This is a genomic window from Emticicia sp. 21SJ11W-3 (assembly GCF_024138715.1).
GTDB classification, from domain to species: domain Bacteria; phylum Bacteroidota; class Bacteroidia; order Cytophagales; family Spirosomataceae; genus Emticicia; species Emticicia fluvialis.
On sequence record NZ_CP092074.1, the window covers coordinates 2479091 to 2594433 of the forward strand.

Genomic DNA, 115343 nt, shown 5'->3' on the forward strand with positions numbered 1-115343 from the left:
TCCAGCTTATATTCGTCGCCTTTTTCTTCAAAGTACCTTACTGCATCAGCTTTAGACATTGGAATACGCTCGTAATCGTTTTTCTGACGAGCCAGTTCCAACATTTTATCTTCTATTTTCTTGAAGTCGTCGTTTGATATAGTAACTCCGTTGGTATCAACATCATAATAGAAACCGTTTTCTAATGGCGGCCCAACCCAGAATTTTACACCGGGATACAAAGCCTCCAGCGCCTCGGCCATTAAGTGTGCCGACGAGTGCCAGAATGTAGATTTACCGTCCGTATCGTTCCAGGTAAGAAGTTGCAAGGTTGAGTCTTCTTCAATGGGTTGACTGGCATCCTGAACTTTTCCGTTCACCCTGGCAGCCAGTACGTTTCTTGCCAGCCCTTCGCTGATGGAAAGGGCGACATCGTAACTCGAGCTTCCTTTTGGATAATCTCTTACGCTTCCGTCCGGTAATGTAATTTTAATCATCATTCTGGTTGTACTATTTTTTATTAATTGTTGCTACTTATCTGAACCTGATTTTCTTTAACGAATCAGTTTTTACATTAACTTTTGCTTTTGGTTTTATTGTATTTACTTTCACCCTTGCGGTGTCCAGTAGTTTACGGGGTTCTTCAACTACAGGCTTCGGAGTCTGTTTTTTAACAACAACGTCGTTATCAGAATAGTTGCGATAACCAAAGTTTAACCTGCCGGATACCCTGTTGAGCGCCACAATTGCCTGCTCATCGCTTGGGTTTTTCTCAACGGCCTCTTTCAGGGCGCTTTCGGCCTCCTGAAGATTACCCAGCTGCTCATACGTAAGACCCAGCAAAAAGTAAACCTTGGGTAAGTCGCGGTTTATGCCGGCGGCTTTTTGATAGTTTTCCAGTGCTCTTTCATAGCTTCTCCAACGGTAATAAATGGCGCCTGCGTATAATAGCACGTCTGTTCTTCTGGGGTCTACGCGGGCTGCCCGTTCATAATTAACCAGGGCGCTGTCCAGCCATCCTTTTTTAAAATAGGTCAGTCCTCTTTCTACAATAAAATCTGCGTTGTTCTTAAATTCAGCAATGGCTTTCTGATTAACTACCAGCGCGGAGTCGTACATCCGGTAGCTTTGAAGTATGTCAGTCAGCTTTGTGTAACCCTCGCGGAACGACGGCTTAATTTCAATAGCTTTGTTAATAAGGGCAATGGCACTTACGGTGTCGCCTTTACGTGCAGCCAGGGTGCCTCTGTAGAAATGCGTTTCACCATCAAACGGCGCTGTTTGCATTGATTTTGCCAGGTACTTTTCTGCACCGGCCAGGTCATTTCTTTGCTGAGCAAGGTCGCCCAGTAGCGTATATAATTCCGGGGTATCAAAGTTCAGGATTTCAGCACTCTGCGCAAAAGAAAAAGCCTCATCTATTTTTTTCATTCTGCGCAAAATAAGCGCCTTTGTAAATAAATATTTGCCCACGTTTGGCTTCAGCTGGTCGGCACGGTTAATGTCTTCCAGAGCGCTTTCGGTGTCGTTCAGTTTCAGATATATGCCTGCTCTTTTGTAATAGTTCTCTGCCACGCTGGGGTTGCTTCTGATGGCCTCTGTAAGAGCCACTTCGGCAGCCTCGTTCATTTCGCTTTCAGTCTGAAACTGTGTAGGCGGAATTTTGGAGCGCTCGCGGTTGCCTTGCCCACAGGCGGCAAGCAAAACCGTTACTATCAGTAAAATATATAATTGAAATTGTTTTTGCATTATTATTTGGTGGAACCACACGGGCATACAGCCATTTTTTTACAAAAATCCGAAAATTTTCTAACAATAAAAACCTTTACCAAGAATATAGAGTAGCAGCCGCAACAGAACCTAAAGGTAATTGACCGTTTGTTACACTGAGGCAAAACGATAAAACACACCTAAAGGCAGATTTTTACCGAATGAATCTTGTATCATCAGTTCGCCCATTTCAGGATTCATAACGGCCTGATAATTCTGTTTAATGATGGTTTCTGCAATTACTGCCGAAAAACCCATTGAATAGAGATTTAGAATAAAAAAGAAGTGGTTATCATCAATCAATTGCAGGCATGCTTTTATAAGTTCGTTGATTCCTTCTTCCAGAATCCATTTTTCGCCGTCAGGGCCACGGCCATAGGCGGGGGGGTCTAGTATGATACCATTGTATTTTCTGCCACGTTTTACTTCGCGCTTTACAAATTTCAGGGCATCTTCAACTACCCATCTGATATCAGTCAACTGGCTTATTTCCATATTTTCGCGCGCCCATGAAATAGTTTGTTTAATAGAGTCAACGTGTGTCACGTCAGCACCGTTTCCTTTGGCAACTATAGAGGCACCACCCGTGTAGGCAAAAAGATTGAGTACCTTCGGGTTTTCAAGGGGCATTATTTTCAGCTTGGTTTCTATATATTGCCAGTTTTCGGCCTGTTCCGGAAAGATACCCACATGCTTAAACGAAGAAAGCGAAAGTTTGAATTTATAATTTTTACCACCCAGGGTATAGGGTAAATACCATTTTTCAGGCATTTTTTTCAGATTATGCCATTCACCTCTTTCGTCCGGGCTTAGCTGATCGCGCCCTTTGGTTTTTCTGAAAACAGCAGAGGCTTTCTTCTCCCAGATTTCTTCACTGAGCGATTTATCCCACACGGCTTGTGGTTCAGGGCGGGCCAGAATGTAATCGCCGAAGCGTTCTAATTTTTCAAAATTGCCCGAATCTATTAATTCGTAGGAATCTATTTTTGGCTGAAGAAGCTGATACAAGGTAAATTCTTTTAAATGAAACTTAAATTACTGCACTTTGCTGAGATAAATAGTCTTACGGATATTTGTCTGAGGAAGCGACTGTTGTCTTTTTTTGCGTTTGCCGTTTTCTGGCTTTGGCAGGTCTAATTCTTTTATGGCTTCAAATTTAACACGACTTCCGTCTGCAAGAAAATAATTTCCGTACCAATTTCGCACACCATGATAACCAGCCACAAACTGCGCATTTTTTGGGTCAATTGTTTCGTCTGACAATTTATAGGTTTCTGGCCTTGCAAACTCAGATAAATTGCTGATTGCCAGGCTGCCTTTCAGGCATACCGCCGTTGACTTGTTTTCTGAAACGGCCAGATTTTGTTCTACAGCAGGCGACACCAGATTCATATCTACCCGGCTTTGCGAAATCAGGTTACCGTCGGTGTCAAAGCTGGCCACAAAACCATTCAGAAAATTATATCCTTTAAATACCTGCCGCGATTGCGTGCGCGGATAATTGTTGTAGGTGCCGTACCGGCCATAAGCGGGGTAGGGGTCATACCCACCATAATAGGGGCTGCTGGTGGTTACATTCTGATAATTGGCCTGAAAAAAAGTACCACCCATTGTAAGTGTGTTGCCGCCAAAAACAGGTTGTATGGGCAATAAAACAAAATTATCAGCAATTTTTTTTACTGTGGCTTCGTCAATGGCTGGTATGCCTTTCAGCAGTTGGCGGTAGTCATAAAAACGGGTAAAAGTGGTTTTGCCTTCTTCAAGCCTGGATACATAAATGCCTTTCGCACCCGAGTTTGACTGATAAGTACCGGTAATAAATTTTAAACCTGCCTGCACATCTGTTAAGGTAGCAGTAAGCGGAAAATTACCAGCATTGGAAGCAATGGTGTTTTTAATAATAAGCCTGCCAGTGGTATCATATTTAGCATAAACCACGTAGGCGTCTTTTATAAATTCGCCTTTTTTCTTTTTTTCGTTGGTATAACCTGCCTCTTTAATTGCCCACAGGCTTTCTATAGTATTACCGGTAGCATGATAGTTCAGATATTGAACGGTGGCCTTTCCGGTTAATTCGGCGGGTATAAACTGCCCTGTATCTTCATTGAAATCAAACTTATAAAAAGCAGCACCTTTTTCATTGATACCCGCCATCAGAATGCGGTCTTTAAAGAAAACGTAGTCCTGGTCCTGAAAAAACTCGCGTAGCTCAAATCCACGGTTATTAAATTTGCCATCTTTCAAAGCAATGCTGAATACCTGATAATACATACCCTGCGCTTCGCTGAACATAAAGGTAATTTGCTCGCTATCAACAGTAAAGGCCGTTGGTTTTTTTTCAACATCGAGAAAGATTTCTGACTCCCAGACTTTGTTCAGTTCTGTATCAAATTTTACTATTACAGCCTTGGTTACATCTTTTTTGGCAAACAAAATTACGCCTTTGTCTCCTAGCGGAATCAATTGCTGCCAGGTCGGCTTGCCGCTGATTTCATATTCTACTGTTTTTAAAACCTGCGCAGAAACCCCTGACCAGCAGGCCAAAAAAATAAATATAAACGCTGCTTTTCTCATTAAAGATTAGTTTTCAGAAATAATGGTTTGGTGTCAGAAAGCAATTTTGTTAAGATAAAACACCCTTCTTGAACCATCATTTTTGTTGGATATTTTCTGATACCCCCAGGCCAGATAATAATTCTGATGCCAGTATTCAATATCATCGGTTGATGTATCTCTTACTTTATCACCCTCGCGGGCCGTTTCTATCTCAATTATTTTGTTACCTTCTACCACATCGTTACCTCTTACAATTTTGGTCGATAACTTTCCTTTGTTGCTATAAACCAGCGTGATTTCGTTGTTATCGGTCTTTATTTTTACTTTTTCTTTCAGTTCATAAGTTTTCAGGTTGTCGAAACTGAAACTGTTGTCCCAGATAAGATTACCTTTTTTATCAAATCCGGCCACAACCGCATGGGTATATTTGAAGCCATCAAACTGCTGATTATTAAAGCCACGGTTGCCCGACCACAGCCAGGGGTTCCATGCCCAGGAGTTCATGCCAAAATAGCGGTAACCACCCATACCATAGCCGTAGGGGCTCCAGAAAGGGTTGCCGTACATGGGCGAACCATAAAAAGTGTTGTTGTTTCTGAACTCAGGATAGAACACCTCTGCTACCAGAATGTACTGGTCGTCTTTCTGGATAATGTCATGTACCAGCACACGGTAGTTAAGCCGCAGGTCGCTGCCTTTGTCGCGCTTTTTGTTAATCTGGCGTTCAATACGGTCTTGCTGTTTCTGAGACATAAACTTGAAGAAATTCCTGAACTCGGTAAAACTGTGCAGCTTCAGGTATTCGGTGTTATCTTCATCTACTTTACTTATATAAAGCCCCTGCGACATAGGAACTCCATTGGACTGATACCCGCGGAAACCATAGTTACCAATCATTAGTTGGGTGCCATCATTGAGCGAGAAGAGTTTTCCTGTCAGTAAACCATAGTCTTCTTCGGGTTCAACGCTCAGGTGTTCTACTATTTTTCCGTTCTGGTTTATGCGCTTCACCACCATATAGCTTGAACGTCCCTTTTTTACAGAGTAAGATACCACCAGCAGGTTGTTTTCGTCATCAAAGTCGAGTGATGAAATACTGGCAGTTCCTTTAAGCCCCCCGGCCAGTATACGTGGCTGAAGTTTGTGCAGGTTAACGCTCATTAATACAGGCTCGTCCTTTACCATTCCGGCCAGATAGGCAAAGTCGTTATGCACTTTAAATTCAGATACCTCAAAGCGGGTGATGTTCTCGAAAAAGAACTTCTGCATGATGCCAATGCCTGTTGAAACTTTAATAATCTGGTATAAATCGCTGTTATATTTGCTGAAAAGCAAATATACATCGCGGCCGTCACGATAATAATCAACAAAATTCTGGTTTTCTTCCAGGTCTCCGTTCAATGACCAGCCCAATTGCAGGTCTGTATCAAATTTGGTAATACTGAACGTTTTCTTTGAAGTTTTAGACAGCACCACCAAACCTTCATCACCCAGCGAAATTACCTGAAGTTTGTTGTCGTCGCCACCGCCTACGGGTATTTCAATTCTTTTTACACTCTGCGCCTGAATAGCCTCGGTTGCCAATAAAAATGTGGCTAGCACGAGCATAATTGCTTTTAGCCCTGTCATAAATTTCAGGCGGCTTTGTGCTTTAAAAAACTGAGAAGCAATAATTTTATGATTCATAACTTTTAGCGACGATGAGGTCGAACTCTTCTTTTTTAACGGGTTGAACTGAAAGCCTACCCTGGCGCACCAAAGCCATGTCTTGTAGTCGTTCGTCGGCCTTTATAGCCTGTAGCGTTACTCCCTTGGGTAGTTTTTCAACAGGTGCCAGGTCAACAACTACCCAGCGTGGGTCGTCGGTGGTTGGGTCAGGATATGATTCTTTAACAACTTTGGCAATGCCTACTACATCAAGCCCTTCGTTTGAGTGATAGAAAAGTACCAGGTCTCCGGTTTTCATTGCGGCAAGATTGTTGCGTGCTGCGTAGTTTCGTACGCCGTCCCACATCCCTACGCCTTGTTTAACGAAATCGTCCCACGAATATTTGAATGGTTCTGATTTTACAAGCCAATAATTCATAGTTAAATGATTTAAGTTAAAAATGAATATCAAAAAAGCCCCAGTTGAATGGGGCTGTTGTATGTGCTGGCAAATTAAGGAAACTTAGGGAATTTTTTAAAGTCTGGCTTGCGCTTTTCGAGAAACGAGCGGAAACCTTCTTTGGCTTCTTCTGAAAGATAATATAGCAACGTTGCATTTCCGGCCAGCTCCTGAATACCAGCTTGTCCGTCCAGCTCTGCATTGAATGATGATTTCAGCATTCTGATAGCCAGCGGAGACTTCTCCTGTATTTTACGGGCCCATTCAACTGTTACTTCTTCCAGTTGTTCTAATGGCACCACTTTATTTACTAATCCCATATCAAGGGCTTCCTGTGCATTGTACTGGTCGCACAGGTACCAGATCTCACGGGCTTTTTTCTGGCCAACAATACGTGCCAGGTAGCTGGCGCCAAAGCCGCCATCAAAACTACCTACTTTAGGGCCTGTCTGGCCGAAACGGGCGTTTTCAGCGGCAATAGTCAGGTCGCATACTACGTGCAGCACATGGCCGCCACCAATAGCCCAACCTGCTACCGATGCAATAACCACTTTAGGTATTGAACGAATCATTCTTTGTAGGTCAAGCACATTGAGGCGTGGAATGTGGTCGTCGCCGATGTAACCGCCGTGGCCACGTACTGATTGGTCTCCACCGCTACAGAAGGCTTTTCCGCCTTCGCCTGTCAGAATAATGACTTCAATTGATGGTTCTTCGCGGCAAAAAGCCATGGCATCAATCATTTCTTTTACCGTCTGCGGACGAAACGCATTGTGTTTTTCAGGACGGTTGATACTGATTTTGGCGATGCCTTCGAAGAATGTAAATTTTATATCTTCGTACTCTTTAATCGTTTCCCAAGTCATAATCTATATTTGAATGGTTATAATTTATTGGTTTTTAATTCTGTTTAAATCTTGCGTCTATGCGTTGCTATAAAAGCTTCTGATTTTAATATTCCTCGGTTGTTACTTTTTACGTAAAAAGTAACCAAGACTAGCCGTCCGAAACCTGCATCATTTAAACTCGTCCAATTAAAAATCCGAAAGTTCATTGCTATTTTTCTATAAACTGAACTCGATTTTTAATCTTAGACTAGCCGTCTGCCTCAACAGGAAATGATGTTTTAAGGACTTTAATTTTTAGTTGCTATTTTTCCTCTGTGAAACTCTGTGTAAAACTTTGTGACACTCCGTGGTTATGAGTTTTGATAACTGCTTTACTCCAAATCATCTAAATCTATTACATCACTGCGGTTGTCTTCCTGAAAAAACTCTACTTTCCAGGTGTGGTCGGCCAAAAGGAAAACCTTTGCCAGAAACTGGTTGAATGGAAACGACCGACCCCATTCGTTAGGAGCAACCATAGAAAGGATATCGGTACCGTCTTTTTTTTCGTAAAGATAATAAACATGATTAATGATAGGCTCAAAACCAATAGCTGCATCATAAATCCGTTCAGAAACATCAATCCTGTTTTTGATTTCTTTAGCCTGCTGAGCCAGCAATTCCATTTGGCGGTAAATCTTGTTCAGCTGCTCGCCTGTTTGCTGCCGCATGGCCATTTGAGCTTTACCTTTTACTTTTCCGATGTCTTCAGGGCGAATCACAGCGCCACCCGCAGTGTGGGCGTATTCCATTAGTCCCGGGTTTTCAGCAACCTTTATCTTGTCTATCGGATTCTTTTCCATCTTGCAAATTTATTTTGAAAACTTTGTTTCTGAACCAAATCAATAAAAAATAATAGTTTGATGCCTGTTTTTTAACCTTGATATTAAAACCAAAACCGGTGTTTTTAGTTTTAAAGAATAACAAAACAGACTAATTGCTCTGCAAATGTAGTTGTTTTAGGATAAAATACCTGAATAATTTAGATAATGTAGATATTTAATCTAAAAATACATTTGGGTTAGGATATAATCACCTTTAAAAGGTGTCATTTGCGACGATTTGAATAAAATTTACGTATATATTATACTTGCCAAGGTTTGGCTATAACTAAATACACGTTACATTATGGAAAACAATACGATTGACAGAAGCGAATTTATGAAACAGGTGGGTATCAGTTTTGGTACCATTTTATTAATGAATTGCCTGCAGGCCTGCGACAGTGGAGGCGAAGTGCCAGACCCTAACCCGGGTGGAAATAGCGGCAAAGTAGATTTTGTTTTAGACCTTAACAATGCCACTTATGCAGTACTTAAGAACAAAGGGGGTAATGTGGTAGTAAAACCGCAGAATATAATAGTGGCACGTACCAATATAGATACTTTTATTGCAGTGAGCGCCATTTGCACGCATCAGGCCTCTACTATTAACTACAGGGCGGCCAGCAATGATTTTTTGTGCCCGAATCATTTATCTGAATTTACGGCTGATGGCTCGGTGCAGAAGGGGCCTGCAACTACACCACTGAAGAAATATTTGGTATCGGTTGATGTAACAAATAATACTGTGCGCATTTTTGAGTAAATTTGCGCCACAATTACAAACGAATCTTTGCAGCATGGGCTGTTTGGGTTTATTATTGGTGCAACAATGATTTTTCTGGAAAAAGACGGAACCTATATCAATACAGACCCAAGTAATCATTATTACGAAAAAGTATTAAAATTTAAAGATGCCTGGGATTCGAGTCAGCAGGAATTTATCATTCACACATCGGGCTCAACAGGCACACCCAAGCCGGTTGCGTTTTCAAGAAAGCAGCTGGTGGCCTCTGCGCGCCTTACGGCGAGTACATTTAATCTTCAGGATGGTGATACGGCCTTCTGCTGCCTGAGTGTTGATTACATTGCCGGTATGATGATGCTGGTGCGAGCCTTTGAAACGGGAATGGATATGATGATTGTTGAGCCCGGCTCTAACCCATTTAAAGGTATAGAAAAACACCTGTATTTGCTGAATGCAAACAGAGGCAAAAACTTTTTTGCTTTTGTGCCTTTGCAGATACAGACACTGCTGGGGGAGTCGGAACTGTATCTGGAAACGCTCAATTCGGCCAAAGGAATTATTATTGGCGGGGCTGCTGTTCATGAGTCAGTACTAAGCCAGATTCAGAAGATTTACGCGCCTGTTTATGCTACCTATGGTATGACGGAGACGCTGTCGCACATTGCCATTAAGCGGCTGAACGGCCCGGATATAGAAGATTTTTTCAGGGTACTGGAAGGCGTTGAAATAGCCAGCGATGAACGCGAGTGCCTGATGATAAAATCTGATGCCACCAATGGGCAATGGATTGTAACCAATGATTTGGTTGAAATGATTGATGAGCGCAGTTTCAGGCTGATTGGTCGAATTGATAATATCATCAATAGTGGCGGAGTGAAGATTCAGCTCGAAAAAATTGAACAGGCAGGGGAGGAGATATTCAGAAAAATTAATTTTTCCGGCAGGTTTTTTGCCTATGGAGTACCCGATAAAACATTGGGCCAGAAGCTGATATTGGTAGTTGAAAGCAAAATGCCCTTGTCTGACGGAAATGAGCTTGGGCTGAGGTTCTCAGAAAAATTGCCTAAATTTGAAATTCCAAAAGAAATATTCTTTGTTGAAAAAATGATTGAAACCCCAACCGGTAAAATCGATAAAATAAAAACTGTCAATGTCTACGTTCTCCCTCAAATTCCAAACCTCTGAGAATATTCCTCCACCTTTTGCACACGCCATTGAGCTAAGCGGCGCTATTGAACAAAACAAGGAACTTGATTTGTCTTTCGAGCTTTCGTATCTCGACAGAGAATTGTTATCTGAAGAAGAGATTCTGGACGAGGGTTTTTCGATGAATGATGATTTCAAATGGCAGGGTAGTTTACCGGCCGTTTGGAAAGATATAATCTATGGTAATCTGAAATCGGCAAAGCCGCTTAAAATTAAAGACCTGGAGCCTCACCAGCATTTCTGGCAGATTGATTTTGAAGGACAGACGTTTTATCCGGCCAATGCTGATAAACTTTCTTATTTGCTGGAGGAAATCCAGCAGGCTGTTTTTGAAAAAGCAGGCAGAGAGCTGCCATTGAATCTGGTTTTTTACAAGAGTCAGGCTGGTGAAACCAAAGAGATTGCCATTCATGCCTCATTTGTTGAAAGAACGGTTGAAATACGCAGAACAGAAAACAATCTGCCAGAAAAGACTACTTATCTGCCCTGGGAAGAACTCAATTTTATTTTGAAAAACACGTTTTCAGGTGAGTTTATTATTGATTTGGCATTTAATAAAAAGCCATCTCATAAAGGTACCTTCGTTAATATAGGTGATGGTTACTGGTATGAGGTTGGCAAATCTATGTTGATAGAGCCTCATAAAATTAAGAAGATTTTTAAACTGTAAAAAAACTCATCTCTAAAGTTTGAGATGAGTTTATACATTATCTATTCAACCTATGATTATTAATTTGATCCCTGTATGCGGGTATATTTTGTAAAGGCCACATCTTTATAAGTACCCGACCAGCTCAGCAATACAGTTGTACCTGCTTTAGGGCTGGCTACACCCAAATCTGCCCATGTTTTTGTTAATGTGGCCTTGCCGTCATTTCCGGTGGTTAGTTCACCTATTTTAGTTCCGGTACGAAGCGACAAAGTTACTTTTAACGATTTTACTGCAATTGAATCGATTCCCTTGGTGTGGTCAAGGATATTGGTTTTGTCTAGTTCCAACAGCTTGATATTAAAGGTAACATCTTTTGATATTTTGGTTGATACCGTTGGGTCGGTTGTAGTGCCGTTAGACTGCACGCCGTTGTCGTCAACGACCAGAAACAACAATGGAGATACAACCCTGTCAACAAAGGGGTCTTGCTTTTCACAACCTGAAAGCAGTATTATGGCACTCAGAAACAGTATATATGCGGTCTTTTTCATGTTTATAATGTTTAGTGTAAATATTAAGTCTGCCCGGGCCGGGTGTTATTTTTCTGCCCACCACAATTTGGTTCGCATGTTGTCGGCCCCGCCATTAAGTGAAACGCCTTTATCAAGGCTCACTTTATTGAGCGAATACTCAGTAGTTGGATACGGCAAACGGGTAGGTAAAACTCCCTCGTTTTCAAAAACGGCTCTGGGGTCTTTGGCAGGTAAAACCGGGTAACCGGTACGGCGGTATTCTGTCCAGGCCTCAACGGCGTTTCCAAACAAGGCAATCCATTTCTGGTCAAGTATTTTTTCTTTGGTGGCAGTGCCAACAGTGGCGTAATATCCCGACGGAAGCGCTACTTTGTACTGGTCAAAAGATGCCTTGATTCCGGCCTGCATATAGGCGTTAGCATCACCGCTGATGTCGCCATCAATGGCTGCTTCTGCCAGAATTAACTGTAATTCGCTGTAGGTCATAATCACACTAGGTGTGGTAGCCTGTGTGAAAAAGCTGCCCAAAGTTGAGGCCGAACTCAGATAAGTGGTAGCTATAGCATCTGGCAAGCCGTTGGGTATGCCTTCATATTTACCTGCCGAATTCAAATTAGCAAAAACCGAAAGGCGGGTGTCGCCAAGGCCAGTCAGCTTGTCAACAAATGTTTTGCTCATGCTCCAGTCGGTTCGGCTACCCATTACCATTACCTCGTGCCACTCATTATTGCTGGGTCTTACGGCAGTGTTTTTCAACATGGCGTTGTCGTCATTGCTGGTAAAAACAGGATACTTGGTGGCGTCACCCAGAATCTCGGCCATTATGGCTTTTGATTCGGCCGATTTCTTAGCTGCCTGCCGGTTGGCCAGGCGAAGCCTTAATGAATTGGCAAACTTTTTCCATTTCAGAATATTTCCTTCATACAAAATATCACCCGAAATGGCCGGCCCGCCTACTACCAGTTTTTCATTGGCAGTTTTCAAATCGTTCAGCAGGCCTGCATATACTTTGTCCATAGAGTCATACTCAGGCGTATAAACCGGTGTTCCATCAGTGCCTTTTAAGGCCTGAGAGTAGGGGATAGCCCCGTAAAGGTCTGTAAGAACCGAGAATACCCAGCTTCTCATAACCATTGCTGCACCTTCATAATTTGGGTTAGGTGTTTTGCTTTCCGGGCCTGCTTGTTTAATGATACTCTGAAAATTTACCAGACCATCATTAAAAAACGATTTCCAGGTATTATTGTAGAAGGTTGGAGTGATACCGTAGTTATCACCTTCGTTTGAGTAAATATTTCGGGCCAGATACTGAATCCATAGCATAGAGCCATCCAGGTTTAGACGTTCGAAACGCGCATTGCCGCCCCAGTATCGGTCAACAGAACGCTCAATGGCATAAGGCAATAAATATTGCGGGCTGATGCTCGTCGGGTTGTTAGGGTCGGTATTCATTTTGTCGAACTCGTCGGTGCAGGAGTTCAGAGACAGGCTCAGTGATACCAGTAATGAAGCTATAATTTTATATGATTTCATAATATTTCAAGGTTTTTAATGAAAAACTGTATCCTCGGTTATCAAAAGCCCAACGAAAGGTTAAAGCCCAGGCTTCTTGATGAGGGTAATTCGCCATAAGCAAACCCTTGCGAGTTGCCTCCGAAGCGGTCGACCTCGGGGTCTATATGAGGAGAGTTTTTGAATAATATGGCCAGATTCCTACCCACTAATGATAGTTTGGCATTCTGGATTCTGGCTTTTTTCAGAATGGATTCAGGCAGCCTGATACCGATTGACACTTCACGAAGTTTAATATAGCTGCCGTCAAAAATAGCAGCCTCGTGGTATCTTCTTGGGTTATTGTAGCCATATAATTGATTAGCAGCTACTATTACATCATTAGGCACGTACTGCGGGCTTTCGGCAGAGCCGATGTTTTTCACGCCTTTACCGATGATACCTTCTTCACGGCCAATGCCGGTTTCTGCATACTGGCCTGTCCAACGGGCTGTTCCGGTACCTTCATCAAAGAAATCACCGCCTTTTTTAACATCAATCAGGAATGAAAGGCTCAGGCGTTTGTAAGAAAAATTATTGGTGATACCACCAGTAAAATCAGGCTGAATATTGCCTAATACCCTCGGGGTGGTTTCAACAACCGGCAGGCCATCAACATATACAATTTGTCCGTCCGGGGCATGTTTGAAACCAATACCATACAATGACCCATAAGGCTGGCCTACCTGTGCAATAGAAATCAGCCCTCTTCTTTCCTGCAGCGTGTAGGTAGTAAGGCCTTCGGCCAGTTCAACCACCAGGTTTCTGTTTCTGGCAAAGTTTACGGCCACATCCCACTTAAAGCCGTTTCTTGTTTCAAATGGCGTGCCCGACAAGGTGATTTCAATACCTTTATTATTGATACGGCCGGCATTCAATATGCGTTTGTCGTATCCACTGGCTTTTGAAATCTCCACACCAAGAATCTGGTTTTTGGTGTCCTGGTCATAGTAGGTCAGGTCCAGACCAACTTTGTTTTTGAAGAATCTTAAATCAAGACCCAGTTCAATTCCGGTAGTAATTTCGGGCTTAAGGGTTGAATTTGAGATGGTAAGGTTTTCATAGTACTCCGGAATTGAACCATTCCATGAGCCACTGGCACGGAATGTCTGGGCTAACTGGTAAGGGTCAGCATCGTTACCAACCTGTGCCCAGCTGGCTCGTACTTTACCGAACGATAATATTGATTTAGGAATACTAACGAGGTCGGTGATGACAGCACTGGCTGATAGTGAAGGATAAAAATAAGAACGGGCATTGGCAGGCAAGGTGCTTGACCAGTCGTTTCTGGCTGTAACGTCCAGAAACAGGGCATTGAGATAGCCAAACTGTGCCGAGCCATATAAACTTTGTACATTGGTTTTTTCAATGCGGCTTGCTACTGAGTTCTGGCTGGGGTTGGAGTTTGACAGGTTATAAACGCCGTCAACCACCAGCTCGCCTACGTTTGTAAAGTTGCGTTTGTAATAATTGCGTCTTACTGCGCCTCCGGCCTGTGCAACGAGTGTAAAGTTTTTGCCAAAGCCTTTGTCGAAAGTAAACAGGAAGTCATGGTTGGTTTCCTGCCGGCGAAGTACTTCTTCAGAGAACGTACCAGGTGTACGGTTACCATTACGCACACGCTCAAAGTTAGCAATGTTGATACGGGTATCAGTCCAGAAGTCAGTGCCGCTTCTGAGCATCAGTTTCAGAAAAGGCAGTAACTTGGCATTGATTGTGATGTTGCCCAATAGACGGTCTTTGTCGTTTCTGTTTGGTAGAAACTCATTGCTGTAGAAAGGGTTTGTAAAATATGTGTGCTGCCAGTTTGGCGGGTCGGTGTCTGGTAACTTACCGGCTACTGCTCTCTGAATGTGTACGCCGGTGTAATCACGGTAATTGGCCAGCTGGTCCCATGAAACGTGCCTGTGCGACCAGATGAAGGTGTCGCCATTCTGGTAAGTGCGGTTACCACCAGACTTGATGTATTCGCCGGAAACGGCAGCAGATAAAAATTTATTCAGATTATAGCTGGAGTTCAGCTTTACGTTGGTTCTTTCAAAATCGTTTTTGTAGGCAAGGCCCTTCTGGTCTAGCCTGTCAAAGGCTAATCTGAAATTTCCTTTATCATTTGCCCCAGTTAAAGCCAGGTGGTTGGTAAATGACGTGCCGGTTTCCCAGAACTCGTTCCAGTTATTAGGCTGCGGGGTAAGTGGCGCTACATCTTTACCTGTAAACCACTGGCGCACCAGGCGGCCATCCATTGGCGCTCCCCAGCTTTCGTCTGTTCCGTCGGTTCCGGTTGTTCTGCCAGGCGTTACCGTGCCATAGGCTGCTTTGTATTGGTCATAGGCATCGGGCTGTATCGTGCCGCTCCATCCGTCTGAATACCACGTTACATAACCATTACCACCGCCATAAGTATTCTGGAAATCAGGTTTTACCAGTGGGCGTTCGGCAGTAAAGTTGGCGTTATATTCAATGCCCAGGCCTTTTGAGCCCGCGCCGTCTTTTGAGGTGATCAGGATAACACCATTGGCCGCCCTTGACCCATATAGCGCTGCTGCGTTAGGGCCTTTAAGAACTGAAATTTCTTTTATGTTGTCGGGGTTTATTTCTGATATACCACCGCCGAATTGTTTGTCGTATTGTTGTTGCAGTGGTACACCGTCAAGCACAATTAAAGGTTGGTTATTGCCTGATACTGAGGATGAGCCGCGTATCTGAATGGTTGAGCCACTACCGGGCCCGCCATTACTGCTGATACGTACCCCGGCAATACGGCCGGATAATGAGTTAACCACGTTGGTTGATCGGGCTTCAACCAGGTTGTCTCCTTTTACTTCCTGCTGCGAAAACCCTAATGATTTTTTCTCTCTTGATATCCCCAGCGCAGTTACTACTACTTCGTTTAAAGCTCTTGAATCTGCAGCCAGTGATATATTATATATAGTTCTGTTATCAATTCTCTCTTCTACCGTAGCAAACCCAATAGCGCTGATAACCAGAATACCTCCCGAGGCAGGTACTTTAATTGAGAATTTTCCGCTGGCATCGGTTAATGTACCTATGGCTGTTCCTTTCAATGCTATAGAAACCCCGGGGAGCGCACCTTCTTCAGCAGAACTTACTACGCCCGAAAGTACCTTGTCTTGTGCCAGGATACACAGGGGCAATAGCAGCATAACTATAAGGTAGTATAAGTGTTTTTTCATAAGTGTAAGGTGTAAGTAAAGGATTAATCGAAACGATAGGTGAGTGCTTTCTACGAAGCTATCCGACTCAATCAGTTGCCAGAATTCCGACCGCTCAGCTTCAGGCAGTGATTGAAGTCGGGAGCCACGTTAGCAAGAGAGGTGCAAGCCTGTCTCTTCTTAATCTTTAAGGTTTAGTAAGTTTAGTTTTTTTCAAAAAAGGCAAATTCAAGCCCAAAGCATGCCAGTGCAGGCAACCCAAAGGTAAATGCTATAAAAATTGAGCTTTAACTGAATAGGTGTCTGGTATTCAGTAATTGCCGATAGCCGTTAAATGGCAAGACTACCAGCCCCGCAACTTCACTTAAAAGAAGTTTCAAAATGTTTTAGGGTTCAGATACTCGGCTTATGCGGTCGGAAGTGAGTTTCTGATGAAGTTTATTGTACTTTTCTAATAATTTCTAATGCAATAGTATATGTTATAAAAAATACTTGCAAATTATTTTAACAAAATTTTAATATTGTATTAAAAATAGTTTAAATCTTTAAATATTAACTTGAATATGTACAATAATGTAGAATAATGTGTTGGTAATTGGTCAATTTGTAGAATATATTAGAAGTATAAATTTTAACATTAAAACATAAATTAAATATAAAATATACATAAAACAGGTTTAAAATATAATCTATAATTTAATTAAAAATAAATTTTAGTAAAAAACACGTTAAAAAATACAGATAATAAATATTGACAAATATTTGTATTATAGTTACTTTTGCCTGTGTTGATACTTTTCTATAATTTCTAATAAGCACATTAAGGTACTTCAGCAATACTTTAATGTTTCAGCAAGCCAATTTCTTCTGAATTTATCAATTCAGTCACATTAAACAACTGTCTGTTTTAGATAAAGTACACTTAATCTTATTTTATACTATCAGATTACAAAAAGCTTACAAATTTCACTTTTTAACATTGAAGAAAATGAATCAGAACATTGACAGACGTAACCTATTAAAATCAGGCTTGATGACCCTTGGTGGAATGGTAATTGCCCCACAACTAAGTATGGGTGCATTTCCGAACACTCCTGTAATGTTAGACAATAAAAACAGACTATATTATACTCCTTTAATGCGCGAACACTTCATCAGCAATCCGCCTGATGTTACGCAGTTAAAGGCTCGCCTCAATGCCAACGAAAACCCATACGGGCCACCCGCCAGCGCAAAGCAGGCAGTGGTAGACTCGGTATCATTAGGTAACAGATATGCCTGGAAAGAACTGAGCGACCTGGTTGGCAAAATTGTTAAAAAAGAAGGGCCGGGTGTAACGCCGAATCATATTATGATGGGGCCGGGTTCGTCTGATTTGTTAGAGAAAGTAGCGATTGTGCAGTTTATGCATGGCGGAAACATAGTTTCAGCAGACCCTTGTTATATGTCTTTGGTGAGCGTTGCCAAGTCGGTAGGCGCAAAGTGGAAAGCCGTACCTTGCAAAGCCGACTGGTCGCATGACCTGCCTGCCATGGAAGCTGCCATTGATGCCGATACCAAGCTGGTTTACATCTGCAACCCTAATAACCCGACAGGCAGTATTACATCTGGTAAAGAACTGCTTGATTTCTGCTCACGAGTTTCTGAGAAAGTTCCGGTTTTTATTGATGAAGCTTATCTGGAACTGGCCGAAGGCACCGAAACCCAAAGTATGGTTTCTTTACTGGCGCAAAACAAAAATGTTATTATTGCCCGTACGTTTTCTAAAATTATGGGTATGGCCGGTTTGCGTGTAGGTTACATTGCCGCGCTGCCGTCGTTCCTGAATAAGATTCAGAACATAACCAGAGGCGGTATGGGTATTTCTTATACTTCGGTATTGGCTGCATCGGCAAGTATTGAAGATATGGAGTTTCAGGCTACTACCAAAAAGTTGAACTCTGAGGCTAAGGCCTATCTGTATGCCAACCTTGATAAAATGAACTACAAATATATACCATCTTATACCAACTTTGTGATATTCCCGATTGCGATGGATGGCCGTGATTTCCTTGCCAAAATGTATTCAAAAGGTGTAGGCATCCGTACGTTCGACATCCAGAAGAAAACCTGGTGCCGTGTAAGTATCGGCACTATGGACGAAATGAAGCTCTTTGTAAAAACACTTGGAGAGCTTAGCTAATTTAAGAGACATACAAAATTATTCACTGATGCCCGGGTAGGAGTTTCTTACTCTTGCCGGGGCATTGCAGGAATGTATTTTCCTAAATCTACAATTTCTCATGGCAGTAGCACTTCAAAAAACTTGTATACTCATACTACTTATTGTGATTGGTTTGGGGTTAAGGTCGAAAATCAGGAATAAAACCGAACTGAATGGCATTAAAGAAATGATATTGTCGGTGGCGCTTCCTTCTACGGTTTTTGTGGCTTTAATGGGCGTAAAGATTGATTCTACACTTATTGTATATCCACTCATAACATTGGCATTTAATTTCTTTATTTATTTGTCGATGCCTTATATTCTGGCTTTGTTTAAGATTGAAACTGACAGTTCAGCAGGCCGTACACTTACCATGCTGATGCCGTCATTGGCGCCTGGTTTATCAAGTTTCCCTTTTATTCACGAGTTTCTTGGCAAAGAAGCACTGGCCAAAGCAGCAATGGCCGACGTAGGCAATAAATTTTTTGCGCTTAATTTTCTATACTTTGTAGCCATGAATCTGTACCTGAAAAACAACAAGGCACATGAGGTGAAAGAAGAAGGGAAGGTGAAAAGCCTTTTGTTAAGCCTGGTAAAAGAGCCTATTAATATAGTTATGTTACTGGCAATTGCATTTTTAAGCTTTGGTATCAGTTTTGAAGACCTTCCGCCTGTTATATCTGAGATATTCAACCGTACCAGTATGCTCATGACCCCTATGATACTTATATACATTGGTCTGGCAGTTCAGCTGAAAGAAGGTAAAATCAGATTGGTTAGTTCGGTTTTGCTATTCAGGGCGGGTATTACCATTTTGTTTAGCGTGCTTATAATTACCATTTTTGGTATTTCTTCGCCTGCTATGGTTTTGCTGGCGGTGGTTGTACCGTTGAGTTCGTGTAGTTTCTGGCCTTTTGCGCACATGTCGGCGGTTGCTCTTAAAGAAGAAAACAATCATGTTCCGAAAGAGAAGCGCACTTTTAACATTGAATTTGCAGTATTGGTACTGGCTTTTTCTTTACCTTTTTCAACCATTCTGGTGATGGGTATTCTTACAGCCGGAACCTTCTTTGCACATACCGAAACCTTGTTATTTACAGGCTTTGGCTTAATATTTTGCAGCTTTATGCCAAAATACCTTGCCCGGAGTATCAAGGCCGTAATCCGGTTTTCAAAACCGGAAGTAGAAAAAGTTAAAGCCTGAATTTTTTCGGGGTTTAAGTGGCGATGGGAAGCACGCAAGTGCTTCCTGTCTTTTTTTATAATCTGCAAAGCCTTTCTGCTGCTTTTTCCAACATTTCATCGTCTTTTGCAAAACAGAACCTTAGTATTTTGTTATCGTAGCGGTTATGATAAAACACCGAAACCGGTATTGACGCCACTCCAATTTCTTTTGTCCACCTTACGGCCAGGTCATAATCCGGTTCGTCGGTAATGGCTGTGTAAGAAAGCATCTGAAAGAAACTGCCTTCGGCGGGTTTCCATGTAAATTTTGAGCCTTTCAGCCAATGAATGAATTTATTGCGTTTTTCTTCATAGAAAGCACGCACCGACAGATAATTGTCTGGGTCTTTCATAAAATCAGCAAAGGCATATTGCATGGGTGTGGGCGATGCAAAGGTTATCCATTGGTGGGTTTTCCTGAACTCGGCCGTTAATGCTTTAGGCGCCATGCAGTAACCGAGTTTCCAGCCTGTTGTATGAAAAGTCTTACCGAACGAACCACATAAAAACGTACGCTCTTTAAGTTCAGGGTGCATGGCGGGCGACAAATGCTGTCTGCTATCAAAAATAATATGCTCGTAAACTTCATCAGACATTATAAAAATATCTGTGCCTTTCAGCACATCTGCCAGCTGGTTCAGGTCTTCGCGGGTTAAGCACTTGCCTGTTGGGTTATGAGGTGTTGTCAGCATAATGGCTCTGGTTCGCTCGGTAATTTTGGTTTTTACTTCGGCCCAGTCGATGGCAAAGTCGTTGGCCGCTGTTAGTGTTACATAAACAGCCTTACCGCCATTTAACTCTATAGACGGTACGTAACTGTCGTAGGCCGGTTCAAAAACGATTACTTCATCGCCCGGATGCACAATAGTTGCCATGGTAGCATAAATGGCTTCAGTACAGCCGGAAACAATGGTAATTTCATCGTTCGGGTTATACTGCAGATTATATACATCGGCGGTTTTTTGCGCCAGTATTTCCCGCAAAGGCATTATGCCTGCCATAGGGGCATATTGGTTCATGCCTTTTTGCATGTAATGGCTTACCAACTCAATCAGCTTCGGAGAACAATTGTAGTTCGGAAAGCCCTGCGAAAGATTCAATGCCCCGGTTTCAGCGGCCAGTTGAGACATGACCGTAAAAATAGTGGTACCCACATGGGGTTGTTTAGAGTTAATTGTCATTAGTTGTACAAATCTGCAAGCAATGGTAATTAGGCGTTCAGGATTATTTTTTTAGTCTTTCCAGTTCAAATTTCAGTTCATCAACCAGATTGTTCACTTTGTCGAAACTGATACTTGGTTCAGGCAGAACCTGGCTTACAAAGGCTTTTATTTCCCAGGTTTCAATCACATCATTCATAGAAATTTCAATACTCGGGAAACGCTGGTTATCAGAGCTCAACAGCAAAGTGCCTTTTATTTTTACCTGATTATACACACGCCGGTAGATTATTCCGTGCGCTTTGGTAACAAGCACATAATTTTTGCCATCGGCTATTTCGTACCAGTTTTTAACCAGCGAGCCTATCAGTAAGGCACCCTCAAAGGCAAAATCTTCGGTGGCTTCAAAGGCGCGGTATTCACCAAAAGGTAAAGTTGGCAACTGGAAATCAGTAAGGGTTTTTAGAAAACTGACGTCCTTACTACGCATAAGGTACTCGTTAAACTGAAAACGGCGTATGAGTTGTATATTATTGCCACTTCGTTTGGGCTCTGAAGTAAAAGAATGCGGGCCTGAAGCGTTGAATAAATTATTTTGTGATGGCGTGCCGGGTTTCAGCTCGGTGTTTCCAGACTGGAAATCGAACAGGTTCTGCGAGCCTTGTCTGGTATCAATGACGATTGGTATCAGGGTGGTTTCACTCAGATTTTTCAGGTCTTTCTGTACAAAATCGTCTACGCTAATGCCAAAAAGACCGGCTATGGTTTTCAGGGTATCAACAGGCGGGGTGGCTCGTTCTTCTTCATAAGCCCCAACATTGGCTCTTTTGGTGCCTATACGTTGAGCAAACTGCTCTTGTGTCAATCCGTTCAGGCGCCTCAGGTATTTCAGGTTATTACTAATTAAAGACATCTGGCCTTGCTCAATTGTGTAAAAAACAGATTGGCCACCTGGTTGTGGCAGGTAATTGGTGCTCAATTACCTGCCGAATATCTAAAAATTTTAGCAAATCACCAAATTGTTTTGTTTTTGAAAGTTTTTTGAACTTTTTAAGATATTTTTTTCAATTTTGTTCGTGCACAATAAACTCAACAACCTTATGACCCAACTGCATGTAGCCAATGAAACAGACATATCTGCTTTGTTTCAGGCACAAAAGAAAAACCTTGCCGGTATAGCAGCAACCACTGCCAAAGAACGCATAGTGAAAATAAGAAAAGTAATGGACTGGATGTTGGCCAACCAGGAGCGCATTGCTGAGGCATTAAGTGCAGACTACGGCAAGCATAGGGTTGAGGTGAAGATTAGCGAGGTAATGCCGGTTATAAGCGAAGGAAAGCACATTATTAAACATCTGGCCCAGTGGATGAGGCCCGAAAGTGTTGAAACACCGCTAAAGATGATGGGTACTACCAGCAAGATTGTACATGAGCCTAAAGGTAACTGCCTGATTGTAAGCCCCTGGAATTACCCGTTTAACCTGACACTAAAACCTTTGCTGCAGGCAATTGCGGCTGGTAATGCGGTTATCATTAAGCCATCAGAGCTTGTGCCTGAATCTTCAAAGCTGATAGCTGAAATGATAAAAGCCTTGTTTCCGGCCGATGAAATTACGGTAGTAGAAGGCGATGCCACAGTGGCAACCGTGTTGCTAAGTATGCCTTTTAACCACATATTTTTTACGGGCAGCCCTGCTATTGGTAAGGTAGTTATGCAGGCTGCTGCCAGGTACCTTGCATCGGTTACGCTTGAACTGGGGGGCAAGTCGCCCACCATTATTGATGAAACAGCCGATATAAAAAAGGCAGCCCAGACCATAACAGCCGAGAAATTTCTGAACAATGGCCAAACCTGCATTGCGCCCGATTATATTCTTATTCACAGGTCGCAAACTGCCAGGTTTATTGAAGAGGCAGATAAGTACATAAAAAAAATGTATGGTGATGACGTGGCGAAATCGGTTGATTATTGCAGAATTGTAAATGCCAGACATTTTAGCCGTATAAAAAGTTTGATTGATGATGCTTTTGCCAAAGGGGCCACAATTGCCGTTGGTGGAAATACTATAGCTGCCGAGAACTATATTGAGCCAACACTGGTTAGCAACGTAAACCCTGCCATGGAGGTTATGCAGCAGGAGATTTTTGGCCCTGTGCTACCCATACTGGAGTTTGAGTCGCACGAAGAAGTGGTCAGATACATAACTGAGGGAGAAAAACCGCTGGCCTTGTATATATTCAGTAAAAAGCGCGCCAATATTGATTATTTTCAGAATAATACGTCATCAGGTGCTGTGGTTATCAATGAAACCACCATTCATTATTTACAGAACAACCTGCCGTTTGGCGGGGTAAATAATTCAGGCATCGGGAAGTCGTCGGGCAAGTTTGGTTTCGAGGAATTTTCTAATAAAAAAGCGGTGGTTGAAAACAAATTTTCAACTTTCGGTATGTTCCATCCTCCATATACCAGCCGGATAGAAAAGATGATTGATATGGTGATTAAGTGGCTTTAAAAACCCATTATATGAAATTTTCACGAAGGGCATTCATTGCTCTGTCTGCCTTTATAACCGTGTCGGCAACTGGTTCAATTCTATTTATGCGTCAGAAATTTTTCGGGAAAAACCCCTTTGGCCTAAGGCTCAAAAGAATCCTTCGTTCGCCTCATTACAAGAATGATTCGTTTCAGAATCTATCACCTACCGCCGTAATGCGCAAAGAGGCATCTTACATGAAGATGCTTCAGAATACTTTTAGCAGACCAAAAGATACCAAACCATCTGCGGTAATTCCATCGGTCAAAACAGATTTGATAAACCTGAAAGCAGATTCGCCCACTATTGTTTGGTTTGGTCATTCATCTTATTTCATTAAATCTAAAGATATAACCATTCTGATTGACCCGGTTTTCAGTGGTGCGGCTTCTCCGGTAGGGGGCTTTGTAAAATCTTTTAATGGTACTGATGCATATAAAGTGGGTGAGTTTCCTGCAATTGACATGATGTTTTTGTCGCATGACCACTACGACCATCTGGATTACAAGACCATTCTTGAATTTATACCCAAAGTGAAAAAATTCTATGTTTCGTTGGGTGTGGGTTCTCATCTTGAGTACTGGGGTGTTGACCCCGCAAAAATTGTGGAGCTTGACTGGTGGGATAAACACCAGGTTGCCGGAGACATAGAAATTATTGCTGCCCCTGCCAGGCATTTTTCAGGCCGCAGCCTTACCAGAGGCAAAACGTTTTGGTCGGCCTTTATAGTAAATATGCATGGTTACCGTTTGTTTTTAGGTGGAGACTCTGGCTACGACACCCATTTTAAAGAAATAGGAGATAAGTATGGCCCGTTTGATATTGCCATGATTGAAAACGGGCAATATGGTGAAGACTGGCCTTATATACACATGTTTCCGGAGCAAACGGCACAGGCAGCAATTGACCTGAACGCAAGGCTTTTGTTGCCTGTGCATTGGGCAAAGTTTGTTCTGGCTAACCACCGCTGGTATGAACCCATTGAGCGATTAATGCCGGCTGCCCAAAAGCTTAACCTGCCTGTAACTACCCCTATGATAGGCGAACCGGTAGTTTTAGGTGAAAAGTATCCTGAAAGGGCTTGGTGGCGCGTGTGAGGAGTTTTATGAACCCTGCTAAGGCTTATTGGTAGTTAATGTAGCGCCATAAATCAGCCCCGTCAATTTTCGTGCCTTTCTTCAATAAATAGCCACCCCTCCTTCAATAAAGGAGGGGAAACTAAAATGCAAAAACTATATTAGATAGATAAACTTCAGGTTTGTATCACCCCAACATTGTATCGCCTGGTAATAGGGGCATGGTTGGCGGCTTCAATACCTGCTGATATAATTTTACGTGTCTCCAGCGGGTCAATTACGCCATCTACCCATAGGTTTGCTGCGGCATAATAAGGGCTAAGCTGAGAGTTATATCTGTCGGTAATGGTATTCAGTAACTCCTGTTCTTTCTCGGTTGTAATGTCAATTCCCTTAGCTTTTAATGTAGCCTGTTGTATCTGCAATAGTGTTTTGGCAGCAGATGCACCGCTCATGACAGCCATCTGGCCGGTTACCCAAGAGTAAATCAGGCGGGGGTCATAGGCTTTGCCACACATGGCATAGTTACCTGCCCCGTAAGAATTACCCACAATAAACGTAAACTTTGGCACTACTGAGTTGGCCATGGCGTTCACCATTTTGGCGCCGTCTTTAATAATACCGCCATGTTCAGAGCGGCTACCTACCATAAAGCCGGTTACATCCTGCAAAAAAACCAAAGGTATTTTCTGCTGATTGCAGTTCATAATAAACCGGGCGGCTTTATCGGCGCTGTCGGAGTAAATAACCCCGCCCATCTGCATTTCGCCTTTTTTTGATTTCACTATTTTGCGCTGATTAGCCACAATGCCTACAGCCCAGCCATCAATTCTTGCCAGCCCGCACAATAGCGTTTGCCCGTAGCCTTTTTTGTATTGGTCAAATTCAGAGTTATCTACTATACGCTCAATAATCTCTACCATATCATAAGGTTTTGAACGGTCGGCGGGTAGAATCTGATAGATTTCTTTCGGGTCTTTTTTAGGCAAAACGGCTGCCTTTCTGTCGAAACCAGCCCTGGGGTTATGGCCCATTTTATCAAATATCTTTCTGATTTCATCCAGGCATGATTTATCATCAGGAAATTTGTTGTCGGTAACACCCGAGATTTCAGAATGTGTACTAGCGCCGCCCAGCGTTTCATTATCGATGTCTTCGCCGATAGATGATTTAACCAGGTAAGAGCCAGCCAGAAAAACAGACCCAGTGCCTTCAACAATCAGTGCGTAGTCTGACATAATGGGTAAATAAGCCCCGCCAGCTACACAACTACCCATAATGGCCGCTACCTGTGGGATACCCATTGACGACATTTGGGCATTGTTTCTGAATATCCGCCCGAAATGCTCTTTGTCAGGAAAAACCTCTGCCTGCATGGGTAAGTACACACCGGCCGAATCGACCAGATAAATAATGGGCAGTTGGTTTTCCATGGCAATTTCCTGCGCTCGCAGGTTTTTCTTAGCTGTTATCGGAAACCACGCACCGGCTTTCACCGTAGCATCGTTTGATACAATCACACACATTTTGCCGCTTACATAGCCAATGCCGCAAACCACACCACCATTCGGGCATCCACCGTCTTCCTCGTACATACCGTCGCCTGCAAATACCCCAAATTCTGTCAATTCTGTTTCTTTATCTATCAGGTATTCTATTCTTTCGCGGGCAGTCATTTTGCCTTTTGCCTTATGCGCCTGAATTTTTTTCAAACCACCACCCAGTTTTATTTGTTCTGTCTTCAGGTGCAATTCTTCTATCAATGTCTCTATATTTTGCATAATCGCTTATTCTTTAACTTTAGTGGAACAAAATATTAATATTATTTCTTAGTATTTAACAATTTAATTGCAAAGATGTTAAATAGTTGTCAAAAAAATAATTAGTATTGCAACTAATTTATCAACAAACCTTTATAAAGATATGACAGTTTTTGGAATTGATACAGACCAGCAGTTAGAAATGATCAGGCAAAGCGCTAAAGACTTTGCCGAAAACTATATACGCCCACATGTTATGGAGTGGGACGAAGCACAGGTTTTTCCCACAGAGTTGTTCCACAAAATGGGTGAATATGGTTTTATGGGTGTGCTGGTACCTGAAACCTTCGGAGGCTCAGGTCTTGGGTATCAGGAGTACATCAGCATAATTGATGAAGTATCACAGGTTTGCGGTTCAATCGGGCTTTCGTTAGCGGCGCATAACTCATTATGCACCAATCATATACTCACTTTCGGAAACGAAGCACAGAAGCAGAAATACCTGCCTAAACTGGCAACCGGCCAATGGATTGGCGCATGGGGCCTTACTGAAACCGGAACAGGCTCTGATGCCGGAGGAATGGCCACTACGGCCATTGAAGATGGCGATTTTTTTGTGCTTAATGGCTCAAAAAACTTTATTACCCATGCCATCAGCTCTGAAGTAGCCGTGGTTATTGCCCGCACAGGAGAAAAAGGAGATTCGCACGGTATGACGGCTTTTATTATCGATAAAGGCACGCCCGGGTTTTCAGCCGGTAAGAAAGAAAACAAACTGGGCATGCGAGCCAGTGAAACCGCCTGTCTGTTTTTTGATAACTGCCGCGTGCCAAAAGACCATATCCTTGGAAAAGTAGGCGAAGGCTTTGTGCAGTCGCTTAAAATACTCGATGGAGGCCGTATTTCAATAGCCGCGTTGTCATTAGGCATTGCCAAAAGTGCACTAAATGCGGCCTTGAAGTATGCACAGCAAAGAGAACAATTTGGTAAGCCTATCGTTAGTTTTCAGGGTGTAAGTTTTAAACTTGCTGAAATGGCCACCAAAATTGAAGCCGCTGAACTACTGACAAGAAAAGCTGGTTTTCTTAAAGATAACCATCAAACGGTAACTAAGTTATCGGCCATGGCTAAGTTGTTTGCCTCTGAAACCGCGGTAGAAGTAGCCAATGAAAGCGTTCAGATACATGGCGGTTACGGTTATACGAAGGATTATCCGGCTGAAAAATATTACCGGGATGCCAAGCTTTGCACTATTGGTGAGGGTACATCTGAGATACAAAAGGTTGTAATAGCGAGAGAAATTACCAGATAAATGCCATGAAAATAATAGAATGCCCACGCGACGCCATTCAGGGAATAAAGCACTTTATATCTACTGAAAAAAAAATTGAATACATTAACCAACTGCTTGCAAGCCGGTTGTTTGATACCATCGACTTCGGCAGCTTTGTATCGCCCAAGGCAATTCCACAAATGGCCGATACCAGCCAGGTTATAGCAGGCCTCAATACTACCGCAACCGACACCAAATTACTGGCTATTATTGCCAATGAGCGTGGTGCGCAAGAAGCCGCTCAATATGAGGCAATTACTTATCTTGGGTATCCGTTTTCGGTGTCTGAGACATTTCAGCTCAGAAATACAAATGCTACCATTGCCGAGTCGCTGGAAAGGGTAAAGGCCATTCAGGAAATTTGTGTAAAAAACAACAAGCAGCTGGTAACTTATATATCAATGGGTTTTGGTAACCCTTATGGCGATGAATGGAATGCCGAAATTGTTTTGGAATGGATACAAAAACTGAAAACACTGGGATTAGAAATTTTCTCTCTCTCTGATACCGTCGGGGTGGCAAATCCTGAAACCATCAGCTATTTGTTCGGAAATTTGATTCTGCATTATCCGGAACTTGAATTCGGCGCGCATCTGCACACCACGCCTGAGACCTGGAAAGAAAAAATTGAAAGCGCTTATGATGCCGGATGCAGGAGATTCGACGGAGCTTTGCTTGGATATGGTGGGTGCCCGATGGCCGCTGATGAGCTGGTTGGCAATATGCCAACCGAAAATTTAGTTAATTTCAAGTCGGAAACTGACTATAACTCAATCAATTTGCTTAAATTAGCTTTCCAAAACCTGATTAACTGATGTATTTTTCAGATGCAGACGTGGCACGTTTTCCTGATATTGATTTAATGCTGATAAAGACAGAACAAAAAAATAATGTCTTTAGTATTACGCTTAACCGACCGGAAAAACGGAATGCCTTTACCCCGACCATGGTGCACGAAATGGCCCTGGCAATTGCTTATGCCCAGGCAAATGATACCATCTGGTGCGTTGTATTGCAGGCTGAAGGACCCGTTTTTTGTGGGGGTATGGATTTGCATGTTTTTCAGAACCCCCTGCTGGATGTGGTAAATACACAATTACCAGCTTTGGACAGGGAAGTTACGCTGGGCGATGTGTTTAAGTCTCTTTATAAACCAAGTATAGCCATTGTTAAAGGCGATGTGCTGGCAGGTGGATTTTTGATAACAGGTGGTTGCACATTTGTGATAGCCACACAAGAGGCAAACTTTAGTTTGCCTGAAGTAAAAAGAGGGGTTTTTCCGATGCAGGTAATGGCTGCATTATTGAAAATCATGCCACCGCGAAAGGTACTGGAGCTGTCTATACTTGGCAGCAAGTACACAGCCAAAGAGGCGTTTGATTTAGGGATTGTTACACATTTATCAACTGCTGACAGCATTGATATTGATACTAATGCATTGATTGAGACCATCCTGAGTGGGTCGCCTTATGCCATCAGAAAAGGAATAGAGGCTTATCATCAATTAGCAAATGTACCTGAAAATGAACAAAATCAATTTCTTTTGGGTTTGCTGAAAGAAATACGTGATTCGGCCGATGCACAGGAGGGAATACTTGCTTTTAAAGATAAAAGACCACCTGTGTGGCAAAACAAGTGAAATGAACCCGGTAAATTTCATAAATATTTTATAATAGCTAACAATTCGCGTCTTTCCTTTTTCCGCAAATTTGCAGTGCGGAAATTAAATGCTATTTTTGGCGAAAATTAAGAGTGGCGCTTATGAATCGTAATGAGCTTGATAGGATTATCGACAATTTGGATGTTGTTTTCAGAGGAGATGCCTGGCATGGGCCGTCTGTTATGGAATTTATGAACTCCATGTCTTTAGATGTGGTTGATGTGAAGAAAGAATACTCCAAACATACTATTTGTCAGATAGTGTACCATTTAGGAGCCTGGAGAAAGTTTGTTCTGGAAAAACTGGATGGCAACATCAGGTATGATCTGGTAAATGATGAAGACAACTATGGCACCGAGGAGGATATCATCAAAAGCAACTGGCCAAGGCTGGTTGAGCAACTGCGGGTAAATCAGGAAGCATTGCTGAATAAACTTGATGAATTTGACGATACCCTGCTTGTTAAGCTGGTACCCGGGCAGGATTACGACTATTATAAGTTGCTTACCGGCCTTATACAGCACGATACTTACCATTTAGGTATGATTTGGGTGCTTTGGGAATAATAGCCAGCCTTTTACTAAAGAAAAAATAGAATAGATTTATAAGATAATGGAAGAACTACAAACAAAAGAAATAGACAGAATTAAAACTTTATTGAATGCCGCTTTTCATGGTGGCTCGTGGCATGGTCCGTCTGTGTTGGAGAATGTCAAAGATATAAAGCCTAAAATCGCCGGAGCGCGTCAGAAAGGAATTCATACTATTGCTGAATTAGTTTACCATATGACCACCTGGAGAATCTTCGTGTTAAAGAAGATTCAGGGTGAAGCGGATTTTGACATCAAAACTGAGAAGCAAAACTGGGGTAATTTAAAAGAGATTGACGAGTTTGAGTGGGAGACCCTTCAGATGGAATTGACGCTGAGCCATGATGAATTAATGAATAGTCTGGAAGAAAAAGATGATAGTTTTCTGCTGGAAATTGTGCCGGGTAGCGAATATGATTTCTATACCCTGCTGCATGGTATTATTAACCATGATTTGTACCATAACGGGCAGATAGGTATTCTGAAAAAAATGGCTCCGAAAGCGAGCAAATTTGATGATGAGGAAGACGCACCAAGCAGCCGCTATTTTAGTGATGAATTTGGCGACGAGTATTAATGAAGATTTATAAAAAACAAAAAGAGGCTTTCAGGCCTCTTTTTGTTTTTATGGGTTGCCCAGTGTTGGCCAACGGTACTACATATTTTAATGGGCCAGTTCTACAGTCTCAGAACCATTGATGCTTACCATACTACCATTCACCAAAACGTTAATGGCGGTTTCTGATAGGTTTTCGATGGCAATTTGCCCGGGGTAGATAGACACTTTGAGCGAATTCTGGCGGAAACCTATAATAAATGAAAAACTTTGCCACTGCTCTGGTAAATACGGACTGAACGAAAGCATCCCATCTTTTACGCGCATACCACCAAAACCTTTTACGACAGACATCCAGGTACCGGCCATTGAGGTAATATGCAGGCCGTCTTCGGTGTCGTTATTGTAATCATCCAGGTCAAGGCGCGCGGTTCTTACGTACATTTCATAGGCTTTTTCTTTTTTACCCAGTTTGGCTGCCAGAATAACATGCACACAAGGCGAAAGTGAAGACTCATGAACGGTCATTGGTTCGTAGAAATCAAAATTTCTTTCAATTTCATCAATAGAAAAATCATCTTCAAAGAAATACAGACCCTGCAGAACGTCTGCCTGTTTTATAAAGCAGGAACGCAGGATTCTGTCCCACGACCATTTCTGATTTATTGGCCTGTGCTGTGCAATATCATGCACAGTCAGTAATTCTTTGTCAAGAAAACCATCCTGTTGCAGGTAAACCCGCCGTCCGGCATCATACGGAAAGTGCATTTTCTCAATAATATCTTTCCAGCGGGCGGTTTCAACTTCTTCATCAAAGGCTGTCAATTCTACCAAAGCTGAATAAGAAGTCTCAGAGGCCTTCACGATTTCTATGGCTTCCAGGGTATATTTGAGGCACCATACAGCAATATAATTCGTGTACCAGTTGTTATTGACGTTGTTTTCGTATTCATTTGGCCCTGTTACACCCAGCATTACATATTTTTGCAGCGCACCAGACCAGTTTATGCGCTGAGACCAGAATCTGGCTATGCCAATCAGTACTTCAAGCCCGTATTCTGTCAGGTAGTTTTTATCGCCGGTGTAGTTTACGTAGTCATAAATGGCATAGGCAATAGCGCCGTTACGATGTATTTCTTCAAAGGTAATTTCCCATTCATTATGGCATTCTTCGCCATTCATGGTTACCATTGGGTACAGGGCTGCTCCATTTGTAAAGCCGAGTTTTTCAGCATTTTCAATGGCTTTTTTGAGGTGTTTATGCCGATAGACCAGTAGATTCCGGGCAACCATCTGCTCTGAGGTAGCCAGATAAAAAGGCAGGCAATAAGCCTCGGTATCCCAATAGGTAGAGCCGCCGTATTTTTCGCCGGTAAAGCCTTTGGGTCCAATGTTCAGTCTGGCATCCTGCCCTGTATACGTTTGCTGTAAATGGAAAATATTAAACCTGATACCCTGTTGGGCGGCCACATCACCGGCAATCTGGATATCGTTATGCTCCCATTTCTTTTTCCAGGCTAGTTTTTGTTCTTCAAGCATCTGAGAAAATCCTTTTTTTGAAATTCTGTCCAGATACTTTTTGGCCTCGGCTGTCAGGTTTTCTACGGCGTAGTTTTCAGATGATAGATTTACCGCAAACTTGCATATAAGTGTTTCTTCGTTCAGCTTAAAAAATACTTTTACCTCGTTGGCAACATATTTTTCTTTTTTGATGGGCAGTGTTTGCAAATCAACCAGCTTTCCGCTCTGGCAGAAATCAAATTTCATACCGGTGCAAACCTGAAAAACAGGCACTGTGTCCCATTTTGATTGTTTGGTTTCCAGTGTCAGGTATCCTTCTCCGTGGCCAGTTTCTTTACTTATTTCGTTCCAGAATTGTTCTCCGTGGTTTGAATCTTTATTGTAAATGTCGCCATCGAGCGAAATAGTCAGTTTGCCGTAAGCAGAAAAGTTGAGAGGGGTAATAGAATACCTGATGGCCCCGGCCTCATCATCTTCCAGGCTACAGAAACGTACCGCATTTATTTTTACTGATTTACCGGACGGAAAATCGGCAATGAACGACCGCTCCAAGGTTCCTTCCTGCATATTGAGTACCCTTCTGAACTCACGTACCTCGCATCTGGCAAGGTCTAGCACTTCGCCATCTATTTCCAGGTCTATGCCTGTCCAGTTGCAGGCGTTCAGAACTTTGGCAAAATAATTAGGGTACCCGTTTTTCCACCAGCCTACACGTGTTTTGTCAGGATACCAGACCCCGGCCACGTAGTTTCCCTGCAGGGTTTTACCCGAGTACCTTTCTTCAAAATTGCCTCTGCCGCCCATACGGCCATTCCCGAGGCTCATGAGGCTTTCAGTTATTTCGTTAAATTCTGGATGAAAACCATCTTCAATAATGCACCAATCGTTATGGACAATGTAGTTTTTCATAGGTTTAGTAAGCGCACCAGCGCCTGATTTTATAATTTATCTACTCTAAATGGGTTACTAGCCTTTTTTACGTATGGTCATTCAAGGTACTTGTCTGAGGGCACAAATCTTTTCAATGGCTGGCAGGGCAAATACACTTATAAAAAGTATTGAAAGTATTATACTTTAATTACGTATCAGCTAATGACGCTGATATTATCTGTTCAGATCATCGATAAGCATCCTGATATCCACTCCAGCCAGATTTTCAACTACTATATCGGCTTTTGTTAAAACCTCTTTTTTGCCTATTCCCACGGCTTTCATGCCGCCGGCTTTTGCGGCTTCAACACCTGCTACTGCGTCTTCAAAGACCAGACATTCGGCGGGGGATACCCCCAGTTCTTCTGCGCCTTTCAGAAACACCTCGGGGTCTGGTTTACCCTTGGCAATTTTGTTGCCGTCTATAATGGCATCAAAATCATTAAGCATCCCGATGCGCTCCAGAATCAAACCTGCATTTTTACTTACCGAACCCAAAGCGGTTTTAATATTGTTTTTCTTTAATTGCGTAAAAAAATCGGTAACACCCGGCAGAATATCGGCGGGCGTCATTTTACTCACCAGTTGCAGGTAGTTTTCGTTTTTACGTGTGGCAAGTTCGTTTTTCCTTTCTTCGCTCAATTGCAAATGGCCATGTTGCAAAATAATATCCAGCGATTCCATCCGGCTGATGCCTTTCAGTTTTTCGTTAAATTCTTCAGTAATATCAAAACCCAGGTCGTTGGCCATCTGGCGCCATGCCTGATAATGGTAAATGGCGGTATCTACAATAACTCCGTCTAAATCAAACAAAAACGCTTTTATCATGCTTTTATGCTGTTAAAATACCACACAAAAAGTGCTGAACTGCAAAATAAGGAATAGTTTTAAATTAGCTGTTCTGCCTTTAATAAAATGTCAGAAAAACTTATCGAACGTCAATGGTTTATTTCTAGCACAAGGGCTGTCATAGGGGCAATTTTTATCGATGTCAGGTCTGTAAGTATTTCATCAGTCATTACATTTCTGGCCGAACTCCCGGTTTTCAATATTTCTGCAAAAGGCCGGGTTTTTAATTCCTTCTCTGCGGCATTAGTATTACTGATTACCATTACTTTTTGGCTATCTGTGTATCTGAAATATACGTAAACGCCGTCAACCGGTAAAAACTGCATCATTTTTCCAAGGGTAAGGGCGGCAGAGTTTTTGCGGTAATTCAATAATCTTTTATTCCATTCAAATGCCTCATTTTCTTTAGGGCTTCTACCAGACGCCAAAAATTTATTTTCGGTATCGTCTTTCCACCCGCCCGGAAAATCCCTGCGCACTTCTGCATCAGTCGGGTTTTTGAAGTTTTTCATGAGTATTTCTGTTCCGTAATACAATTGCGGAATCCCCCTGATGGTATATAACCACGTTAGCCCCATTTTATATTTGTTGAGGTCTTCGCCTATGATTGAAAAGAAACGGTCGCTGTCGTGGTTTTCTACAAAAGGCACCAGACGTTCAGGGTTTTGGTAGACGAGGTCCTGAGCCAGAACCTGATACAAACGATTGACGCCTTCGTTCCAACCAAACCTTTCATTCAAAGCGGTATTGATGGCATTCTGCACCTGAAAGTCGCAACTCGACGGCAGGTTGCATTTAAACGGAATATTAAAATTGTTTTTGGTAAAATACGCCTGACTAACTACGGTACCAACCGCAGATTCACCAAAAAGCAGCATATCCGGGTGTTCGTCAAGAATCGCCTTGTTGCAGCGGTTCATAAAATGCAGATCGTTGTAAATGTAGGTATCAATCCGCCAGCCGTCAATATTAAAATACTCAATGGTCCAGAGCGCATGCTGAATCAGGAAATTAGCTACGTAAGGGTTCCGCTGGTTCAAATCTGGCAGAAAAGGCACAAACCAGCCGTTAGAAGTAACAGATTTATCATACACCGACCCATGAATATCAAAAATAGGCTGGTCTTTGTAAGAAGTATTGGTGTAGGTATCCCATTGATTAAGCCAGTCTTTTGCCGGTATGTCTTTCAGAAACCAATGGTTAATACCGACATGATTATAAACGGCGTCCTGCACTATTTTTAAGCCTTTTTTATGAGCTGCTTCAATCATTTGAAGGTAGGTTTCATTACCGCCCAGGCGTTTATCTACATGATAATGGTCGGTAAAACCATAGCCATGATACGCACTGCGCATACTTCCGCCCTCGTTGGTAACTGGCTGGTTATTCTCTACCACGGGGGTTAGCCACAGGGTAGTAACACCTAGTTCTTTAAAATAATCCAGGTGGTTAATAACACCCTGCAAATCTCCACCGTGCCTTAGCCAGGGGTTCTTACGGTTGGCACTGGTGTCTATCATGTCGGCAAACTTATCGTTGCTTTCATCACCGTTCGAGAACCTGTCAGGCATTAACAGATAAATAGCATCGGCCTGTGTGATGGTCTGTGGCCTGGCAGTACGCTTTTTCAGCTCATAGTTTATGCGGCTGGTATTAGCACCGGAGCCTATTCGGAAGGTCAGGTTACCCGGTTTTGTCTGGGGGGCTATCAGTAAATCAACAAACAGGTAATTGGTGTTTTCTACCTTATGGGTTTTGGTAATCTTTACTCCGGCATAGGGCTGGAGTGTCACCGAATGCCCGGCAATGTTTTTTCCATAAATTAAAAGCTGCACTTGGGGGTTTTTCATGCCCACCCACCAGTTAGTGGGGTTAATGCGTTGTATTTCCGGCTTTTGGGCATAAACCGAATAAAATAACAACCATTGAATGAAAATAAGGATAATAGGTTTAAGTACTGATTTCATAGGTTAATTGTTTCGTTCGTACGGCAAAATAACATAAACAATGGTTTTTTCATAAAAAAATACTCCTTAGATTTGAAAACACATTAAATTGAATATTTGCAAATTAAAATGGACATCTCTGCTAAACCATTAGTGTGGTGTTCGGCACAATCAGTTAACCAATGACCCAATTGAAAGAAGTTCCAGAATCTGCCACAGATAAACTTGTTATTTACCAGATATACACCCGTTTGTTTGGCAACACCAATACAACTAACAAAACCAATGGAAGTCTGTATGAAAACGGATGCGGTAAATTTAATGACATCAACACCAAAGCCCTTGAGGCACTAAAGCAATTCGGCATTTCGCATGTTTGGTTTACAGGTATAATTGAACACGCTACCATGACTGACTATACGGCTTATGGCATAGCCAAAGATAATCCGCTGGTTGTAAAAGGAATAGCCGGGTCGCCGTACGCCATAAAAGATTATTATGATGTTGACCCAGACCTGGCCGAAGATGTTGAAAACCGTATGCAGGAGTTTGAAAACCTGATTGAGAGAACACATAAAAACGGCCTGCAAGTAATTATTGATTTTGTACCCAACCATGTGGCTCGCAATTATCTGTCTGACACCAAACCTGCCGGCGTAGCTGATTTTGGCTTTGATGACGATAAAACCCTGCATTTTGCAGCCGACAATAACTTTTATTATATACCAGACCAACCGCTAATTATTCCGGCTGACGTGCATCCTCCGGTTGAGGTAACAGAGCCATATTATGAATATCCGGCAAAAGCTACCGGTAATGACGTATTTTGGGCGAATCCGGGTATTAATGACTGGTTTGAGACCGTAAAATTGAACTATGGAGTAGATTACCTGAACCACAGAGCAACGCATTTTAGCCCGATACCCTCTACCTGGTTAAAAATGAGAGAGATACTGTTTTTCTGGGCAGCCAAAGGCATAGATGGTTTCAGGTGCGATATGGCAGAAATGGTACCGAAGGAGTTTTGGGGTTGGGTAATACCAGAAGTAAAGCAGCGTTTTCCTGAAGTTATTTTCATTGCTGAAATCTATAATCCGGGGGCTTATGGGTCATATATATTTGAGGGTAAATTTGATTATTTGTACGACAAGGTAGGGCTGTACGACAGCCTGAGAAGATTAATAGAAGGACACGGAAATGCCAATGATATTACCCGAGTATGGCAGCAGGAATCGGGGCATTTTTCTAACCGGATGCTGAGGTTTCTTGAAAACCATGACGAACACCGTATTGCCTCCAGATTTTTTGCCGGCAATGCCAGCAGGGCCTTCCCGGCAATGCTGGTTAGTGCAACATTGCATACCGGGCCGGTTATGTTGTATTTTGGACAGGAATTGGGTGTAAACCCACAGGGGCAGGAGGGATTCAGCGGAGATGATGGCCGAACCACAATTTTTGATTACTGGGGCGTGCCTGAGTTTCAGAACTGGGTTAATAATCATAAATATGATGGGGGCAGGCTTTCAGCCGAACAAAAGAAAATAAGACAGTTTTATGAAGACCTGCTACAATTGGTCAATGATAGCGATGCAGTAAAATACGGGCATTTTTATGATTTGCAGTACGTAAACAGCGGTGGGCTGTCGCGCAACTATAACGGCAATAAAATATTTAGTTACCTAAGATTTACAGATAAACAAAAATTATTGTTTATTTGCAACTTTGACTTGGAAAATTCATATTCAACATCAATCAATATCCCCCAGGGTGCTTTAGAAATGATGCAGATTGATACCAACAGCCACTGCACTTTTACAGGCGTTTTTGGAAACAAACAGGTATTGAAAAATGTGGTGCCGTATAAAATTGATGTTGAAATTGGAAAGAACAGTGTCCTGATTTTTGAGATTACACAGTAAAAACAAGCGTAAAATACCTACCAACCCTAAACTAACAATGGCAACGACTGTCAACAAAGACAAGCCGCAACTATCGTTCTGGCAAATATGGAACATGAGTTTTGGCTTTTTCGGTATCCAGTTCGGATTCGAGCTACAAAACTCAAATGTGAGCCGTATTTTTGAAACCCTCGGTGCCAATAAAGACGAAATACCATTGCTTTGGATTGCCGCACCAGTTACAGGGCTGATTGTTCAGCCTATAATCGGGTATCTTAGCGACAGAACCTGGCACCCTTACTGGGGCCGTCGCCGACCTTTTTTCTTCATTGGCGCCATTCTGGCTGCAATGGCTTTGTTTGTAATGCCCAATTCTCCGGTTTTATGGATTGCCGGCGGGATGCTCTGGATACTGGATGCCTCAATTAATATCTCAATGGAGCCCTTCAGGGCTTTTGTAGGCGACAAACTCAGTGCCAGACAACGCACCACCGGTTTTGCTATGCAGAGCTTTTTCATAGGTGTTGGGTCGGTAATTGCGGCACTTTTACCGTGGATATTTACCAACTGGTTTCATTTCAGCAATACTGCACCGGCCGGAGAAATCCCCGATTCGGTTAAATATAGTTTTTATATCGGTGGCCTGGCTTTTCTTATTGCTGTTTTCTACACCGTTTTTACAACCGATGAGTTTCCGCCCGAAAGTATAGAAGAATTTAAGAAAGAGGCCAAAAGTAAAGGGTTCAGGCATGGTTTTCAGGAAACCTTTATGGGTATTTTTAAAATGCCCAAAACCATGACCCAACTGGCTTTTGTGCAGTTTTTTACATGGTTTGGCCTTTTTGCGATGTGGATATACAGTACAAATGCCATTACCAGCACACAGTATAACATGGCCGTAGACAAAGCCCTGGTAGATAAAATGGAGGTTTTACTTCAACAAAAATTACAGTCGGCACAGTTAAGCAGCAAAGAAACAAAAACGTACAGGTCATTACAGGCTGATATTAACGAAATAAGAGAATACAGAGCCAGCGAAAACCCGGTTGTTATTTCGGTTAACCTTGCCAATTATTTTGAAGCCAATAAAGAAAATCAGTTATCTGCCAGCGAAATTGCTGAATTGCAACGCGTAAGGCAGCAATATAACGATGGCGCCGACTGGCTGAATGTATGCTCAAGTGTTCGTAATGGCATTGCGGCGTTGTTTGCTTTCATTATTCCGCTTATTGCGGCACGAACCAATAGAAAAATAACCCACATGATATGCCTGATTATTGGTGGGCTGGGGCTAATTTCAATTTCTTTTATTACAAATCCAAACCTGATTGTGGTTTCTATGGGTATGGTAGGCATTGCCTGGGCAAGTATTTTGTCTATGCCTTATGCCATCCTTTCAGGGTCATTGCCAGCCAACAAAATGGGTTATTATATGGGTGTTTTCAATTTTTTTATTGTTATACCCCAAATTGTGGCGGCAACTATTCTGGGCTTCTTTACCATGAAGGTATTTCATGCCAATACCATGTATACAATTGTGCTCGGAGGCGCGTCTATGATACTGGCTGGTTTACTGTCGCTCAGGGTAGAAGATAAAGACTAACGACCCTTGGCTTGGGAGCGCGTTATGCACCCAAAAAGTCGAGAAAAACAGGTAGTTTTGAAGTTTTTTTTGAAAAACGGCTCGCATACCCTGAAAACAAATAAACCATTGCAGGCAAGTCTATACAATTATAATGATGGTCTTGCTTACTTACGGCTTTATCTTAAATCGAAATTAATTCCATTTAATAGTTCTAAATTGTTTTATAAACCGGCGCAAATGTTAAAAAACGGATATATATACAGACGAGGTTTTCGCATTTTTAAAGGTCGAGGACTGAAGCAAATGTTTAATAATAAATATTTGCTTGTATTTTTTCATGTTATTCTGTGGCTGGGTTATGCAGCATTGCCACAGATAAATGCATTACAGCGCGATACGTCCAGACCACAGGTTAACCCTTACATCAACTATTATTACTGGGCTTACGTGTCACTGTCTTCTGTGGTTCTTTTTTATTTTCATTCAGAGTATCTTTTTCCGAAGGTATATAAGCAAAAGCCTATTCGGTACTTTATTTTTCTGTTTCTGGTAATAGCTGCTTTGTTAGTGGGCAGATACCTAGCCAGAACCCGGTTTGTAGGGTATGATGTTAATCAAACCTTATTTTTTGTAAACAGTTTTATACAATATCTTTACATATTTGGCATTAGTGCTTCGTACAGTTTCTTTACCGATTACCAGAAACAACAAAGCATCAGGCGAGACAATGAGACTGAACGCCTGAAATCGGAGCTTTCGTTTCTGCGGTCTCAGATATCGCCCCACTTCATGTTCAACCTGTTAAATAGCCTGGTGGCTTTAAACAGAAAGAAATCCAACCTGGTAGAGCCTGTATTACTTAAAATGTCTGACCTGCTGCGTTATATGCTCTATGAAAAAGACGATAAGCAGATATCGCTGGAAAACGAGATAAAATACCTTCAGAACTATATTGACTTGCAAAAACTTAGATTTGGCGATTATATTGATATTGATTTCAATGTCAATACTATTTCTTTAAGCCAGAATATTGAGCCTATGCTGCTGGTACCTTTTGTAGAAAATGCGTTTAAGCACGGCGTAGGCATGATCGAAAAACCATTTATCAGAGTTGAGCTAAAAACCGCTGATAACCAGTTGTTCTTTAAAGTTACCAATAAGTTTAATACTGATATTCAGGAAGTGAAAGATGGCGCTTCTGGCATTGGGCTTACCAATGTAAGACGAAGGCTTGAGCTGCTATACCCAGAACAGCACACCCTAAAGGTTGAAGAAAAAGAGAATTTTTACACAACTGAGCTAAAATTGAATTTAAGACAAACAGCCCGAAATATAGCCTATGAAATTAAAAGCATATAAATTTCAGGCTTAAATTGTTTAGGTTTGTACCCAAATTAAAGAAAACTTACGCTATAGGCTTAAGTTTTTATTATCAATAAAAAAATTTAGAATATGCGTTGTATAGCCATTGATGACGAACCCTTAGCTTTAGACCTGCTGGAAGATAACATAAGACAAGTGCCGTATCTGGAGCTAGTGGGGCGTTGCAGAAATGCTTTTGAAGCCATACAGTTAATTCAGAAAGAAAAGGCAGAGTCGCGCCAGATAGATTTACTCTTCTTAGATATACAAATGCCGGGTATTACTGGTGTGCAGTTTTTGAAAAGCCTGGTAACCAACCCTATGGTTATTTTCATAACGGCTTATGAACAATTTGCACTGGAAGGCTTTGAGCTGAACGTAATAGATTATCTGCTGAAACCTGTTTCTTTTGAAAGATTCCTGAAAGCCTGCAACCGTGCACATGAGTTGTATCAACTAAAAACGGTTAGCCAGCAGGCCCCGTCGCCAGTTACTATTGAAGAGCATTTTTTTGTAAACGCTGAGTATTCGCTGGTTAAAATCCGCTACAACGATATACTTTATATAGAAGGACTAAAAGACTACATCAAGATATTTCTGGCTACACAGAGCCGTCCTGTCATTACCCGTATGACCATGAAAGGCATAGAAGAAAAGCTTTCTACACTGCCGTTTATGCGGGTTCATAAATCTTTCATCGTATCGCTCAACAAGATTGAATCCATCCGTAATTTAAAAATCAGTATTGGTACGCACCAGATACCTGTCAGTGAGCAGTTCTCCGAAGAATTAATGCGTCGGATTGGAGGTAAATAAATGTCGCAAAAATCAGGTAGTTTGTCGATAGTATTTTAGAACACCTCTAGTTATGATTAATATTGTGCATCCTTTTCAGTCAGAGATTCGTCTCTGTAATTGAAAACATGATATTGGATTGCCCTTTATGCTGTGGGATTATGAGGATAAATGCCAGTTAAAAGTTAAATACTTTTTTAGCATTAATCAAAAGTGCAGGTACAGCTTTAAGTATAATAAGCTGTAAGCCATGAAAGCATAAAGATTTTAAATGATGGAGTAAATATCTACTCATAAATAATAGGTTAGTACGTAAAACTCGCGAGCTTTGCTTGCGAGTTTTTTTTGTATCAAATTTGCATCATAATCAGCAACGAATCAGATGAATCACAGAGAAATATTTTTGCAGAATATAGCGCAGACGTCCGCCTTCCCGCTGGCACTCGAAATAGAGAGCGCAGAAGGCATATATCTGTATGGCAAAAATGGCGAACAATATATAGACCTGATATCGGGCATTGGGGTAAGTAATGTTGGCCACAGGCACCCCAATGTGGTGAAGGCCATTAAAGACCAAGTAGATAAATATATGCACCTGATGGTTTACGGCGAATACGTGCAACAACCACAGACATTATTGGCACAGGCATTAGTAAAAACACTGGAGGCTTTTAAAACGCCTGGCGGCAATGCGTTGGATAACGTTTACTTTACCAATTCAGGAACCGAGGCGGTAGAGGGCGCCATGAAACTGGCAAAGCGATTTACAGGCAGGCCAGAAATTATTTCATGCCATAAATCTTATCATGGTTCTACGCAAGGGGCTTTGTCGTTGGGTGATGAGCATTTCAAAACCAATTTCAGGCCTTTGCTGCCGTCCATCAGCAAGATTGAAAGAAACCTGTTTGCAGACCTTGAAAAAATAACCAACCAGACAGCCGCTGTGTTTTTTGAACCGGTAGGGGGGGAGTCTGGCGTTTGCCCGGCAGAAGAAGGCTATATAAGGCAATTAAGAGACCGATGCACCGAAACCGGTACGTTGCTGATATTTGATGAGGTACAGTCTGGCTTCGGAAGAACCGGGTCTTTCTGGGCGTTTCAGCAATACGGGGTGGTGCCTGATGTTTTGCTATGTGCCAAAGGTATGGGCGGTGGTATGCCCATCGGTGCGTTTATTGCTCCGCACCAGATAATGGGCGTTTTTAAAGATAATCCTATATTGGGGCATATTACCACATTTGGGGGGCATCCGGTAGGCTGTGCGGCATCATTGGCCACATTGAATACGATTTTTGGCGAGAACCTGCTGGCTGACGTAGAAAAGAAAGCCGGGCTTTTCAGGCAGTACCTGGTTCACCCTAAAATAAAAGAAATAAGAAACAAAGGCCTGATGATGGCTGTTGAATTTGAAAGCTTTGATGTGCTGAAACCAATTATAGACAGAGCCATCAGCAAGGGAGTAATAACCGACTGGTTTTTGTATTGCGATAACTCCATGCGCATAGCGCCACCTTTAATTATTAACGAAAACGAAATTAAGCATGCCTGCGAAGTAATACTGGCAAGTATTGACTAGGCTTTATTATAGAAAAGTTCGTTCAGATAGTCGAGGTAGGGTTTTAGTATAAAACAGCCATTGACTACCTCTTTTGCAAAGTTGGGGCTGAAAACTTCGGTGTCAGGATATTGATGATTATAAAACAGCGTTTTGCACTTCAGTAACTCAATATCGGGGTGATTGGCTGTATAGCCTTTGGGTACAAGTTTTACTTTTTGGGCGGACACCTGGTTGTAATAGCTTTTGAAAGTTTCATCAAATATTATGCCTTTCAGGTGTTCGGGGTTATAGTCAATCTCTTGTCTGAAACTGGCCAGATGTGCCGCCGTTGGTTCCCACATGCCTCCACCCAATAAAGACCGGTTGCCGCTTTCAACCTGCAGATAGAAATCAATCCGGCCCGAATTTCTGCCACCGGGGCCAAAGGCCGCAGAAAAGTGGTTTTTATACGGCGACTTATCTTTTGAGAAACGGATGTCCCGGTTGATTCTGAATATACAATCTTTTACTTTGGTGTTTAATAAATCTTCCTGAAACGCACATAAACCATTGAGTACCTCCTGGCAGAATTGTTCAAACTCTTGTTTGGCTATTTCATAATCTTTCCTGTTTGCCTGAAACCACTCGCGGTTATTGTTTTCTTCCAGATTTTTTAAAAATTGAAGTGTATGTTGATTAGGCATTGGTAAATTGTCTATTTTTGCCCCAAATTAGGTGTAATTATTGAAACTATTATAATAAAATCATGACAAGAATTCTGACAGGTATTCAAGCAAGTGGCCGTCCGCATCTGGGTAATATTCTTGGGGCTATTTTACCTGCAATTGAGCAATCTAAAAAACCCGGCACTGAATCTTTTCTTTTCATTGCCGACCTTCACTCTATGACAACCGTGAAAAGCCCGCAAACGCTTGCCGAAAATACACGTGCTGTGGCTTCGGCATGGCTTGCCTGTGGTTTTGATGCCGATAAAAACTTTTTCTACCGTCAGTCGCGTTTGGCCGGTTATCATACTGAACTTATGTGGTACTTGTGTTGCCAGACACCGTATCCGATGCTGGCTAATGCGCATTCTTTCAAAGATAAATCAGACAGGCTGTCTGATGTAAACGCCGGGCTTTTTACTTACCCTGTGCTTCAAGCGGCCGATATCGTGCTGTATCATGCCAATTTTGTGCCTGTTGGTAAAGACCAGAAACAGCACCTTGAGATGTCAAAAGATATTGCTGCGGCATTTAATCGCACTTTCGGTGAGATTTTAACACTACCAGAGCCATTGATTGATGAAACTGTAATGGTGATACCCGGTACCGACGGTTCAAAAATGAGTAAGTCTTATAACAATTACATTGATATTTTTTTGCCGGAGAAGCAATTGCTGAAATCTATCAAATCAATACTATCAGATAGTACTCCGCTGGAAGAACCTAAGAATCCTGAGACAGATATTACTTTCAAACTGTATTCTTTAATAGCCAGCGAAACTGAAGTAGAAACCATGCGCCAGAATTACCTGAACGGCGGTTATGGCTATGGCCATGCCAAGCAGGCATTGTATGAACTGATTATGAAAAGATTTGAGAAAGAAAGAGAATTGTTTAATTTTTATATGGATGACAAAGAAGCCCTGGAAAAGAAACTGAAAGCCGGAGAAGAAAAAGCGGGTGAAATTGCCAGAAAAACCATACAAGACGTACGCAATGTTTTAGGCTTTAATTGATATGATTGAAACAATCAGGAATGCTGAATACGGCTGGTTTTTATGGCTGAATGGATTTCATAGCCCATTCTGGGACTCCATTATGTTTGCCGTAACGCACCGGCTGACCTGGATACCGCTTTATGTTTTTATTATCTTTTACCTGTTTACCAGACTAAGGCCTAATGCCTTTTATAAGCTGGTTTTTATACTGGCAGCAGTGGGTTTGTCGGACCGGATAACTTCAGGGCTTATGAAGCCGTATTTTGCGCGTTTCAGGCCCTGCCATGACCCCACCATCGGGCATCTGGTGCATGTAGTTGGTGGTTGTGGAGGGCAATATGGTTTTGCGTCCAGCCACGCTGCCAATAGTTTTGCGTTGATGCTGGCGTTTATCCTGATTTGCCCGAAGAACATCAAATGGAAATATTTTCTTATTCCGTGGGCAATTTTAGTATCTTATAGTCGTATATATGTTGGAGTACATTATCCTACTGATTTGCTAGCCGGGGCATTGGTGGGTATGTTAACCACCCTCATTATTTATCTGATTATTAACCAATTCAATCAATCATTACTTTCTGAAACTAAGTAACATTTTAAGAAAACATGAAAAAACTATCTTTAATTTTTACTTTACTTTTCATTTCAAAACTGGCTTTTGCGCAAGACATTACACAGGGTACCTGGTATAATGACGAAAAGAGCGGCAAGATTCAGTTTTTTAAACAGGGAGATAAAATTTTTGGTAAGATTGTCTGGCTGCAGGATCCAACAGAAAACGGTAAGCCCCGTACCGACAAGCAGAATCCGGATGAAAAATTAAGAAGCAGGCCAATCATCGGCCTTGTTAACCTGAAGAACTTTAAACAAACCGGCAAAGGAACCTGGGAAGACGGAGAAGTTTATGACCCTAAAAACGGCAAGACGTATTCGTGTAAACTTACCCTGGCAAGCCCAACCAGGCTTGATGTGAGGGGTTTTATAGGTATTTCTATCATTGGCCGTACGTCGCATTTCACAAAGGCCGATTAATTTTTAATAAAGATAAACACAACAAAGGCTGCTCTTTTGGGGCAGCCTTTGTTGTGTAAATAATGCCTGAAATTTATTTTACCAGTTTCATGGCAACGGGGTCCCATTTAATAATTTTCTTGCTCAGATAACTTTCGTTGCAAGCCAGGGCAGGAGCGGCAGCTCTGAAGCCAAATTCGGCATCTTCAACCACAGGTTTTCCTGTTCTGATGGCATCAAAGAAATTGGTGAAGTGATCTACGTGTTCATTATAGCCAGCCGGTGGTCTGAAAACGATTTCAGGTTTTGTTCTTTTCTTTCTTTGTTCCGCAGTCCATTTGGCATCATACTCTTTCTGCATTTCTTCGCGCATGCTTTTTGAGAATGTAAAAAGTGAATCATAACCGCCAAAGCCCGGGGCCTCTGGCATAATGCTGCGTTTTACAGTAATGTTATTGCCCTGTACATCAATTATTCCTTCTGAGCCAATCAGGCGCGTTACTTCCTGTCCGCCTGTTCCACTTATAAAGTTTACCTGAAGTGTTAACTGGAAAGCGGCATGCTCGGCTGTATCAGGATACTGCATAACACCAGACATCACATCGGGTAAATCGCGGCCGTCTTTCCAATAACTGAATTGACCCGTACTTACTATGGTTTCAGGTCCTTTAGAATTGGTCATAAAGTGTGTGCCACTCAACAGGTGAATAAACAGGTCTCCTGCCACACCGGTACCTACTTCTTTAAAGGCCCTCCACCAGAAAAACTTTTTGGCATCGAAAGGTATTTTCTTTCCGGTAACTGATATAAACTTATCCCAATCGGTAGTTTCAGCACTGGCATCTTTCGGAATTGTATATTCCCAGGCACCGATAGAGCTTTGCCTGTCATATACGGCATTAACCATATTCAGTTTACCTATCTCGCCGGCAGCCAATAGTTCTTTTGCTTTTGCCAGGCCAATACTACTTACACGCTGGCTACCTATCTGCACTACTTTACCCGATTTTTTGGCGGCAGCCATTACCGGATACCCCTCACTGATTTTATAAACCATGGGTTTTTCGCAGTAAACGTGCTTGCCTTTTGCCAATGCGTCTTGCGTAATGCGGGCATGCCAAATATCAGTAGTACAGATTAAAACGGCGTCAATGTCTTTTTTATCCAGAATCTCTCTGTAATCTCTGGTAGTAAAAAGGTCGTTGCCATATAGTTCTTTGGCATTTTCGAGTCTGCCCGGATACAGGTCGCAAATACCTGCTAATTCTACACCCGGAACTTTAAGGGCCGAATTCAAGTCATAATGCCCCTGAACACCAAAGCCAATAACGCCGATTCTTACTTTGTCGTTGGCAGTAAACTTTTTGTCATAGGTTAAAATGCGTTCTTCAGCTTTTTCCTGATTCGCTAAAGATGCAAACGGTGTGGCGCCAGCCACTAAGCTGGTTGCACCAATTTGCTGTAAAAACTTTCTTCGTGAGGTTGAATTTTCGTGTTTCATTGAATTGATTTATAGGTTTACCTGATTGAATAAATAACCTTTTAATAACAATAGTATCTATTGCAAACTTACATTATTAATGAATATTATTAGCAGATGCGTAAAAAAAATGTAGCATCAGGCAGGGTTCTTCTGCGTGGGCAATAAAAAAACTCCCTTGTTGCCAAGAGAGTTTTTAGTGGTTATACTATGCGTAACTACTTATTTTACTTCTTCGTAGTTTACGTCTGTTACATCTTCATTGTTACTGCCACCGGTTGCGCCGCCTGCGCTGGCTGTCGGCTCGCCGGTTGGTGCAGCGCCAGCCGCATAAATCTCTTGCGATGCAGCCTGCCATGCCGTGTTTATTTTCTCCATAGCGGCATCAATTGCGGCAAGGTCTCTGGTACCATGAGCAGCTTTTAGCTCTGCCAACGCACCTTCGATAGCCGATTTATTACCTGCCGATAACTTGTCGCCGTATTCTTTCAATTGTTTTTCGGTGCTGAAAATCATCGCATCGGCCGCATTTACTTTTTCAATTTTCTCTTTTTCAATCTTGTCGGCTTCTTCGTTAGCTTTGGCTTCATCTCGCATTTTCTGGATTTCGGCGTCTGACAAGCCAGACGATGCCTCGATACGGATTTTTTGCTCTTTACCAGTACCTTTATCTTTGGCCGTTACGTTCAGGATACCGTTGGCGTCTACGTCAAAAGTTACTTCAATCTGAGGTACTCCGCGTGGTGCCGGTGGTATTCCGTCTAGGTGGAAACGACCTAACGTACGGTTTTGCGATGCCATTGGGCGTTCGCCTTGTAAGATATGCAACTCAACAGACGGCTGGTTATCGGCTGCGGTTGAGAACACTTCGTTTTTCTTGGTCGGAATCGTTGTATTGGCTTCAATCATTTTGGTGAACACGCCGCCCATGGTTTCGATACCTAATGAAAGCGGGATAACGTCCAGCAAAAGAATGTCTTTTACTTCGCCTGTTAATACACCACCCTGAATGGCAGCGCCAATGGCTACGGCTTCGTCAGGGTTTACGCTCTTCGATGGTTTTTTACCAAAGAACTTCTCAACTTCTTCCTGAACGCGAGGGATACGGGTTGAACCACCAACCAGAATCACTTCGTCGATATCATTTACATTTAAGCCTGAGTTTTTAATGGCTCTGCGGCAAGGCTCCATAGCTCTTTGGATAAGGCTATCAGCCAGTTGTTCAAATTTGGCACGGCTTAAAGATCTTACCAGGTGTTTTGGAATACCATTTACCGGGAAGATATAAGGCAGGTTGATTTCTGTCTGAGTTGAGCTTGACAACTCTATTTTAGCTCTTTCGGCTGCTTCTTTCAAACGTTGAAGCGCCATGGCATCCTGACGTAAATCAATGCCTTCATCTTTTTTAAATTCATCGGCAAGCCATTCGATAATCACCTGGTCAAAGTCATCGCCACCTAAATGCGTATCGCCGTCGGTTGCTTTAACTTCAAATACGCCATCACCTAATTCAAGAACCGAGATATCGAATGTACCACCACCTAAGTCAAACACGGCAACGGTCATGTCTTTGCCTTGTTTGTCAAGGCCATAGGCCAATGCTGCGGCTGTAGGCTCGTTTATGATACGTTTTACATCAAGACCTGCAATGATACCCGCCTCTTTAGTGGCCTGACGCTCAGCATCGTTAAAGTAAGCAGGAACCGTAATAACGGCTTCGCTCACGGTTGTTCCCAGATAATCTTCGGCGGTTTGTTTCATTTTCTGAAGAATGAAAGCCGAGATTTCCTGAGGAGTATATTGGCGGTCACCTATGCGGACACGCGGCGTGTTGTTTGCACCCTGCTCTACATCATAGGCAATTGTTTTCATTTCTGCACTAACCTCATTGAAACGTTTACCCATGAAACGTTTAACAGATTGAATTGTATTTTTAGGATTGGTGATAGCCTGACGCTTAGCAGGAGCACCTACTTTTTTCTCACCATTTTCTAAAAACGCAACGATTGAAGGAGTTGTGCGGGCACCTTCACTGTTGGCAATAACCACTGGTTCATTACCTTCCATTACAGCCACACATGAGTTTGTTGTTCCTAAGTCAATTCCAATAATTTTTCCCATATTGATATTTCAGTAAATTAATTCAGAATAGTTTAACTCTATTTCATCAATGGACGTGCCAAGCACTTATTTGGCAGAAAAAACTGACAGATTGGCAGTATGTCAGTAGAGTAGGCGGCCATCAATAAGATTTTTTGGCCAATGCTTCTCCAATCTTTCATCAGTAAATCTGCCATTGACGCATCTCTTATGTACATTTAAGTCAGCAGCTGTTGAAATAAAGCAAAAAAAAACAATGCTTACCTGATAAGTATGAATCAGCCCTGGTGCCGGGGGGATTCGGCCACATAAGTAAATTTTAATTTTTTATTTATTTTGTTAGCCTATTTCAATATAATCTTATTATTTTTAGTTACTTTTAGACCATATTAATAAATAGCTATACTTTGTCAGTTCCTCATGCTTTCAAAAAGCGTAAACAATGGAAACAAAAATTAACCGTAACCCTGCTGAATCTTCAAGAGAAGCCGCATTGGCCAGAAAGTCAGTTGTAGACATGCTGAAAGAATGTGTGGAAGGATTGTTATACCCCAGTGAGTCTGATGAAAGGCTAAAAGTTATTGACTGGCAGGCCGACCATCAGGCCCCGTTTAATACTATTCTTTTCAGAAAATACATTGGGCTGCCTGCCACCGAAAGAGTAGAAACAATGCCCTGGGAAAAGTTTTTTGACGTGGTACTCAATAAACAAGACTGGTGGACTGATAATGAAATTGAACGCGCTGAAAAGTTTGCAACCATAAAAAAGATTATGGAAGAAAATCTGACCGAGCTGGAATACCTGCGCGCGGGCAGGGTAGAAATTGAGGCCTACCTGATTGGCAAAGATGCCGATGGCAAATGGAAAGGGCTAAAAACCCTGATTATTGAAAGCTGACAAACTGCCACAAAAAAAGAGGTACCAATGAAATTGATACCTCCTTATTACAGATTTAAACCTGCTTCTTATTTTACTTTCTCAACTACAGCTCTGAACGCGTCAGGGTGGTTCAAAGCCAAGTCGGCCAATACTTTTCTGTTCAATTCAATACCAGCCTTGTTTAGTTTGTCAATCAATACAGAGTATGACATTCCTAACGGACGAACCCCTGCGTTGATACGGACAATCCATAAACGACGGTAACTTCTTTTCTTTTGCTTACGACCTTCATAAGCATATACCAAACCTTTTTCAACGGCGTTTTTAGCAACCGTCCAAACGTTCTTACGACGTCCGTAATAGCCTTTGGCTAATTTTAAAACTTTTTTACGTCTTGCTCTTGAGGCAACGTGATTTACACTTCTAGGCATTTTAATTTTTAGTTTTTTGACTTTGGCGGTTCAGATTTACATCTTTACTCTTTGGTGCCATTCATCGGGTGAAACAATTGAACCATTGTAAGAGTCTTACACAGACTACCATTACATACTTAATAACGACTCGATACGGTTGGTATCTGCCGGGCTAACAAGCGTAGCTGAAACCAGGTTTCTTTTACGTTTATTAGATTTTTTTGTCAGGATGTGGCTATGAAAAGCGTGTTTACGCTTGATTTTGCCTGTACCTGTAATTTTGAAGCGTTTTTTTGCTCCAGAATTGGTTTTTTGTTTTGGCATTGTATTGAACTTTAAGTATTGAACAAAAAAAGTAAATTGGGGTGCAAAAATACAATAGAAATCTTGTTTTTACAAATTTGAGTTCAAAATCTTGTCTAATCGCACCACAGATTGTACCATAGAGCGTACATCATGATAGTTTATCTTCCACGAATGGCTCATGTGCTTCCAGATAGGCACACCCTGGCGGGTCATTAAAGGCCACCATTCTCCCAGTTCATGGTTAATCATTTTATCAAACACAAAACGATGTACGTTTACGTAGGCCGCCCAATATTTTTCGTCTTTCAGGTATCTGAAGGCATCCAGCATACCAATCAGCATTTCGGCCTGTTGCCAGAATTCTTTCTCGCGGTCATACACCTCGCCGGCATGAGAACCCTCTACATAAACGCCGCCAAACTCCCAGTCGATGCCATAAGTTACCGAGTGATTGAAAGATTTTATAATCTGCTCGCGATGGGTGTCATAAGGTAGGCCCAGAATATCCAGTGCGTGCATGAGTAACCACGCAAACTCTGAATTGTGGCCATAGCTGGTGTTGTCTTCGGCGGCGGCTTTTTGTCCGTCTTCCGTAAAGCGGTCCCAACCCCATACAATATCAAATTTAATCTGCGGTGCCACCGACCAGTCAGCCCAGAACTGCGGAATACCCGTGCCATATTGTGGGTGCATTACCTTAGTTGTTAGCAATTCTATTATTTCAAGCAACTTACGACGATGCACCTGCTTGCCTGTGCACTCATAAAGGGTGGTAAAGGCCTCCATTAAGTGCATGTGGGCATCGAGTGTCTTGCGGTCTCCACCGGCAGCGCCAGGGCCTTTTAAGTCCCAGTTTCTTAAAAACATTTCCCAATAGCCGCCATAGTAGGTATCTACTGCATGCACCTGCAATAAGTCAAATACTTTTTCGGCATACTCACGGCCGCGTGGGTCGCCGGTTGCCAGGGTATATTCACTTAAGCTGTAAATTACAAAGCTGTGGCCGTACAAAATTTTCTCGTCGCAGGTAACTTCACCTTTGCGGTTCACCATCCAGTAGAAACCGCCATACTCTTCGTCCCACATTTTGTTCAAAAGAAAATCTACCCCATGACGTGCCATTTCGGCCAGCTTACCATCACCGTATCCGGCTCTGTGGGCAGACGAATAAGTAAACACCGAGCGGCTTTGGGCTATCAATGATTTTTCGTCTTCGCCTGAGTCATTACCATATTGATCAAAGTGTGTCAGAAAACCTCCATATTGATTATCAACTGTTCTTTTAATCCAGAAAGGCAGCAGGCCTGTATTCAGGTAGTCTTTTATTTCGTTGCGCAGTTGCAGCGCAGTCTCTTTTGAGTACATAGGTTTATAATTGATTAATTAAGGGTTGAATACTTATGATAAACGTTTAGGATTTCTGATGGACTAGCCGTGCCAGTTTGTCTGAGTTTCTGCACGGTTACGGCAGCGGCCAGGTTGGCAATTTCAAGCGATTGCTCAATGGTTGCCCCTGAACCTCTGGTTGCAGAAAATGCAGCCACTACGGTATCTCCGGCACCAACGGTGTCAATCTCGCCGGTAATCGGAATCGCTTTTACATTTTTAGTTTCGTGTTCGTCTATATACAATATGCCGTATTCGCCGCGGGTAACAATGAGGCTGTCGCCGATGAGCGACTGCAACGCTTTGCCGTGGGTAATGCAGGCGTTTTCATCAGCTTCGTTGATATGTTTAATACCCAATAGCTTTGCCATTTCTTCGGTATTTACTTTCAGTATCGTATTTTTGATGCAATAGCCATAAGCCCGCAGGTCTGATACAAACAAGCATTGCGGAAAACCAGCAATTAACTGATTAAGAAGGGCTATCCGCTGCGGATTTAACAAGGGGTTTGGAAACTGCTGATTAATAATTAAAACGTCTAGTTCAGGAAGAGAATCGCCTAAAGTGGCTAGTAATTCATCAAACAGGTGATTGGCTAACTGGTTGTTTGTGCCAAAATCCAACCGGTTAGATTCTCCGTCGTCAGACATAGGCTTGGTATAAGTACAGGTGTCCCAGTCTTCAGCCAGAACTTTCAGAAACCGGGTGTTAACACCAATAGCGTTGAACAGACTCAGCATTTCTCGGCCATAAATATCGTCTCCAACACAGCCAAACACCCTGATGTCGTTTACGCCCAGGGCGCTCAGGTTATTAACTACGTTTCCGGCCGCTCCTAAAGACGAGTGAGGCTTACTTGCCCAAAACACCTCTTTTCCTGTTTCAACCGAAAATTCCTTCGTATTATAATTAATATCATAATAAAAGTCGACAGCGAAGTCGCCAATTACGCCTATCCGAAGTTTACTAATGTTTTTAAATATGGCCTCAATTTCACTTATATTAACAGGCATCAGTCAGGATATTAAATTCTTGCAAAGTTTTATTATAAAAATACAAAATAGATGGAGGCGGTAAAATTGCTAAAAAAAGTCTGAATAGAAATCAAAAAAAACTGAAAACTTCTCAGGCCGGATAACTGTTCCTTTTAAAGACTTAAAATTTATAAAAACCGACTATTGATATTCAGGGTTTTATCATTTGCTTCAAAAATATTCGGTTCTCATTCAGATATTTTAGTTAATTTAGTGTGATTGAATCAGTTAAAAACCTACTATGCAGTTTTCTCATTTACATAACCACACGCAGTTTTCATTACTCGACGGCGCCTCAGATATTAAAAAATTGTTTGCCAAAGCACAGGCCGACAATATGCCCGCTATGGCTATTACAGACCACGGCAATATGTTTGGGGTGTTTGACTTTGTGGCCACTGCCGGCAAGTATAACGTAAAGCCCATTGTTGGCTGCGAGTTTTATGTAGTAGAAGACCACACCCGCAAGCAGTTTACCAAAGAACAGAAAGACCAGCGTTTCCATCAGTTATTACTGGCCAAAAATGCCACCGGATATAAAAACCTGACCAAACTTTGCTCTTTAGGCTACATTGAAGGCCTTTATGGAAAGTTTCCGAGGGTTACCAAGGCTTTAATTGAGCAATATAAAGAGGGGCTTATAGCTACGACCTGCTGTATTGGGGCGTCGGTACCCAAAGCCATTTTGAGGAAGGGTGAAGAAGAGGGAGAAAAGGAGTTCAGGTGGTGGCTGGACAGATTCGGCGAAGATTATTATGTGGAGATTCAACGACATGATATTCCGGAGCAAATTAAGGTAAACGAGGTGCTGGTGAAGTTTGCCAAAAAGTATGGGGTAAAAATCATTGCCTCCAACGATAGCCACTATGTAGACCAGCAAGACTGGGTGGCACACGATATTCTGCTTTGTGTTAATACCAACGAAAAACTGTCGACACCTTCTGCCAAGGAGTTTAATGATGACGAGTCTTCTTCAAGAGATACGCGGTTTGCGTTCTACAACGACCAGTTTTATTTCAAGACAACTCAGGAGATGTCGACCTTGTTTCATGACCTGCCGGAGTCAATTGATAACACAAACGAGATTGTAGATAAAGTTGAAACGCTCAAACTGAAGCGAGACATCATGTTGCCGAATTTCCCGATTCCTCCGGAATTTAAGATTCACGCAGATGATGTGATGAACCAGTGGGAGTACCTGAAACACCTGACCTACGAAGGCGCCATGAAACGCTATGGCGAAATAGGGGTAGAAGTTCAGGAACGCCTTGATTTTGAGCTCTTCACCATCAAATCAATGGGTTTTGCGGGGTACTTTCTGATAGTATCTGACTTTATCAAGGCCGGGCGAGACCTGGGTGTTATGATAGGCCCCGGCCGGGGTAGCGCCGCTGGTAGCGCCGTGGCCTATTGCATTGGTATTACCAATATTGACCCCATTAAATACAATCTGCTTTTTGAGCGTTTCCTGAACCCTGACCGGAAATCAATGCCCGATATTGATACCGACTTTGATGATGAAGGCCGCCAGAAGGTGATTGACTATGTTGTGCAGAAATACACCAAAAATCAGGTTGCGCAGATTATTACTTATGGTACGATGGCCACGAAATCGTCTATTAAAGATGTGGCCCGTGTTATGGAATTACCATTGGCTGACGCCAACTACATTGCCAAGCTGATACCCGATAAACCTACTTATGGTATTGATTTTCAGAAACTGATACATTATCCGCTTGACGGCCCCAAAAGTCTTTCTGAATTAGGTTTACAACCCGATGAGATTGAAAATGTGAAGAAAGTGCGGGCCATGTATAATGGCGCTGACCTGACAGCCAAAGTATTGCAGCAGGCCGAAAAACTGGAAGGAACCGTACGTAATACCGGAATACATGCTGCGGGTATTATTATTGCGCCCGAAGCATTGTATAATATTCTGCCGGTTTCTACCTCTAAAGATTCTGACCTGCTGATAACCCAATATGAGGGCAAAATTATTGAAGATGCCGGGGTTATCAAGATGGACTTTCTGGGTCTGCGAAACCTGACCATTATTAAGGACTGCCTGCGGATGATTAAGGAGAATCATGGCGTGGAAATTGATATTGACAGTATCCCTCTGGATGATAAGTTAACTTATGAGTTGTTTCAGAGAGGGGAGACCAATGCGGTATTCCAGTTTGAGTCTGACGGTATGAAAAAATACATGAAAGACCTGAAACCTGACCGCCTGGATGACCTCATTGCCATGAATGCCCTGTATCGCCCGGGGCCTATTGCGTACATTCCGAATTTTATTAACCGTAAGCATGGCCGGGAAGAAGTAACCTACGACTTGCCAGACATGGAGGAGTATCTGGGTGAAACCTACGGTATTACGGTTTATCAGGAACAGGTAATGTTGTTGTCGCAGAAACTGGCCGGGTTCTCTAAAGGAGATGCCGACGTTTTGCGGAAAGCAATGGGTAAAAAAGACCGGAAGACACTTGATAAACTGAAACCGCAGTTTCTGGAAGGAGCCAAAGCCAAGGGGCATCCTGAAAAAGTACTTGAAAAAATATGGACCGACTGGGAAGCCTTCGCTTCTTATGCCTTTAACAAGTCGCACTCTACCTGTTATGCGTTTGTGGCGTATCAGACAGCCTATCTGAAAGCCCATTATCCGTCAGAATACATGGCGGCCGTGTTAACGTCTCAATTAGGTAATATTGATAAGATAACCTTCTTTATGGAAGAGTGCCGGGCCATTGGCCTGCCTATTCTGGGGCCTGACGTAAACGAGTCGCACAAGCAGTTCAGTGTTAACAAAAAAGGAGAAATACGCTTTGGTATGGGTGGCATTAAAGGTACCGGCGATGCCGCCGTAGATGCCGTAATTGAAGAACGAACCAAAGGTGGTGCATTTACCGATATTTTTGATTTTATAACACGTGTTAACCTGAGAACCGTTAACAAAAAGACACTGGAATCTTTTGCTTATGCCGGGGCTTTTGACTGCTTTACTGAATTACACCGGGCACAATATTTTGATGATTCTGACGGCACTTCGCTGATTGAAAAGCTTATCAGATATGCCAATAAATTTCATGAGAACGCCTCTGCCGGGCAAAATTCTTTGTTTGGTGCCGTGGGTGGAAGCGGTTTTGATATTGCCAGACCTAAAATTGCTCCAACCGAAGAGTGGGGTGATATTCAGAAGCTGAAATTTGAAAAAGATGTGGTTGGGTTTTACATTTCAGGGCATCCGCTGGATGAATTCTCGATGGAAATGAAACGTTGTGTGCCGCTTGACCAGGTCTTTGATGCAAATAATCTCAATAAAGAAATAACCATAGGCGGGGTGGTATCATCGGTGCAGCACAAGCAATCCAAAAACGGTAACCCGTTTGGTATTCTGAAACTGGAAGATTACAACTCAAGCATGGAGATGATGCTGTTCGGGCAAGACTACGTCAATTTCTCGAAATTCCTGAACATGGGGCTGTTTTTGTTCATCAGAGGCAAACTGCAAAACAAATGGGGCAGGGAAGGAGAATGGGACTTTAAACCTTTGAACATGGAGCTGCTAAGCGAATTACGCAACAAGATGTTTAAAGAGATAAAAATCATTATTGGTTTGCAGCAAATTAATGCAGGGCTTATTGAAGAAATAGATGCAGCTACTTCGCGCTTTCCGGGTACGTTCGACTTCAAGTTATCTGTACATGATGCCGATGAAAGGTTAGATGTCTTACTGTTGTCGCGCAAGTCTAAAGTGGCTTCAACCAACGATTTCGTGAAGGAACTCAGGAAAATTGTAGGTGATGAAAATGTTGTTTTCGCCTGATGGAACTTTTCTGAAACGCGGTTTTGTTAGACCTGTAAGAACAAAATTTAAACCTTAAAAACCTTTTGCCAATAGTAGTCAAAGGGTATAAATTCAATAAAAAATGGCACATAAAGCAATTGAAATCACGGACGCAAATTTTGCTGAACTGATTAACTCTGACAAACCTGTATTAGTTGATTTTTGGGCAGAGTGGTGCGGACCATGTAAGATGATTGGCCCGGTTGTTGAAGAAATGGCAGGCGACTATGAAGGTAAAGCAATTATCGGTAAAATGGACGTTGATGCAAACTCTAATGTTCCGATGAACTTCGGTATCCGTTCTATTCCTACACTGATGATTTTCAAAAATGGTCAGATGGTTGATAAAATTGTAGGAGCCGTTCCGAAACACATTCTTACTTCTAAATTGGAAGCGCAATTGAACTGAAAATAGATTCAAAGTTTAGCCCGGTTCTTTATTGAGCCGGGCTTTTTTTGTATTAGTTGGTCAGGCTCAACGCCTTTTCAAAATCAACTGTGGTATCATCAATCTTCTCTGTTTTCAGAAGGTCTCTAATCGGCTCTTCAAGGGCATGGTTATCTGCTATGTTTGAGAAGTAGACAAACAGAAATTTACTGCCCGGCACCATGTTAACCACATTGCTGAAACCGCAGGTACTACCGGTATGATATAACTCCAGACCATTGTTGCCTTTTCCGTTAAACCAGCCCAGGCCATAGCTGATGTCTTTTACATCTTCTATTTTATAGTTGATTTTTTTAAGTTCGGCTTCGGTGTTAAACAGTTGGTTGTTCAATAAGGCATTATACCATTTTTCATAATCTTCTAAAGAGGTATATACACAACCATCGCCTTTGGTGGCGCTTGTAATGCTCTGGTCTGCAAAAAACAACTTGCCTTCTTTATTACGTGCATAACCCATTGCCCGGTTGGGTATGGGTCTGCCGGTTTCATAAATGGTGGTATTTTGCAAACCTAGCGGCTCAAAGATGTTTGCTTTGATAAAGGTTACAAAATTCTGCCCGGATACCTTTTCAATGATTTGTTGAAGCAGGCAAAAGCCCGAATTACTGTATCTGAACTTACTACCAGCCTCAAAATAGGTTTTAGATTGGCTTTTTAACATTTGCAGCACATCCGCATCCAGTATTTGCAGTTGCTGGTTCGGTGGTATAAGGGCTTCGTAGTCTGTTATACCTGAAGTATGTGTCAGCAGGTGTTTTATCTTTATTTTACTGCCTGTTTGTTTATTAAAATCAGGAAAAAATGTCAGCAGGTTGTCTTCATAACGCAGTTTTCCTCGGTTTTCAAGCAGAATAATGCAAGCGGCTGTAAACTGCTTGGATACCGAGGCCATTCTGAAACTGGTTTGTGCTGTAATTGGCGTTCGGGTAGCAACATCAGCCAGTCCGAAACCGTCTTTATAGATGGGTTTACCCGCCTTAATAATCATAACGGCCATTCCGGCCCCGTCTTTTTCAGTGTGGCTTTTAAGTAGCGAATCAATTTTTTGGGTAAAGTTTTGGGCATACACCATCTGAGCCATTAGTAGAAAGACAATGATTTTTTTCATGGAGCTACGTTTGCCGGGTTGGCTATTGAAAATCTCTGATAAGTATTTCTGCCAGTTTAGGCACGCCTACCGTTGCGGTTTCTACGATGTAAGTCAGGTTTTTATGATTACCTGCTTCTTCGGGCGTAAAAGGGTCGACGATGAATTTTGGTACAGATTTACCTACTGAGTAGATTAGCCCCGCTGCCGGATAAACCTGTAAAGATGTACCCACAACAACAAAAATATCAGCTTCTGAGGCTATTGCCGCAGCAGGTTCTATCATGGGTACTTCTTCTTCAAACCAAACAATATGAGGGCGAAGCTGATGCCCGTCTTCGGCTAAGTCTCCTAAATAAATGGCTTTACCGCCTATATCGGTAATCAGGTTTTTGTTCATGACACTTCTCACCTTGCTGAGTTCGCCATGCAGATGTAGTACATGAGTAGAACCCGCCTTCTCGTGCAGATTGTCAACGTTTTGGGTAATAATGCATACCTCAAAATATTTTTCCAAGGCAACCAATGCAAGGTGGCCGGCATTGGGCCGGGCTTCAAATGCTTTGGCGCGGCGCTCGTTATAAAACTGCAATACAAGCGCAGGGTTTTTGGCCCAGCCCCTGGGCGTAGCTACATCTTCAATGCTATGGTTTTCCCACAAACCCCCACTGTCTCTGAAGGTCTTCAAACCGCTTTCGGCACTAATGCCGGCTCCTGTTAAAACAACCAGTTTTTTCATTACAATGGGGTAAGTGCCATAAACTGAATTAACCGTTGGCCAGTTTCAGGCAGTCTTCTAATGTTAGCGACGCCGGGTCGGTGCCTTTCGGTATTTTTACATTTCTTTTGCCCGCTTTAATGTAAGGCCCATACTGGCCGTTCAGTACCTGTATGCTGGTGTTCTCCGGAAACTCCTTGATAATCTTACTGCTTTCTGCTGCTTTTTTGGCTTTAATTATCTCAATTGCCTGGTCAATATCTACTTCGGCAGCTTTAATGGTTTTATCAATGTTATAGTACTTGTCGCCATGTTTCACATAAAAGCCAAAGCGGCCTTTACCTACATTAACGGCCAGGCCTTCATAGATACCCAGGTCTTTAGGTTGAGACAAATCACCGCTGTTGCGTTTAGCTTCAATAATTTCAATAGCCCGTTGTTCAGTAACCAGATATGGGTCTTCGCTTTTTTCAAGGTTATAGAACTTATCGTCATGCCTGATATACGGCCCGAATTTACCAACAGCCACTACCAATGGTTTATCTTCATAGAAACCTACCTCACGCGGTAGTTTGGGCATATCAAGCAAAGCAAGGGCATCTTCAAGCGTAATATTATCTACCAGCTGGCTTTTCAGCAGGCTGGCAAAAACAGGCTTTTCTTCGTCGGTATTATCACCCAGTTGCACATATGGGCCAAACTTACCTATTTTAACCGATACATTTTTGCCTGTGCGTGGGTCAACGCCCAGTTCACGGGCGCCTTTGGTGGCTTTTGCGTTGTCTGCCTGCTCTACTTTATGATGAAAATCCTTATAAAAATCACCAATCATTTTTTGCCATTGTACTTTGCCGTCGGCCACCTTATCAAAGTCTTTTTCAACATTGGCTGTAAACGAGAAGTCAATCACGTCATCAAAATTCTCAACCAGAAAATCATTTACCACAATGCCGATGTTTGTGGGGAACAACTTGGCTTTTTCGGTTCCGTAGGTCTCTTTTCCTACTTTTTCGGTTATGTTATTATTTTTCAGCGAAAACTCTCTGAATGTACGTTCTTTACCCGGCCTGTCTTCTTTTACAACGTAATTCCGCTTGATGATGGTTGAAATAGTAGGGGCATAGGTAGAGGGCCGCCCGATTCCCATTTCTTCCAGTTTTTTAACCAGACTGGCCTCGGTGTATCTGGCAGCCGGTTTCGAGAATCGTTCGGTGGCTTTCATTTCTGAGAGGTCAAGCAGTTGCCCGATAGTTAACGGAGGCAGCATACCTTTGCTTTCTTCGTCTTCATCGTCGCTCGATTCGAGATATACTTTTAGAAAACCATCAAATTTTATTACTTCACCGGTAGCCACTAATTCTTCAGCTGTGGTTGATATCCCAATGGTAGCAATGGTTCTTTCCAGTTCGGCATCTGCCATCTGAGAAGCAATAGAGCGTTTCCAGATTAAATCATACAAGCGTTGCTCGTTTCTGTCGCCATCCACTTTTTCTCTGCTGAAATCGGTTGGCCTGATGGCTTCGTGGGCTTCCTGAGCCGACTCACTCTTGGTTTTATACTGGCGTACCTTTACGTATTTATCGCCATAAGCGGCCTCAATCTGGGCTTTTGCTTTTTCAATGGCCTCGCCCGACAAGTTGGTCGAGTCTGTTCTCATGTATGAGATTTTACCCGATTCATAGAGTTTCTGGGCCACTGTCATGGTCTGCAATACAGAAAAACCTAATTTACGAGAGGCCTCCTGTTGCAAAGTAGAAGTAGTAAATGGCGCTGCCGGAGATTTTTTACCTGGCTTTACCTCCAGGTTTTTGATGGTAAAGATGGCGTTACGGCATTTTTCAAGAAAAGTTCTTGCCTGCTCTTCGGTTTCAAAGTTTTTTGGTAATTCGGCGTTCAGAACTTTGCCCTTTTCAACCAGAAACTGCGCTACTACCTTAAATGAAGATTTTGAATTGTGGCCATCAATTTCTCTTTCACGCTCTACAATTAAACGCACTGCCACCGACTGCACCCTTCCGGCAGATAGATTGGTGCGTTCGCCGGTTCTGATTTTCTGCCATAAAACCGGCGACAATTCAAAGCCCACGAGGCGGTCCAGAATCCTCCGTGCCTGCTGTGCATTCACCAGGTCCATATCAATGGTGCGGGGGTTCTCAATGGCATTGGTAATGGCTTTTTTTGTAATTTCTCTGAAAACAATTCTCGGCGTGCTGTCTTTCAGGCCTAACGACTCTTTCAGATGCCATGATATGGCTTCTCCCTCACGGTCGTCGTCAGTTGCCAGCCATACGGTTTCCGATTCTTTGGCAATTTTCTTCAGTTCGTTTATAACCTTCGTTTTATCGGCAGAAATAGTGTATTTAGGAGCGAAGTTTTTATTTATATCAATGCCCAGTTCTTTTTCAGGCAAATCTCTGACATGGCCAAAACTTGATTTCACAATAAAATCTTTTCCAAGATAACCTTCTATGGTTTTTGCTTTTGCAGGGGACTCAACTATGACTAAGTTTTTTGACATTCTTTGGTCTTCAATTTTAAATTTTGTGCGATATTAAGATATTAATGCAAAAGAGAATACAAAAGTTTTGGAAATTTTAATAAAAAAATCTAAAACCGATAAGTTTTGAACAAAAATGCAGTGGTTTGAGGTTTATTAAATAGATGGCTCGGAAGATTAATGGCAGTGATATGCGTTTAGATATATATTTTTAGCAATATTTAATAAATTACTATTCAAAATTTGACGATGTTTTGTAATTTTGGCGCAATCCTCATCTATACAATCCGTATTTGAGTTTTTAACATTTAAAAATTTCTTTAACAAATGGCAGTTTTTGATTTAGATATGATTAAGAGCGTCTATGCTCGAATGCCCGAAAGAGTAGAGGCCGCTCGAAAATTAGTAGGTAGACCTCTTACTTTAGCGGAAAAAATCCTTTATTCTCACTTGTGGGAGGGAAACCCTGCAAAAACGTATAGCAGAGGCGTAGACTATGTTGATTTTGCTCCTGACCGCGTAGCCATGCAAGATGCTACCGCACAGATGGCATTATTGCAGTTTATGACTACCGGACGCCCAAAAGTTGCTGTTCCTTCTACTGTACACTGCGACCACCTGATTCAGGCAAAAGTAGGCGCGGCAGAAGATTTGAGAGTTGCCAACGAAAAAAATAAAGAAGTATACGATTTCCTTTCTTCTGTTTCAAATAAATATGGCATTGGTTTCTGGAAAGCCGGTGCGGGTATCATTCACCAGGTTGTGATTGAAAACTATGCTTTTCCGGGTGGTATGATGATTGGTACCGACTCTCACACGCCAAATGCCGGTGGTTTGGGTATGGTTGCTATTGGTGTAGGTGGTGCCGATGCCTGCGACGTAATGTCTGGCCTGGCATGGGAACTGAAAATGCCTAAACTGATTGGCGTTAAATTAACCGGAAAACTGAAAGGATGGGCAGCACCAAAAGATGTAATTCTTGAAGTGGCAGGCCGCCTGACTGTTAAAGGTGGAACAGGTTATATTGTTGAATATATTGGTAAAGGCGCAGACAGCCTTTCGGCAACCGGTAAAGGTACTATCTGTAACATGGGTGCCGAAATTGGTGCAACTACCTCTTTATTTGGTTATGACCGCAAAATGGCGGCTTATCTAAAAGCCACTGGCCGTGCCAAAGTAGCTTCTCTGGCCAATGGCATTAAAGATTTGTTACGCCCTGACCAGGAGTGTATCGATAATCCTGAAGCTTACTACGACCAGGTAATTGAAATTAATCTTTCAAGATTGGAGCCGCGTATCAATGGTCCGTTCACACCAGACCTTGCCTGGCCTCTTTCTAAATTTGCCAAAGCCGTTAAGAAAAACAAATGGCCTGAGAAACTGGATGTAGGCTTGATTGGCTCATGTACAAACTCATCTTATGAAGACATGACCCGCGCGGCATCTGTTGCAGCACAGGCGGCTTCAAAACATATTTTGGCAAAATCTGAGTTCACCATCACTCCTGGTTCTGAGCTGGTGCGTTACACTGCCGAAAGAGACGGTATACTTGATACCTTCAATTCTATTGGCGGGGTAGTACTTGCTAATGCCTGTGGGCCTTGTATTGGCCAATGGGCGCGCCATGGCGCTGAAAAAGGCGAGCGTAACTCAATCATTACCTCATTTAACAGAAACTTTGCGAAACGTGCCGATGGTAACCCAAACACACACGCGTTTGTGGCATCACCGGAAATAGTTACCGCATTTGCCATTGCAGGTAGCCTGACTTTCAACCCTTTGAAAGATACTTTACTTAACGAAAAAGGTGAGCAGGTAAAACTGGATGCACCTCAGGGTGTTGAATTGCCTCCTATGGGCTTTGATGTGAAAGATGCCGGATACCAGAAACCTAAAAAAGACGGTAGCAAAGTAAAAGTTGCAGTAAGCCCGACATCTGACCGTCTGCAATTGTTAGAGCCTTTCAAAGCATGGGAAGGTACCGACCTTACCGGCCTGAAATTGTTGATAAAAGCCAAAGGTAAATGTACAACTGACCATATTTCTATGGCTGGCCCATGGTTGAAATACCGTGGTCACCTGGATAATATTTCTAATAACCTGTTGATTGGTGCCATTAACTTTGCTAACGGCTCAGCCAATACGGTTAAGAACCAGATAACCGGCCAATACGGTGAAGTACCAACCGTACAACGTGCCTACAAAGCTGCCGGAATTGGCACTATTGTAGTGGGCGACGAAAACTACGGTGAAGGTTCGTCTCGTGAGCATGCCGCTATGGAACCACGCCACCTGGGTGTGCGTGCCATTGTTGTACGTTCATTTGCGCGTATTCACGAAACCAACCTGAAAAAACAAGGGATGCTGGCATTGACTTTTGCCAACCCTGAAGACTACGATAAGATTCAGGAAGATGATACTTTTGATATTCTTGGCCTGACCACCTTTGCTGAAGGAGTACCTTTAACACTGGTAGCGCACCATGCCAACGGTTCGAAAGATGAAATCAAGTTGAACCATACCTACAACGCGAGCCAGATTGAATGGTTCAAGGCTGGTTCGGCGTTGAATCTGATTGCAGCAGAAGTTGCCTAATAAGATGCGTAATACATTGTAAATATGAAAATATCCCGCAGTAATGCGGGGTATTTTTTTTGCCTGATAGGTGGTTTATGGATTGGGGAAGTTCCTGCCGGCATCGTCAAGAATCAGTACCCAGTCCTGCCCGTAACCATAGCGCGGTGGAGTGAACCGGTGTGTGCCTTTGTTTTCTATCCGGGCAATGGCTTCTGTTTTACCCGTGCGAGGGTCAAACCAGTATGCATTAACTTGTAAGCCAGAAATCTTTCCCAGATTAACCGTAAATGAATTACCTACCGCAGTATACACAAAGGCGTAGTTTTGCCCTCTGGTAGCCTGAATACGCTCGGCAGGAGGCAGGTTATTTTCTACAATTAATGACTGGTCAGGAACGCGGTCAAGAAAAGGGCGCGATTCTATCAGTTTTCTTAGCCATTGCATTTGTTTTGCACCCGGTAAATCAATGGCCTGTTGCCAGTAAATATGTGGATTATTGACGGCTTCGCGGTCAGGCGAATACATCTGCCAGATATCATGACAACCATAACTATGCCCGAATGCACCGGCAAATACATCCAGATACGCATATTTGCGTACATCGTAGGCGTTTGTTGTTCCTAAGTCATGGGCATTGAAGCAAACGGGGTGGTCTTCATATATGGGTTCTCCGTCAATTACGGGTTTCGTGTTTGGCCGGTCGTATGCGCCCTTAATGTGGTCATAAATTGGGGTATCGCGACAATGACCGTTCTGAAACATGTTGAAGTCGAACCATGTATCGTCATGAAACCACTCACTGGCTCCTTCTCTATTGGGCTGAGGGTGGTAGGTAATCAAAGCCTTGTCGTTACCACCTGCACCTTCTGTTATACCTGCGGCCATGGCTCGCCACACTTCTACATCGTTGGTATTGGGGCGGGGGTTACGGTCACCACCCAAAATCCAGATAATATTTTTTCTGTGCTTATATCTTTCAGCCAGCCATTTGCCATATATACGCGCGTTACCAGTGTTAAATACCTCCGGGCCTTTTCCCCAGCTTGATTTGTTCAGCTTATCGCCCCAGGTAGGCAGGAAACCAATTATGAGACCATATTCAGCAGCTTTGTCAATTACGTAGTCTACGTGCCTGAAATACGCCTCGTTAGGCCTTGAAGGGTCGTTATTTATCAGCGGCTTGTCTCCATACGGGTTAGGCACATTCAGGCCGTCAAACTCGGCCAGAGCAACAGCCTGTATAACGGTGTAATGTTGTGCCGCACGTTTTTTCAGATAATAGTCGGCGTCTTCACGATTGAGGCGGTGGAATAGCTCCCAGGCGGTATCGCCTAACCAGAAAAACGGCTTGCCGTCTTTCAGAATAAACCGTTTGTTTTCACTTACGCTAAAGCTTTGTCCAGAGGCACCCAAGCCCATGAGCAACAGCAACAAGTAAATTAAAGTAGAAGAGAATTTCATTATTTTAATTTGTATAAGGTTTGAATAGCGATACAATCTAAAAATAAAATCTGAAAATCAGGTATTGCATTGATTTTTAAGCCCTTTTAAGGCCACAAAAAAGCCGGAAGGTTGTTAATCCTGCCGGCTTTTAGCTGAAAAGTTATTTCGTTTATTCTTCAAAGAAGGCGCAACTGCCGCCGACCCAGTCGAAATTTTTATTAAAATTGACACCTATCATTTCGCCGCGGCTGAGCCTTGCCAGATTGGTTACAAGTGAAGGTCGCTGTGCAGCATCGTCCCACACAAATAGCATCCGTATTTCAGTTTTTATGAGCTTTCCCTCTGTATCTTCAATAATTGGCTCATATTTTACTTTTTTCTGGATCAGATAATTTTCTTTGTCGCTGATAGCATCCAGGTCAGACTTCGTAAAAACAAGTTTTACGCCACTTCCTGCGAAGGAAAACAAGGGTTTAAGTACAAAGTTTTCTAAATCGGCAGGATATTCTTTTAAATCAGACAAATAATAACTTTCTGGCACATAAGGGCTCCTGAGCAGCGGTAATGTAAACTTACTGATTCTGAAAAACCAGTTGGGGTGTGTTACCCATTTTACATCTACGTCGTCAGTCAGTTTAAACTCTGTCTCTAAATCAGGATAATTCTGCAGCAGGTCATCAAAAATCAGCCGGTTGTAAATCCGTTTGATTTCAATCTGGCGGCCTTCTTTTTCATAAAAGAGTTTCCGTCCGTTTTTCGTTATTTTTGTATAACAAACCGGCTCAATACCCCAAAGTTGTTTGCTTATTTCAAAATCAAGCCTTGTTTTTTGCTTTTCAGGGTAAATTTCAAGCAGAATTACATTTTCGGCTTTTTCATTGCCTAACAATACTTTTCTCATGGCTTCTACATAAGTAGCCATATTTAGCCGGTTAAAAAACTGGTTAAAGTTTTTAGGTACGGCAAAAAACTTTCTGTATTTCTGGCCCAGATACCATTGATAAGCAAATAAAGACGGAAAACCCTGTAATTCTATCAGTTGTGGGATTAATTCGCCATTGGCGTCTTTACAAACCGCAAAATCAACAGCCAGAAAATTAGGGTGTTTATCTTCATTGGGCACATACTGATTAGCCGGAATAGCCCTTTCTGTCTTTGCCTTAAAATCATCTTTTTTTATGGTATCAATAATATCATTACAAGCCTGCAATAGCTTTATTTTCAATGCCTGGGGTACAAAAACGGGTGTTTCAGCAATGCGGAAGTCCAGTTGGCCGGGGAAGTCTCTTTCAATTTCAGCCAAAAAGGCTTCATATTTCTCTGTTGAAAAACTTTCGTTAAACTGGCGGCGTATTTCAGGTATCATAAATAGCGCTTTTAATAAATGTAAGAATAAATTTTGCTGATTTTATGCCAGCTCGACCAGATGCTCAGCCGCATTTCTCAGGAACGTCGGAATGATTACTGCCTCAGTTAGCATTATCTTGTCAGGGTCATCCAGCCTGTCAATCATTTCTTCATATTTGTCGGCCCCGTATTCTTTAATAACGGCCAGCATTTTTTCTTCCTGCTTAAAGTATCTCATCATGCCTTCAGAATCAGCTTCCGGGTGAAACTGCGTACCGAAGACTTCATCAGAGAACCTGATGGCCATAATAGCCCGCTCTAAAGGAACATAAGGCCTGATTTTCTCGAGACATAGTACTTTGGCACCAAACGCGTTTATTTTATCCCAATCAGGTTGAATCAACTGATAGTCTCTTGAGTCAACTGCATAAAATAGCTCAGGTAGTTTTTCAAATAATGGCTCGTTTTCACCTTCTTCCGTGCGGTGTATTGGCATTACACCAAATGAAGTAGACCTTCGCTTGCAAACGCTACCAAAGCCCAGATGATGACTGGCTATCTGAAAAGAATGACAAATCAGAAACAGGTATTTCTTCACCTCATGCGTTGCGTTGTAGGCAAAGATGCTGTCAATAAAGCCGGTAAATTTTTTCTCCCAAGGGTGCCCTTCAGGCAATGGGTTACCCGGGCCGCCGGTAGATATAAAAATTTGATAATTGTATATATCGGGTATTTCGTTTTTCTGACGTACATCAAAAATGTCGTACTCACCACCCGTACCTTCCTGCGCCAGAAACTGGTCGCACAACATTTTTATACAACGCATACCTTCGTTGGGTCGGCCGTCGTATAGGTCTAAAATCGCAATCTTCATCATAATAAGGGGCTTATGAGTAGCATCATAAGGCTTATTTTAGTAAAAAATAACACAAATTTAACAAAATCTACTGATATACAGGGTCTAAATACCCTTAAAAGAAGGCAAATCCTGCAAGTTAGTGTGCTAACCTACAGGATCTGGCCTTTACAATTCATTAAAAACACTTCGTTCTGGTCTGTTTGTTCCTTATTACAAACCAATTCTGGTTTCGGAGACTATGTAATCAACCACCGACTTCATGTTTTGGGTTTGTTCAAACACCCGCAGCTGTCTGTCGGCTCCGGTACCCATCTTTAAAATTTCATGTATGTATTCCACTTCTTTACGGCTACCCAGTTCGTCAAGTACATCATCAACAAACTCAATGAGTTCTTCGGCCAGGTGGCTGTAAGGTACTTCTATTTCTTTACCAAAATCAATCAGGTTTCCGGCTATACCGTACCGGGCCGCACGCCATTTGTTTTCGCTGATGAGCATCCGGTGGTAGGGTCTGAAACTCAGGTTCTGTTGGTGCAACTTATGTATTTTAGCCACTATTGCCTGCATTAAAGCAGCCAGACAGATGGTTTCGTCGGCACGCATTGGGATATCGCAGATACGGAACTCAACCGTAGGATATACCGGATGCAGGCGGATATCCCACCAGATTTTCTTGCCGTTATCAATACAGTTGGTTTTAATAAGCAGGTTTACGTAGTTGTCGTACTCTGCCACGCTTGAAAAATAATCTGGTATACCAGTTCTCGGGAATTTGTCGAAAACCTTTGAGCGATACGACTTAAAGCCGGTATTGCGCCCACACCAGAACGGCGAATTGGTTGACAAGGCGTATATGTGCGGCAGAAAATAGCGGGCGGTGTTTAGAATCTGCATGCCTTCTTCACGATTTGGAATACCCACATGAACGTGTAAGCCAAAAATAAGATTTGAACGAGCCACATCACGCATGTCGTCAATCAGTTTTTCATACCTTTCGTTGGGGGTAATAAGTTGCCGTTGCCAGTCAGAAAAAGGGTGCGTACCCGCAGCGGCGATGTGTAGGTTTTGCTTAGCTGCAAGGTCGAACAGCATTCGGCGCAGGTAAGTAACTTCTTCACGCGCCTGTTGAATGTTCTCGCACACACTTGATATCATCTCTACCACTGCCTGGTGCATTTCCTGCTTGATTCTCTCCTGCAGAATCACCTGGCCGCCCTCTACAATTTTAGACATGTGCGAACGAAGCTCACGGGTTTTGGGGTCAATAGTCTGAAATTCTTCCTCAATACCTAGTGTAAATTGCGCCATAATTTTCTTAGTTCAGGATGTATAAGAGAGAAACAGTTTAGCTTGGGTGGGTAATAAACCCGTATTACCCACCAAGATAAAAATTATTTTTTCTTTGCAACTGTTTTAGCGGCAGGTTCTTCTTTTTTGGCCGGGGCTTTTTTATCTTTTGCAACTTTTGGCGCAGTTTCAGCTTTTTTTACGGCAGGAGCCTTTTTCTCGGGCGCAGCCGGCTGTAAGGTGGTAGTCAGCAAATCGCTACCGGTAATTGATGCCCGTGTGAAGGTGCCCCATGTACAGTTGTTTTTACCATCTTGTTGCTCTATGGCTCTTTCAATGGCCATTTTGGCGGCATTTTTTACAATCCAATCAAAGTTTTCGTTACCTACCGAATTGATGTCGGCATCAGGGGCAGGGTTGCAGAAGTCAATGGCATACGGAATACCATTGCGAACGGCAAACTCTACCGTGTTGAAATCATAACCTAATGCGTGGTTGAGTTTTAATACGTAATCTGTAATGGTTTCCATCAGTTTTTTGTGCTCTTCACCCTGTGTTTTAGGCTGAGTAGCATAACGTAAATGATGCGGATTACGCGGCTCATAAGGCATAATGTGCACATATTTGCCATTGAGGCAGTAGCAACGGTAATAATCAGTAAACTCTATTTCTTCCTGCAGCATCATTACCAGCTGGCCTGTTTCTTCGTGTTTCTGCCATAGGTCGTTCGGGTCATAAACTTTATATACGCTTTTCCAGCCGCCACCGGCGTGGGGTTTCATATAGGCCGGAAAACCAATCTGACCGAACATATATTCCCAATCCATCGGAAACTTCAGGTTACGGAACGAACGGTCGGTGGTGTCGGTTGGTCTCTCTTTCGACGGAAGCAACACCGTTTTTGGCACAGGAACACCCAGCTTTACAGCCAGGCAGTTATTGAAAAACTTTTCGTCGGCGCTCCACCAGAATGGGTTATTGATAACAGCCGTGCCGCACAACGCCGCGTTTTTAAGATACGCCCGATAAAAAGGTACATCCTGCGATATCCTGTCAATAATTACTGCGTAATCTGTTGCTACGCCCTGTTCTACCTTGTCAATCAACACGGGTTCGGCAATGATACCGGCCGGGGCTGTTCTGTTTACTTCTTCAATAAATGCCCACGGAAATGTATCTTCCATTCCAAAAAGAATTCCTATTTTTTTCATGATGCTATGCTTTGTTATAATTGCTTTAGTATTTGTTTTTCTTTGATTAAATTCTTGTTTAAAGTTCGCCTGCCAGCATTTTGCCTACATACTCAGGGAACATCATGCGCCAGAGAGGCCAGTCGTGCGATGCCCACTGTTTCTCGTCATACCAATGATGAATACCTCTTGAACGCAAAATGTGTGACATATTGACGTTGTCTGCCTTGCAGATGTCCCAGTCTGATGTGCCCAATACTATTTTCATGTGGTTGTATTTCCAACCTTCCTGGCTTTGCATGTAGTCAACCGGGTTGTTAAAATAAACGTTATCATCAAAATGGCCTTTCATAAAGCTTTTGATGTCAAACGCACCACTCATGCTGAAACAATACTCAACTAAATCGGGATATTTCAGGGCAAAATTGGTACAATGAAACCCTCCGAAACTACACCCGGCTACTGCAATGCGGTGTACGCTGCATTCGCGCTGAATGGCTGGCACCAGCTCTTCTTTTATAAACCTGGTATAGAGGTTATAGTTATGAATCTTTACGTCGGGTGGTAGGTCGCGGCCATAAAAACTCTGAAAATCGATGCTGTCTACGTTATATAACTTCACTCTGCCATCGTTAACAAACTGAGCTATGGAATGGTTAAGGCCGAAGTCACGATTCTGAAGATAATTGCCCATTGAGGTAGGAAACATAAGAATAGGGTAGCCCCAGTGGCCGCTTACCAGTAAATCAATGTCTCTGCCCAGAATATGAGAATAGAATTTAATGTGTCGTTCGTCCATACAGTTTTGCAGGCTTTTATGTTTTGGTTTTTGATGATTTACTGATGTTTATTTTAGAAAATCTGTCACAAAATTGGCTTAATAAATGCAAACGATAAAAGATTGAACCGAATAAAATACTTGCAATGAGTAAATTGAATTATTGATTTGAGTCTAAAATTCTGACAATGACAGGTCATGTAAAATAAAATATTGTTTTATGGCATTCTGGTGTTTTAGCGTATTGAATTTGTAATTTTGCCAGAACAAAACAATTCATTGAAATATTAGTCGATTTTGCTCAATGTTACAAATGATTTCTGGAAAATTTGTTGACATGCTGTGGCCAAAAACTAATGTTTCAGTTTTTTTGTCATCTAAAACCTAATCAAAAGTGCATTTCATTTCAGTTAAGAAGAACTTAAAAATTTACTCAGAACACCTAAAAAGAGAAGTTGTTTACGACATCATTTTGCCGCATCAGCACTCAACTCAACAGTCTTCATATAAAGTTTTATTGATGAACGACGGGCAGGACCTGGCCGCGCTGCAAATAGAGCGCGTACTGCAAAACCTCTATGCGAACAACGAAATTGTGCCTTTTGTTTTGGCAGCCATACATACCAACGAGAACCGCCTGAAAGAATATGGTACTTCTGCCATGCCTGATTACAAAAACAGGGGTAATATGGCCGGTAAATATGAACATTTTATAATTCAGGAGTTTTTACCGTTAATTAGACAGACGTACCAAACCTCATTACAAATGGAAGACAACTACTTTTGCGGGTTTTCGCTGGGTGGGCTGTCGGCTATGGATATTACCCGCAGCAACCCGGATGTTTTTTCTAAAGTCGGGGTTTTTAGTGGTTCGTTCTGGTGGCGCAAAAAAGCCTATGAGGAGGGCTATGACGACGAAAACGACCGCATTATGCATGTGCTGGTGAGAAACGGGCGTTACCATACCGGACAAAAATTCTGGTTTGAGTGCGGCACAAACGATGAAAAAGACGACCGTAACGGCAACGGAATTATAGATTCTATTGAAGATACTCTTGATTTAATAACAGAATTAGAAAAACTGGGTTATACTCAAAAGGAAGACATTGTTTATTATGAAATAAATGGCGGAGAACATAACTACCAGACCTGGAGCCAGGCCATGCCCGTTTTTCTGAAATGGTTGGTAGGTAAATAAACTTTTTAACTGTTGCCGGTGCAACAATCTTATGCTTAGACTGACACTTATTTCTGTTCTTGTTTTTTTCAGCACTTTAGTGCGTGCCGGAGGCATAAAAGGCATAGTAACTGACGCTAACGGAGAGCGTATGGCGTTTACCTCTGTTATAGTAAAAGGACAAAACGCCGGAACCATGACCAATGCGGAAGGTGAGTATAGGATAAATCTGAAACCGGGCAGTTATGAGATTAACTTTCAGTTTGTAGGCTTTAAAACCGTTACCCGCCGTGTGGTTGTGGCTAATGATTTTACCGAGCTGAATGTGCGTATGCAAGAGCAAACCATTATGCTGCAGGAGGCCAGAATAAGTGCCAAAGAAGAAGACGCCGCCTATACCATTATGCGCAAGGCAATAGCCAAAAGCAAAATTCATCAGAAACAGGTGGTGAGCTACCAGGCAAATGCTTATGTGCGTAATTCAATATTACTCAACAAAATTCCGCTGGTGCTCAAAAAGGACCTTTACCGACAAAACATTAAAGAGGGGATACCGTTTTTGTCTGAGTCGGTAATGGAAATAGTTTTCAACGAGCCCAACTCTAAATTTACCAAGGTGCTGGGGCAAAAGAGTTCTTTCAACAATATTTCTATTTCTGACGGTTTTTATCTTTTCGATTTCTACGACCCCGGTCATTACCGTGTTTCGCCGCTTTCGCCACAGGCTTTCAGATACTACCGCTTTGAATACGAAGGTTTTTTTGAAGACCGCGGCCTGATTATCAATAAAATAAAAATCATTCCGAAGTCGTTTGGGGAAGGCGTTTGGCAGGGAACCATTTATATTATAGACGATTACTGGAATATTCATAGCATTGATGCTGAAACTATTGAAAACGGCCTTAATCTTAAAATAAACCAGTATTACAGCCCGGTTGAGAAAGTCTGGATGCCAATTAACCAGCGGATAGATTTTTACGGAAAATTGTTTGGATTTGACTTTGTTATTAAGGCACAGTTAAATGCCGGTTATACTGCCGTAAAAACGAATCCGGCGTTTGTGGAAGACATAAAAATTATTGACGAGAAAAAAGAGGGGATAACGATTGAAGGTATTTCGAAAAATTCTTTGAAAAATTCGAAAACTGAAGAACTACTGAAAGACAGCAAAGAGTTTTCGGTGAGGAATCTCATGAAAATAATGAAAGATTATGAGAAAGAAGAAAGAACCCGGGCCAGAGCCAACAAAGAAGAAGCAGCGGTTGTAAGCAGAGAATTAATGATAGTAGAGCCATCTGCCAGAGGCAAAGATTCTACTTTTTGGAATTCTATGCGCAAAATACCACTTACCAATGAAGAAAGCGAAAGCTATCAATACAGTGACAGTGTAAAAATAGCAAAAATTGAAAAAAGAGACAGCCTTCAAAGAGATTCGCTTAGTAAAGCCTGGCGGTACTTTTTGTTAAATTATGATTTTAAATTAAAAAATGGCAGATATCTGCATTTTGAACCACCCTACACCCCGTTTGTGGGTTTAAATTATAATTCGGTTGAAGGCATTGTGTCTGATATGGGTGTCGGCTTTAAAAACTATACATCTCTGGGCGCTAAACCCAGAGTCAGATACAATGTGTCGGCAAATATGCGTTATGCTTTTCAGGCCAGGGCATTGCGTGGTAAAGTGGGCGGAGAATACGAGGTTGGCACATCAAAGCTATCGGTTGGTGCGGGAAATTATATTGAACAATTTGACCCCAACAGCCTCATTTTTGAATGGATGAACACCGTAACCACTTTGTTCAATGAGCAAAACCTGATGAAGATTTACAGCAAGAAATTCGTTAACATTGGCTATAGCTATAATGAAGACGCCAGGTTGACTTTTTCAACCAATATGGAACTGGCAAGAAGGTCTCCGCTGGAAAACCTTCAGAAAATATACCGGATAAAAGATTTTGAAAAAAACGGGTTTTCGCCTAATAATCCTTCCAATCTTGAGCTCGGCGAAAGCGCTTTTACTACACACAATGCGCTTATATGGCAGAATATGATAAAATGGACGCCGTCTTCTAAAGTGATTATCAGAAACGGCGTGCGCAAGTATCTGACCGGCGGAGCGCCCATTATTACATTTATTTACAAGAAAGGAATGCTTGACGCCAATTTTGACTACCTGAGCCTGAATATAAAGCAACATGTAAACACAGGGGTATTGGGCAAACTAGACTATATGGTTGAAGTAGGTGATTACGTGAACGACCGCAGCGTTTACCTGATGGATATGAAACATATTAACAATAGCTACCTGAATGCCCTGCGGATTGGTCTTTTTGCCAGATACCGGTTGTTAGAAACCCGTATGCCCCTGCCTGAAGATAACGGAGCCAAATCTATAAACCTTTACCGTTTTAGTACCAAAGGCGCATATTTGCAGGCCCATGTAATTAATGAATTTAAGCAGCTTATTTTTACCCGTCTGCCTTTTGTAAAGAGATGGGGGCTAAAAGAAGACCTCTTTGCCAATTATCTGAACACGCCGGCTGTAAAAAACTATATAGAAGTTGGTTATGGTATTGATGGCATCATGAGGGCATTAAGAATTGAAGCCGTAAGCAGTTTTGAAAACGGCGTATACAAGAGGTCCGGTATTAAATTAGGTGTAACCATGTAAAATCAGGCTTGCTTAGGTTTTAAGATATGGGTTCAGACAATTTGCTTCAAAAACAATTACTTTACGAACGTGTGGCTAATGCCTATAAGGCAAAAAGTGCCATGCTTGACAGTATTTTAGTTGAAAAATCAATTAAAAACAGAAATTTCAGGCTCTTTATCAGGGTATTTAAAAAGGAGCAATTACTTGAAGCCTGGATAAAACACCCTGAAAAAATAAGGTATGAATTGCTAAGAAAGTATAACTTTACAGGTAGCTCAGGTAATTTGGGCCCTAAGCGGAAATCAGGCGACGGGCAAATTCCGGAAGGAATCTATCAAATTACTAATTTTAATCCTTTAAGTGCCTTTCATTTGTCGCTCAGAGTAAATTACCCAAATATTGCAGATATACATTGGGCTGATAGCGAACACCCGGGTGGAGATATTTACCTGCATGGCGGTAACACAAGTACAGGGTGTATTCCGGTGGGTGATGATTGCATTGAAGAACTTTACCTGCTCTCGGTTTATGCTGCTGATGCAGGCCATTTGCCAGACGTACATATTTACCCTTCCAGTATGGCTGGCGCAGCTTTTAACTCACTTATTACAGGCCATAGCAATAATATACACCTGATTGATTTCTGGCATAAGCTAAAAGCAATTTTTGATGATTTTGAGCAAACAAATGCGCTGAAATCAATAAAAACAGACCAGAAAGGCCATTATTATCTGGCAGACTAAATTTCCCTGATTGAGGTAAATGAATTATATTTGGTGTTCTATAAAATTAATCCTTCCGGTTACAGTTTTTAGTCAATAACCGGCAATTCTATTACATTACCTGCATGCTTTTATTTTATCAGCCAGCTATAGCCACCAGTCATTTTCTTGATACAGACGACTCACGTCATTGCGTTAAGGTGCTTAGAAAAACACCAAAAGATATAATTCATGTGGTTGATGGCACAGGCGGGCTTTATGAATGCGAAATAACAAAAGCCAACGAAAAAAAATGTGAAGTAAAGATAGTTTCGTGGCAGAAAGATTTTCAGAAAAGAAACACGTACCTTCATATTGCCATTGCCCCAACCAAGAACGCCGATCGGCTTGAATGGTTTATTGAGAAGGCCGTTGAAATAGGCATAGATGAAATTTCGTTAATACTTACGAAGCACTCAGAACGCAGGCAGCAAAAAACAGAGCGGCTGGAGAAAATTGCGGTTTCGGCCATGAAACAATCTTTGAAGGCCTATTTGCCAAGAATTAACGAACCAGTGCCATTTGAGAAATTTTTGAAGAGTGTATTGCAGGAGCAGAAATTTCTGGCGCATTTAACCGAGGAATCAAAGCCGCTGGTTAGTAAACTTAAGCCAGGCACAGCACATTGCATTATGGTCGGCCCCGAAGGTGATTTTGCTGCTGAAGAAATACAATTGGCTCGTGATAATGGTTTTGAATGGGTTACACTCGGAAACGCCCGCCTCAGAACAGAAACAGCAGGCCTGGTGGCATGCACGCTGAGTAATAACATGTTTTAACGAAGTTAGTCTTTATGAAGCAAATTATTACATATTTAATGCTGGGTATTTTTTGTTCATTCATTAGCATGAGCAAAATTATGGCTCAGCAACCTACGCTTAAAATTGCCAAACTGAGGTATGGCGGTGGTGGCGACTGGTATGCCAATAAGACCTCATTGCCAAATCTGATTAAGTTTTGTAACCAGCATCTGAAAATGAACCTGTATCAGGAAGAAGATATTGTGGAGGTTGGCAGCGGTGATATTTTTCAGTATCCTTTTATACACATGACAGGCCACGGGAATGTGGTTTTTACAGATGCCGAAGTGCAGAACCTACGTAAATATCTAATTTCAGGTGGTTTTTTGCATATCGACGATAACTACGGTCTGAATAAGTTTATCAGACGAGAAATGAAAAAAGTTTTTCCTGAACTTGAGTTCATAGAGCTGCCTTTTTCTCATCCAATCTATCAGCAGAAATACAAATTTCCGAACGGTCTGCCTAAGGTGCATGAGCATGACAACCTGCCACCGCAAGGTTTTGGGCTAATCTGGCAGGGAAGGCTGGTTTCTTTTTTTAGCTACGAATGTGACCTCGGCAATGGCTGGGAAGACCAGAGCGTACACCATGACCCGGAAGAACTACGCCAGAAAGCGCTTCAAATGGGGGCAAATCTTGTGCAATATGCCTTTACAAGTTATTAATTTATTGAATTGTACATTTCAAAGTGCTGGTTTTGGACATTTTGAAGAACTTTTCGCTTTCTTTTGCAACAGCGTAACATTATGCTTGCAGTTGTTGTTTTAGGTTTATATTTGTATTTTAATCTAATCCTTATAACGTTCAAATGGTTGCCGCAATTTCTTTTTTTATTGGTCATTGGTACTTATCCTTATTTAGTCAGACATTCTTCTTACACCGATATTCAGCTCATAAAATGTTTACGATGAATAAGTTCTGGGAAAGATTTTTCTATTTCCTTACTTATGTATCGCAAGGGTCTTCCTATCTTAATCCTCGTTCGTACGCCATTTTGCACCGCATGCACCACGCTTACAGCGACACCGAGCGCGACCCGCATTCGCCGCATCATACCGAAAACGTTTTTACTATGATGTGGAAAACCAAAGAAATTTACAATTCTTTACTTAACTATAAGTATAAAATTGAAGAGCGTTTCGAAAAAGACTTACCAGAGTGGAGAATCATTGATAAAATAGGAGACACCTGGTTTTCAAGAGTTGCCTGGGGTTCAAGCTACGTCGTATTTTATGTGCTTGGCTTTTTGTATTTCGATATCCACTGGGGTTTCTTCTTCCTGTTGCCGATACATTTTCTGATGGGCCCTATTCACGGTGCTATTGTAAACTGGAGCGGCCATAAATATGGTTATCAGAACTTCGACAACAAGGACGAATCTAAAAACTCATTGTTTTTTGACTTCCTGATGTTGGGCGAATTGTTCCAGAATAACCATCATAAACACCCGATGTCAATCAATTTTGGTAAAAAGTGGTATGAGATTGACCCGACGTATCCGGTTATTAAATTTCTAACCTGGACCAAGATAATCAAGCCTAAACGGGCAAAATAATAGCTTTAAAATGAAAAAGATTTGACATTCATAGCCTATGGCTTAGAGTGTCAAATCTTTTTTTATGTATTACCCTCAATTACTGTTGGTTTTCGTTCTTCAGCTCTTCATCTAAATGGCGTTTCAGGCTTCTGCAGGTACTCTCTAAGATCTCAATCATTTTCTTGTCGCCTGTTGCATCACTTATCATTTGTGCTACATTTCCTACAATATCAATGGCAAAGTGCTTCATTTCGTCGGTTGCCATCTCTTTTGTCCAGAGATTAATTCCCAGCAGACCTTTATGGTAGTGGTCCCAGACACTAATTGAAATAGCCTTTGATTCATTGATACCCTCATTCGGGTTTTCAGTAGCATCCCAGAATATTTTTTCAGGGACTCTGGCTGCATCAAGCTCGATAGTAAAATTAATTTCTGATTTCTTCATTCAATTTAAGAGTAAATAAGATAATAGATTAAAAATTAAAATTCCGGGCAGAAAGTTCAAAATCTAAACAAAAAACTACACATACATTTTTGGCATTACGGAGCCGTTATGGTGCAAATGTAACTTTTCAATGAAAAAATTTAATTAACATGAGAGTACAGGAGAGGATAATAGCAGTTATTGAGTATCTTTGGATAAAGATGTAGGTCTGAATTAATTAAATTTTACACGTCTTTGTTGCATGGCAATGCTGGTTTTTCCATTACGACAAAACGATTTTTTTTAAGGCCGACACTTTTGGGTATTGGCCGGTATGTAAACAATGTGTTAGCGTTAATTACTTACCTGATCTTGCATTTACCAGCTGACAATTTTGTTGATTATAGATTTGAACCATCCAAACGCTTTTTGAAAATAAGAATATGAAGCATAGAGTGGCACTAAAAATGAAGCTCCACCCCGGGCAGGCCGAAGAATACAAGCAACGCCACGACGAATTGTGGCCGGAGATGAAAGCGCTACTGAAAAGCATTGGTGTGGAAGATTATGCCATTTTTCTGGATGAAGAAACCAATATTTTGTTTGCCTCGCTAAAAATAGAAGACCCATCGCTTTTAGATACATTACCCGGCCACCCTGTTATTCAACGCTGGTGGAAATACATGGCTGATATTATGGATGCCAATGCTGACAATTCGCCTGTTTCAACACCCTTAAAAGAAGTATTTTACTTGCCCTAACTAAAAACTTATGAATGCAATTCTTGGTATCATTTTTCATTTCATAGGCGGCTTTGCCTCTGGTAGTTTTTACATTCCTTATAAAAATATAAAGCAATGGGCCTGGGAAAGTGGCTGGATAATAGGCGGAGTGGCCTCATGGATTATAGCTCCCTGGCTTTTCGGATTTATAACCGTGCAGGACTTAATACCGAGTATTCAGTCGGCTGATAGCAAAACTATTTTCTACACAGTGCTATTCGGTGTGTTGTGGGGTTTCGGAGGGCTTACTTACGGGCTAACCATGCGTTATCTGGGTGTGTCGTTGGGTGTAGCAGTTGCGCTGGGTTTTTGTGCCGCATTTGGTACGCTTATTCCACCAATTTATGAAGGCCGCTTTGGCGAATTGCTCTCTACCAGTTCAGGGCAGATAACCCTGGCCGGGGTGGTACTTTGCGTGGCCGGTATATTTGTATGTGGTAAGGCCGGAATGATGAAAGAAAAAGAACTGGACAGCGCAGCCAAGCAGGAAACCGTAAAAGAATTTAACCTTAAAAAAGGTTTGTTTGTGGGTACCTTCTGTGGTATTATGAGTGCCTGCTTTGCTTTCGGGCTTGCTGCCGGGGCTCCGATTGCGGCTCAGGCAGAAGCCAACGGAACCGACCCTCTGTTTAAAAATAACGCTATATTACCAGTGCTGCTGATAGGCGGTTTTGCTACTAATTTCGTGTGGTGTATGATTCTGAATTTCAGAAATAAATCTTTTGGTGATTATACCGACACCAAAACACCCCTAAAAAGGAATTACCTGTGGGCCATGCTGGCCGGTGTAACCTGGTATTTCCAGTTCTTCTTCTACGGCATGGGGCAGTCAAAACTGGGTAAATCGTTAGACTTTGCCTCTTGGACACTCCACATGGCATTTATAATATTGGTAGGCACCTTGTGGGGGCTTTTCTATAAAGAATGGAAAGGCGCCAGCAGCGCAACCATGCGGGTGCTGTATCTGGGTTTATTCATCATTATTCTTTCGTCGGCTTTTATTGGTATGGGCAGCTATTTTGTTCATTAAATCTATTATTTATTATGCTAAAGATTTTTAAAACGGTTGCCCTGCTTGTGGCAATCGGATGTACTTGTTTTGCTCAGCAACAGGCACCTGCTTCTACTTTACACTCAGATGCCCTGCATACGGCCAAGCCAGATTATCCAACTTTATATGGCACTACCAAACCGGAAGATATTATTGCAGTGATGAACCGTGTCAGGAATTATCTTGAGAGGGTTACACCTACAAGGGTGGTAGATAAAAATACAAATGCCGTTATATATGACTTTTCAAAAATTGATAATAACGCTATTGTTTTTAAAGGCGATTTCAGTCTAACCAGTTATGAGTGGGGAGTAACCTACGAGGCCATGTTACTGGCAGGTGAGGTAACCGGCGACACTGCTTTTACAAATTATACCGCGCGTCGATTCAAATTTCTGGCAGATGCTGTACCTTATTTCAGAGAAGTATATAAAACCAATAAGCAGACCTCACTCAAACAGATGATTGACCCACATGCGCTTGATGATTGCGGAGCAATGTGTGCGGCTTTGATTAGGGCTACCAAAAGTGGTGTGGTGAAAACCAATCTGAGACCTATCATTGATGATTACATCAATTATATTGTCAATAAAGAGTTCCGTCTGAAAGATGGCACTCTGGCTCGTAACCGACCTTTGCCTAATTCCTTGTGGCTCGACGATATGTTTATGGGTGTGCCTGCTATTGCTCAGATGGGCAGCCTGACAGGCGACAAAAAGTATTATGATGAAGCCGTGAAGCAGGTGCTACAGTTTTCTAAACGCATGTTCAATAAGGATTTAAATTTATACATGCACGGCTGGGTGCAGGAAATGGAAACCCACCCTGAGTTTCATTGGGCAAGGGCAAACGGTTGGGCTATTTTAACAATGGTTGAGTTACTGGAAGTATTACCTGAAACTCACCCGGGCAAAACGTCCGTGCTAAACCAGCTGAAAGCACATGCCAAAGGACTGGCTGCGCAGCAGTCGGGGAGTGGTTTCTGGCATCAATTGCTTGACCGCCATGATTCATATCTGGAGACATCGGCTACGGCTATTTATACCCACAGTATAGCAAAAGCCATTAACAGAGGTTGGCTGGATGCCACCACTTATGGCCCAATGGCCTTATTGGGTTGGAACGCCGTTGCCACCAAAGTAAATGAAAAAGGACAGGTAGAAGGAACCTGTGTAGGCACCGGAATGGGTTTTGACCCTGCGTTTTATTATTATCGCCCGGTAAATGTATATGCTGCACACGGTTATGGCCCGGTACTTTTGGCAGGCTCAGAAATGATTAAATTATTGAAGAATAAAAAATTTGCGCTGAACGACAGTGCGGTGATGTTTGGGAAGTGAGATATAAGTTAAGACGCAATATTGTTTTCCTGCAAAATGGAGACGCATTCAGCGCCTCCAAATTCAACACAGGTTAGAACCACATTGTATGATGGGGAAAATGCATGTTTATATGTTTATAAATACTCTATTACAATTGCTCGTCTCGCTAATCTAATTGGCAAATCATCTTCTTTATCAATCAGGCATTTTTATTTTACCACTATTTATGTCTTCTTGGAAGATAACTTGACCATCAAGAAGAATGTATCCTTCTGGATTTTCATCGTAAGGAATTGAGCCTGGAATTATAACTTCTCCTATTTCTAATCTCCCATCTAATTCACCAATCAGTTTTTTTAAATCTCGTAAAAAGCTATTATATTTGGGCGTAATTCGGTAAGCTGACGGTCGATTATTAAATGGAGGGTCAAAAAGTGTGTACTCAAATTTTTCTTGTTCGTTTCCAGTAGGAATCAACCCCAATTCTATTGTATCTAGCCAAACATTGGATTTTGAATAAAGACTAAAGGTTAAATCTTGACCCTGCCCGTCCTTCAAGTCTTCTCGATTAATTCCAAGGCTATAATAGTGCAAAGGCGAATTATTATATTCTCCAGAAATACTAAAATGCTTATACTCCCACACGTCTCCTACTTTTATTGGTAATAATATAGAAACGTCCCAAAGTCTCTTGGCATAAACATTTTCTACTAATAAATCCCAATCATAAATACGAATTAGAGCCACATCTTCATTTCCATTAAGTAATTGCACAATTCTATTTTGCTGATAATTTTTAATAAATTCGCTGACTGTAAAATTTTCACCAGTAAGAGAATGTATTTTATGTATACCATAGAAATCAGCTAATTCAAGAAAATTACTATCAAACTTTAAATTTTTTTTTACATAATTTTCATAATTTACTGGAATATGCACAGTAAATCCAAAAGCATCTAAATCGCTTAAATATTCATTCCATATTTTATTCATTAGACTAAATTTAAGGTATTATGTTAAAATGATTATTCCCCCAATAACTGTGCAGTAAATTAAGGTAAAATAACTTAAATTTACTGGAATATGAAACGTAGAAATTTCCTTATCCACCACCTCTCATACTTAAATCTTCCAACATTTATTATAAAAAGCTGTCCTATTAACTGAATATTATTCGTCTTAGAGTAAAATTTTAAACAAATAATCAGATGACACTACCTAACATTTTTACAGAGCCGGTTTCAACACAAGTTGTTAACTGCATCAATCAACTGCAACCAGTAACTACTCCACAGTGGGGTAAAATGACAGTAGACCAGATGCTGGCACATTGTAGTGTGGCTTATGAAATGGTTTATGAAGATATTCACCCTAAACCCGGATTCTTCATGAAAATTACGTTGAAGCTGTTTGTAAAACCAGCCACTACGGGATTGTAGCCATATAAACGTAATTCCCCAACAGCACCTGCTTTTATAATCAAAGACCGAAAAGATTTTGAAGCGGAAAAAAGCCGATTGATAGCATACATCACTAAAACACAAGAACTCGGAGAAATGCACTTTGACAATAAAGTGTCTGATTCGTTTGGAGTATTGACTACAGAAGAATGGAATAATCTATTTTATAAACACATACACCACCACTTAACACAGTTTGGGGTGTGAACCCCACTCCCTGCCTCTCCCCAACAATGGGGAGAGGAGTTATATGAATATTATTTACATAAAATAATTAAACTATTCTTAAGTATTTTTACTGTACTTATATTCTTAAAATTCTTATTCCTTCCCCATTGTTGGGGCGACCCGCGCAGAGAGGGTTAGGATGGGGTTTCCTCTGTCATACCCCACCAAAAACCTTCTTCAACAATTCTGTAGTTCTTGCCCAGGGATTTTCCCTTATTTTCAATTCTTCGTTTGCAACTAATATAAACAGACCGTCTATGGCTTTTTGTGTGGCGTAGGCGTTCAAATCTGTATTTACTTTTTTAACAAATGGTAATCGGTTATAAGCCGTTGCCAAATCGGTGTAGTATTTGGTGGCCTGAGTTTTTTGAAGGGCATTTTGCACAACGGGCGAAAATTTGGCAATCAGTTGGTCAGATGTCGTCCGTTTCAGGTATTCGGTTGCTGCATTTTTTTCACCTTTCAATATTCCCCAGGCATCAGTAATGGTCATGCTGGTAATGGCGCTTACAAATATAGGTTTGGCTTCTTTGGCTGCTTCCTCGGCGCCTCGGTTCAAAGCTACCACAAACTTATCTACTTCGCTGCCAAGCCCGGCTCTGCGCAAGGCAGTTTCAACTCTCTCAATTTCGGGCGGGAACGGAATTTTTATAGTAGGGTTCAGGTAATACCCATTAAGCCTTGATGCGCTGTCGGCTCCTTTATTGATACCCACCTGAAGCGCCTGCTTCAAACCTGCCACTACTTCCTGAGTGCTTAATGAGCCTGTGCCCTGTACCTGTTTATTGACTTCATTCAATACTTTACCCAGATTTAATTTTTGTCCGGCACAACTTTCTAAGCCTAAAAGACCGATTATCAACACCAGAATACGTATTCTTCCCATTTTCGACTAATTTTAAATGTGAATTTTTATAATTAATAATTGTCTTACTAACGAATGAACCCCGAAAATTGTATTTTTGTGCAGATTTAGTTTTATCGGCACATACAGGTATAACAAAACGCAATATTGTAATATGAAACTAATTTTAGCAGAGGTTGTCACGATTGGAGACGAAATTTTATACGGACAAATTACAGATACCAATACACAATGGATGAGTACTGAACTTGATAAGATTGGTATCAAGACAGTTCGGAAATCGTCGGTGGGTGACCAGGAAGATAAAATTTTACAGATACTTGAAGAGGCAGGAAGCAGGGCCGATATTGTTTTGATAACAGGTGGCCTTGGCCCTACCAAAGACGATATTACAAAAAAAACGCTTTGTAAGTATTTTGGCGATGAGTTAATCATGAATGAAGATGCCTTGGCCTTTGTAACTGATTTCTTTAATAAAAGAGGCAGACCATTAACAGAAATCAACCGTCAGCAGGCATTAATACCAAGCCGCTGCACGTATCTGCCCAATAAAACCGGCACTGCCCCGGGTATGTGGTTTGAGAAAAAAGAAGGAGACCCAAAAGGCAGGATATACGTTTCAATGCCGGGTGTGCCGTCAGAAATGAAATACCTCATGACAAACGAGGTGATTCCGAGATTAAAGAAATACTTTGACACTCCGGTAATATATCATAAGATGATTCGTACAATAGGTATCGGAGAGTCTTTACTGGCAGAAAAAATTGAGCATTGGGAAGACAGCCTGCCTGCGCATATCAAACTTGCTTACCTGCCCAGCTTCGGACAGGTACGTTTACGCCTGACAGGTGTAGGTGAAAACGAGGAAATACTGAAACAACAAGTGCAGGCAGAAGTTGATAAGGTTTTACCCCTTATTAATTCTTATGTTTTTGGTTTTGACGATGAAGACCTGGAAGTAGCCATAGGCAAGATACTTAAAAGCAAAGGGCATACTGTATCTGCTGCCGAAAGTTGCACAGGGGGCTTCGTTTCGCACATGTTTACCAAGGTGCCGGGTAGCTCTGCCTATTTTATGGGAAGCGTGGTGAGCTACGATAACTCAATAAAAATGAATGTGTTGGGCGTAAAGCCGGAAACACTTGAGGCGCATGGGGCAGTGAGCGAAGAAACAGTTACCCAAATGGCCGAAGGCGTAAGGGCACTGATGAAAACAGACTATGCCATTGCTACCAGCGGAGTAGCCGGGCCAGACGGCGGCACGCCTGAAAAGCCGGTTGGCACGCTCTGGATTGCCTGCGCCATGGAAGGCAAAACGGTGGCCCGGAAAATACAAATGTCGAACCAACGAGATACTAATATAAACTATGGCAGTGTAGTGGCGCTCAATTTGTTAAGAAAAATGCTGATTGGCGACTACGAATCTTAATCTGACATCAACAAAATCGAAAAAGAATATGGCTCTTGTAGAAATGATAATGCCAAAAATGGGCGAAAGTATATTTGAATGTACTGTCCTGAACTGGTTGAAGAATGTGGGCGACACAATAGAACAAGATGAAATGATTCTGGAAGTGGCTACCGACAAGATTGATACCGAGATAGGCTCACAATACGATGGCGTTATTAAAGAAATACTGGTAAAACAAGGCGAAATAGCCACCATAGGCAAACCTATATGTATTATTGAAACAGATGCTGTTCAGGCTGCTGCAGCCAAAGAAAAATCTGCTGATGCAGTGGTTGCCATAGAAGAAAAAGAACCGGAGATACTGGCGGCAGAGCTGGAGCAACAGTCGAAACTAACGAATGTAATTCTTGAAAACGCCGAACCCAGGGTAAACTCGCTGAGTGGCAGGTTTTATTCGCCACTGGTGCAGAACATAGCCAGAGAAGAGAATATATCTATTGAAGAGCTGGAAAGCCTGAAAGGTACAGGCATTGAAAACCGTGTTACCAAAGATGATATTCTGGCTTATGTGCAACTGAAAAAAGATAAAAAAAGTACGGTTTCGGTAGAACAGCCGGTAGCAACCACGAGCAATTATACACCACAGGCCACCGACCAGATTATTGAAATGGACCGTATGCGGAAGATGATTGCCGAGCGGATGATTGAATCGAAGCGGATTTCGGCGCATGTTACTTCATTTGTTGAAACAGACATGACCAACGTGGCCTTATGGCGAGACAAAATAAAGGCCAAATTTCAGCAGGAAACCGGAGAGAATATCACCTTTACGCCATTGCTGATTGAGGCGGTTGTGAAAGCCATCAAGGATTTTCCGATGATTAATATTCAGATAGACGGAGACAGGATTATCCGCAAAGGGAAAATCAATATCGGTATGGCGGTAGCATTACCAAGCGGTAACCTTATTGTGCCGGTTATACATGAGGCAGACTCTTACAGCCTGATTGGCCTTACAAAAAAAGTAAATGAGCTGGCACAAAGAGCCAGAGGCAATAAGCTAAAGGCCGATGATTTGTCTGACGGAACGCTTTCTATGTCTAACATAGGTTCATTTGGTAACATTGCCGGTACACCAATTATTATGCAGCCGCAGGTTTCTATACTGGCGTTTGGTGTTATTCAAAAGAAAGTATCGGTAATTGAAACCGCGCATGGCGATACCATAGGTATCAGACAGAAAATGATTATTTCGCATTCTTACGACCACCGCGTGGTTGATGGCTCGCTTGGCGGCCAGTTTGTGAAGCGGGTATCTGATTACCTGGAAAACTTTGATTTAGATAGAAAGTTGTTTTAAGCGATACACGGAGGTCTGGCAGTGGTCAGACCTTTGTTATATTGAATCACCCTGGTTATTGTAAAAGACATAGATTTGCGTTAAAGCATATAAACTCACATTTAAAATCTAATTGTATGAAAAACGAAGGATTTGACCCCGCAGAAATAGCCGAACTGAAAGCTGAATGCAATGCAGAAGGGCAGAACTATATAGTAGTAGAAGACGAAGATGGCATGAGTAACTCCGGCGAGTTTGCCCATATTCAGTTTGTTGGTAAGCATGATGGCGCAGAGGTAATCTATGATGCCGTTATCAGTACCTTGCGTCTGAACCACAGCAGTCTGGTTTTTGAGGAAGCCGAAGAAAGAATGAAAAAGGCCTACCCGAACTATGTAGAGGTTGACAGACGCAAAGCCAACTATAAAATGACCGAAGATATGGAGCTGATGCTGGAAGAAATCATTGAAGAGCTGGAAGAAGAAGAGGTAATTAAGGTGTCGGAGTTTCTGGATATCGACGAAGACTTTGAATACGGCATAGGGCTTGATGTTTCGCTGAATGTTGAAGAAATAACAGATGAAGTGGTTACTAAATTTGTTAATGATTTCAACGCAGGTACACTCAAACTAGATAATACGCTTTACAGCTTTACCAGCGAAGAAGAATAAACCGCAAATAAAAGCATGGCAGGAAGTTTTACAGGAACCGATAATTATGTAGCCACCCGCGAACTGCAAACAGCAGTGAATGCTGCGGTGGCGTTGCAAAGGCCATTGTTAATTAAAGGTGAACCGGGCACCGGTAAAACCCTGCTGGCGTTTGAGGTAGCACGGGCTCTAAACAGGCCGCTGTTTAGTTGGCATGTAAAGTCTACCACCACTGCTCAACAAGGGCTTTATGAATATGATGCGGTTTCTCGCCTGCGTGATTCCCAGCTGGGTGATGAGCGGGTAAATGAGGTGGCAAATTATATAAAAAAGGGCAAAATCTGGGAAGCTTTTGATACTGATGAACCAAGCGTATTATTGATAGATGAAATTGATAAAGCGGATATTGAGTTTCCGAATGATTTGTTGCAGGAGCTTGATCGGATGGAGTTTTATTGCTACGAACTGAAACAAACGATTCGGGCCAGGCACAGGCCGGTTATTATCATTACGTCAAACAATGAAAAAGAACTGCCTGATGCCTTTTTGCGCCGTTGTTTTTTTCATTTCATTCGTTTTCCGGACAAAGAAACCATGCAGCAAATAGTAGATGTGCATTATCCGGGTCTGGAAGAAAACCTGCTTGCCAATGCTTTAAAGACTTTCTTTGGTATAAGAGAAATCAAAAATCTAAAAAAGAGGCCATCCACCAGTGAACTTATCGACTGGCTTAAATTATTGCTGGTAGGTAAGGTGTCGGCAGACGACCTGAACGATTTAAGCAAATTGAATGAAATTCCGCCATATCTGGGTGCGCTGCTGAAAAATGAATCTGACTATGATTTGTACAAGGCATTAAGAGAAAAGGGAATCAAATAATTTAAACTATCAAGGCTTTGCTTTTAGATTTCTTCTATCATTTAAAGGCCAATCATCTGCCTGTTTCGTTGAGAGAGCATCTGACCCTGTTAGAAGCGCTCAACAAAGAGGTGATTGCCTACAATGTAGAAGATTTTTATTTTTTAAGCCGGGCCATTTTTGTAAAGCACGAGCAAAACCTTGATTTGTACGATAAACTATTTGGTGAGTTTTTCGGAGACCTGGAAAGTGTGCCAGTTGAAAGTCTGCTGGCCAATATGAATGAAGACTGGTTGAAGACGCATTTGTTAAAAGAGCTGAGCGAAGCGGATAAACAGGGTATTGAGGCAATGGGTGGGCTTGAACAATTGCTGGAACGACTAAGAGACCTGTTAAATGAGCAAAAGGAAAGGCATGAAGGCGGAAGCAAATGGGTAGGTACCGGCGGCACGTCGCCTTTTGGTAACTCGGGGTATAATCCGGCCGGAATACGAGTAGGAGGGAAAGGCGGTGGCAAAACAGCAGTAAAGGTTTGGGACAAGCGCGATTTTAAGAACTATGATAACGACCTTGAACTGAACACCCGAAATACCAAAATGGCCTTAAGAAGGCTCAGGATTTTAACCAGAGAAGGGGTAGAAGATGAGCTGAATATTGAAGAAACAATTGAACGGACATCGCAGAACGCCGGATTGCTTGATATTAAAATGCAGGCTTCCAGGCAAAACAGGGTAAAAGTATTGCTGTTGTTGGATGTAGGTGGGTCAATGGATGATTTTATTGAAGAATGTTCAACTTTGTTTTCATCGGCTAAGTACCAGTTCAAGCATCTGGAGTACTTTTATTTTCATAATTGCATTTATGAAACCATGTGGAAAGATAATGGCCGTAGATACGAAGACAAAATAGCTACCTGGGATATACTAAATAAATATAACAAAGACTATAAAGTTATTTTTGTGGGCGATGCCTCCATGTCTCCGTGGGAGTTGTCAGAGCCACGCGGTAGTGTTGAACATTATAACGAAGAATCGGGTTTAACCTGGTTGTCAAGATTCAAAGAGAAATTCCCTAATCTGGTATGGCTAAACCCGATTAACGACGGCTACTGGCAATATACGCACAGCATTAAACTGATAAGAGACTGGTCTGATGACCGAATGTTTCCGCTTACCATAAACGGTATCGAAAAAGCGATGAAATGCCTGAAAAACAATAAGCTGAAATTCAGTTAAATTCCTTTCAGAAACGATAAAGTATTTACACCATCTGCAAAATCGTTCAGTTTAGGGCATTGTGCCTCTCCAAAATCAAAACTGTTTTCAATGCGTCTTTGGCCCGATACAATACATTGTATTTTGTCCTGCTGCTCAGCCAGTAATTGTTTCAGATGCGCATCGTTTTCATAATATTCAAAATAGCAGACAGATATTGGCGAAACAAGTGATGGCTCTTCGCGGAGCAGTAAAAAACCGTTGTCGAAATGCGCAATTCTGTTTACAAGTAATACAGACTTGTTGTAGTCGTAGTTATTATTGTATTTATGATGAATACTGATAGTGCTCCAGTATTCTATTGACTCATAGAACTTATCAAATGTATAGCCTGCCGGTACATATAATTTTGAAACATTTCTACACCCCAATCCGAAATACTGAAAAATATCATTACCCAGATTCGCCAGCTCTGTTCTTGCTTCATCGCCGGTCAGTACAGCCACCGAAGTCCGGTTTTTACGAATTATGTGCGGAATCTTAGAAAAATAATATTCAAAGTGTTTTGCTGTGTTGTCACTTCCGGTTGCAATTACGGCATCAGCGGTATTCAGTTTATCGGCTATTTGTAGATATGGCTCTATGGCAGGTTTAATAGCAATCAATCTGGCAATAAGCATACGCATCAGAACCGAATCGCTGGAGCTGAGTTTAATCAGTGCAATATTACCACTCAACACTACACACAGCAAATCATGAAACCCCACTAAAGGTATGTTGCCAGCCATTACTATACCTACGTTTTTGGGTGGGTTGGTAAAGGCTAAATCGTTGGCTGTAACAAAATCTTCAAGTTCAGATTTATTAAGATAATAACGAGCTATATTTTGGATCGATAACAATACATTATCTTCTGTAAACCAGGCATTTTCGTTGCGCGCCGCCACCGACCACTGCTTTAACACATCTGCATTCTTTTCATCGAGCAGGAAGTCTCCTAATTGAGAAAATGTAACAATAAAATCTTTTGATTGCATTATTTTTAGAAAAAGTACCCTGTTATTTAAAATCATACAAAAATACGACTAATTTGAAACTTTGAAGGTGTATATTTGTTGATTATTTGAAATAACTACTAAAAATATAGAGAGAGTATGGCAATTATGATTACAGACGAGTGTATCAATTGTGGTGCATGCGAACCTGAATGCCCTAATACGGCAATCTATGAAGGAGGAGTGGAATGGACATGGGGTGGAGGAACAAAATTGACAGAGGTAGAGTTAGGTGATGGAACGATTATCGGAGGCAAAGATCCAATGTCGCCCGTTTCCGATGAGTTTTATTATATAGTGTCTGATAAATGTACTGAATGTCATGGTTTTCATGAAGAACCGCAATGTGCAGCCGTTTGCCCGGTTGACTGTTGCGTGCCAGACCCTGATAATGAGGAAGACGCCGAAACACTAGAAGCGAAGAAAGCGTGGCTTCATGCTGAAGCCTGAAAAATAAAATAGGTGCTTAACTGGCGCTCTTATGAAGGCCTGACGGGTATTACCGTCAGGCTTTTTTTGTGTCTAATTCTTACAATTGTACATATTTAAGAAATAATTGCACTCCAAAACAATCTACTGAATATTAGATAAAATTCAATAGAAAATTTGTTTTGTTTATTTCTTGTACTTTTTTTATATTTTATATTTTTTTACACACAGAAATCAGTAAAAAACAATTTAGTTGTAATTTTTTAATTTTTTTTAAACATAATATTTGGATATAAAAGATTTTTGCCAAACATTTGCATTGAAATTCAGTTTCAAACAATCGCCACTTAAACCAAAGATTATTATGAAAAAATTAGTTTTTACAGTATTATCGTTGCTTACAGTAGCGGCGACCCAAGCACAAGAAAGTACAACAACCACAGAAAAAACAAACCCACTAACATTCTCAGGTTACGTTGATACTTATTTCTTCGCCAATTTTAATAATCCAAAATCAAGATCAAATTTAGGTACCTCTGGCTACGAACGTGTTTTCGACCAAAAAGCCGGTCAGTTTCAGGTTGGTCTTGCTCAAACAAAAATGTCCTACTCTACTGAAAAAGTAGACGCAGTGATTGACCTTGTATTTGGTAACCATGCTGACCTTGGCAACTACGCCAACATTATCAGCCCGGTTTCTGGCGCAACCAGTACAGCGCTTGCTATCAAACAAGCTTACATTACCTGGAAAGCCACAGACAAATTCTCTTTAACGGCTGGCCAGTTTGGTACACACATTGGCTATGAAGTTATTGATGCCCCGGTTAACTTTAACTATTCACTTTCAAACCTTTTTGGTAACGGTCCATTTTACCACACAGGTTTAAAAGCAACCTTTGCTACTTCTGAAAAATCATCATTAATGGTAGGTTTAGTAAATGGTGTTGACTCTAAAGATGATAACAACGACAAATTGGGTATCATTGGTCAATTCTACATTTCACCTGCTGAAGGCTGGAATTTGTATCTTAACTGGATTGGCTCTGATGAAGGAATTACCGAAAAGTCTTACTATTCATTATTTGATGTTACTACTTCATATCAAATCACTGAAAAATTATTGTTAGGCTTAAATGCCGCTACAGGTAGCCAGAACAAAAAGACCTGGGGTGGTGCAGCTTTCTATGCGCAATATGCAATTACCGATAAATTTGCTTTGGGTGGTCGTTACGAATACTTTGACAACCTGAGCGCTATCCGTGGTTTGCAAAACTCAAAAAGACTAGGCGGTGGTACTTCGGTTAATTCATTTACATTAACAGGAAACGTTACCATCTCTGAAAATCTGTTGTTCAAACCTGAGTTCCGTCTTGACAGCTACGCCAAGTCTTCATTGGCTGATGGTCAGCAATTCCAGGACAAAGATGGCAACTTCACTAAAGACTCACAGTCTACTTTTGGTGGTGCGCTAATCTTTAAGTTTTAATCAATTACACTTTTTCAATAACCTAAACTAAACATAAACCTTTACTTTTTGTACAACACTTAAACCCAAACACATTATGCGTAAAAATCCTCTCCCTCTCATTATTTTGCTTGCCATAGCAATTGCCGGGGTATTTATGCCTGCTGTGCCTTCTACTATCGTTACAGAGGGTATTGTTGGCGCCGACGTAGCATGGATGCTTGTAAGTACTGCCTTAGTACTTATCATGACACCAGGTCTTGCATATTTTTACGGTGGTATGGTAAACACTAAAAACGTTATCTCTACCATGCTTCAGAGCTTCATTGCGATGGGTGTTATTTCTATTCTTTGGGTTACAATTGGCTTTAGCCTTGCATTTGGCGATTCAATTGGTGGCTTTGTTGGCGACCCTACCACTTTCTTTATGTTTAAAGGTGTGCTTGAAAGCAAACCGTGGTCGCTTGCCCCAACCATTCCTTTAGTTGTTTTTGCGTTTTTCCAATTGAAATTTGCCGTTATCACACCGGCCCTTGTTACGGGTTCATTAGCAGAACGTATCAATTTCAAATCATACGTATTGTTCATGATTCTTTTCAGTTTGTTTATCTATGCTCCTTTGGCGCACTGGACATGGCATCCTGAAGGTTTCCTTTTCAAACTGGGTGTGCTTGACTTCGCCGGTGGTACCGTTGTACACATGTCGGCCGGTTGGGCTGCATTGGCTGGCGCTATCTACCTGAAACGTCGTCGTGCACACGTTGAAAGCAGTTTCTTACCTCCTGCCAATATTCCTTATGTATTGTTAGGTACTGGTTTACTTTGGTTCGGTTGGTTTGGTTTCAATGCGGGTTCAGCGCTAAGTGCAGGTACATTGGCTGCTTCAGCTTTTGCAACAACTAATACTGCCGCTGCTGCTGCAGGTTTGGCTTGGGTGTTGTTTGATGCCGCACGTGGTAAAAAAGTATCGGCACTTGGTTTTAGTATTGGTGTTGTTGTTGGTTTAGTTGCCATTACTCCGGCGGCTGGTTTTGTTACCATTCCTCACTCAATCTTTATCGGAGCTATTGCATCTATTATCTCTAACTACCTGGCGCACCTTAAAACCAAAACGGCTCTGGACGATACGCTTGACGTATTCCCTTGCCATGGTGTTGGTGGTATGGTTGGTATGGTTATGACAGGTATTTTTGCCAGCAAAGGTGTTAACAGCGCCGTAGTTGACGAAGGATTGTTCTTTGGTACATCAAAACTATTTGTTAATCACATGATTGCGCTGGTAGTAGTTTCGGTGTTTGCATTTGCCATGTCTTTTGTTCTTTTGAAAATTACTGATTTAATTCTTCCACTACGTGTGAGCGAGTCTGACGAAAAAGAAGGTCTTGACATCAGCCAACACGATGAGTCTCTTCTTGAGGCTGCTGGTGCGTAAGCAATTAAACGCAGAAGATATACCCAATATGTAACAAAATCACAATTGCGGGTTAAACCGTACTTTTATTGTGGTTTTGTTGTACTCCATAAGTTAAAATGCCCGCTACATTAGTGGGCATTTTCTTTTATATAGGTTTTCGTTGTTAATCTAATTGCCGGTTGGTAGAGGAATGACATAAGAAAAGGAACCTCAACATCATATCTATCTGCAAGTTGAGATTCCTTTATAAAAGAATAGTTCCTTTTTTTATTTTACCCTTGTGTATTTGCTTCTGCTCTCTGCACTTCCAATAACCAGTACTTTTGAATCCAATTGATAAATTGTCCATTGTGGGCCGGTTACACAACTCATATTCGGACAATTTTTAAGGTCAGAGAAGAAAATGGTGTTGTCTTTAACAACGTATTTGTTACCTGCGCTACAACATTCTGCTCCGGGTTTACCATCACGTAAAAACGCACCACTGGTTTTAAATTCTATGTTGGGTATAGCCATTAAAGTATTAATGGTTACCCATTTACCCCATTTACCATTTTCTTTTTGTTGCATTTCATAAGTGGGCGACCATTCGCCGATTAACTTCTTAGGTGAAATGTCTGACTCACAAGATAATAAGCCAATGGTAAAGCCCAGAGCAACAACCAGTTTTTTCATATTAAGTAAAATTAGGGAAAGGGGCTAAATTATTTTGCACTTGAGTACTTGGCACGGGTGCCGCAGCTTTCAACAACCAGTGTATCGGTATCCAGGCGCGGAATTCCCCATTCTGAGCAAGGCATACAGCTTGCGTAAGGGCAGCTTTTCAGGTCTGAAAAAATTATCTTTTCGTTTACTACAGTAAATTTATTTCCGGCAGAGCAGCATTCTGCGCCGTCTTTGCCGTCGCGCAGGAAACGGCCGTTAGCAGTGAACTCTATTGGAGCAATAGCAGCAAGGGTAGAAATATACTGCCATTGGCTCCAGGAGCCATCGGTAGTTTTGGTCTGGATCTGGTAGGTATGATTCCATTTACCAACCAGTTTTTCAGGCACAACAGCATCTTTTTGACAAGCCGCAAAAGCAAAGGCGAATACGAAAATTTTTATAAATGTTTTCATTTAATTAGGTTATTTACCTGAATGATGCTTTAGCGGCAAAAAACGTTGGAATAGAAGTAAAATTTTTATAGCCAGCGTTTTACATTAAAACAAGGCACCCGGTTGATTGAGGTTGCCTTGTTTTGTAAATGCTATTCACCGGCATTTCTTAAACCAACTCTTGGCAGCACCGGTAAACTCTCATTACCGTCTTCGCTAACGGCCTGCACTGCAAAAAAGTAGTTATCTTTAGAGTAAGGCAGCGTAATTTTTACATCTGTAGTAAAGAATTTTTTCTGCCAGTAGGGCATGGCGGTTTCGCGCATTAAAACGTAGTATCCTTTTACCTTACCGGTTTTTGAAGCTTTCCAGCGCAAACTGGTTGAATTACCCAAGCCTCGCACATCAAGAATTACATCTTCCGGCATCGATGGTGACTTTGCCAGATTGGCCAGAGTTGCAGCATTAATGGCTGTGTTTTTACGAAGGTATTCAAAATCCATGTATCGGGCATGATCGCCAATTTCAATGCCTTTTTCAACACGTAAATCCTGATGCTGCCGCAAAAAATTCTCGTTCATTTCAGAAAGACGCACAGCAGCAAAGCCTCTGTTCACAAACGGGGTATGGTCACCACCGCGTAAGAAACGATCGTTTCTGTATATCATTACCACTTCCAGGTTATCAACGTATCGTTCACCTACTTCTTTTACATAACGCGCCAGCTGGCGGGCTTTACCGTCATTCTCTACCCCATACTGTCTGATTGCCCCCACCTTTTTATCCATCTCAAAGGCCGGTAAACCCTCGCTGAAAACCCGCAGACGGGTGTTGTCTATTATATTGGTTTCATTGCTGTGGTTTGAACCCATGATGTCGTTATTGAGCACGCCTTCAATATTCCAGCTTTCGGCAACAGCTTTTTCAGCCAGATGATTAGCGCCCAAAAGCCCTTGTTCTTCGCCGCTCACGGTTACAAAAACAATAGTTGCCGGAAACTTAGACTTTGCCATTACCCGGGCCAGTTCAATAACGGCAACGGTTCCACTGCCGTCATCATTAGCGCCGGGTGCGTCAGCTTCGCGGTTCATTACATCTGTAACACGGCTGTCTATATGGCCGCTTACAATAAAAATCCGGTTGTCGGTGGGGTCGGTGCCTTTTAATGTGGCCATTACATTGCCAATTTCAATGGTTTTATCAACACGTTTACCATCGGGCTGGAGCGTCCAGGTATCAATATAAGCGGTCATACGGCCATCTGATTGCCTGGCAAATTCCTGAAACTTACTCAGAACCCACCTACGGGCGGCCCCAATACCCTGTTTGTTGTCGGTAGTGGTTGATAGCGTGCTTCTGGTGCCAAAACTTACCAGTTTGTCGATATATGCTTTCAGGCTATCGCTTGAAACCTGATTGACGATTGCCTCAATTTGTGGGTCGCGGTTAATGATTTTCTGAGCTGACAGTTGAGAAGAGATAATGATGAAGTTGATTGCCAGGAGTACTTTTTTCATAGATATGTTTTGATTAGATGTCTCTAAACAAAAATACTAAACAATTGGCAGATGAAAACAACCACGCAAAAAGATTTAGACACAAACAGACAGTTTGTAGAGAATTATGGATTGTAGAAGGCTATCATTCATTATACCGACTAAAGTCGGCGGTATAGTTACGAATTAAACAAAAAAGGATGCTTCGGTTAAGAAACATCCTTAAATATAACTAATAAATAGATTTAAGCATGAACCAGCTCCTCGTATGTTTCTTCTACTTCAACCAGCATTTCTTCGTTTATTGCAACCAGATTAACTTTTTTGGTCTCGTTGATTAGCAATGGGTCATATTTGGCAACTACACGTACATAGTTTTCAGTAAAGCCCTGCATCAAGCCGTTTTCAATATCTTCTTCAAACAATACCGTAAAAGACTTGCTTAATTGCTGCTCGTAGAAAAAGCGTCTTTTCTTCTCAGAAAGGATATGAAGCATTTTGGAGCGTTCAGCTCTTTTGCTGGCAGGTACAACGGGTTTAATACTCAAGGCGGTTGTATTGGGGCGCTCTGAGTAAGTAAAAACGTGCAGGTAACTAATATCTAAATCGTTTAAGAACTGGTAGGTAGTCAGAAACTCCTCGTCAGTTTCGCCCGGGTGGCCTACAATTACATCAACTCCAATACAACAATCAGGCATCAACTCTTTAATTTTCGTTACCCTGTCGGCATATAATTCTCTTTTGTACCGGCGGCGCATCAACCCTAATACTTTGTTGGAGCCAGACTGCAAAGGAATATGAAAATGCGGCACAAAACGTTTTGATTGCGCCACAAACTCAATGATTTCATCAGTAAGCAAATTTGGCTCGATGCTGGAAATCCTGAATCTTTCAATACCTTCTACTTCGTCCAGTGCTTTGATCAGTTCCAGAAAAGTTTCTTTTCTTTCATCATGCTGCAGGCCGAAATCACCGATGTTTACACCCGTAAGCACAATTTCTTTTACACCACTATTGGCAATTTCACAGGCCGCTTTCAATACATTCTGAATAGTATCTGAGCGGCTTTTGCCTCTGGCCAGTGGAATAGTGCAATAAGCGCAAGGATAATCGCAGCCATCCTGAACTTTCAGAAAAGTACGGGTACGGTCATTTAATGAATAAGAAGTATGGTAATCAATGGCTTCTTCAATATTTGAATTATATACTTTTGCGCTTGCCTGTTTAGGCTCTTTTACAAAATCGCCGATGATATCAATAAGCCTGAATTTTTCAGCAGCGCCCAGCACCGCATCTACGCCCTCAATTTCAGAAATTTCCTTTGGTTTAAGCTGGGCATAGCAACCTATAATAGCTACGTAGCCATCCGGGTTTATTTTATTGGCTTCCTTAACTATCTTTTTACACTTCTTGTCTGCGTTTTCGGTAACCGAGCAGGTATTAATTATAAAAATATCAGGTTGTTGGTTAAACTCAACTTTCTGATACCCCCGGTCTTCAAACATCCGCCCGATGGTTGAGGTTTCAGAATAATTAAGTTTACAACCTAACGTATAAAACGCTACTTTCTTCATATATTCAAATTTCTGTGCAAATTTAATTAAAATTAATAGATTTGTCTCTATATCATTGAAAACCAATGGTATCAATACTACCGACCCAAAAAATCAATGCTTTTTTATGCTAAAAAGTTCAAGACTCAACTTTCTGAAAATTAACGAATCGTGCGTTGACTTATTTACAGATGCACAGTTTACTTACCCGGTAATGAAATACATAACCGGCCACGCTTTAACCAAAGAGGAAGCCATTGAAAGATACCTGAAATTTACAGATGAGCCCATTGCCGGTAACTATTTTGTACTGGATGTTGCCAGTGGCCAGACAATCGGTCTAGCCAAGCTGGCGGTCGAATCGCCGGGTGTGGTTGAAATTGGCTACAGTCTTTTTGAAGATTACTGGGGCAAGGGATTAGCCTCTGAAATGGCGCATGCATTAATGGATTATGCCCTGGAAACCCTGAAACCTGAAAAAATAATTGGTTTTGTAGACAGCCGGAACAGGGCATCGGTGAGGATATTGGAAAAAGTGGGATTAACTTTAGAAAGCGAAGTTAAAGAGCGGCAGGGTGGAAATGTGTGGTTGTTTTCAAAAACCATTGCCTATTAAAAAACAAAAACCCCATCAAAATATAATGGGGCTTTGTAAACAAAATATTATTCGAAAAAGTCTTATACTTCTGCAGTCTTAACGGTTTTGATAATACGCGCAGCCACTTTGTATGGATCTGCCGCTGAGTTTGGACGACGGTCTTCCAACCAGCCTTTCCAACCTTTCTGAACCGCTGCAATCGGGATACGGATAGACGCACCGCGGTCAGACACACCGTAAGAGAATTTGTCAATTGATTGTGTTTCGTGCTTACCAGTTAAACGAAGGTGGTTATCGGCACCGTAAACAGCAATGTGTTCTTTCACAAATGGAGCGAACGCCTGACAAATAATATCATAAGTTTCTTTTTTGCCTGCAGTTCTCAAGATAGTATTTGAGAAGTTTGCGTGCATACCAGAACCATTCCAGTCTGTTGCGCCTAGTGGCTTACAATGCCAGTTAATAGCAACATTATATTTTTCACCTAATCTTTCTAGAAAATAACGTGCAATCCAGGTTTCGTCACCTGCTTGTTTTGCACCTTTTGCAAATACCTGGAACTCCCATTGTCCGGCAGCTACCTCAGCGTTGATACCTTCAACATTCAAACCAGCTTGCAGACAAATTTCCAAGTGTTCTTCAATGATTTCACGACCGAAAGCGTTGTTAGCGCCAACCGAGCAATAATACTGGCCTTGCGGAGCAGGGTAGCCGTTTACAGGGAAGCCTAAGGGTTTGTTGGTTTCCGGATTCCACAAGAAATACTCTTGCTCAAAACCGAACCAGAAATCGTTATCGTCATCTTCAATAGTAGCACGACCGTTTGACTCATGAGGAGTACCATCGGCGTTCAATACTTCGCACATTACTAAATAACCAGTTCCCAGACGAGCAGGGTCAGGACAAATGAAAACGGGTTTCAATAAACAGTCAGACGAACCACCAGGAGCTTGTTCAGTAGAAGAGCCATCGAAAGACCACATATCACAATCTTCCAATTTGCCACTGAAATTCTTTTCTATTTTGGTTTTGCTGCGAAGGCTTTGAGTTGGTTTGTAACCGTCAAGCCAGATGTACTCTAATTTAGCTACTGACATTGTTGTAATTTTTTAAGATGTATCGGTTATTGATCAAAGAATATGTTACAAATATAAATGCAAAAAACAATATAAGATTCTTTAAACAGCAATTATTTTAGTGAAAAATTTTATTTTCTTTAAAAAATGCAATTAATTATAGAAATATTAAGATTGCCTTGGTTTATAATAATTCTTTGAGTGTGATTATGTTGTAAATCTACTAATTTTAATGATACATCAATCATTTTTGAAACCTATTTTTGACGAAATAACAAAAAAAATATAAATATTGGCCTCAAATTGCACTAATATTTTTCAAAATTGCATTTTTATCGGATTTCATTTTTCTAAGAAACACTAGTGAAGATACTTTGGCTGCAATAAGTATAAATACTCACAGGTGAAACGCAACTTTATAAGGTTTTGGCGGTAAAAAATAGAATACTTTGAGAGGTATGCACAAACAGAAAATAATTATTTAGACCAGTTCCAAATAGTTTTAATTTTATTTGGATTTATTCTAAACAGCACCTAATTTTGTAGTGTAATATTTTTACAGTCAATCAGAGTTTTGAAGAAATGGAAAAACTGAACGTGCCGGAAAGAATGAAAGCGGAGCTGCATAAAACAAATAAAGGGATTGTTTGGCAATGTGACCTGACTAACAGGATTTTTGTTGAGTTTGGAGGAATGACCACAGCATTTAAAATTCATAATTTTATAAATTTTAAACGGCTGGTTGACGGTATTAATATTATAGATAAACTATACGATTTATCTGACGAGGCCGACTTCGACATTATCGAGGCACCTAATACTAATCATACATTTACCCTACATCTTTGTGACCTTATCCACCTGAGAGAGTTATTGTCTGGTGCCAAGTTTGCCTTATATGTTAATTCATTTCTGATTGAATTGCTGGGTGATTATGAAGTTGTTTAATCTTCTCTATATTTAGATTATATCTAAATTTTACCTTTTCGGGCTTTCATTTGAACAAATACGGTTTTCTGATTGTAATATTGTCATACTTTTGAACAAACAATATTATTTATACTATGAAAGACCTGGTTAGACTTCGTACGTCTCTTAAAGAAGAAATTGAAACCGCATTAAATGCGCAGATAAAAATGGAAGCTGAGGCTTCTGCCAAATATTTGTCGATGGGCTCATGGTGTGAGCGCAATGGCTACTTAAAAAGCGCCGAATACCTGTATCGTCAGTCGAACGAAGAGCGCGAGCACATGCTGAAAATTTTCCATTACGTAGCATCTGTAGGCGGAACAGCCATCAGCCCTGCCGTTGAAACGCCACAATTAGAGTGGGGGACTTTCCAGAGTGTGTTTGAAGCTGCCTTACAAAGCGAGATTAACGTAACGCATACGATCAATAAACTGGTTACCAAATGCCGTAATGCCGAAGATTACGCCACTGAGAATTTCTTACAATGGTTTGTAAAAGAACAAATTGAAGAAGAAGCCAACGCCCGCCGTGCCCTTGAACTGTTTGATGTGATTGGTACTGACGGCACCGGATTGTTTGTAGTTGATAAAGAAATAGGAAAAATAGGAACAGAAGAATAAAATTTTGTTTTCTGTAAGACGAAGCACAGGTATTGCCTGTGCTTTTTTTAGTTTTTATGCGTACAGCAATAAAATTTTTTATCTGAAAATTTAAATTATTATAGCGTTTGTATCTAATATTATAATTAATAATAGACATATTATCTTAGTTTTGTTTTGAAAACAGATGTTTTATTTTACTTTTGCAGTGTCTTCGCAATACCTTTCAATCGGGTTAACGGTTTTTATTGAGGCTTGCTTTAATAAAACCAAGAAGGAATCGTGTGCGAATCACGAACAGACGTGCTACTGTAATTAAATGTTCTTTAGAGAATAGTTTAAAAGTCAGATACTTGCCGTTAACCTAAATGGCTATGCCTTCACGATTAAGGTTTTAGTCAAGCATTGTTTTTATAGAATCAAAAAAAGGATGTTCCGGCCATTAATAATTGGTTGGGCTGGCATTGCTTTGTTTTTTCTGTAAAATCCCGGCCTTGAAACGGGAATTGGTGGGTTCGGGGTAATGATAACCTTTAACAAATCAATCAAATGTTTACACACAATCTGGGTTACCCGCGCATCGGTAACAAACGCGAATTAAAAAAAGCCTGCGAGGCATTCTGGGCAGGTAAAATCACAAAAGAAGAATTGTTGGACACCGGACGACAAATCAGGCTTAAAAACTGGCTGATTCAAACTGAAGCAGGTATTGAGCTTGTACCGTCTAACGATTTTTCATTGTACGACCAGGTGCTGGATATGTCGCTCATGTTGGGGGCCATACCTACGCGATACCATTCTTTGCAGGCGCATGAACTGGAGCTCTATTTTGCTATGGCAAGGGGTGTACAAAAAGACGGTATGGATATTAGCGCTATGGAAATGACCAAGTGGTTTGACACTAACTACCATTACATTGTGCCAGAATTTGTAAAAAATCAGCAGTTCAGCAATTTCTCGAAGAAAGCCATAGAAGAGTTTGAAGAAGCCAGAGAGCAGGGATTTTTAACAAAGCCGGTATTGATTGGGCCGGTGTCTTATTTGTTACTAGGTAAAGAAAAGCAAGCGGGTTTTAATAAAATAGACCTGCTGGAAACACTTTTGCCGGTTTATCTTGAAATATTAAAGGAACTATCTTCTAATGGTGCAGAATGGATGCAAATAGATGAACCTTATCTGGTAATGGACCTGAGCGAAGAAGAAAAGAGAGCTTTTGCAAAGGCATATCAGGTAATCAGGAAGGCCATGCCTGAACAAAAATTATTACTTGCCACTTATTTTGAAGACCTGGGGAATAATTTGATGCTGACGCTTTCTTTACCTGTTGATGCCCTGCATATTGATTTGGCCAGAGCGCCACAGCAGCTAGAAGCCATTTTAAGCAATGAAGGATTCAGGGCCTCAGAAAAAATTCTTTCATTAGGAATAGTGGATGGCCGGAATATCTGGAAAAACAATTTTACTGCTTCCTTAGCGCTTATAAAAACGGCTTTGCAAACACTTGGTGCAAACAGAGTGGCTGTAGCCCCTTCATGCTCATTATTGCATGTGCCTTGCGACCTTGCATTTGAAAAAGATGAGGAGTCGCTCCCGGCTGAAATCAAAAACTGGCTTGCCTTTGCGACACAAAAGCTCTGGGAGGTGGGTACCCTAGCCAAACTGGCTGGGCCAGAAACAACCCATACGTATTTGGACACACTGACAGAAAACCAGCAGGCAATCAGACAACGCAGGGAGTCTGCAAAAATTCACAAAACATTCGTAAAAGAACGATTAGGAAAATTGAATGCGCATGATTTTAACCGTAAAAGCAATTTTGAGAGCAGACAAAAGCTGCAATGGAAGGCTCTGAACCTGCCGGTTTTCCCTACAACCACCATTGGGTCATTCCCACAGACCTTAGAAATACGAAAATTACGTGTAAGCCTGAAAAAAGGAGAAATATCGCCCGAAACCTACGAAAAACTTATTGAAGAAGAGATTGGAAAAGCAATCAGCTGGCAGGAAGACCTGGGCATTGATGTGCTGGTACATGGAGAGTTTGAAAGAAACGACATGGTTGAATATTTCGGCGAGCAACTGTCGGGCTACGTATTTACACAAAACGGATGGGTACAAAGCTATGGTAGCCGCTGTGTAAAACCACCCGTCATCTACGGCGACATAGAACGCCCACAAGCCATGACAGTCCGCTGGTCGGCCTTTGCGCAGTCAAAAACCAGGCGTTTAATGAAAGGCATGCTTACAGGGCCGGTTACCATATTGCAATGGTCATTTGTGAGAGACGACCAACCCCGCTCGCAAACGGCATTCCAGATTGCACTGGCCATCAGAGATGAGGTAGTTGACTTAGAAAAAGCAGGCATTAAGGTGATACAGATAGATGAGCCGGCTATCAGAGAAGGTTTGCCACTCAGAAAATCGAAATGGGAAGAGTACCTGAAATGGGCCGTGAATGCTTTCAGGTTGAGCGCAGCCGGGGTGAAAGACGAAACGCAGATTCATACGCACATGTGTTATTCTGAGTTTAACGACATCATTTCATCTATTGCAGCTATGGATGCAGATGTGATAACCATTGAGACGTCGCGCTCTCAGATGGAATTACTAAAGGCCTTTGCAGACTTTAAATATCCGAACGAAATAGGGCCGGGGGTTTATGACATACATTCTCCGAGGATTCCGACTGTTGAAGAAATGGTTTCCTTGCTCGATAAGGCCCTGGAAGTAATACCTGCCCGCAACTTATGGGTAAACCCCGACTGCGGCCTTAAAACCAGAGGCTGGCAAGAAACCGAAGAAGCCCTTAAAAACATGATAGAGGCTGCCAAACGTATGCGTAGGGTGGTGCAGATTAATTCGTAAGGCTCCATCCCGACCTTCCCCAACTGTCGGGAAGTAGTAAAACAAAAATCTCTCCGCACGGCGTTCGCTCCCTTATGTGGGGTCATACTGCCGATGCGGAGAGAAATGAAGCCTATCGGGTTTTATTCACCCAATATATATTTACCAAAAAATTTCTCTGCTTTCTTCTCTGTTACTTCTCCATGCCAGGCGTTTTCCGGCTGAAAACTAACCACAGGCGCGTAATCGCAATTATCAGAGCAGTCCATCTTTACAAGCAATACTTCTGCTTTCAGATGGTTTTCTTTGATTTTCTCTTTAAAAACCTTCCTTATTTCTTTGCTGTATTTACCGCATTTACTACCGTCGCACACAAATATGGTGTGCTCAGGAATTTCTATCTTGCTCATGGCTATTTATCTAGGTAATCCTGAAAAGTACGCTGAATAAGCGCTTTGCCTAATTCAAGGTCATGAGGGGTAATGTCTCCGTCAGACTCAATCATTTTCTTACCGATGTTGTCGAAAATAAGGTTTTTCTTTGGTTGCACAAACCCAAACCCATTATTAAACGAGAAAAACGCCCATGGTCTTGCTTTGGGGTCAAAAATATTCTTACTCCAGTTATAGGCATAGGCGTTCAAACCCACCTGATGCAACAAAGTAGCTGAAATGTCTATCTGCGATGCCACCGACGAAACCTCAATGCCCGTTTTAGCCAAAGCGCCACCCAGCCAAAGCATCGGTATTTTAAAATCATCAACTTTTTTGCCAGTTGGCGGTATCCGGTGGCCGTGGTCGGCTATGATAATAACCAGGGTGTTATTCCACCAGGGCTGTTTTTTAGCCGTTTCAATAAAGTCACCGAGCGAATGATCAGCATAATACATCGCATTCATGAATTTTGTTTGCTCATCATCACCCTCAAAGGCGTTGGCAATCGGAATTTCAAATGGTTCATGGCTGCTCAGCGTTAATATGGTCGAGAAAAACGGCTGATTCACTGTAGCATGGTCGGCCAGAAACTTGTTAAAAACGATGTCGTCATGTGCACCCCATTTAGAGTTCCAGTATTTTGAATCAAAATCCTGCTTGCTCACAATCTTCTGAAAATCAGAAGAATAGAGATAAGACTTAATGTTGGCAAATTCAATTTCTCCGCCATAATAAAAATCGGTTGCGTAGGCGTTCTGCTCAAAATCTTTACTTAAAACCGGCAACTTGGCCGATTTGTTGGGTTCTGTAATGATAGAAGCAATTGGCTGTGCCGGATACCCACTCAAAATAGCCGGTATGCCTTTGTCTGTTCTGTCGCCGCTGGCATAAATATTCGAAAAATAAACGCCTTCTTTTTTCAGGGCATTGAAACGGGGGGTAACTTCAAGACCATTAATCTGATGTCCGGTTGCCTTTTTTGTAAAACTCTCCCAGATTACAATCAGTACATTCGGTTTTTTGATACCCTGTTTTAAAATTTTCTGCCCTTTTTTTGAACTCACATATAATTCCTTGATTTTGTCGCTCAATTCTTCTTTAGGCAGGTAGGTATAAGGATTTACCTTATCTATAGAACCATTAACCAGCGAGCTGAAGAAGTTCCAGGTGGGGTTAACCGCAGCAATATTGGCAAAATTATTAGTTGAAAAATAAACGGTACTCTGGTTCATGGGCGATACCCCCAGGCTGCCGCGTATGGGTATAATCAGCGAGCCGGTAACAAGAATTGCAACCGGAATAAAAGGCAGATTGTCTATGTAATTCCAGTTGTCAATATTACGCGTTATGATTCTGTAAACAATTAATGACGCAACGGTTAGCAGTATCAGAAAGCTGAAAAACAACTGCAACAGCGGAGAAGAACTAACCGATGCCCAGGCTTCGCGCGGTGTTTTCAGATACCGCAAAGGGGTGGCATCCAGGTGGTATCCCCAGGTATTAAAAACCTGAAGATCAATTACAATAATGAGATTGGCAAAAAGAACCATTATAAAAGTATAGCTGAAAATCCAGTTTTCGAGCCTGCTTTTTTTAATGAAGTTAGAGAATGCCACCAGCAAAAAAGGAATAACAGACAGGTAACCTGCCATTGAAAAATCCATTCTTATACCGTTCCAGAAAATCCCCCATACAGTTTGCAAGGTAAGCAGTTTGGTGTCTTCAATATGATAACCCAAAAAAATTAGTCTTGCAACCAGAAAGAAGATAACCCAAAACCCATAGTAAATCAGTAAAAATTGTAATCTTTCTTTCATTGAATCGGTTTAGTAAAATTAGCTCAAGCTTTGGTCAAAGTTTGCGCAGCCAATAATTGAGGCTTGCAGACTTGTTTTTAATAAAGAAATATCACTTATTGAGCAAAAGTTATAAATGCTTTTTTAATCGATGTACTTTCTCTATTTTTAACCCCAAATATAGGACATCTCAACAAAACTACTAATAAAAAATGGCAAGATTAAGATTTAAGGCGGTAGATGAAGCCCAAACCCGCCAAACTATTAAAGTAGACATACCTGCTGGCAAAGTAACAGAATACTATGGCGCAAATATCTTTAATGATGACGTGATGCGCGCCATGTTGTCGCCGGAGGCATATACCAAAGTAACAACTGCCATTAAGAGTGGTGAAAGAATTGATCGTGAGATAGCTGACGAGGTGGCGTCTGCCATGAAATCGTGGGCCGTTTCAAAAGGAGCCACACACTATACGCACTGGTTTCAACCTTTAACGGGTGGCTCTGCCGAAAAACATGATGCTTTTTTTGACATTAATTTTGATGGCAAAGCCCTGGAGAAATTCAAAGGCAGCTCATTGGTGCAGCAAGAACCAGATGCCTCTTCGTTTCCGAGCGGGGGTATCAGGGCCACTTTTGAGGCGCGTGGTTATACCGCCTGGGACCCAACCTCTCCGGCATTTATTATTTACAACGACGCCGGCACAGGTACGCTTTGTGTACCTTCTATTTTTGTTTCGTACACAGGTGAGCTGCTTGATTCCAAATCACCGTTGTTAAAGTCTCTATCGGTGCTCGACAAAGCAGCTACTGAAGTAGCCACTATTTTTGACCGCCATGTTGAGAAAGTATCAGCTACATTAGGCGCAGAACAGGAGTATTTTCTCGTGGATAAGGCCTTATTCAATGCCAGACCTGACCTGATGATGGCCGGTAGAACTGTTTTTGGCCATGCCCCGGCAAAAGGCCAGCAGCTGGAAGACCACTACTTTGGCAGTATTGCCCCAAGAGTTAATGCCTTTATGGTTGACTTTGAATTTGAGTGTCTGAAACTGGGTATTCCGGTTAGAACACGTCATAACGAGGTAGCCCCGGCTCAGTTTGAAGTAGCCCCGACTTTTGAAGAAGTAAATCTTGCCTGCGACCACAACATTCTGTTGATGGACGTAATGCGTAAAGTAGCTAAAAAACACCACTTCGAAGTTTTGTTTCATGAAAAACCATTTGCTGGTATTAATGGTAGCGGTAAGCACAACAACTGGTCGATGGGTACAGATACCGGCGTAAACCTTTTAGGCCCAAGTACCAAACCTAAAGAGAGCTTACGTTTTGTAACGTTTCTGATAAATGTAATAAAAGCTGTGCACGACAATGCCGATTTGCTGAGAGCCAGTATTGCCACCGCAGGCAACGAACACCGCCTGGGTGCTAATGAGGCGCCTCCGGCCATTGTTTCTATCTTCCTTGGTTCAGAAATGATTAAGGTACTGGAAGACATTGAAAACAAAGAAATAGTTTCTATTGAGAAAGGTGAAAACGCGTATATTAAACTGGGTTTAAATCGTATTCCATCTATTTTGCTTGATAATACCGACAGAAACCGTACTTCGCCGTTTGCATTTACCGGTAATAAGTTCGAATACCGCGCTGTGGGTAGTTCTGCCAACTCAGCCCAGCCGATGATGGTACTAAATACCATTGTGGCTAATCAGCTGATAAAATTCCGCCAGGATTTTGATGCGGAAATGACCGAGCATGAAGGTAAAAAAGAAGAAGTAATTGTAAAGATTCTGAAAGGATATATTAAGGAGTCAAAGAAGATATTGTTTGAAGGAAACGGTTATTCTGACGAGTGGAAAGACGAAGCGGCCAGAAGGGGCTTGTCTAACGTTGCCAGTGCTCCTGAAGCGCTGAAAGCCTATCTGAAACCTGAGTTTATTGCAGTATTTGAAAAACTCGGCGTTCTGACAGAGCGCGAAATTCATGCCCGCTATGAGATAGAACTGGAGAATTATATCAAGAAAATTCAGATTGAATCTCGCCTTATCGGTGATCTGGCAATGAATCACGTAGTTTCTACGGCTGTTAACTATCAGGGCAAGATGGTGCAAACCGCCAAGGCGTTGCGCGATATGGATCTCAACAAAGAGGCCGAGCCAGTATTGAATATCATTAAGGAAATATCGTTACGGGTTTCTGAAATATCTAAAAAAGTAGAAGAGATGACAGAAGCACGCAAACATGCCAATGCCATAGACGACATTGAAGAAAGAGCAAAACTTTATGGAAATGACATTAAGAATTTCTTTGAAGAAATCAGATATCATGTTGATAAACTGGAATTACTGATAGACGATGAAGACTGGCCACTGGTAAAATACAGAGAGTTGCTGTATATCAGATAATACCTGGCTTAATAAGTAATCAAAAAAAGGTTTGTTCAGCAATTGATTGAACAAACCTTTTCTTTTGGGTAATTTCCTGAAAATAGAATACAATGCTTAAAGTGTTATTTCGGCGGATACCTTAACCCCAAAACGCTGTACATCCGGCTTGTCAAGGTAGGTAAGGCGGTGCATGGCTTCAACCCTGAAAAACTTAAAAATATTGCTTACTCCATAGCCTAATTCAATATAGGGAGCTTTGCCCAGCCCTGAGAAATTCCTGAAGCCGGCATCAGAATTAGGGGGCGTAATTGAATAGTTTTTATCGCTTAATGTACCCCATAAAAATTTTCCGGTGGTAAAGGTTCTCCATTTCCATTTTTTAATGAGCGGAAAACGGTTAAATAGCAAGCCCTCAAAGTCATGATTGTATCGAACGGTGGCGTAGCGGTCACTGACAAACTCAAAGATATTCATGAGGTTGAAAGAGTTACTGACAATAAAAATGGATTCGTTACCGAGATGGCTTTTCAGCAATGGGTAAGGAACGGTACCAAATATGGCCCCTGCCTCTGCTCTGTAGTAGGTCTTACCAAAATATCCGAGATTAAGCGTATGGCTGAACTTGGCCATCAGGTTATGGTAATTAAAATCACTATTCAGAATATTCTTGGCGCCAAGTGTATATTTAAAGGTTATGGTAGGAGACTTAACCGTGCCAAAGCTGAGCCTTTCGTTATCGTTAATAACAGCCAGTTCGTCACGCGCAAAAGTTATTTCAGACAACAGCTCTGATGTGTTAAAGCGCGTGGTAAGAGGCGAGGTGTCGCCCATGTGTGGTAAACTTCTGTACTGAAAATTATAGAGGGGGTCGAAACTGCGGGTTCTTACACCAAACGAGGTAAACACGCCCTTTGATACTTCTCTCTGAAACTGTATTCTGTTTTCGTTTTCATAATACGGTCTGTTCAAAGTGAAGAAACGCATATAGGCCGAAAAAATAGGGCCCAACCCCAGGTCTTCCTTGCGCAAGCCTACCTGCTCAATATCATGAGAAACCTTCATGCTCATGGTTGTCCAGGGCTTTCTTGAAAATATACGGGTTACTTCTCCGCTCATTTTCCATTCTTCATCTTTTGTGCCATAAGCAAGGTAACCTTCCAGAACCCATTTTCTGCTGAACTCATAATTGGTTCTTAAACCCAGCCTGAGGCGCACGCCTTCAACATCGTTTATGGCGCCTGTGTAAACCAATGAGCCCAACTCAATGCCTGTAAACAAGCGGGTATAGCCACTGGTAAGAATCTTGGCTATTTCTGTATAGTTTTTAATGGCCGGTATAGTCTTGATGGTGTCTATCATGGTATAGGCCAGTTGCTCGTCTCTTGTAAATGGTTCCGGCCTTACCGACTGCCAGTATTTATTGTCGGTCTCGCGGTAGTCTGGCGATATCTCAATACCACTTGCATAAAACTTTACATCTTTGGGGCGGTTTAAAACAATATCTTCGTTATAGTTGGTAAACTTGAGCAAAAGCCCGGCTGAACCTTTGGTAACTTCAGAGACATCAACCAGAATACGGTTTTTAACGGGCATCCAGATATTATCTACGGGTTCAAGTTCCTGCTGAATTTTAATTCTTTCTACAAAATTAAGGTTGGCATCTTTTGAGATAGCCGCGTCTATCTGCACAATTCCCCAGGTGCCTTTATGTATCCACATGGTGCCAGCAAAGGCTAAATCCTGCTTTCTTTTGGGTGTAAACTCAATGCGGTAGCAGAAATCGTCGCCCAGGTAGGTGCTGTCTGCCAGGTAATAATCATATACCAGGCGCCAGTCGTCTGCAATAGGAGAGGCAAAAGTTTTGTTCAGGATATCAACCTGATTGACATAAAAATTATATTGCTGAAATGTAGAACCTATCAACTGCGACGTAAGGCTGCCATCAGTAACGCCAATGCCTTTAATGTTGGTCTTTTCTATTATTTCCTTCGATAACCGGGGGTCGTTTCTGAAATAATAATGCGATACCGATTCAGATATAAACGTAGGCACCAGGGCCTTACCTTCGTCGTCGGTTAGTGTACCCAGCTCTTCAATGGCTTTGTTTACTTTTTGCGCCAGTTTTCTTTTTCTGAGCTTATCTGTAATGTTATTGATATCAACCTCAATTTTATTATAGCTTTTGTAATCAAAGGCGCTTAATTTCTTGAAATTGTTTTCAGATTTGGCAGCTACTGCCTTCCTGATAATAGCCCAGGCGGGGTTTTCTCCGGCATGAACGGTGATTTCATGCAACAGAATCTCGGTTGGTTTTAATTGGATATTGACCGTTTGGGATAGCGAGTCGCGCCGTATAAAAACGGTTTTACTGGCATAGCCCATACAGCTTACAAGCAGGGAGTCTGAATTGAGTGCCGGAAGTATGAGAACAAAATTACCTTCAAAATCGGTGTTTTTGCCGATGGTGGTATTTTTTAAGCTGATAGAGGCAAACGGTACAGGGTCATGCGTAACAAAGTCTGTTACTTTGCCTTTAATAGTGTAAGAATTTTGAGCAGCAGCAATGGTGGATGCAAGGTATAAGACCAACAAGTAAAGTCTTTTCATTTCATATCTTGGTGAATTCACTAATCTATAAGATAAAACGCAGCCGCTCTGCCAAAGGTTGCCTTATTTAGTAAAATAAGTGTTTTTATAATAGTTATTGTTGAAAAAATACAAAAAAAGTTGGCAGGGTTTATCTGCCAACTTTGTGTTTTTGTGAGCCGGTAATTCAGCCGCTATTTATGGTATTCGTTTATGAAATCTCCCTTGGGCATAAATTCAAGGTCTTCAACCGACTGATTGAAATAATACACCCAGGCTTCGTATTCCTGCTGATTGCTTTTCAGTATTACCCTGGCTTTTTTTCTTACGTATTCAGAGTGGTCAGGGTCCATCGGGTAGTACTCTTCGTATTTGTCTAAGAGAGAAAACAGCTTGTCAGGTTCTTTCAATTGGTAGAGTTCTCCTTTTACAAAGTATTTTTCTCCGCTGGGGCAAGGTATTATACCCGGGTAGTAGTCTACCATATACATTTTGCCCTCCATTGCTGCCTTACCCAAAGGTTCGGCATACTGATTTATCCAATCGTGCGATTCAATGTTTCCGTACTCGCTCAAAAGAGTACCATACACAAACAGATACTGATTTTCATTCATTTCTTTGATTCAACTTGATGCTTTTTTACTATGTTCAAAAAAAAGCGTTTTTAACAATTGAGTAGATTGGTTATCACCCAACCGGGCAGCTATTTTAAAACTTTTTTCTGCACTTTCAAAATCTGCTGTTCTGAACTCCAGCTCGCCAATCATTCTCATTACTTCCGGGTTTTTATCCAGATACATTCTTGAAGCGCGTTTAAGTTCAAAAAGCGACATTTTATAGTCTTCAAGATGATAATGGCACAGGGCTTTCCAACGGAAAGTTTCGGCCAGTGCATTATCTATCCGTATAGATTTTTCAAAGTCGGCCAGAGCGGCTTCCCAGTTCTCAAAATAATAATGACATTTGCCTCTGAATAAATAAGCAGTTGAAGATTTGGGATAGTTGAGCACCGCAAGGTTGAAGTACCTGAAAGCCGCCAGATAGTCGGCATTATTGTAATACACTACGCCTTCTTTGAACAGGATTTCGTCATACTCCTGGGGCGTAACATCCTGACCTAGTCTGATTCTCAGATAGATAAATATCATAAACGGTATGCCAATCAGCAAAGCCTCCATGAGATTATTCTTTTTTGAGTTCTTCCTGCGTTTTTTTGGGTAAACTTTTAACAACCAGGTCGTATGACTCCGTTATCAGTTCTTTCACAACCGGGTCTTTTATACGTGAATCTGCTATTACGCTGTTCCAATGTTTTTTATTCATGTGAAACGCCCCTGTAATGCCGTCATATTCTGCCCTGAGCTCTTCATTCTTTTCAGGTGTATTTTTGAGGCTGATAACCAGCGGATGGTTGTCAATACCAACCAAGGCAAACATTTTGCCCATTACTTTAAATACCAGCGCATCAGGCCCGAAGGGTGTTTCTTCAGTAACTCCTTTTTTTGCCAGACAAAATTCTCTGAACGAATCAAGATTCATAACACAGGGTTTAACGTGTTGCGCAACGGGTAACCATTACCACCAGACAGAAAAGAAAGATGATGATGGAAATTTTGTTGATTCCGTGCATCATTTTCAAATTGAAGCTATGCGGATATTTGCCTTCCTTGTCTTTACGGAAAACCCTTAGAAAGTAAGCAAATACAGGCCCGATAGCCAGATAATGTTTGATTTTATTCATCATGGTTCTATAATTGTCAGTCGTTCAGCAGCTCCATTTCTAATACTTCAGGCTCTAACCAGCGACCATCTTCTTTAATTAGTTCTATTAATTCATTGACTGCGTTGTCGGCATGTACCGACTTCTTCACCACGTTTTGCCCGCGATACAGCGCAATTTTGTCTTTGCCTATGCCTACATAGCCATAATCGGCGTCGGCCATTTCTCCGGGCCCGTTTACAATACAACCCATAATGCCAATTTTAACGCCTTTCAGGTGGTCGGTATGTTTGCGTATTAAGGCGGTGGTTTCCTGCAAATCAAACAGGGTACGACCGCACGACGGGCAACTGATGTACTCTGTTTTGCTCATCCGTGTGCGCGCCGCCTGCAGAATACCAAACGATGTGCTATTGGCAGCAGCAGGGTTATCGAACGATAAAAGAATGCCATCACCGAAGCCGTCAACCAAAAGCCCGCCGCAATCGGTAGCGGCATATAACTGGGCATCTACTTCTGCCAGGCCTTTGTAATTGCGTTTCAAAACAACCGGGTTTTTGATTCCGGCATTCAGTAATTCAAAGTATATCTTACGTAGTTCTGGCATGGCCGCCTCATTGGCTGTTTCAACCACCAACACCAGAGTAGGGTGCTGTTTTATTATTTCTGCAAAAGCTGGTGACAAATCGGTCAGAGTTACTTTTACAAAATTGATAGCCTGGTGCATTTGGTTCGCGGCAATGGCATCAGCAAGACTGGCGCTATCAAAATAAGGAAACTTATTGACTTTGTCTTCATGCAACTTCCATGCTTCGGCATCCAGAATCTCTTTCAGGCCATTGGGTAGCATAAACGGAATAGGCGTTTTGCCGCTAAAAATATAATCGGCACCTATATCATTCATGCGCCATTTATCAGGCAAGGGTAAATAAAAATGCCCTATTGGCTTTAAATCTTCGTGCTTTTCAACAATTGTACCAGAGAAATCAGCAATTACTCTCGGCACATTCAACCCTCCGAAATTGCCAACCTCGAGTGTTTCGCGTCTTTGGTACTGGTAAGGATTAACAGGTATAGTATTGATTGGGGCTATGGGCTGCGCTTTTTCATTTCTATGGGCATAGCGGTCTACCAATGCACGTGCTACCGGCGCTTCAAACTCAGGGTCTTCTGTTAAACTTACACGCACGGTGTCGCCCAGGCCGTCTTCCAATAAGGTACCAATTCCCATTGCCGACTTGATTCGGCCGTCTTCGCCTTCACCGGCTTCTGTAACACCCAGGTGTAACGGATAAGGTTTCAGGTTTTCGGCGGCAAGCCTTTGCACCAGCAGCCGGTAGGCTTCAACCATTACCTGCGGGTTAGACGATTTCATCGAAATAACGATATTGAAATAATTTTCGTCTTCGCAGATTCTGAGAAACTCCAGAGCAGATTCAACCATTCCGAGTGGGGTATCACCATAGCGGCTCAAAATCCTGTCAGATAGTGAGCCATGATTGGTGCCAATACGCATGGCCGTGCCATACTCTTTACATATTTTTATTAAGGGCAGAAAACGGTCTCTGATTCGCTCCAGTTCGGCCTGATAATTTTCTTCGGTATACTCAATAAACTCAAAGCGCTTTTTATCAGCGTAGTTGCCCGGGTTTATTCTTACTTTTTCAACAATTCTTGCGGCCAGTTCGGCTGCATTGGGTGTAAAATGGATATCAGCCACCAAAGGAGTATTATAACCCCTGCGGCGCAGCTCATTTTTAATATTTTCAAGATTCTGTGCTTCTTTTACGCTGGGTGCAGTAATTCTAATCAGCTCGCAACCGCTTTCAATCATTCTGATTGACTGTTCTACCGACCCTGTTGTGTCCATGGTGTCAATGGTGGTCATTGACTGCACCCTGATCGGGTAGTCAGACCCCAGCCATAAATCACCTATTTTTACCTGTACGGTTTTTCTACGGGTGTATTCGGTTAACGAATCACAATATTTTTTTTCAGACTCAGACATCTATTTATGTTCTGTTTTTTGACGCAAATCTAACCATGAATATAACGAGTTTTATGTAAGAAAGGTTGAAAAATTTATCAGAAATTGAAAAATCGCTGATATAGACTGATAAATACCAAAAACACACCCTTAATTTGTGATTTAATGATGCATTGTTCTAAAAAATCAAGATTGTAAGCAAGCTGCGGCCATGATTGCGCATTAATGCCGGATTATTGATAATTTTGCAAAAAAAATACTTGAATGGTTTCAGAATTAATTAAACTGCCGGTGATGGAATCTTTTTATACCCTTCAGGGAGAAGGATACCATGCGGGAAAAGCTGCCTATTTTATACGTTTAGGCGGTTGTGATGTTGGCTGTGTA

The 115343-nt window shown here is 41.8% G+C and carries 98 protein-coding genes (2 of these 98 running past the window's edge); 48 read left to right on the top strand and 50 right to left on the bottom strand.

Features of this window, described 5'->3' with window-relative positions:
• The 8 genes from thrS to MB380_RS10550 form a co-directional block, all read right to left on the bottom strand.
• Positions 1-479: the start of a threonine--tRNA ligase gene (thrS, locus tag MB380_RS10515; RefSeq protein ID WP_253535331.1), read on the bottom strand. The gene continues 1474 nt to the left of window position 1, outside the view; only the first 479 of its 1953 coding nucleotides appear in the window; its start codon is at positions 477-479; its stop codon lies beyond the left edge, outside the window.
• 34 nt (positions 480-513) lie between these two features.
• Positions 514-1728 carry a tetratricopeptide repeat protein gene (locus MB380_RS10520; RefSeq protein ID WP_253535333.1) on the bottom strand — a complete coding sequence of 405 codons (1215 nt, stop codon included), beginning with the start codon at positions 1726-1728 and terminating at the stop codon, positions 514-516.
• 132 nt (positions 1729-1860) lie between these two features.
• Positions 1861-2757, bottom strand: a complete 897-nt coding sequence (locus tag MB380_RS10525) for a class I SAM-dependent methyltransferase (protein WP_253535335.1) — start codon at positions 2755-2757, stop codon at positions 1861-1863.
• 27 nt (positions 2758-2784) lie between these two features.
• Positions 2785-4323 (bottom strand): hypothetical protein, encoded by a 1539-nt coding sequence (locus MB380_RS10530; RefSeq protein ID WP_253535336.1) that lies wholly within the window; start codon positions 4321-4323, stop codon positions 2785-2787.
• A 33-nt stretch (positions 4324-4356) separates the two neighbouring features.
• Positions 4357-5991, bottom strand: coding sequence for a hypothetical protein (locus MB380_RS10535; protein ID WP_253535338.1), 1635 nt, complete (start codon positions 5989-5991; stop codon positions 4357-4359).
• Positions 5981-6391 carry an EVE domain-containing protein gene (locus MB380_RS10540; RefSeq protein WP_101727036.1) on the bottom strand — a complete coding sequence of 137 codons (411 nt, stop codon included), beginning with the start codon at positions 6389-6391 and terminating at the stop codon, positions 5981-5983. Before MB380_RS10540 ends, MB380_RS10535 begins: the two co-directional genes overlap by 11 nt.
• A gap of 74 nt (positions 6392-6465) precedes the next feature.
• Complete coding sequence (gene menB / locus MB380_RS10545) at positions 6466-7278, bottom strand: 1,4-dihydroxy-2-naphthoyl-CoA synthase (protein ID WP_253535340.1); 813 nt, start codon at positions 7276-7278, stop codon at positions 6466-6468.
• Between the two features lie 353 nt (positions 7279-7631).
• Positions 7632-8102, bottom strand: a complete 471-nt coding sequence (locus MB380_RS10550) for a DUF2452 domain-containing protein (protein WP_101727034.1) — start codon at positions 8100-8102, stop codon at positions 7632-7634.
• A gap of 325 nt (positions 8103-8427) precedes the next feature.
• Here MB380_RS10550 and MB380_RS10555 point away from each other — a divergent pair, with 325 nt between their 5' ends.
• The 3 genes from MB380_RS10555 (at position 8428) to MB380_RS10565 (ending at position 10744) form a co-directional block, all read left to right on the top strand.
• Positions 8428-8886, top strand: a complete 459-nt coding sequence (locus tag MB380_RS10555; protein ID WP_253535342.1) for a ubiquinol-cytochrome c reductase iron-sulfur subunit — start codon at positions 8428-8430, stop codon at positions 8884-8886.
• Between the two features lie 66 nt (positions 8887-8952).
• Positions 8953-10053 (top strand): AMP-binding protein, encoded by a 1101-nt coding sequence (locus MB380_RS10560; RefSeq protein ID WP_253535344.1) that lies wholly within the window; start codon positions 8953-8955, stop codon positions 10051-10053.
• A complete protein-coding gene (locus MB380_RS10565) occupies positions 10019-10744 on the top strand; it encodes a hypothetical protein (protein ID WP_253535346.1) in 726 nt (241 codons plus the stop codon). The genes MB380_RS10560 and MB380_RS10565 overlap by 35 nt, the downstream gene beginning before the upstream one ends.
• Positions 10745-10803: 59 nt before the next feature.
• Here MB380_RS10565 and MB380_RS10570 read toward each other — a convergent pair whose 3' ends face one another.
• From MB380_RS10570 to MB380_RS10580, 3 genes are read right to left on the bottom strand one after another with little or no spacing between them, the layout of a single operon-like run.
• Entirely contained in the window at positions 10804-11277 is a 474-nt protein-coding gene (locus MB380_RS10570) for a hypothetical protein (RefSeq protein ID WP_253535348.1), read from the bottom strand.
• Between the two features lie 45 nt (positions 11278-11322).
• Positions 11323-12792, bottom strand: coding sequence for a SusD/RagB family nutrient-binding outer membrane lipoprotein (locus MB380_RS10575; protein WP_253535350.1), 1470 nt, complete (start codon positions 12790-12792; stop codon positions 11323-11325).
• A gap of 41 nt (positions 12793-12833) precedes the next feature.
• On the bottom strand, positions 12834-16004 hold the full coding sequence (locus tag MB380_RS10580; protein WP_253535352.1) for a SusC/RagA family TonB-linked outer membrane protein: 3171 nt from the start codon (positions 16002-16004) through the stop codon (positions 12834-12836).
• A 967-nt stretch (positions 16005-16971) separates the two neighbouring features.
• Here MB380_RS10580 and MB380_RS10585 point away from each other — a divergent pair.
• A complete protein-coding gene (locus tag MB380_RS10585) occupies positions 16972-18165 on the top strand; it encodes a histidinol-phosphate transaminase (RefSeq protein WP_253535354.1) in 1194 nt (397 codons plus the stop codon).
• A gap of 100 nt (positions 18166-18265) precedes the next feature.
• The gene (locus tag MB380_RS10590; RefSeq protein WP_253535356.1) at positions 18266-19390 is read left to right on the top strand and encodes a hypothetical protein; all 1125 of its coding nucleotides are present in this window, start codon (positions 18266-18268) and stop codon (positions 19388-19390) included.
• A 55-nt stretch (positions 19391-19445) separates the two neighbouring features.
• Here MB380_RS10590 and MB380_RS10595 read toward each other — a convergent pair whose 3' ends face one another.
• Both MB380_RS10595 and MB380_RS10600 read right to left on the bottom strand, forming a co-directional pair.
• Positions 19446-20591: a methionine aminotransferase gene (locus MB380_RS10595; protein WP_253535358.1), complete on the bottom strand. Its 1146-nt coding sequence runs from the start codon at positions 20589-20591 to the stop codon at positions 19446-19448.
• Between the two features lie 43 nt (positions 20592-20634).
• The gene (locus tag MB380_RS10600) at positions 20635-21483 is read right to left on the bottom strand and encodes a helix-turn-helix transcriptional regulator (RefSeq protein WP_253535360.1); all 849 of its coding nucleotides are present in this window, start codon (positions 21481-21483) and stop codon (positions 20635-20637) included.
• 187 nt (positions 21484-21670) lie between these two features.
• Between MB380_RS10600 and MB380_RS10605 the strand changes: the two genes are divergently transcribed.
• Positions 21671-23086 carry an aldehyde dehydrogenase family protein gene (locus MB380_RS10605; RefSeq protein ID WP_253535362.1) on the top strand — a complete coding sequence of 472 codons (1416 nt, stop codon included), beginning with the start codon at positions 21671-21673 and terminating at the stop codon, positions 23084-23086.
• Between the two features lie 11 nt (positions 23087-23097).
• Entirely contained in the window at positions 23098-24204 is a 1107-nt protein-coding gene (locus MB380_RS10610) for an MBL fold metallo-hydrolase (protein ID WP_253535364.1), read from the top strand.
• Positions 24205-24359: 155 nt separating this feature from the next.
• Here MB380_RS10610 and MB380_RS10615 read toward each other — a convergent pair whose 3' ends face one another.
• Positions 24360-25964 (bottom strand): acyl-CoA carboxylase subunit beta, encoded by a 1605-nt coding sequence (locus MB380_RS10615; RefSeq protein WP_253535366.1) that lies wholly within the window; start codon positions 25962-25964, stop codon positions 24360-24362.
• A 142-nt stretch (positions 25965-26106) separates the two neighbouring features.
• On the opposite strand from MB380_RS10615, the gene MB380_RS10620 reads away from it, so the two are divergent.
• From MB380_RS10620 to MB380_RS10640, 5 genes are all read left to right on the top strand, one after another.
• On the top strand, positions 26107-27255 hold the full coding sequence (locus MB380_RS10620; protein ID WP_253535368.1) for an acyl-CoA dehydrogenase family protein: 1149 nt from the start codon (positions 26107-26109) through the stop codon (positions 27253-27255).
• 5 nt (positions 27256-27260) lie between these two features.
• Entirely contained in the window at positions 27261-28091 is an 831-nt protein-coding gene (locus MB380_RS10625; protein ID WP_253535369.1) for a hydroxymethylglutaryl-CoA lyase, read from the top strand.
• Entirely contained in the window at positions 28091-28915 is an 825-nt protein-coding gene (locus MB380_RS10630) for an enoyl-CoA hydratase-related protein (protein WP_253535370.1), read from the top strand. Before MB380_RS10625 ends, MB380_RS10630 begins: the two co-directional genes overlap by 1 nt.
• Before the next feature lie 122 nt (positions 28916-29037).
• On the top strand, positions 29038-29502 hold the full coding sequence (locus MB380_RS10635) for a DinB family protein (RefSeq protein ID WP_253535371.1): 465 nt from the start codon (positions 29038-29040) through the stop codon (positions 29500-29502).
• 46 nt (positions 29503-29548) lie between these two features.
• Positions 29549-30103, top strand: coding sequence for a DinB family protein (locus tag MB380_RS10640; RefSeq protein WP_101727017.1), 555 nt, complete (start codon positions 29549-29551; stop codon positions 30101-30103).
• 87 nt (positions 30104-30190) lie between these two features.
• On the opposite strand, the gene MB380_RS10645 is transcribed toward MB380_RS10640, so the two are convergent.
• The 3 genes from MB380_RS10645 to MB380_RS10655 all read right to left on the bottom strand — a co-directional run bounded on the left by MB380_RS10645 (position 30191) and on the right by MB380_RS10655 (position 35349).
• Entirely contained in the window at positions 30191-32512 is a 2322-nt protein-coding gene (locus MB380_RS10645) for a family 65 glycosyl hydrolase domain-containing protein (RefSeq protein ID WP_253535372.1), read from the bottom strand.
• A 195-nt stretch (positions 32513-32707) separates the two neighbouring features.
• Entirely contained in the window at positions 32708-33361 is a 654-nt protein-coding gene (pgmB, locus tag MB380_RS10650; protein ID WP_253535373.1) for a beta-phosphoglucomutase, read from the bottom strand.
• 110 nt (positions 33362-33471) lie between these two features.
• A complete protein-coding gene (locus tag MB380_RS10655; RefSeq protein ID WP_253535374.1) occupies positions 33472-35349 on the bottom strand; it encodes a glycoside hydrolase family 13 protein in 1878 nt (625 codons plus the stop codon).
• 170 nt (positions 35350-35519) lie between these two features.
• Between MB380_RS10655 and MB380_RS10660 the strand changes: the two genes are divergently transcribed.
• The 5 genes from MB380_RS10660 (at position 35520) to MB380_RS10680 (ending at position 42544) form a co-directional block, all read left to right on the top strand.
• The gene (locus MB380_RS10660) at positions 35520-37247 is read left to right on the top strand and encodes an alpha-amylase family glycosyl hydrolase (RefSeq protein WP_253535375.1); all 1728 of its coding nucleotides are present in this window, start codon (positions 35520-35522) and stop codon (positions 37245-37247) included.
• A gap of 37 nt (positions 37248-37284) precedes the next feature.
• Positions 37285-38829, top strand: a complete 1545-nt coding sequence (locus MB380_RS10665; RefSeq protein ID WP_253535376.1) for an MFS transporter — start codon at positions 37285-37287, stop codon at positions 38827-38829.
• 285 nt (positions 38830-39114) lie between these two features.
• A complete protein-coding gene (locus tag MB380_RS10670; protein WP_253535377.1) occupies positions 39115-40170 on the top strand; it encodes a sensor histidine kinase in 1056 nt (351 codons plus the stop codon).
• Between the two features lie 93 nt (positions 40171-40263).
• Positions 40264-40989 (top strand): LytTR family DNA-binding domain-containing protein, encoded by a 726-nt coding sequence (locus MB380_RS10675; RefSeq protein ID WP_253535378.1) that lies wholly within the window; start codon positions 40264-40266, stop codon positions 40987-40989.
• A gap of 361 nt (positions 40990-41350) precedes the next feature.
• Entirely contained in the window at positions 41351-42544 is a 1194-nt protein-coding gene (locus tag MB380_RS10680) for an aspartate aminotransferase family protein (RefSeq protein WP_253535379.1), read from the top strand.
• On the opposite strand, the gene MB380_RS10685 is transcribed toward MB380_RS10680, so the two are convergent.
• Positions 42541-43209: a DUF2461 domain-containing protein gene (locus MB380_RS10685; protein ID WP_253535381.1), complete on the bottom strand. Its 669-nt coding sequence runs from the start codon at positions 43207-43209 to the stop codon at positions 42541-42543. The genes MB380_RS10680 and MB380_RS10685 overlap by 4 nt on opposite strands.
• A gap of 62 nt (positions 43210-43271) precedes the next feature.
• Here MB380_RS10685 and trpS point away from each other — a divergent pair, with 62 nt between their 5' ends.
• From trpS to MB380_RS10700, 3 genes are read left to right on the top strand one after another with little or no spacing between them, the layout of a single operon-like run.
• Positions 43272-44246 carry a tryptophan--tRNA ligase gene (gene trpS, locus MB380_RS10690; RefSeq protein WP_253535383.1) on the top strand — a complete coding sequence of 325 codons (975 nt, stop codon included), beginning with the start codon at positions 43272-43274 and terminating at the stop codon, positions 44244-44246.
• 1 nt (position 44247) lies between these two features.
• Complete coding sequence (locus MB380_RS10695; protein ID WP_253535384.1) at positions 44248-44820, top strand: phosphatase PAP2 family protein; 573 nt, start codon at positions 44248-44250, stop codon at positions 44818-44820.
• Positions 44821-44834: 14 nt separating this feature from the next.
• A complete protein-coding gene (locus MB380_RS10700) occupies positions 44835-45260 on the top strand; it encodes a DUF2147 domain-containing protein (protein ID WP_253535385.1) in 426 nt (141 codons plus the stop codon).
• Between the two features lie 73 nt (positions 45261-45333).
• On the opposite strand, the gene MB380_RS10705 is transcribed toward MB380_RS10700, so the two are convergent.
• Together MB380_RS10705 and dnaK are read right to left on the bottom strand one after the other, a co-directional pair.
• A complete protein-coding gene (locus MB380_RS10705) occupies positions 45334-46740 on the bottom strand; it encodes a Gfo/Idh/MocA family protein (protein ID WP_253535386.1) in 1407 nt (468 codons plus the stop codon).
• A 201-nt stretch (positions 46741-46941) separates the two neighbouring features.
• Positions 46942-48840 (bottom strand): molecular chaperone DnaK, encoded by a 1899-nt coding sequence (dnaK, locus tag MB380_RS10710; protein ID WP_253535387.1) that lies wholly within the window; start codon positions 48838-48840, stop codon positions 46942-46944.
• 421 nt (positions 48841-49261) lie between these two features.
• Here dnaK and MB380_RS10715 point away from each other — a divergent pair, with 421 nt between their 5' ends.
• A complete protein-coding gene (locus MB380_RS10715; RefSeq protein WP_253535388.1) occupies positions 49262-49717 on the top strand; it encodes a nuclease A inhibitor family protein in 456 nt (151 codons plus the stop codon).
• Positions 49718-49785: 68 nt separating this feature from the next.
• On the opposite strand, the gene rplT is transcribed toward MB380_RS10715, so the two are convergent.
• The 4 genes from rplT to MB380_RS10735 all read right to left on the bottom strand — a co-directional run bounded on the left by rplT (position 49786) and on the right by MB380_RS10735 (position 52817).
• A complete protein-coding gene (gene rplT / locus MB380_RS10720; RefSeq protein ID WP_253535389.1) occupies positions 49786-50130 on the bottom strand; it encodes a 50S ribosomal protein L20 in 345 nt (114 codons plus the stop codon).
• 111 nt (positions 50131-50241) lie between these two features.
• On the bottom strand, positions 50242-50436 hold the full coding sequence (rpmI, locus tag MB380_RS10725) for a 50S ribosomal protein L35 (RefSeq protein ID WP_101727000.1): 195 nt from the start codon (positions 50434-50436) through the stop codon (positions 50242-50244).
• Between the two features lie 69 nt (positions 50437-50505).
• On the bottom strand, positions 50506-51783 hold the full coding sequence (locus MB380_RS10730; protein WP_253535390.1) for an AGE family epimerase/isomerase: 1278 nt from the start codon (positions 51781-51783) through the stop codon (positions 50506-50508).
• A gap of 14 nt (positions 51784-51797) precedes the next feature.
• A complete protein-coding gene (locus MB380_RS10735; protein ID WP_253535391.1) occupies positions 51798-52817 on the bottom strand; it encodes a bifunctional heptose 7-phosphate kinase/heptose 1-phosphate adenyltransferase in 1020 nt (339 codons plus the stop codon).
• A 262-nt stretch (positions 52818-53079) separates the two neighbouring features.
• On the opposite strand from MB380_RS10735, the gene dnaE reads away from it, so the two are divergent.
• Together dnaE and trxA are read left to right on the top strand one after the other, a co-directional pair.
• On the top strand, positions 53080-56664 hold the full coding sequence (gene dnaE, locus MB380_RS10740; protein WP_253535393.1) for a DNA polymerase III subunit alpha: 3585 nt from the start codon (positions 53080-53082) through the stop codon (positions 56662-56664).
• Positions 56665-56767: 103 nt separating this feature from the next.
• The gene (trxA, locus tag MB380_RS10745; RefSeq protein ID WP_101726996.1) at positions 56768-57094 is read left to right on the top strand and encodes a thioredoxin; all 327 of its coding nucleotides are present in this window, start codon (positions 56768-56770) and stop codon (positions 57092-57094) included.
• Positions 57095-57146: 52 nt separating this feature from the next.
• Here the strand turns inward: trxA and MB380_RS10750 are convergent, their stop codons facing one another.
• Genes MB380_RS10750 through topA form a run of 3 tightly spaced genes read right to left on the bottom strand, consistent with a single transcriptional unit; the run spans position 57147 to position 61456 of the window.
• A complete protein-coding gene (locus tag MB380_RS10750; RefSeq protein WP_253535395.1) occupies positions 57147-58241 on the bottom strand; it encodes a serine hydrolase in 1095 nt (364 codons plus the stop codon).
• Between the two features lie 22 nt (positions 58242-58263).
• Positions 58264-58959: a Sir2 family NAD-dependent protein deacetylase gene (locus tag MB380_RS10755; RefSeq protein ID WP_253535397.1), complete on the bottom strand. Its 696-nt coding sequence runs from the start codon at positions 58957-58959 to the stop codon at positions 58264-58266.
• A gap of 28 nt (positions 58960-58987) precedes the next feature.
• Positions 58988-61456: a type I DNA topoisomerase gene (topA, locus tag MB380_RS10760; RefSeq protein ID WP_253535399.1), complete on the bottom strand. Its 2469-nt coding sequence runs from the start codon at positions 61454-61456 to the stop codon at positions 58988-58990.
• Positions 61457-61762: 306 nt separating this feature from the next.
• Between topA and MB380_RS10765 the strand changes: the two genes are divergently transcribed.
• Positions 61763-64030 carry an aconitate hydratase gene (locus MB380_RS10765; RefSeq protein WP_253535401.1) on the top strand — a complete coding sequence of 756 codons (2268 nt, stop codon included), beginning with the start codon at positions 61763-61765 and terminating at the stop codon, positions 64028-64030.
• Between the two features lie 75 nt (positions 64031-64105).
• Here MB380_RS10765 and MB380_RS10770 read toward each other — a convergent pair whose 3' ends face one another.
• The 6 genes from MB380_RS10770 to MB380_RS10795 form a co-directional block, all read right to left on the bottom strand.
• Positions 64106-65473, bottom strand: a complete 1368-nt coding sequence (locus MB380_RS10770; protein WP_409014704.1) for a glycoside hydrolase family 140 protein — start codon at positions 65471-65473, stop codon at positions 64106-64108.
• 151 nt (positions 65474-65624) lie between these two features.
• Positions 65625-66821 (bottom strand): hypothetical protein, encoded by a 1197-nt coding sequence (locus MB380_RS10775; RefSeq protein ID WP_253535403.1) that lies wholly within the window; start codon positions 66819-66821, stop codon positions 65625-65627.
• Positions 66822-66863: 42 nt separating this feature from the next.
• Complete coding sequence (locus MB380_RS10780) at positions 66864-67676, bottom strand: type 1 glutamine amidotransferase (protein WP_253535558.1); 813 nt, start codon at positions 67674-67676, stop codon at positions 66864-66866.
• Between the two features lie 195 nt (positions 67677-67871).
• On the bottom strand, positions 67872-68969 hold the full coding sequence (locus tag MB380_RS10785; protein WP_253535405.1) for a carboxylate-amine ligase: 1098 nt from the start codon (positions 68967-68969) through the stop codon (positions 67872-67874).
• An 83-nt stretch (positions 68970-69052) separates the two neighbouring features.
• The gene (locus tag MB380_RS10790; RefSeq protein ID WP_253535407.1) at positions 69053-70159 is read right to left on the bottom strand and encodes a RimK family alpha-L-glutamate ligase; all 1107 of its coding nucleotides are present in this window, start codon (positions 70157-70159) and stop codon (positions 69053-69055) included.
• A 58-nt stretch (positions 70160-70217) separates the two neighbouring features.
• Positions 70218-70937 carry an alpha/beta fold hydrolase gene (locus MB380_RS10795; RefSeq protein WP_253535409.1) on the bottom strand — a complete coding sequence of 240 codons (720 nt, stop codon included), beginning with the start codon at positions 70935-70937 and terminating at the stop codon, positions 70218-70220.
• 373 nt (positions 70938-71310) lie between these two features.
• On the opposite strand from MB380_RS10795, the gene MB380_RS10800 reads away from it, so the two are divergent.
• The 6 genes from MB380_RS10800 to MB380_RS10825 all read left to right on the top strand — a co-directional run bounded on the left by MB380_RS10800 (position 71311) and on the right by MB380_RS10825 (position 77865).
• Positions 71311-72114, top strand: a complete 804-nt coding sequence (locus MB380_RS10800) for an esterase family protein (protein ID WP_253535411.1) — start codon at positions 71311-71313, stop codon at positions 72112-72114.
• A gap of 31 nt (positions 72115-72145) precedes the next feature.
• The gene (locus MB380_RS10805; protein ID WP_253535413.1) at positions 72146-74764 is read left to right on the top strand and encodes a DUF5686 and carboxypeptidase regulatory-like domain-containing protein; all 2619 of its coding nucleotides are present in this window, start codon (positions 72146-72148) and stop codon (positions 74762-74764) included.
• Positions 74765-74790: 26 nt separating this feature from the next.
• Positions 74791-75489, top strand: coding sequence for a murein L,D-transpeptidase family protein (locus tag MB380_RS10810; protein WP_253535414.1), 699 nt, complete (start codon positions 74791-74793; stop codon positions 75487-75489).
• A gap of 104 nt (positions 75490-75593) precedes the next feature.
• Complete coding sequence (locus MB380_RS10815; protein ID WP_253535416.1) at positions 75594-76286, top strand: 16S rRNA (uracil(1498)-N(3))-methyltransferase; 693 nt, start codon at positions 75594-75596, stop codon at positions 76284-76286.
• A gap of 68 nt (positions 76287-76354) precedes the next feature.
• A complete protein-coding gene (locus MB380_RS10820; RefSeq protein WP_390890882.1) occupies positions 76355-76975 on the top strand; it encodes a DUF4159 domain-containing protein in 621 nt (206 codons plus the stop codon).
• A gap of 143 nt (positions 76976-77118) precedes the next feature.
• A complete protein-coding gene (locus MB380_RS10825; protein ID WP_253535420.1) occupies positions 77119-77865 on the top strand; it encodes an acyl-CoA desaturase in 747 nt (248 codons plus the stop codon).
• A gap of 79 nt (positions 77866-77944) precedes the next feature.
• Here MB380_RS10825 and gldC read toward each other — a convergent pair whose 3' ends face one another.
• Positions 77945-78292, bottom strand: a complete 348-nt coding sequence (gene gldC / locus MB380_RS10830) for a gliding motility protein GldC (protein WP_101726979.1) — start codon at positions 78290-78292, stop codon at positions 77945-77947.
• 422 nt (positions 78293-78714) lie between these two features.
• Between gldC and rhaM the strand changes: the two genes are divergently transcribed.
• Genes rhaM through MB380_RS10845 form a run of 3 tightly spaced genes read left to right on the top strand, consistent with a single transcriptional unit; the run spans position 78715 to position 81444 of the window.
• The gene (rhaM, locus tag MB380_RS10835; RefSeq protein ID WP_253535430.1) at positions 78715-79032 is read left to right on the top strand and encodes an L-rhamnose mutarotase; all 318 of its coding nucleotides are present in this window, start codon (positions 78715-78717) and stop codon (positions 79030-79032) included.
• Between the two features lie 10 nt (positions 79033-79042).
• Positions 79043-80083 carry an L-rhamnose/proton symporter RhaT gene (rhaT, locus tag MB380_RS10840; protein ID WP_253535432.1) on the top strand — a complete coding sequence of 347 codons (1041 nt, stop codon included), beginning with the start codon at positions 79043-79045 and terminating at the stop codon, positions 80081-80083.
• 14 nt (positions 80084-80097) lie between these two features.
• Positions 80098-81444: a glycoside hydrolase family 105 protein gene (locus MB380_RS10845; RefSeq protein WP_253535441.1), complete on the top strand. Its 1347-nt coding sequence runs from the start codon at positions 80098-80100 to the stop codon at positions 81442-81444.
• A 177-nt stretch (positions 81445-81621) separates the two neighbouring features.
• Here the strand turns inward: MB380_RS10845 and MB380_RS10850 are convergent, their stop codons facing one another.
• Positions 81622-82419 carry a hypothetical protein gene (locus MB380_RS10850; protein WP_253535443.1) on the bottom strand — a complete coding sequence of 266 codons (798 nt, stop codon included), beginning with the start codon at positions 82417-82419 and terminating at the stop codon, positions 81622-81624.
• 215 nt (positions 82420-82634) lie between these two features.
• On the opposite strand from MB380_RS10850, the gene MB380_RS10855 reads away from it, so the two are divergent.
• Complete coding sequence (locus tag MB380_RS10855) at positions 82635-82865, top strand: hypothetical protein (protein ID WP_253535445.1); 231 nt, start codon at positions 82635-82637, stop codon at positions 82863-82865.
• A gap of 403 nt (positions 82866-83268) precedes the next feature.
• Here MB380_RS10855 and MB380_RS10860 read toward each other — a convergent pair whose 3' ends face one another.
• Positions 83269-84000, bottom strand: a complete 732-nt coding sequence (locus tag MB380_RS10860; RefSeq protein ID WP_253535447.1) for a DUF4197 domain-containing protein — start codon at positions 83998-84000, stop codon at positions 83269-83271.
• 133 nt (positions 84001-84133) lie between these two features.
• Here MB380_RS10860 and MB380_RS10865 point away from each other — a divergent pair, with 133 nt between their 5' ends.
• The 5 genes from MB380_RS10865 (at position 84134) to MB380_RS10885 (ending at position 89472) form a co-directional block, all read left to right on the top strand.
• Complete coding sequence (locus tag MB380_RS10865) at positions 84134-85408, top strand: competence/damage-inducible protein A (RefSeq protein ID WP_253535449.1); 1275 nt, start codon at positions 84134-84136, stop codon at positions 85406-85408.
• Positions 85409-85436: 28 nt separating this feature from the next.
• Positions 85437-86750: a dihydrolipoamide acetyltransferase family protein gene (locus MB380_RS10870; RefSeq protein WP_253535451.1), complete on the top strand. Its 1314-nt coding sequence runs from the start codon at positions 85437-85439 to the stop codon at positions 86748-86750.
• Positions 86751-86866: 116 nt separating this feature from the next.
• A complete protein-coding gene (locus MB380_RS10875; protein WP_253535453.1) occupies positions 86867-87400 on the top strand; it encodes a hypothetical protein in 534 nt (177 codons plus the stop codon).
• A gap of 15 nt (positions 87401-87415) precedes the next feature.
• Complete coding sequence (locus tag MB380_RS10880; RefSeq protein ID WP_253535455.1) at positions 87416-88258, top strand: MoxR family ATPase; 843 nt, start codon at positions 87416-87418, stop codon at positions 88256-88258.
• A gap of 17 nt (positions 88259-88275) precedes the next feature.
• Entirely contained in the window at positions 88276-89472 is a 1197-nt protein-coding gene (locus tag MB380_RS10885) for a VWA domain-containing protein (protein ID WP_253535457.1), read from the top strand.
• Here the strand turns inward: MB380_RS10885 and MB380_RS10890 are convergent.
• Positions 89469-90488: an acyl-CoA reductase gene (locus MB380_RS10890; protein WP_253535458.1), complete on the bottom strand. Its 1020-nt coding sequence runs from the start codon at positions 90486-90488 to the stop codon at positions 89469-89471. The two genes, MB380_RS10885 and MB380_RS10890, sit on opposite strands and share 4 nt — an antisense overlap.
• 117 nt (positions 90489-90605) lie before the next feature.
• On the opposite strand from MB380_RS10890, the gene MB380_RS10895 reads away from it, so the two are divergent.
• The 3 genes from MB380_RS10895 (at position 90606) to MB380_RS10905 (ending at position 93832) form a co-directional block, all read left to right on the top strand.
• Positions 90606-90956 carry a 4Fe-4S dicluster domain-containing protein gene (locus MB380_RS10895; RefSeq protein WP_253535460.1) on the top strand — a complete coding sequence of 117 codons (351 nt, stop codon included), beginning with the start codon at positions 90606-90608 and terminating at the stop codon, positions 90954-90956.
• Between the two features lie 343 nt (positions 90957-91299).
• Positions 91300-92421: a porin gene (locus tag MB380_RS10900; protein WP_253535461.1), complete on the top strand. Its 1122-nt coding sequence runs from the start codon at positions 91300-91302 to the stop codon at positions 92419-92421.
• A gap of 76 nt (positions 92422-92497) precedes the next feature.
• The gene (locus MB380_RS10905) at positions 92498-93832 is read left to right on the top strand and encodes an ammonium transporter (protein WP_390890881.1); all 1335 of its coding nucleotides are present in this window, start codon (positions 92498-92500) and stop codon (positions 93830-93832) included.
• A 249-nt stretch (positions 93833-94081) separates the two neighbouring features.
• Here the strand turns inward: MB380_RS10905 and MB380_RS10910 are convergent, their stop codons facing one another.
• From MB380_RS10910 to mtaB, 4 genes are all read right to left on the bottom strand, one after another.
• On the bottom strand, positions 94082-94489 hold the full coding sequence (locus MB380_RS10910; RefSeq protein ID WP_253535463.1) for a hypothetical protein: 408 nt from the start codon (positions 94487-94489) through the stop codon (positions 94082-94084).
• 29 nt (positions 94490-94518) lie between these two features.
• Positions 94519-94932 (bottom strand): hypothetical protein, encoded by a 414-nt coding sequence (locus MB380_RS10915; RefSeq protein WP_253535465.1) that lies wholly within the window; start codon positions 94930-94932, stop codon positions 94519-94521.
• A 131-nt stretch (positions 94933-95063) separates the two neighbouring features.
• Positions 95064-96428, bottom strand: coding sequence for a M20/M25/M40 family metallo-hydrolase (locus MB380_RS10920; protein WP_253535467.1), 1365 nt, complete (start codon positions 96426-96428; stop codon positions 95064-95066).
• A gap of 224 nt (positions 96429-96652) precedes the next feature.
• Positions 96653-97981, bottom strand: a complete 1329-nt coding sequence (gene mtaB / locus MB380_RS10925; RefSeq protein ID WP_253535469.1) for a tRNA (N(6)-L-threonylcarbamoyladenosine(37)-C(2))-methylthiotransferase MtaB — start codon at positions 97979-97981, stop codon at positions 96653-96655.
• 106 nt (positions 97982-98087) lie between these two features.
• On the opposite strand from mtaB, the gene MB380_RS10930 reads away from it, so the two are divergent.
• The gene (locus MB380_RS10930; protein ID WP_253535471.1) at positions 98088-98576 is read left to right on the top strand and encodes a GNAT family N-acetyltransferase; all 489 of its coding nucleotides are present in this window, start codon (positions 98088-98090) and stop codon (positions 98574-98576) included.
• A 62-nt stretch (positions 98577-98638) separates the two neighbouring features.
• Here MB380_RS10930 and MB380_RS10935 read toward each other — a convergent pair whose 3' ends face one another.
• Positions 98639-99655, bottom strand: coding sequence for a glutamine synthetase beta-grasp domain-containing protein (locus MB380_RS10935; RefSeq protein WP_253535473.1), 1017 nt, complete (start codon positions 99653-99655; stop codon positions 98639-98641).
• Between the two features lie 561 nt (positions 99656-100216).
• Here MB380_RS10935 and MB380_RS10940 point away from each other — a divergent pair.
• From MB380_RS10940 to metE, 3 genes are all read left to right on the top strand, one after another.
• Positions 100217-100582 (top strand): hypothetical protein, encoded by a 366-nt coding sequence (locus tag MB380_RS10940; protein WP_253535474.1) that lies wholly within the window; start codon positions 100217-100219, stop codon positions 100580-100582.
• Between the two features lie 116 nt (positions 100583-100698).
• Positions 100699-101223 (top strand): ferritin, encoded by a 525-nt coding sequence (locus MB380_RS10945; protein WP_253535476.1) that lies wholly within the window; start codon positions 100699-100701, stop codon positions 101221-101223.
• 528 nt (positions 101224-101751) lie between these two features.
• On the top strand, positions 101752-104067 hold the full coding sequence (gene metE / locus MB380_RS10950) for a 5-methyltetrahydropteroyltriglutamate--homocysteine S-methyltransferase (protein ID WP_253535478.1): 2316 nt from the start codon (positions 101752-101754) through the stop codon (positions 104065-104067).
• Between the two features lie 122 nt (positions 104068-104189).
• On the opposite strand, the gene MB380_RS10955 is transcribed toward metE, so the two are convergent.
• Positions 104190-104456: a ferredoxin gene (locus tag MB380_RS10955; protein ID WP_253535480.1), complete on the bottom strand. Its 267-nt coding sequence runs from the start codon at positions 104454-104456 to the stop codon at positions 104190-104192.
• A gap of 2 nt (positions 104457-104458) precedes the next feature.
• Positions 104459-106297 (bottom strand): LTA synthase family protein, encoded by a 1839-nt coding sequence (locus MB380_RS10960; RefSeq protein ID WP_253535482.1) that lies wholly within the window; start codon positions 106295-106297, stop codon positions 104459-104461.
• 191 nt (positions 106298-106488) lie between these two features.
• Here MB380_RS10960 and MB380_RS10965 point away from each other — a divergent pair, with 191 nt between their 5' ends.
• Entirely contained in the window at positions 106489-108681 is a 2193-nt protein-coding gene (locus MB380_RS10965) for a glutamine synthetase III (RefSeq protein ID WP_253535484.1), read from the top strand.
• 96 nt (positions 108682-108777) lie between these two features.
• On the opposite strand, the gene MB380_RS10970 is transcribed toward MB380_RS10965, so the two are convergent.
• The 6 genes from MB380_RS10970 to ispG all read right to left on the bottom strand — a co-directional run bounded on the left by MB380_RS10970 (position 108778) and on the right by ispG (position 114977).
• Positions 108778-111270, bottom strand: a complete 2493-nt coding sequence (locus MB380_RS10970; protein WP_253535486.1) for a DUF5686 and carboxypeptidase-like regulatory domain-containing protein — start codon at positions 111268-111270, stop codon at positions 108778-108780.
• 173 nt (positions 111271-111443) lie between these two features.
• A complete protein-coding gene (locus tag MB380_RS10975) occupies positions 111444-111863 on the bottom strand; it encodes a gamma-glutamylcyclotransferase (protein ID WP_101726954.1) in 420 nt (139 codons plus the stop codon).
• 9 nt (positions 111864-111872) lie between these two features.
• On the bottom strand, positions 111873-112427 hold the full coding sequence (locus MB380_RS10980; RefSeq protein WP_253522218.1) for a tetratricopeptide repeat protein: 555 nt from the start codon (positions 112425-112427) through the stop codon (positions 111873-111875).
• A gap of 4 nt (positions 112428-112431) precedes the next feature.
• A complete protein-coding gene (locus MB380_RS10985; protein ID WP_253522221.1) occupies positions 112432-112788 on the bottom strand; it encodes an MmcQ/YjbR family DNA-binding protein in 357 nt (118 codons plus the stop codon).
• Between the two features lie 10 nt (positions 112789-112798).
• Positions 112799-112990: a DUF6728 family protein gene (locus MB380_RS10990; protein WP_253535561.1), complete on the bottom strand. Its 192-nt coding sequence runs from the start codon at positions 112988-112990 to the stop codon at positions 112799-112801.
• Between the two features lie 16 nt (positions 112991-113006).
• Positions 113007-114977: a (E)-4-hydroxy-3-methylbut-2-enyl-diphosphate synthase gene (gene ispG / locus MB380_RS10995; RefSeq protein WP_253522223.1), complete on the bottom strand. Its 1971-nt coding sequence runs from the start codon at positions 114975-114977 to the stop codon at positions 113007-113009.
• Positions 114978-115220: 243 nt separating this feature from the next.
• Here ispG and MB380_RS11000 point away from each other — a divergent pair, with 243 nt between their 5' ends.
• Positions 115221-115343: the beginning of a 7-carboxy-7-deazaguanine synthase QueE gene (locus MB380_RS11000; protein WP_253522226.1), read on the top strand. Its footprint extends 489 nt past the window's final position; only the first 123 of its 612 coding nucleotides appear in the window; the start codon lies at positions 115221-115223; its stop codon lies beyond the right edge, outside the window.

Bases quoted from the DNA above. Each gene is read 5' to 3' on its own strand.
- MB380_RS10915 (WP_253535465.1), bottom strand. From the start codon at position 94,932: ATGAAAACATTTATAAAAATTTTCGTATTCGCCTTTGCTTTTGCGGCT.
- MB380_RS10825 (WP_253535420.1), top strand. From the start codon at position 77,119: ATGGTTGCCGCAATTTCTTTTTTTATTGGTCATTGGTACTTATCCTTA.
- MB380_RS10940 (WP_253535474.1), top strand. From the start codon at position 100,217: ATGGAAAAACTGAACGTGCCGGAAAGAATGAAAGCGGAGCTGCATAAA.
- metE (WP_253535478.1), top strand. From the start codon at position 101,752: ATGTTTACACACAATCTGGGTTACCCGCGCATCGGTAACAAACGCGAA.
- pgmB (WP_253535373.1), bottom strand. From the start codon at position 33,361: ATGATAAAAGCGTTTTTGTTTGATTTAGACGGAGTTATTGTAGATACC.
- MB380_RS10675 (WP_253535378.1), top strand. From the start codon at position 40,264: ATGCGTTGTATAGCCATTGATGACGAACCCTTAGCTTTAGACCTGCTG.
- MB380_RS10635 (WP_253535371.1), top strand. From the start codon at position 29,038: ATGAATCGTAATGAGCTTGATAGGATTATCGACAATTTGGATGTTGTT.
- MB380_RS10630 (WP_253535370.1), top strand. From the start codon at position 28,091: ATGTATTTTTCAGATGCAGACGTGGCACGTTTTCCTGATATTGATTTA.
- MB380_RS10990 (WP_253535561.1), bottom strand. From the start codon at position 112,990: ATGAATAAAATCAAACATTATCTGGCTATCGGGCCTGTATTTGCTTAC.
- MB380_RS10695 (WP_253535384.1), top strand. From the start codon at position 44,248: ATGATTGAAACAATCAGGAATGCTGAATACGGCTGGTTTTTATGGCTG.
- MB380_RS10685 (WP_253535381.1), bottom strand. From the start codon at position 43,209: ATGCCTAATCAACATACACTTCAATTTTTAAAAAATCTGGAAGAAAAC.
- MB380_RS10700 (WP_253535385.1), top strand. From the start codon at position 44,835: ATGAAAAAACTATCTTTAATTTTTACTTTACTTTTCATTTCAAAACTG.
- MB380_RS10620 (WP_253535368.1), top strand. From the start codon at position 26,107: ATGACAGTTTTTGGAATTGATACAGACCAGCAGTTAGAAATGATCAGG.
- MB380_RS10970 (WP_253535486.1), bottom strand. From the start codon at position 111,270: ATGAAAAGACTTTACTTGTTGGTCTTATACCTTGCATCCACCATTGCT.
- MB380_RS10560 (WP_253535344.1), top strand. From the start codon at position 8,953: ATGATTTTTCTGGAAAAAGACGGAACCTATATCAATACAGACCCAAGT.
- trxA (WP_101726996.1), top strand. From the start codon at position 56,768: ATGGCACATAAAGCAATTGAAATCACGGACGCAAATTTTGCTGAACTG.
- MB380_RS10810 (WP_253535414.1), top strand. From the start codon at position 74,791: ATGGGTTCAGACAATTTGCTTCAAAAACAATTACTTTACGAACGTGTG.
- dnaE (WP_253535393.1), top strand. From the start codon at position 53,080: ATGCAGTTTTCTCATTTACATAACCACACGCAGTTTTCATTACTCGAC.
- MB380_RS10890 (WP_253535458.1), bottom strand. From the start codon at position 90,488: ATGCAATCAAAAGATTTTATTGTTACATTTTCTCAATTAGGAGACTTC.
- MB380_RS10775 (WP_253535403.1), bottom strand. From the start codon at position 66,821: ATGATACCTGAAATACGCCGCCAGTTTAACGAAAGTTTTTCAACAGAG.
- MB380_RS10655 (WP_253535374.1), bottom strand. From the start codon at position 35,349: ATGAAATCAGTACTTAAACCTATTATCCTTATTTTCATTCAATGGTTG.
- MB380_RS10530 (WP_253535336.1), bottom strand. From the start codon at position 4,323: ATGAGAAAAGCAGCGTTTATATTTATTTTTTTGGCCTGCTGGTCAGGG.
- MB380_RS10595 (WP_253535358.1), bottom strand. From the start codon at position 20,591: ATGACAATTAACTCTAAACAACCCCATGTGGGTACCACTATTTTTACG.
- MB380_RS10930 (WP_253535471.1), top strand. From the start codon at position 98,088: ATGCTAAAAAGTTCAAGACTCAACTTTCTGAAAATTAACGAATCGTGC.
- MB380_RS10585 (WP_253535354.1), top strand. From the start codon at position 16,972: ATGAATCAGAACATTGACAGACGTAACCTATTAAAATCAGGCTTGATG.
- MB380_RS10955 (WP_253535480.1), bottom strand. From the start codon at position 104,456: ATGAGCAAGATAGAAATTCCTGAGCACACCATATTTGTGTGCGACGGT.
- topA (WP_253535399.1), bottom strand. From the start codon at position 61,456: ATGTCAAAAAACTTAGTCATAGTTGAGTCCCCTGCAAAAGCAAAAACC.
- MB380_RS10780 (WP_253535558.1), bottom strand. From the start codon at position 67,676: ATGAAGATTGCGATTTTAGACCTATACGACGGCCGACCCAACGAAGGT.
- MB380_RS10880 (WP_253535455.1), top strand. From the start codon at position 87,416: ATGGCAGGAAGTTTTACAGGAACCGATAATTATGTAGCCACCCGCGAA.
- MB380_RS10895 (WP_253535460.1), top strand. From the start codon at position 90,606: ATGGCAATTATGATTACAGACGAGTGTATCAATTGTGGTGCATGCGAA.
- MB380_RS10555 (WP_253535342.1), top strand. From the start codon at position 8,428: ATGGAAAACAATACGATTGACAGAAGCGAATTTATGAAACAGGTGGGT.
- MB380_RS10680 (WP_253535379.1), top strand. From the start codon at position 41,351: ATGAATCACAGAGAAATATTTTTGCAGAATATAGCGCAGACGTCCGCC.
- MB380_RS10755 (WP_253535397.1), bottom strand. From the start codon at position 58,959: ATGAAAAAACTGGTTGTTTTAACAGGAGCCGGCATTAGTGCCGAAAGC.
- MB380_RS10580 (WP_253535352.1), bottom strand. From the start codon at position 16,004: ATGAAAAAACACTTATACTACCTTATAGTTATGCTGCTATTGCCCCTG.
- MB380_RS10790 (WP_253535407.1), bottom strand. From the start codon at position 70,159: ATGAAAAAAATAGGAATTCTTTTTGGAATGGAAGATACATTTCCGTGG.
- MB380_RS10910 (WP_253535463.1), bottom strand. From the start codon at position 94,489: ATGAAAAAACTGGTTGTTGCTCTGGGCTTTACCATTGGCTTATTATCT.
- MB380_RS10960 (WP_253535482.1), bottom strand. From the start codon at position 106,297: ATGAAAGAAAGATTACAATTTTTACTGATTTACTATGGGTTTTGGGTT.
- ispG (WP_253522223.1), bottom strand. From the start codon at position 114,977: ATGTCTGAGTCTGAAAAAAAATATTGTGATTCGTTAACCGAATACACC.
- gldC (WP_101726979.1), bottom strand. From the start codon at position 78,292: ATGAAGAAATCAGAAATTAATTTTACTATCGAGCTTGATGCAGCCAGA.
- MB380_RS10765 (WP_253535401.1), top strand. From the start codon at position 61,763: ATGGCAGTTTTTGATTTAGATATGATTAAGAGCGTCTATGCTCGAATG.
- MB380_RS10600 (WP_253535360.1), bottom strand. From the start codon at position 21,483: ATGTCTTTAATTAGTAATAACCTGAAATACCTGAGGCGCCTGAACGGA.
- MB380_RS10640 (WP_101727017.1), top strand. From the start codon at position 29,549: ATGGAAGAACTACAAACAAAAGAAATAGACAGAATTAAAACTTTATTG.
- MB380_RS10965 (WP_253535484.1), top strand. From the start codon at position 106,489: ATGGCAAGATTAAGATTTAAGGCGGTAGATGAAGCCCAAACCCGCCAA.
- dnaK (WP_253535387.1), bottom strand. From the start codon at position 48,840: ATGGGAAAAATTATTGGAATTGACTTAGGAACAACAAACTCATGTGTG.
- MB380_RS10715 (WP_253535388.1), top strand. From the start codon at position 49,262: ATGGAAACAAAAATTAACCGTAACCCTGCTGAATCTTCAAGAGAAGCC.
- MB380_RS10865 (WP_253535449.1), top strand. From the start codon at position 84,134: ATGAAACTAATTTTAGCAGAGGTTGTCACGATTGGAGACGAAATTTTA.
- MB380_RS10520 (WP_253535333.1), bottom strand. From the start codon at position 1,728: ATGCAAAAACAATTTCAATTATATATTTTACTGATAGTAACGGTTTTG.
- MB380_RS10795 (WP_253535409.1), bottom strand. From the start codon at position 70,937: ATGGACGAACGACACATTAAATTCTATTCTCATATTCTGGGCAGAGAC.
- MB380_RS10980 (WP_253522218.1), bottom strand. From the start codon at position 112,427: ATGGAGGCTTTGCTGATTGGCATACCGTTTATGATATTTATCTATCTG.
- trpS (WP_253535383.1), top strand. From the start codon at position 43,272: ATGACAAGAATTCTGACAGGTATTCAAGCAAGTGGCCGTCCGCATCTG.
- MB380_RS10875 (WP_253535453.1), top strand. From the start codon at position 86,867: ATGAAAAACGAAGGATTTGACCCCGCAGAAATAGCCGAACTGAAAGCT.
- MB380_RS10590 (WP_253535356.1), top strand. From the start codon at position 18,266: ATGGCAGTAGCACTTCAAAAAACTTGTATACTCATACTACTTATTGTG.
- MB380_RS10730 (WP_253535390.1), bottom strand. From the start codon at position 51,783: ATGTACTCAAAAGAGACTGCGCTGCAACTGCGCAACGAAATAAAAGAC.
- MB380_RS10625 (WP_253535369.1), top strand. From the start codon at position 27,261: ATGAAAATAATAGAATGCCCACGCGACGCCATTCAGGGAATAAAGCAC.
- MB380_RS10535 (WP_253535338.1), bottom strand. From the start codon at position 5,991: ATGAATCATAAAATTATTGCTTCTCAGTTTTTTAAAGCACAAAGCCGC.
- MB380_RS10870 (WP_253535451.1), top strand. From the start codon at position 85,437: ATGGCTCTTGTAGAAATGATAATGCCAAAAATGGGCGAAAGTATATTT.
- MB380_RS10905 (WP_390890881.1), top strand. From the start codon at position 92,498: ATGCGTAAAAATCCTCTCCCTCTCATTATTTTGCTTGCCATAGCAATT.
- MB380_RS10975 (WP_101726954.1), bottom strand. From the start codon at position 111,863: ATGAATGAAAATCAGTATCTGTTTGTGTATGGTACTCTTTTGAGCGAG.
- MB380_RS10615 (WP_253535366.1), bottom strand. From the start codon at position 25,964: ATGCAAAATATAGAGACATTGATAGAAGAATTGCACCTGAAGACAGAA.
- MB380_RS10935 (WP_253535473.1), bottom strand. From the start codon at position 99,655: ATGTCAGTAGCTAAATTAGAGTACATCTGGCTTGACGGTTACAAACCA.
- MB380_RS10900 (WP_253535461.1), top strand. From the start codon at position 91,300: ATGAAAAAATTAGTTTTTACAGTATTATCGTTGCTTACAGTAGCGGCG.
- rhaT (WP_253535432.1), top strand. From the start codon at position 79,043: ATGAATGCAATTCTTGGTATCATTTTTCATTTCATAGGCGGCTTTGCC.
- MB380_RS10735 (WP_253535391.1), bottom strand. From the start codon at position 52,817: ATGCCTGTTAATATAAGTGAAATTGAGGCCATATTTAAAAACATTAGT.
- MB380_RS10785 (WP_253535405.1), bottom strand. From the start codon at position 68,969: ATGGCGCAATTTACACTAGGTATTGAGGAAGAATTTCAGACTATTGAC.
- MB380_RS10605 (WP_253535362.1), top strand. From the start codon at position 21,671: ATGACCCAACTGCATGTAGCCAATGAAACAGACATATCTGCTTTGTTT.
- rpmI (WP_101727000.1), bottom strand. From the start codon at position 50,436: ATGCCAAAACAAAAAACCAATTCTGGAGCAAAAAAACGCTTCAAAATT.
- MB380_RS10920 (WP_253535467.1), bottom strand. From the start codon at position 96,428: ATGAAAAAAGTACTCCTGGCAATCAACTTCATCATTATCTCTTCTCAA.
- rhaM (WP_253535430.1), top strand. From the start codon at position 78,715: ATGAAGCATAGAGTGGCACTAAAAATGAAGCTCCACCCCGGGCAGGCC.
- MB380_RS10945 (WP_253535476.1), top strand. From the start codon at position 100,699: ATGAAAGACCTGGTTAGACTTCGTACGTCTCTTAAAGAAGAAATTGAA.
- MB380_RS10575 (WP_253535350.1), bottom strand. From the start codon at position 12,792: ATGAAATCATATAAAATTATAGCTTCATTACTGGTATCACTGAGCCTG.
- MB380_RS10855 (WP_253535445.1), top strand. From the start codon at position 82,635: ATGACACTACCTAACATTTTTACAGAGCCGGTTTCAACACAAGTTGTT.
- MB380_RS10845 (WP_253535441.1), top strand. From the start codon at position 80,098: ATGCTAAAGATTTTTAAAACGGTTGCCCTGCTTGTGGCAATCGGATGT.
- menB (WP_253535340.1), bottom strand. From the start codon at position 7,278: ATGACTTGGGAAACGATTAAAGAGTACGAAGATATAAAATTTACATTC.
- rplT (WP_253535389.1), bottom strand. From the start codon at position 50,130: ATGCCTAGAAGTGTAAATCACGTTGCCTCAAGAGCAAGACGTAAAAAA.
- MB380_RS10570 (WP_253535348.1), bottom strand. From the start codon at position 11,277: ATGAAAAAGACCGCATATATACTGTTTCTGAGTGCCATAATACTGCTT.
- MB380_RS10665 (WP_253535376.1), top strand. From the start codon at position 37,285: ATGGCAACGACTGTCAACAAAGACAAGCCGCAACTATCGTTCTGGCAA.
- MB380_RS10670 (WP_253535377.1), top strand. From the start codon at position 39,115: ATGTTTAATAATAAATATTTGCTTGTATTTTTTCATGTTATTCTGTGG.
- mtaB (WP_253535469.1), bottom strand. From the start codon at position 97,981: ATGAAGAAAGTAGCGTTTTATACGTTAGGTTGTAAACTTAATTATTCT.
- MB380_RS10550 (WP_101727034.1), bottom strand. From the start codon at position 8,102: ATGGAAAAGAATCCGATAGACAAGATAAAGGTTGCTGAAAACCCGGGA.
- MB380_RS10565 (WP_253535346.1), top strand. From the start codon at position 10,019: ATGTCTACGTTCTCCCTCAAATTCCAAACCTCTGAGAATATTCCTCCA.
- MB380_RS10705 (WP_253535386.1), bottom strand. From the start codon at position 46,740: ATGAAACACGAAAATTCAACCTCACGAAGAAAGTTTTTACAGCAAATT.
- MB380_RS10815 (WP_253535416.1), top strand. From the start codon at position 75,594: ATGCTTTTATTTTATCAGCCAGCTATAGCCACCAGTCATTTTCTTGAT.
- MB380_RS10820 (WP_390890882.1), top strand. From the start codon at position 76,355: ATGAGCAAAATTATGGCTCAGCAACCTACGCTTAAAATTGCCAAACTG.
- MB380_RS10540 (WP_101727036.1), bottom strand. From the start codon at position 6,391: ATGAATTATTGGCTTGTAAAATCAGAACCATTCAAATATTCGTGGGAC.
- MB380_RS10645 (WP_253535372.1), bottom strand. From the start codon at position 32,512: ATGAAAAACTACATTGTCCATAACGATTGGTGCATTATTGAAGATGGT.
- MB380_RS10985 (WP_253522221.1), bottom strand. From the start codon at position 112,788: ATGAATCTTGATTCGTTCAGAGAATTTTGTCTGGCAAAAAAAGGAGTT.
- MB380_RS10750 (WP_253535395.1), bottom strand. From the start codon at position 58,241: ATGAAAAAAATCATTGTCTTTCTACTAATGGCTCAGATGGTGTATGCC.
- MB380_RS10860 (WP_253535447.1), bottom strand. From the start codon at position 84,000: ATGGGAAGAATACGTATTCTGGTGTTGATAATCGGTCTTTTAGGCTTA.
- MB380_RS10805 (WP_253535413.1), top strand. From the start codon at position 72,146: ATGCTTAGACTGACACTTATTTCTGTTCTTGTTTTTTTCAGCACTTTA.
- MB380_RS10850 (WP_253535443.1), bottom strand. From the start codon at position 82,419: ATGAATAAAATATGGAATGAATATTTAAGCGATTTAGATGCTTTTGGA.
- MB380_RS10610 (WP_253535364.1), top strand. From the start codon at position 23,098: ATGAAATTTTCACGAAGGGCATTCATTGCTCTGTCTGCCTTTATAACC.
- MB380_RS10770 (WP_409014704.1), bottom strand. From the start codon at position 65,473: ATGAAATTCTCTTCTACTTTAATTTACTTGTTGCTGTTGCTCATGGGC.